We start from the raw sequence: 115,343 nt of genomic DNA on the forward strand, positions 1-115,343 counted from the left end.
CAAGCGCCTTGATGTGTTGACTCACTGCAGCCTGAGTCACATGCAGCTCAACTGCCGCTTTCGAAATGGAATGAAGTCGAGCGCAAGCTTCAAAAGCCACCAAGGACTTGAGTGGAGGCAACATAGGCGGTGTTCTCTTAAGGGATGGTGTGGTCAAACTAGACATGAACTTTTACACGCAGATGAACAAATCGTGACGTTAGTTTTACTTATATGCATGACGCTGACATGTCGGGTTAGTTTAGAAAAACTAATATAAATCAGACAAAAAAATGCTTCAGCTGTAATTTTAACTTAATTCTCTGCTTCTAACTTATACCGCAACTTAACTGGCAACACGCCACACCGCAATCATGAAATGGAGAATATCATGAACAAATTGATGCTTGCTGCTGCGACTGCTGCAGTATCGTTGACAAGTATTTCAGCTTTCGCCAAGCAAGAACTGACTGTCTACACAGCATTTGAAATTGAACAGATTCGCGCACTGGAAAGTGCCTTCCAAGCTCAGCACCCGGATATCAAGCTGAACTTTATGCGCGATTCAACCAGCGTTGTGACTGCGCGACTACTCGCAGAAAAAGACAACCCACAGGCGGATGTCATCTGGGGTCTTGCGGCAACATCGATGATGGTTCTTGATAAGCAGGATTTGCTGGCTCCATATGCTCCGGCTGAACTTGATAAGCTGGATGAGAAGTTCCGTGATAGCCGTGAAGTACCACACTGGATTGGTATGGATGCATGGATTGCGGGTATCTGTTTCAACACTATTGAAGCGAAAAAGCACAACCTTGAGGCGCCAACTTCTTGGGCTGACCTGAAAAAACCGGAGTACGCGGGTCACATTGTCATGCCTAACCCTGCCTCTTCCGGCACTGGTTTCCTAGACGTATCGGCATGGCTGCAACAGTTCGGTGATGAGCAAGGCTGGGAGTACATGGAAGGCCTGCACAAAAATATCGCCCGCTACACTCACTCGGGTTCAGCACCATGTAACCTAGCAGCAACGGGTGAAGCAACGATGGGTATCTCATTTGCCTTCCGCGGTGCAACACTGAAACAGCAAGGTGCGCCAATCGATATGATCTTCCCATCAGAAGGTGTAGGTTGGGATATGGAAGCCGCAGCGATTGTCTCGGGTACCGACAAGCTTGATGCTGCGCAAACCCTACTTGACTACGCGGCATCAGCAGACGCGAACAAGGTGTACAACCAGTTCTACCCTGTTATTGCCATCAGCGACCTAGCACAGCCGGTTGAGCACTACCCAACCAATGCCACTGAAATCATGATTGAAAACGATTTTGTTTGGGCATCAGAGAACTACGACTACATCATCAATGAGTGGGTTAAACGCTTTGACGGTAAGTCAGACGCCAAATAATTAGCCACTATGTTCCTAACAGGGAATCAGTTCTCACTAGGGGCTCGCTTGAGCCCCTTTTGTCTCAATTCCCCCTATCAATAGCTGCCTGCTCAGAGTATCAAAACCGTGAACACTACCAATTACTTGTCCGTTAGCGACCTGTCAAAACACTTCGGCGACTTTACTGCGCTCGACCGCATCTCTCTCGATATCAAAGAGGGCGAATTCATCTGTTTCCTTGGCCCTTCAGGCTGTGGCAAAACCACTTTGTTGCGAGCGATTGCTGGTTTAGAGCTGCCAAGCGCCGGTCAGATTACTCAAGCGCAGCGCGACATTACCCTGCTGCCACCCGAGCAGCGCGATTTCGGTATTGTCTTTCAATCTTATGCCCTGTTTCCAAATCTTACAGTGGCGGACAACATTGCCTTTGGCCTCACTAATCAAGGCATGAAAAAACCTCAAGCAATGGAGAAGGTACGCCAATGGCTTGAGCTTGTTGATCTGCCTAATTCAGAACATAAATTTCCCGCGCAGCTTTCAGGGGGCCAGCAGCAACGCGTTGCCCTCGCACGTGCGCTTGCTCTCTCACCAGGCCTGCTGCTGCTCGATGAGCCGCTGTCGGCGCTAGACGCCAAGGTACGTGCGCACCTGCGCCATGAAATCTGTCAACTGCAGAAGAAACTCGGCATCACCGCCATCATGGTGACCCATGATCAGGAAGAAGCCTTGACCATGGCCGATCGCATTGTGGTAATGAATCATGGCGTTGTGGAGCAAATTGGGACGCCGCGTGAGATCTATCACCAACCAGCTTCGGAGTTTGTCGCCGATTTCGTTGGCACGATGAACTTCCTAAAAGCCAAGCATCAGCAAAATAATCTGCTGGCTATTGACGATTATCGCTTTACTACTCCGAAGCGAGTAAGCGCCGACTCGGTAAAAGTTGCACTTCGCCCAGAGCAAATGCGCATTAGTGCTAATCTCAATACCGGTATTCAGGCACAGATCAATGCGTTTGAATTCCTAGGCTCCTTTATTCGCATTGAATGTCAGTTAGCCTGTAATGAACAGCTGGTGCAGGTTGACGTGAGCTCTGAACAACTTGATTCGCTTGAGCTAAATGTTGGCCATTACTGCACCTTGAGCTGGAAAAGCGAGGATGCGCTTATCTTTGACGAGCATGTCGTCAAGGAGAACGCCGCATGAGTCTTCAAGCAATACTCCCACAATCCAAGCTCACCACTACCTCATCCGGGCTAATGGCCCGTTTCACACGCATTAGCCGTGACCAGTGGGTAATGAGTCTGCTGCTTTGCCTAGCGGCACTGTTGATGATCTTCGGCCTCATCGCACCATTATGGGCGATGTTTAGCAAAAGTGTGCAAAACAGTCAGGGCGAGTATATTGGTTTCGCCAATTATGCCAATTACCTAAACAGCCCTGCCCTGACGCAATCGATTTATAACACCCTATTTATCGGCGTCACAGTATCAATCATTGTAGGTCTGCTTGCGTTTGGTTTTTCCTATGCACTGACGCGTACCTGCATGCCATTTAAGCGCACGTTTAAGGTCATGGGTAGCTTGCCGATTCTTGCACCCTCATTATTGCCTGCTATTTCCTTTATCTACCTGTTCGGTAACCAAGGGATATGGAAGTCATGGCTAATGGGCGAGAGTATCTATGGTCCCATTGGTATCATCCTTGGCCTAGTGTTTTGGTGTTTCCCTCATGCTGTGTTGATCATGTCGACCGGCCTATCCAATGCTGACGCGCGTCTCTATGAAGCAGCACGTGCACTGCGCACCTCCCCGCTGCGTACGTTTTTTACCGTCACGCTGCCCGGCGCTAAATACGGTGTGATGAGTGCGATGATCGTTATTTTTACGTTGGTCGTTTGCGACTTTGGTGTCGCCAAGGTGATTGGCGGTCAATACAATGTGCTAGCAACGGATATTTACATGCAGGTCATTGGTCAACACAACTTTGCCATGGGCGCGGTGACCTCGGTGATCTTGCTGCTGCCTGCCGTCTTGTCATTCGGGGTGGAAACCCATATTCGCCGTAAGCAGCAGAGTATGATCAGCGCTAACGCGGTTATCTATCAACCGCAGCCAAGCCGAGTTAAAGATACCCTCGCCTTTGTGTTTTGTAGTGCGATTGTGTTAACGATCCTTGTCGTCATTGGCATGGCTGTTTATGGCTCTTTGGTCAGCTTCTGGCCGTACAATAAAGCACTGACGCTGAACAACTACGACTTTGAGCGATTTATCAGCTACGGCTGGGCACCCTTCTTTAATTCAGTCAAGATGGCACTACTTGTTGCAGTGATTGGTACCATGGTGACCTTTGTCGTCGCTTACTGTGTCGAGAAAGGGCGCGCGATGAAGCCACTGCGCAATGCCCTGCACCTGATGGCTATGATGCCGATGGCGGTACCGGGTATGGTTCTGGGTTTGGGTTATATCTTCTACTTTAACTCCCCAAGTACCCCGCTCAATGGCATCTATGGCACCATGACGATTTTGGTATTGTGTACCGTAGTGCATCTTTACACCGTCGGGCATATGACAGCGATGACCACTTTGCGCCAAATCCCAGCAGAAATAGAAGCGGTCGCGGCATCACTTAAGATCCCGCAATACAGAGCATTTTTTAAGATCTCACTGCCACTAGGACTGCCCGCTATTCTCGATATCGGCAGCTATTTGTTCGTTAATGCGATGACCACAACCTCCGGCGTGATCTTCCTCTACACCACCGATACTGTATTGGCCTCCATTGCTGTCATGCACCTTGATGAAATGGGCTACACGGCCGCAGCTGCGGCAATGGCGGTGATGATCATGCTGAGCTCTGCAGTGGCTCGCATGATCCATAGTGTGGTCAGTCATGTACTGATTAAGCACACCCAGCGCTGGTGTTATCGCTAAACCATCTGTGACTCGCCACTAACTGTTAAAACGGTACCGATTGATATCGGTACCTATTCAAGAATCATCTCTAAGAAACACAGCCTGAGGCTCGCCAAACGCGAGCCCAGCTCAGGAGCAATTATGCACACTCAAACAATCTACACGCCAACCCCTCTAATCATCTTCGACATGGATGAGACCCTGATCGCAAAAGATCTCAGTGTTCTTTGGCACCACTACCTTGTTCATGACCTAAAAATCGCTGCGCCCGATTTCCTTGCACAAGACAAGCAACATATGCAGCGGTATTATCAAGGTGCCATGGACATGGATGAGTACATTGCTTTTAGTCTCGCGCCGCTGCGTCCGTATACGGTTGATCAAATTGACCAATTTGCCACACAATTCGTCGCCTCTCATGCCGCCCAATATATCTACCCAGCGGCGCTTGATTTGATTGAGCGCCTGCATCGACAAGGGAAAGCATGCATGATCATCTCCGCGACAATTTCATTACTAGTCAAAGCAATGGCAAAACACCTCAACATAGAGTTTGCCGAGGGTGTCGAGCTAGAAATTAGTAATAACTACTACACGGGTAAGATTAGTGGGACGCCTAGTTACCAGCGAGGCAAGGTGATCAGACTTCAGCAATGGCTCGAGTCCCAACAGGGCAGATATAAGGCGACACACTTCTATTCTGACTCGATTAACGACTTACCTTTGTTACTCGAAGTGCCCAATCCAGTGGTGATCAATGGTTGTCCCAAACTGACCGCCGAGGCAGAGATGCGTAACTGGATTCAAGAGAAGTGGTCACTCTAGTTTTTTTAATGATAATTTGACCAAGTAGTGCCTATCCCCCCATTAACTACTAAAAACCGCTATAACTGTGTGTAAATTAAGCAAACAAACCCGCCAAGGGTTTACAAGTCAAATCAACCCCATTACTATAGCGGCCACAATGGAGAGATGGCTGAGTGGTTGAAAGCACCGGTCTTGAAAACCGGCATACGTTAATAGCGTATCTAGGGTTCAAATCCCTATCTCTCCGCCATATTCTGAGGCGCAAATCTTTTAAATTCAAAGGATTTGCGCCTTTTTCGTATTTCTGAGATTAGCATTATCCAGACAGGTAATACGATCATATTCTTATTCAGAGATAGAAACGCAGCACGCTACAACCGCTATTACTTTCCTCGAAAACTTCAATCTATTAGTTATCCTAAAGAGCTAAGATTGGCTTTGTTGCTTAATTCAGACGAGAAACCAAACCGCCTAAAGTTTATGACTTTTATACAATGTACTGAGTTTCAGGCATACCTAGTCCCGTAAGCTTGTTCAGCGCTTTAATCATTGCATAAGTCTAGCCAACCTGAGTGTTGTAATTTCGGAGGCTGAGTTTCCCACTCAACAACTGTTTCGCTCGATGCATTGCTGTCTCTGACAGCGAGCGCTTGTGATAGCTATACCGCTTTTCCACTTATTGTTAGAGCCGTAAAGCTTCTGACCATCTACTGCTAAATTGTGAGGGTGTCCTTGCTCCGCTAGCCGTGCGCTCAGAAGGCAGCCCCTTCTCATGGTGGGATAAATGAAACCGCTCGCTTGACCCGTATAGCATCATGACAATTCCTTGCGTCATAAGCGCTATCACCTTATATATAGATGATTTTACGACGTGTCTGTTTGAGTAAGTTGGGGAGCACTTCGGCATCGGTTATGTTAAACAAACTCTGCTCTACTGCTGCGATTTCGTGCGTGCTTGTATCTACTGCGCTATGTAGCTTGCGCCAGAGTCTGCGCTTCCCATCAGTACCATGCTTCTTTACCTTCCGTTCACCTTCACAATAAACCTTGAGACCACTGGCATCAATGACTAGATGTTGTATTGCTCCTCTAGTCTTGGTTTTAAATGAAAGCTCAACTTCCTTAGCTCAGCGGCTTGTACAAGTGTAGTGCACGCAAACAAGCGGCATGTTGGACAACTTAAATACTGAGCCTAGAAAACCTTGCAACGCTCTCAATGGCAGACAGAAAACACGTTTCACCATCAGCGCAGTAATAATAGCTCAGTCGGTGAGGTCTACCACCTTTGCCTTGTTTGTTTTGCTTCCACTCAGCTTTCGTCAATACACTCGAAATCTGCCCTGGAACCCAATCCGCTTCCCGAGGAAGGCGAATAAAATCAACTCGCTTCCTTGGTATTCGGTACTTAAGTGCTACTCTGCGCCTTGTGATAGAGGCCATTTGAGCCATGCTCGGACAATGGTGATTGTCCTTACAACCTCATTTAAGCTCTCGATAAACCGTCGAGCGATGGCACTGAACTGTTTTAGCGATTTCAGAAACTGAAATTCCTCGTTCCAAAAGAGCAGAAATCTGGTATCTTCTGCCCTCGGTCAACTGCTGATAATTCATGGTAGCACGGCTGTTTTCTTTGGCGAGGAGAGCGTACCACTTTCAGCTGTTGGCTTCCTCTTCTACACCTTCTCATGAATGACGCACTTACTATAGCTGAAATCGGGGATGACTACCCTTTAAGGGATAGATACTGTATACTAAACGCCGTGTAATATTCTATCTCTAGTGTTTTTTAAAGTGTGAAAATATTTATAATTAGTCTTGCCAATTCATATGACAGGCGATTGAGAATTGCTAAAGAGTTTTCAAAAATGTCTTTGCTATATGAGTTTTTTGATGCCACAAGTGTGGCTGATATACCTCAATCTTTTTTGAAAAATCACTAGACTTGAAAGGTTATGCTCTTTCTTTACCTGAATTGGCTTGTTTTTATAGTCACTATCGAATGTGGTATAAATGTTACGAGAGTAACGAGTCAATTTTAGTACTCGAGTCCGACCACTAGTGCTAAAGGGTATATTGTCTCCATGTGTCGCAGGAAGTCTGACAAATAATATAAAAGACTTTATTAATCCAGTTGATGATTATATAGAAAAGGTTTGGCTCCATAATTTTAAAGTATTGAGTGTCTATCCTAGTTTGGTTTTTCGAACGGATATACAATCTACTATTGGAGGCAAAAGAAAGCACAAAGAACGTTTAACAGTGTTGAATAAAATTAAGTTAGAGATTTTTAAAGTGTTTAAAAAATTAAATATAGAATTTTTTGGTAAGAAATTATGAATACTGTACTTCGCTTATTGATGTTTTTTCCTTTAATGTGGTCTTTTTCCGGGATGCTGCTCTATTCTGATGCGAATAAGACACAGGTGATCTTAGTTGTATTAGCTATACTTTCTTCGTTTTTCTATCATGACAGAAAAGTCATTATTGACAATCTAAAGAGTAATCATTTAGTTAAACTTTTTGGGTTTTTGGTTGTAATTTCGCTCTTCTTGAGATTTTTGCACGGCTATAGCAGTAGCGTGATAAGAACCTTGTCTTGTTTTCTTCTATATTTTGCTTTTGTACCAAAACCTTTATTTAGAGAGTTAAAAACTAATTTACCATTTTTACTATTGATCTCTAGTGTTTTTTCTTTTGGATATGCGTTCTGTAGCACCTATATTTTAGATTTAGGTCGTTGGTGGTCTATTAATCCTATTCCTTATTCTATGGTATCTGTTAGCACCTGTGTTGGAAGTTTGTTCTTTTTATTTTCTAGCTCAGATAGGTCAATGCATCAGCGTATGATAATCACATTCACATTGTCTTTAAATGTGATTATTTTTAGTGAATCAAGAGGTACTGCTTTAGCTGCTTTTTCTGTCAGTGCTATTATTATTTTGTTTTCTATATATCTTAAGCTTGATATAAAACGCAAGGTAGCGCTCATATTTTTAATTCTAGTTTCATCATTTATAGTTAATGCTAGCTTGATCCAAAATCGCATGGATCGGACTAATGCTGAAATAGGGCTGATTGAAAGTGGCAATATGAATTCATCTATGGGCTTACGACTTCAAATGTGGAAAGCAGGAATTCAATTAATCAAGGATAAACCACTACTTGGTTATGGAGAGAACCATAAAAAGGCTAAGCAGTATTTAGCAGATCAAGGTGTTATAACGCAAGATGTGGTGAAGTTTACGCATTACCATAATGAATTCATTAATGCTTGGGCTTTAAATGGTTTAGTTGGTGTTATGATGATTTTATCAATGTTATTTGTACCGTTTTATCTATGTAAAAAGACTATTGAGCGATATTCTCAAAGTGATAGGTTAAGGCTCTATAAATCTAGTATACATAATTTATATGTACAGCAGTCTATTGTTGGAGTTTTTATTGCTTTGGCGTATGCTGCTGCCGGCCTTACAGATGTACCATTTCAATTCTCTATAACAATTAGTTTCTATATATCTTCAATTGTTGTGATTTTCTTTGGCTGTGAAGATTTAATGATTGAACATTAAACTAGTTATCCGCACTTTACACGTAAGAACTAGAGGCTGAAAATTAGCCTCTTTTTTGTTGTTCTGTCACGTTTTGGGGCTTTATATATTTCTTTTAACTTATCGTGATCTTTGTGTATTTCTTCGTAAAACTGTTTTACTTTCTTATGCGATGCCGAGGCGCCATGCTTTGACAGTACTAAATCGAAGAACTTAGATATAGGAACATTAAGATCACGCTGTAGATCCGCAAGCTGTTGTAGTCCAAACATATCGCGAGCAGAGAGACGGACGCCGCCGTTCTCTCCAGCTCTCGACAACAAAGGGACAATTTTTGTGTGGATATGAGGGGTTGATTCGCAGAGATGCAGCGTTATGTTGCTTGCAGTGGCCTTTTCGCTTTTTGGTTAGCCAAACAAAAACTCAACATCGTTGCTGATAGTGGCAACATACTCACGTAGCGATTGCATAGCTAAACCCTAACTACGGCTTACCACTTGCGCCGCTGGTGATATGAACAATACTCATTTAGGTGTAACCCATAACAAGGAGCAGGCTATGAAACACCTAATCATATTTTTGTCACTCGGTCTTTCCTTTGCTTTACTGCCACTCAAGGTGTTTGCAGCTGGGCATTATCAAATCGACTCAACGGTTTCCACAGTCAGCTTCGCGACGATCAAAAAGCAGTACATATTGGAGCCTGCCGTTATCACTGGTTTATTCGGCAGCCTTGATGAAAGTGGCAGTCTATTAGTGGCAATTCCTGTTAGCAACATCGATACCGGTGTTCCAATTCGTAACGAGCGCCTGGGTGAGCTATTTTTTAATGTCGCCGATTTTCCACAAGTAACGGTGCAGGCCACTATACCTACCGAACTGCTAAGTAGTGATAGTGTGGTTACTCAAACGACAGTCTCTGCGAGTGTCACAATGTATGGTAAAACCCAAGACATTGAGTTTAGCCTTAATGTGGTTCGTGTTGGTGATGTCATCTCGGTTTCGAGCAGCAAACCTGTCATTATCGACGGTGCTAGCTTCGGCATTCCAACTGAAAGCTTGGCGGCCCTATCAAACACCGTAGGTGACATTGCTATCTCAACCAGCGTTGCAGCGAGTGTGTCTCTTGTCCTGACAAAGTAGATGAAATTTACTGAGATAAGTCTAGTTTTGAGGCCTTACGCCCATAAATTAGTCAAACGAGTGATAAATCCATATAAATGACCATGTTGGGGTTTACAGCACGACATAACCCTTATAATATCCTAGCCACAACGGAGAGATGGCTGAGTGGTTGAAAGCACCGGTCTTGAAAACCGGCATACGTTAATAGCGTATCTAGGGTTCAAATCCCTATCTCTCCGCCACATTCGAAACAAAAATGGGCACCGAATCTTCGGTGCCCATTTTTGTTTCAAACACCAGCCGAGTCACCTGATAACAGTAACCAGTCACATCACCCAACCTAGAACTTTGAGAGTTCTGCCAAAGCAAATAATAGTTGGCGTGATATGGATTATTATGTTGTGGATAACAACGACAATTCTGTCGACTACGCTGGCTTCGTTGTCTTTAAATGAGATGATCTCGATTTACAATACGAGCTTTAAAAGCTCTACTTTTGACTTCCTTTGGTGCAAAAGATCCGCATTCTTGGAAAAGTTGTGGAGCTTGTAGTACTCGATAGACCTAGCTATGATCCCACTTCCCATCGTCCAATGGCTTTGCGTGCCCATATCTTGCCTAGGCCAGAGCCCAAGATAATCAACACCAGCGAGACCAGGTGAAGTGAAGTCAAATCAACACTGCTGTGGACTACGGCTAGTAACACCATCGAGAGCAACGGAGTCAGGTAAGCTAGCGCGCCAACGAATCTTGGGTCACCATGGCGCATCGCGTAATCCCAAGTATAAAAACTCAGTCCCATCGGACCTAAGCCAAGCATCAACACATAAATCGCATCACTTAACGTCAGCTCTGGCAGCACTTGGGAAGACAGCGAAAAAACCATCAGCGATGCGATGCCAGACACGCCACATATACCAGCAACGGCCGAGCTCGGCATCGCTGTATAGCGTCGGTTAGACAGGGTGTAAAACGCCCAAAGTAGCGCAGCACAAAACGCCTCACTGTAGCCAAACCAATAATCATCGTTGTAATCAACGCCATTGCCTGTCATCACGATAACCACACCAATAAACGCCATCATACCACCAATAACATGCCCTGGATTTAGTCTCTCACCACCAAATAATGGCGAGCCAAGCACAATAAACAGCGGCCATAAGTATTGGATCATGTTGACTTCAACAGCCGGCGCACGACTAAAGGCATCGAACAACAGGAAATGATAACCAAACATCCCGACGATTGCGCTAACCCACACTGACAGTGGCATACGCCACGTGCGCCAATAACGCAGCCCTGGTAGGGCCGCTATCAGCAAAACTGCACCCACGGTAAATAGCGCTGGCACATGATTCAACGCCAAAGTAAGGCTTGCCAGCGATGACCACATAATAATCGTGGCTAGCGCTGACAATATCGGTAATGCTCTTTTCATTAAGCTTTCACTATGTTGTGTTCAGGGCCAAACTTAAATCCAGTGATGTTCTCGCTGCCCTGCTCTTGTACGATCAGAATATCATGCTCACGATATCCACCTGCGCCAGCCATGCCTTCCGGTAGCATCAACATCGGCGCCATGGAAACTACCATACCCGGTTGCAGCATAGTTTCAATATCTTCTCTCAGCTCTAAACCTGCCTCACGACCATAATAGTGGCTGAGCACACCAAATGAGTGTCCGTAGCCAAAAGTACGATAATCAAGCATGCCATAGCCACGGTAGATTTCATTTAACTCCGCCGCGATATCACAGCATCTAGCCCCCGGCTTGATTAGCTCCAGACCCTTACGGTGCACTTCACAGTTGATCTGCCAAATTCTTAAATGCTCGTCACTACAATGATCAAGGAACAACGTTCGCTCCAGTGCGGTATAGTAACCCGCTATCATTGGGAAACAGTTAAGGCTAAGAATATCGCCCTTTTGTAACTGTCGTGTCGTTACAGCATTGTGGGCGCCATCGGTATTGATCCCCGATTGGAACCATGTCCAGGTATCGCGGATCTCAGTATGCGGGTACGTCTTAGCGATCTCACGGATCATGGCATCAGTTGAGGCAATCGCAATTTCATGCTCAGGCACGCCCTCGGCGATCGCTTGCTTACAGGCTTCACCACCAATGTCAGCAATACGGGCGCCGTTACGGATAACTTCAATCTCCTCAGCACTCTTGACCATACGTATCTTCATTACATCAGCACAAACATCGACAAATGTCGCGCTTGGAATAGTTGCGGCGAGCTTATCGCGCATCACTAGTGGCAGGTGATCACCCTCTATCCCGACACAACGCTCGGCACGGCTCAAGGATTTGATCGCACGGAAGTAGTTGTCCTTTTTCCAGTCGGTGTAAACAATGTTGTCGCCAAAGCTGCGTCGATGGCCCAGGCCTCCATCAATATTGGCAGTGATAGTGACCGAGCGCTCTTGAGTCACATACAAACCGAACGGGCGACCAAAAGCATAGTAAAGATAGTCGCTATAGCCCGATTTCAGATAATAAGTGCGACATTCATGGGAAGGTGTAGAAGAGGAAGCCAACTGCTGAAAGTGGTACGCTCTTCTCGCCAAAGAAACAAGCAGTACTACCATGAATTATCAGCAGTTGACCGAGGGCAGAAGATACCAGATTTCTGCTCTTTTGGAACGGGGAATTTCAGTTTCTGAAATCGCTAAAACAGTTCAATGCCATCGCTCGACGGTTTATCGAGAGCTAAAAAGAGGCCGTAAGAGCAATCATTACTGTCCAAGCACGGCACAGATGGTGTCCATCACCAGACGGAGAGCTGCACTAAAATACCGAATTCCAAAGGAACGTGTTGACTTTATTCGTCTTCTTCTAGAGGCGGATTGGAGTCCAGAGCAGATATCCAACGTCTTAACGAAAGCCGGCGCAGCAGTCAGCCATGAGTGGATTTATCGTTTTGTTGCTAGCGACAAGCGCTCAGGCGGTAAATTATATCGCCACTTGAGGCAAGGCCATAAGCGGTATCGTCGCGGTAAAAAAGAGAAAGCTCCTGCGATTAAGAATGCCGTTTCAATTGATGACAGACCAAGCATTGTTGACAGCAGAGAGCGGTTTGGTGACTGGGAAATTGACACTGTTCTAGGTAAGCATGGTACAGGCGCAATGGTAACTATTTTAGAGCGTAAGACCCGGTTTTACTTGGTAAAGAAAGTACCATCTAAGTCAGCCGATGACGTTACCCAGGCGACAATAGAGCTACTCATGCCTTACAAGGAGCATGTGCATACCATCACCGCGGACAACGGGCGAGAGTTTGCAGGTCATGAAACTATCGCAAAAGAGTTGGAGGCAGATGTGTACTTTGCTCATCCCTATAGCTCTTGGGAGCGAGGTGCTAATGAGAATGCGAACGGCCTTTTGAGGCAATATGTGAAGAAAGGAACCGATCTATCGACGGTGACGGACATTGATATAGAGTTTGCTTTATCGCGGATAAATTATCGACCAAGAAAGTGTTTAGGCTTCAAACAGCCAGCCATTGTATTTACCAAAATGGCTTTAGCTGCTTGATATTGGAGAGTGTCGCACTTCGCAGTTGAATTCGGGAGTAATTAATATTGTGATATGACGTGAACAAGATAGCATCAATCTCTTTTTCCGCCATCATTTTTCTTAACTTCGACAATCTCGACTGCATCTCTTGTGGAGAAAATGTGCCTTTTACCTGCTCACCATTTTTTATTTCAAGAATATCTTTCATCTCTGACTCCGTTGACTCTAGGCTCTCAATATTATAGAGACCGATTATTTGTTAGAGATTAGATTGAGACATTTTATTTATAACAACAAACAGTGTTTACTAATGCAGCGATAATCATTTCTAATTTATTGCCTTCGCCACTAATTTATTAATATCGCACTCGTGCTCAAAACTTCTTGAAACCCGTTCAATCCAATCAATAAACTCGGTTACTTGTTTATGCTCGAGCAAACCCTTTTGGCAAACTAGATAAACACTCTGATCTGGGGTGACTTTACCCGTTAATGGTACTAAATTACCCTTGGCCACCTGTTGGGCAACTAGAACATGCCTACCTAGCGCGACACCTTGTCCGGCAAGCGCTGCGTTGACGACTAAATCCGCACGGTTAAAGCTATAGCCTTTTGAGGTATCGATATGTTGCAGTCGATGCTCCATCAGCCATCGCTGCCAAGATGTCGAAAGCTTCGCTTGTGGCTGAGAGTCATGCAGGAGTGGAACATGAGCAAGGTTACTCAGGTCATCTAATTGATAACGCTCAACCAACTCAGGCGTTGCGACCGGATAGATATAATCTCTAAATAGCTCTTTTTGCAACATCTGCGGCTGATCACCAAAGCCATGACTGAGGCTGATATCAAAGCAGTGATGGCTGCTATCCGGTTGATTCAAACTGGCGACCAAATTGACCACAATATCGGGGTAGCGTTGATAAAAATCACTCAGGAGAGGCAACAGCCAACAACTGGCGAACGAGGGCTGGCAATACAGGCGCAGCACTGCCTCTTTATCTGCTTGGCTGGTATTATGGAACGCATCGTGGATCTGATTGAGTGCACTACTAACAAGCGGTAGAAGTTGGCTGCCCCTTTCAGTCAATAGTAGCTGCCTTGGTTTTCGGTAGAATAATTTGTAGCCCAAACGCTCCTCTAGCTGAATCACTTTTTGGCTTACCGCACTTTGCGAAACGAACAACTCCTCTGCTGCCAAGGTAAAACTCAAATGCCTCGCGGCAGCTTCAAAGTAGCGCACTGCTTCTAAAGGGGGTAACTTCATCTTAAGCCCAGGGTGAGATCGTGAACGTTTTATAATCAAAATAACGATCGATTTGACGATCACATCTACCTGTGATCATATACTCCCTTTTTAGGGAGCATACGATGCACATTGACCACTTCAAAGAACATTTCCAAACGATGACCGACCAACGCCAAGGAGCAAAGGTAACTTACTGCTTGTTTGAAGTTCTTTTTGGCTCGCTATGTGCCGTGATTGCCGGTGCAAAGGGCTGGTTTGATATTCGTGAGTACATTCTCGGACACCACGATTGGTTTAAACGCAATGACCTCTTTTTGAATGGTATTCCTGCCGATGACACGATTGCCCGCATAATATCTACGATAGAGCCCGAGCAATTCCATAAGTGCTTTGTTAGCTGGATATCGTCGATACATACACTCACCGACGGCCAAGTCGTTGCGATAGATGGCAAAACGCTTCGCGGCTCCTACAATCGCGAAGACAGAGCAAGCACTATTCACATGATCAGCGCCTATGCCTCATCAAATAAGCTCGTATTGGGACAGCTAAAAACCGAGCAAAAAAGCAATGAAATAACGGCAATCCCAGAGCTGATAAAGATGCTCGATATCAAGGGGGCTCTCGTCACCATTGATGCAATGGCCTGTCAAACCAAGATAGCCAAAGTCATTGTAGAACAAGGAGGCGACTACTTGCTTGCAGTGAAGTGTAACCAAGGAAAACTTCGACAAGCGATAGAAAAAGCGTTCTCCACTGAGCGAGCAAATGTGGCAGAAGACATTGTGCTTGAAGACGGGCATGGGCGTATAGAGTCTCGCCAATGCTATGTATTTGACAGTGCCAAACTTGAAGGTAACTTCTCTCGTTGGAAAGGCTTGAAGAGCATTGTTATGGTTGAAAACTTCCGCTTTGAGAAAGGAAAAGCAATAGGCCTAGAGTATCGTTACTACATCAGCTCCAAAGAGCTTAGCGCCGAGCAAGCAGCGACAGCAGTCAGAGAACATTGGGGTATAGAGTCAATGCATTGGGTGCTTGATGTGAGTATGAATGAAGACGCGTGTCAGATATACAAAGAGAACGGCGCAGAGAATCTGTCTTGCTTACGCCATATGAGCTTGAATATGCTCCGTGCAGAGCCAACCAAGTTGAGCATTGTTGGGAAACAAAAGCGATGCATGATGAATACAGCCATGCTAGAGGCGGTATTAAGTGCTGGTTTTAATCTGGCGGTGAAAAACTAGACACTCATGCGGTCGCCCTGATCTTAAGCCCAACTCCTATCCACTGTATTACAATAATAACTTCTCTTAAGCAGTCATTTACTCACATTCTTTCCTCTCACAGCAATTTAGATACCAACAATTTTTCCATTAGAATCACTTAAATTAAATAAACTCAGCATCTCTCTCGTCCCAAAATGGTGCAAAAGCAGATTTCACACGGATCGAAATAGTGCATTAATTTAGCTTATCCATCGATTAGAAAATAAGGTTTGTACCCGGAGGTTTATTTATTCCAAACTACAAATAACTTATTAAAGACAAGGAATTCAACAATGAAAAATCTTGCTAATAGATTAAAGCCAATACTAACTATATCTCTTTTTTTCGCTGGAGTGATTAGTTCTAATATTACTCTTGCGCACGCTGATCTACTTGAAGAGATCAAGCAGCGCGGTGAGTTGGTCGTGGCGACCGAAGCACGCTATACCCCGTTCGAGATGCTTGAAGATGGAAAGATTGTTGGTTACGCCAAGGATATTCTTGACGAGATTATGCTCGACCTTCCAGGCGTAAAACTCAAACAGCTTGATCTGCCTTTGCAGGGAATTTTGGCCGGCCTAAGCGCCAAGCGATACGATTTTGTTGTGACTTCACTGACGATCACTGAGGCTCGAGCGACGAACTACAGTTTTACTTATCCAATTTCAACCGCATCGGTCGCCATCTTGAAACGAAAAGGCGATAAGCGTATTCAATCACCACTCGACATGTCAGGCATGGTAGTGGGCGGACAAGCTGGCTCTCCACAGGTCAATATTGTCAAAGACTATGAGCAAGCTGTATTGGTACCAGAGCGCGGTAAGGGTGTGAAAAAGATCCAAGAATTCACCGATTACAATGAAGCCTACGCGGCATTAGCAGCACGCCGAGTCGACTTGGTTCCACAAGCTATCCCAAACCTTGCACCAATTGTCAAAGCCAGACCTGAACTATTTGAGATCGTGCAACCGGCTTTTGGTCCTGACACCTACTACGCTTGGGCGGGTCGACCTGATCCAGAGTCTGAATCACTGGTCCAGTTCTTCAGCGACGGTATAGAGAAGCTGCACAAAAATGGCAAGCTGGCTGAACTACAGATGAAATGGTTTGGCTTTACCATGGACTTCCCAACTGGCTATGTGCCTGAGCCTACGAGCTAATCTTTGTCCATTGCGATGAGGGCTTCGCCCTCATTATTTTTAATTTAACTCAGAGACTATGCCATGCCACATGACTATCAACAGGGTCGGCTTAATCTTCCTTTTACTGGTCACTGCACGTTCAGCAAGAGCCCGATTGCTGATTGCCAAGATACCCAAGGTGCTGACTTCGCTGTCCTTGGTGTGCCCTTCGATATGGGCTGCCAGTATCGCTCTGGAGCACGATTTGGTCCTAGAGCCATTCGCCAAGCCTCAACTCTGTTTGCGTTTGGTCACAGTGGTGCCTACGACTATGAACGAGACACCCTTTATATGGAAAAAAGCAAGGTCAAGGTTGTCGATGTCGGTGATGTCGACATGATCCACACCGATTCAGAGCAGTCTTTATCTAATACCAAGGTTGCTGTTGAATCGCTCCTAGCCCAAGGCTGCATTCCGATTATACTCGGCGGCGATCACTCGGTAACCGCCGCAGCACTCTCAGCCTATGAGAGCCATCATGACCTCCATGTCGTCCAGATTGATGCCCACCTTGATTTCGTTGACCAGCGCCACGGTGTGCGTTTTGGCCATGGAAACTGTATGCGTCGTGCTAGTGAAATGGCGCACATTAAGGGAATGACCCAGCTAGGTATCCGAAATACCTCCTCATCCAATCGTCAGGATCACCAAGATGCGCTGGCCGTGGGCTCGACAATTCTCTCTGTGAATCAATTTCGTCAGTCAGGTACCCTCAAAGTGCTAGACAGTATTTCCCCTGAAAGTAAGATTTACCTCACCATCGATATAGATGGCTTTGACCCTTCTATTGCGCCTGGTACAGGGACACCCAGCCACGGTGGGTTCTACTACGACGAGGTTTTGTCCCTCCTTGAACAGGTCTGTCAACGTCACCAAGTTGTGGGTATTGACCTCTGCGAGGTGGCACCAGCCTATGACCCTACTGAGATAACAGCCACTTTGGCTGCGCAGCTGCTGATAAATGTTATGGGTTATGCGGCACATTACCAAAAGGAGCCAAACTATGTTTGAGTTAAGTGTGGTTTTTCCCTATTACAAGCCACTACTATCAGGGCTTTTTACCACCTTTTGGATTTCGATTATCTCGATCCTAATTGGCTTTTTCGTCGCACTGGTTCTGTGTCAAATTAAGACCAGTCGTTGGCTACTGCTGCGCAGCGTGGCTCGCATCTATATCAGTTTCTTTCGCGGCACCCCGCTACTGGTCCAACTGGCTATCATCTTTTATTTCTTGCCCTTGGCCGGGATCTTTATCCCACCAGCTGCCGCAGCAATCATTGCTCTTAGTATGAATACCGGCGCGTTTCAGGCTGAAATCTTACGTGCCGGCTTTCGTACCTTGCCTAATGGCCAGCTGGAAGCCTGCTGGACTTATGGGTTTAGCCCATGGCAAAGCTATTGGTACATTCAGTTGCCCCAAGTAGTGCGTAAAACCTTACCTGCATTGGTAAATGAAACCATTGATATCATCAAAAACTCGGCATTGATTTCCACCATTGCTGTGGTTGATTTGATGCGTATTGCTCAGACCTATTCATCGACAACCTATCGTCCACTGGAGTTTTTCTTTGCAGCTGGGGTGCTCTATCTCACCCTGACCCAAACCGTCGCCTACCTTGGCCGGCGGGCAGAAACTAAGCTCGCCAATTTATCGAGGTCATGATTATGGATTTGTCACTTATCTTAGAGTACACCCCACTGCTGTTAGCCGGTCTAAAAATCACGGTATTCAGTTGCTTGGGTGCCCTCACGATTGGTTTAAGCCTTGGGCTGGTTTTGTACCCACTATCGCAATCAAAATCAGCTCCTTTACGGTTATGTTATCGACTGTATGTCACCGTATTCCGCGGCACTCCGTTACTGGTTCAAGTCTATTTACTCTTTTATGGCGGTCCTTTGCTTGGCTTAACCCTAGGCGCTATTGAAGTCGGTATATGGGGCATGGGATTTTACGTTTCGGCTTACTTTGCTGAGATCTACCGTGGGGGTTTTGCCAGTCTCGCTAAGGGTCAAATGGAGGCCGCTTACGATCTAGGCTTTTCCCCATTACAAACACTGCGCAAGGTACAACTGCCACAGATGCTTGGTTTGATCATTCCACCGATCACCAATCAATCGATCATCTTGATCAAAGAGTCGGCGATCTTATCGATCATCACTGTCCCTGAGATCAGTACAGCTGCAATACGCATGGCAACCGAAACCTTCAGCGTTATAGAGCCTTATTTGGTTCTCGCTCTTGCCTATTGGCTTCTCACAACAGCGGTCTCTGCCGCAGGACAAAAAGCGGAGCAGCGCGCGACTCACTATCTCAACCCCAACGTAAGGAATGCGGCATGAACACCAACCCAATCGTCGAGATGGTCGACATGAAAAAAAGCTTTGGCGATAATCAAGTACTTAAAGGCATCGACCTTCAAATCAATTGTGGGGAGGTGGTATGCATCATCGGCGGCTCTGGCTCAGGTAAGAGTACCATGCTGCGCTGTATGAACTTTCTTGAGCAATACGACCAAGGTGAGGTTTTGGTCAATGGTAAGCTGATCGGTTACGGCACCGATACACAAGGTAACCTAACCCTCGCGCCCACTAAAGTCGTCCAACAAAATTTGAGTGATGTGTGCATGGTGTTCCAACAGTTCAATCTCTGGCCCCACTTAAGCGTCATGGACAACGTAATGCTGCCTCTCACCTTGGTAAAACAGATACCCAAGCCGCAAGCTGAACAAATCGCCCTAGATATGTTGACCAAGGTTGGGATGGAGCACAAACAAGATGCCTATCCAAATCAACTTTCTGGCGGTCAACAACAGCGAGTCGCCATCGCGCGCTCGCTGGCAACCGATCCCAAGATAATGTTGTTTGACGAACCCACCTCAGCACTGGATCCGGAGCTGGTCGGTGAGGTGCTAAAAGTTATGCAGCAGTTGGCTAAGGAAGGCATGACCATGGTCATCGTGACCCACGAGATGAGCTTTGCCGCTCGGGTCTCTGACCAAGTGGTCTTTCTAGCAGACGGAAGAATTGAGGAACAAGGGCCGCCAGAGGCTATCTTTTCTAGTCCAAAGTCAGCCAAGCTCACAGCATTCCTCAGTACATGGAACGAACGCACTGCGCCACCTGTAGAACTTGACGCTGCCAGTTAGCTTACGTTCATGGACGGGGCGCGAGAACGCTTCGCTGCGGAGAGCGAGGAGTTCAGTGGACGCTAGGTGTTTAGCGTCCACCCCTCGCTACTCGGAGGGCGTCAGCCCGATGCCCGATCCTCGCGCCTAAATCACGCATGACACTTTTGGCGGACGTGTCCAAGGTATGGGTACAAGAACACTAATCGACCTACATAGAATACACTAAATGCGAACCACAACCCTTGATTACCCCACAGTTCAACCGCAACCAACTGAGTTATCAGAAATACTACCAAAGTAATACAGGTCGAGTTTCTTACTGGGCGCGTCGTGCCCGTTCCGGTAAAGATGCCATAGAAGGTTAAGCCATAGCCTGACACTAGTGGGAAAATTAATAGCCATGGTGATAGTGAAACATAAATTTCAATAAGCTCTGGAAGCTGGGTGAATACCAACACAATCGAGTCACGGAATAAAAAGGTCAGCAAGGTTAGGCCAATAACAAAGCCAGTTGTCCACTGCACATTCAGCTTCACCACGCGCTCCAGCAGGGCTGGGTTCTTTTGCCCCACCGCTTTACCAGCAAACACGCTCGATGCATTCGCTACACCGTCGAACATGTAGCTAACAATAAAGGTCACCTGCATCAAGATGGCGTTGGTCGCCAGGACATCCGCACCGAGCTGAGAACCAATACGCGCCATCATGTTGAAGAACACCAAAATACACACCGTACGCAGCAATAGATCCATGTTTGATGACATGATCACACCGAGATCTTTACGCGTCATGCTGACCTTGCGCGCATACTCAAACAGCGGGAACTGACAAGTACGTACAACCAACACCATTCCAATAGCGAAGGTAGTGATCTGAGATATCAAGGTCGCGTAAGCAACCCCTTCAATGCCCATATCAAGAAATAGGACAAACACCACATCGAGTACAATGTTGAGTACGTTACCAAACACCTGAGTAAACAGCGTCGCTTTAGCTTTAGCTTGCCCCATCAACCAGCCGATTAGGGTGTAATTAAGCAACACAAAAGGCGCGCCATAGATCAAAATTTCGAAGTAGTTTTTAGCGCTCAATGCCACCTCTGCCTCAGGCTCAATGACCCAATTTGCCCCCTGCCATATGAGAGATTGTAGGGCAATGAAAATCAATCCCACCAATAAGGCAAGACCGAACGGGCGCACTAAACTCGCTGCAAGTGCTTGGTGGTCGTTCTTACCCAGCGCCATCGCACTCTGCCCGGTGGTACTCACGCGAAAGAAGCCAAACAGCCAGTACATGGTATTCATGATCACGGTACCGATGGCGACGCCACCAATCAGCTCGGCAACACCGAGCTTACCTATCACTGCAGTGTCAACCGCACCAAGTAACGGCTGGGTCACCGTCGAGACAATAAAAGGAAAAGCGATTTTTAAGTAATCTTTATGAGTCAGGGTCATAACGAGTTGTTGCTTTATAGTTTGAGTTAAAATTTGGAGTCGACCATCACCAGCGTAAAGGGACTGCAACGTCTTTCACCATCTATCAAAATTGTCCGGATAGAAGGCTGTGTTGTAAATTGCTGGTCTGTGCTCGAATTCTGGGAGTGCAGAGTGTGCATGATAATGGTTATTATTACCAGAGATATCGAATGATTGTATACTTGGGAGATGATTCGCCGTATGATCACAATCAACTTTAACCCGCTTCCCGTCGATAGGATAGTTTTTGTTAGGCTCATATCGTCAGTAGCGCCGTAATTAATAAGTAAGCAAATAAATAGTGCCACGTGCGTTATGAGTCACACAAATATCAGATATTCTCATCGCGCATTGACATCGCAGTGCAACATTACTTATATATGTTGCCTCACTATTTTGTAGTAACACAGACCATAATTTGTAGTAACACAGACCATAATGGTCACAAGGTAAATCAATGAGCAATTCACACGGTTGTAGCCATTCTAAGTGCTGCTCCTCACACCAAGAAAAAGAGCAATCATTAGAGGCTGTGGGTAAACGCCTAAGCTGGCAATTGGTGGGGATGGACTGTCCAAGTTGTGCCGCTAAAGTGCAAAAGGCAGTAGAGCAAGTCGACGGCGTGATTGCCGCCCGAGTTGCCTTTGCGACCGAACGCCTGATTATTTCGGCATCGTCGACTCTTAATCCAACTGATGTGACCAATGCGATTGAAGCGGCGGGCTTTGATATCGCCGATGAAGCCAAGCCAACCCAAAGTAAGCAAAAGCCAAATTCACTGCTCAGCAGCTCACGCGTGCAAATCCTAGTTGTTGCCACCTTGTTCGGTATTGCACTGCTGTGCGGTCAGTTGATTCCAGCTCTCAAACAGCCATTGATGTATCTTGTTACCATTTTGGCGCTTTTGCCTGTAAGTAAAAAAGCCTTTGCCTTGGCACGTAGCGGTACGCCTTTCTCGATTGAAACCCTTATGTCGGTGGCCGTGATTGGCGCACTCTTTTTAGGTGAAACGATTGAAGCTGCAATGGTGCTGCTACTGTTTATGGTCGGCGAGCAACTCGAGGGCTTTGCCGCGAGTAAAGCCCGCAGCGGCGTACAAAAATTGATGGCGCTCACACCGGATAAGGTTCGACATATCAAAGCTGATGGTGAAGTAGAAGTGGTTGGCGTTGAATCAATCCTGGTAGGCGACAAGATTGAGGTGCTTCCGGGCGAACGCCTGTCGGTCGATGGCGAGCTTCTTAGCTGCCACGGCCACTTCGACCAAAGTGCCCTCACTGGCGAGCCGCTTCCAGTTGAGCTGAAAGCCCATGCCTCGGTAATGGCGGGTACTATGGTAGTTGATAAAGCGGTGCGCCTCAAAGTGACCTCAGAGCAAGGTGACAGCGCGGTCGATCGTATCATTGCGCTGATTGAAGAAGCCGAAGAGAAAAAGGCACCAGTCGAGCGCTTTATCGATAAGTTTAGTCGCTGGTACACACCGCTGATGATGGCGATTGCTCTTGTGGTTGCGGTTGCGCCGCCACTGTTTTTCGATGCCTCTTGGCAAGAGTGGATATACAAAGCACTTGCACTACTACTGATTGCTTGCCCTTGTGCCTTGGTTATCTCTACCCCTGCGGCAATTACCTCAGCGTTGGCTAATGCAACGCGACGAGGCGCACTCATCAAAGGTGGCCTAGCTCTTGAACAGCTAGGTCGTGTAAATACGGTAGCATTTGATAAAACCGGTACACTGACCCAAGGGCAGCCACAGGTCACCTCTGTAGAGGGCGATGAAGACACCCTTACCCTTGCTGCCGCCATCGAGCAAAAATCGACTCACCCACTTGCGACTGCCATCGTTGCTGAAGCGAAGCGTCGTCACCTCACCTTGCCGCATGTCGACAACGCGATGAGTATCTCTGGTGTTGGTGCTTCTGGTGTAATTAATGGCCAATCGATACAAGTTCTTGCCCCGCGTCATATTGACAACCTGCCGGCAGAGCTTGAGCAAAAAATTCATGCACTTGAGGCACAAGGACAGACCGTGGTAGTGGTCACCATTGACGAGGCGCCAAAAGCCCTAATTGCGCTGCAAGATACGCTGCGTGACGATGCCATCGAAGCGGTCAAAGCCCTCAAACAAATTGGCGTGAGCAGTGTGATGCTCACCGGCGACAACCAGCGCGCCGCGGCCAATATTGCCGCTCAAATCGATATCAGCTATCAAGCAGAATTGATGCCAGGCGATAAGCTTAACGCATTGAAAGGACTGTCCGGTTCGATCGCCATGATTGGCGATGGAATTAATGATGCACCAGCACTCAAAGCCGCTGATGTCGGCATCGCTATGGGCCACGGCACGGATGTGGCGCTTGAAACCGCTGACTGCGCGCTCACGCACAACCGCCTGCAGTCCATTCCAGGTCTAATTAAGCTGTCGCGTAAGACCATGGCGATTATTCGTCAAAACGTAGCGCTGGCAATCGGTAGCAAGGTGTTCTTCTTGGTAACGACCCTACTGGGCGTTACTGGCCTTTGGGCAGCCGTACTGGCGGATACCGGCGCAACGGCTTTGGTCACTCTCAACGCCTTGCGTCTATTGAGCGAAAAAATAGAGCGCTAAGCCAATAGCTAGATCATCAAGGGCTTCCAGTTGGAAGCCCTTTTCATTTTAGCCAACAACACTCTCGGATAATGAGATAATACCAAACTCTAGAGCACGACTGAGGGTGATCTCATCGCTGACTAATGCACTTAACGTTTCAGAAGTCAGGACAACCACATTGTAGTCTTGTTGCTTTGGCGCAAGTTCCAGTTGTAGTCTTTTTGGTGCGTGGTGTTGATATTTCGCCCATAGCCCAACATCGGCAAGGTAAATATAGCTTTCTTTCACCCCATGTTTTTGTAACTCACGAGTAAAAAGGTTCAGCCACCAGCTCGCTCGGCGAAACCCAGCATCACCCTCCAGCTTATCAGTCGCTGGCACCCGCCCCTCTTGAACGGCCGAGTAGCTTCTGATCACCAGCCAAGTCGCGCCACGAGGAATATTAGCACCCACCTCAAAAGAAGAGTGAAAACCACATGCACTAACATGAGAAATCGATAGTTGCAGAGCCAGGAACAATGTGGCTCTCAGAGGCAGATTTTTAGATAACATTTTCATTTTGCTTGGGTTGAAGATTGGTTGTCGAGTCACACTAACGGGTATAAAGCTGTCTCAATTGATTTCGCAGCCACTGATGTCCTGAGTTGTTGTTCAATGCTTTATGCCAGAGCATATAAAGGTTCACTCGGCTGCTGCTAAAGGGTAACTGATAGATTTTCAGGCCCAGTTTATCGCGATAGTACTCGGCCATTTCAACCGACAGCGTTGAAATTTTGTCTGTTTGCGAGACCAAGACCATGATCTCAAATATCGATTGACTGTATGCCACAATATTGAGGTCATGAATATAGGCTTGAGTAAACGACTGGATTCCAGCACGGTTATCGCGAGTGCGATTGAACTTGATATAGGGCTCAGTCAAAAACTCCGTCATTGAGATGCTGTCATTTGAGAGCCTTGGGTGGTCTTGACTCGCGATCACACAAATCTTTTCCTGCTTTAGCGGCTCACCCAGAATACTCGGGTGATCGGGGACAACCACATCAATAAACAAGTCTCTTTCCCGATCGAGCAGCTGTTTGACGAGTGCATCACTGCTCTCAGGCTGGTTGTGCAAGATGACTTTGAGATTGGGGTTATCATTGAATGGGGTGTTTTGCAATAAGTGGGTATGGCAGATCTCTGGACAGCTTAAGTTAAACGTTCGATGGCTTTACTCGGGATCAAACGAGCTAAGACCAGTCAAAGTCTGAGCTATTCGATCTAAATCGACCGACAACTCATTATACAGCGCCCTGCCTGCGGCAGTCGGTTTTACCCCTCGAGTTTGGCGAATAAACAGCTCGGTCCCCAATTGATTTTTGAGCCTCTGAATCGCTTGGCTCACCGCTGATTGATTGACTCCGAGTTGATTAGCGGCTTCGGTCATACTGCCGTTTTCAACCACTGCACAGAACACAGTAAGCAGCTTTAAATCCACTTGTTGCATATTAATACCACCCTTAAAACGCCTTCAATTTATACCCTAGTCTGAGCTTCAATGATATTAGTTCAGCTAATATCACTTGTTAATTGGAACAGTAAGGAGACCCATCACTTCTGGGATATTGTCATGCTATCGATTGCGCACTTTGCTACCCGAGTTCCTGACGTTCTGCGCATCGATAAGCTTGATAACAACAAATATGAGAACCCTATGAAGAAGAACATCCTTACCCTAAGTGTTGCTGCGACTATGGCCTTTGGCGCGCATGCGTCGGTTAACTGGGAGCACTACAATGCGAACCCTGATGCGCCAAGTGTGATCACCCTACCCAGCGGTGCTATCGGTGATGTTACTGCTCTGACTAAGATCGCTAATATTCACCGCGTAACCGCAGAGCTTAATCACGAGCAGGTCACAGACAATGTGTGGGTTCTGCACGGTCCGGCATATGCACCGGTTGTGATTGAACTCGATGACGGATTGATTGTGGCACCAACCGGGGAACACGCAGGCGACGGCGCAGCCTTCCGTGCGTATATTCGTGAGCACATCAGCACTAAGCCAATCATTGGTGTTATTTACGACCATAACCACTATGTAGCCGGCACCACAACTATGCTCGATGGTGACGATGCCGTGATTGTCGCTCACCCAGACTTGAACGATATTATTATGGCGCGCTCAGGGGATGGACAGGCCAATGCCTACATCGACGAGATGCAGCCTCACCTTGCCTCTCGCGCCAACATCCATTACGGCAACTTGAGCCCAGCAGAAGGCCCAGATGCCGCGTTGGTTCCACTGAGTGTAAAAATGGGACATGAGAGCGCATGGATCCCGGCAACCCACCTGGTTGAGCACGGCGAATCCTTCACCATTGGCGGGCTGGAATTCATTGCTTATCACGCAGAAACCGATACCAAGGACACCATCAACGTCTATATCCCAAAATATGAGATGGTGATCTCAAATGCTGTATGGCCATCAATGAACATGTACACCCTCCGTGGTGATGCCTATCGCGACCCACGCACTTGGACTGACGCCTTAGTACAGATTCGCGACCTAGAGCCAAAGTATGTTATCGATATTGGCTCGGGTGCAAGCCCACTGACGAGCAAAGAACAGATCCAAGACACTATCAATGCCATGGTGGACTCACGTAACTTCGTTTACGACCAAGCGATTCGCCTAACCAACCTTGGCGTATCACCGAGCCAGCTTAAGCACCATATGCCAATCCCAGATGCGCTAAACGCTCACACACACGTGAACAATGTTTACGGCCAATACGAAACCTACCCACAGGCATTCCCGGTACAAAACCATGGCTACTTCTCTGGTCAGCCGCATGAATTGCACAACCTACCGAATGCCAAGCATGCTGAATACATGATTAAACTGGCTGGCGGTGTTGAGGCGACTTATGTTGCATGGCAAGAGGCAATGGAGCAGGGAGAGTTCTTGTGGGCCAAAGAGCTTTCATCCGCCCTGTACTTTAACGCGCCGAATAATAGCGCAGCACGTCAAGCCTTTGCCGATACCCTGCGCGAGCTGGGCCGTCGTAGTGAAGGTACTATCGTGCGTAATTTCTATATTGCCGGGGCACGAAGCCTTGAGGGGGATATTGATGTGACCCTTAGCGGTCGCCAAAGTGCAGCCTGGGTAGAGCGCGAGCCTGGCACTGCGGTAAATTACCTGCGTACCTTTATTAACCCAAGCCGTGCGACTCAGGTAAGTGGTATCTTGACCTTCGATTTTGGTCAAGAGCAGCACAGCCTTGAGATCCGTAACGGTATTGCAGAATACTTAATCAGCGGCAATGACTCTGGTGAGGTAATCAAGATTTCACCTGAAGAATTTGGTCAATATTACGTTGGCAAGCGCAAAGCCAATCAGATTGCCTCTGGCAAGGCGCTTGAACTATTGAACGTGTTTGATGAATATCAGCACATTCCAATGTATCCAACTAACTTTGACCACTTAAACTAATCGCCCTATGCGGTTAGACACCTTAGTGTAGCCAAAAGCCCCTCGTCATGGATGATGAGGGGCTTTTTTTTAGACGCGACTAACTCAAATATTATTTCAATTCAAAAATGGTGTTACCGTCTTTGATGGTTTCCAAAACTTTGATGTCTTTGATCGTCATTGGATCCACATTCATCGGGTTCGCTTCTAGGATAACCAAATCAGCATTTTTACCTACTTCGATAGAGCCCTTCTCGGCTTCTTCATAGTTTTGATAAGCTGCCGTGATGGTGATCGCTTCTAGCGCTTCGTACGGTGTGATCTTATGATACTCACCTAGTACATCACCATCACGCGTGGTTCGGTTAACCGCAGTCCACATGTTTAGCATCTGATCTGGGAAGGCTACAGGTGCATCCATATGAATGGTGAACGGCAAGCCGAACTCCTTCGCCCATCCCATTGGTGAGATGTTTGAAGCACGCCATGGGCCCAGTACAGAATCACGGTGGTAATCACCCCAGAAGAAGGTATGCGCAGGGAAGTACGACCCGATCATACTGTACTCTGCGGCTTTTTGTACCTGATCCAAGCGCATTGTTTGGCCGTGAATGATGGTAGTACGGTGGTCACGATCACCGTGTTTTTCAATCGCATAGTCAACCGCTTCCAGTAACATGCCCATTGCTGCATCACCGTTAGCGTGAGTGAGTACTTGTGCATCGTTCTCAAAAGCAAGCGCCGTGTAGTGGTTGAACTCATCCTGCGTCATAACAGGGTAACCATGGTAGTGGAAAGCGTGGCTGTGCGGGATCTCAAAGTACGGGTTAGACAGATAAGCGGTCTTGCCTTGAGGTGAACCGTCACTTACGATCTTCATCCCAGCAAGCTTGAGGTTATTCTGGTACTCACCCAATTTAATCGTCTCAGATTCCATAAGCTCTTCAAAATCGAGCCACTTGGCGTAGGCCAAGATATCAATGGTGATCAGGTTTTGCGCTGACAAATGCTGCATCATACCAAGTGAAGTCTTAGTCGCCAGACCTTCCTGAGCCGTCGTCACACCGTAGCTCATGAACATCTCTTGTACTTGTTGGAAACGCTCTGGGATCTCTGCTGGATCGACAGTCATGTGCGCCATCAGCGGGTAGGTCGCGGATTCTTCTAGAATACCGTTCAACTTACCATTTTGGTCACGTCTAATTATGCCACCAGGCGGGTTTTGAGTATCTTGAGTGTAGCCAATGCTTTTCAGGCCTTCGCTGTTACATACTGCTAAGTGGCCCGAAACGTGCGCAATACACACAACATAACCTTTAGTCGCTTCATCAAGATCGTCAAGAAGTCGCCTTCTATCATTTGGGTTATATCGATTTTTCCGCTTATGTGGCAGTAGACTCGCCACTGCTATCATTGGATCATCCAATTACTTGGGCCGAGTTACAAACACACACTCAATATATCCATACTTTAGACATAATCGATAATAACGTGATCGGGCGGTTATCGATCAACTGCCGGCAGGTTGGAAGCGATGATTTAATCTGTGAACTGGTAAGTCAACATGGCTGGGCAATTATCGCAGATAAAGTTGCCGAACCTTGGGTTCGATCTGGGAGAATTGCGAATCTCATCATGCCAAAAGTCATATTAGGTCCGGGTAAGGTCCCACTGAGCTTGTTCCACCGTGTAGGAGCGGACAAATCCCATGTTATCAAACAGACTCTTGAGTGGCTCAACACCCATATACACGCCTATCTGAGCAGTGATGCAGCGACCAGATAAACTTGTAATCGCACGCAGCCAGTCCAACAAAAGCTTGTTGCGCCACCTCATAGTGTTGGCCAGCAAGCTTTGGGTAACAGCACTTTGAGACATAATACCTCTTGACGTAGAGTGCCGACGGACGAGTGGGCATGCGACTTACAATTTAGATATGTATCTCAGAGTCTTGTAGTAATGCTGCGAGAGTTATAAAAAGGTAAAGGGCTGCCCGTTTAGTACGCTGCGCCCTTTTCCCAGTTTTCGAGCCCAAGTGATGACGGGTGTGTAAAACGAACGAATACACCACCTTTTACTGTTTCCCCACTCTCGACAAACAACGTCCGTTAATCGTCAAACAGAAGGTTAATCGCAACCCCTAATGCAACTAGGCCAAAGATAGGTACCAACACCCCCTGCGGAGCGCGCTCTATGTACGGCAGGTTTTCGGCAATCAATAGGCCCCACTCTGGCGAAGGTGGCTTAGCACCAAGGCCGATAAAGCTCAAAGAGGTCAAGCTCAATGTGATCACAGGCAAGCGCAATAGGGCGTGGCGCAGCAATGGCGGCAACACGTAGGGCAGCAGGTAATAGCGCAGCATGCGCACAGGTTTGGTGCCCCAGACTGGCGCGAGGTGTGTGTATGGCTGGGCTTTAGCCTCAACCAACAAGCTCGAGCAGTGCGCGGCCAGCGGTGCCCAAGAAACCAAGACAATCGCAATCATAGCGCTATCTGGATGCATACCAGTCATACCGGCGACCAGCAAACCCGCCACGATATAAGGAACACCCTTAGTGATTTCAATAAAGCCTTGGCTAAAGCGAGTACAAAAGCCCATCACCAGCCCAACCAATAAGCTCAATGCTGTCGCCAATACACCGGCTTGGATCGTGGTGATCATCCCAAGGCCAACTCGAGCGAGCAGATCACGCCCGATGGCATCGGCGCCCAGTGGCGCTGCAAAACTCGGCGCCGCAAGACGGGCGAATTGACTCAGGTAAGGGTCACGCTGCAGCGCCCACACCACGCCGAAAAACAGCACAGCAAAAATACCAATACTGAACGACAGCTTAACCTTAGAGCGGGTAAAGCTAAATGTTGAATGGCTACTGATCAGCTTGCCGCTGCTGGCACTGTGTCCTAGAACCAATTTTTGCAGCAAGATGCTTAAGCTACTCACTAAAATAGAGAACACAAGCAGCACTAACAAGCCGCCTTGCAATATTGGCAAGTCCTGTGCCTTGGCCGCGCCAAGGATCATACGACCAATCCCCGGGATCGAGAAGATCTGCTCAACCGCAACAGCGCCGCCCGTCAAGCCAATCACTGTCATGGCGATTTGTGGGAACAGGTTACTGATCGCGCGCCACAGAGCAAAACGCATAATCTTGGTTGAACGCACGTTGGCGCTGAGCCAAGTGATCACCCACGGCTCGTTCAATACGCGCTTTAGGCTGTCATTGAGTAAGCGACTGAACAGTCCCGTAGCAGGCACAGCCAAAGCAATACTCGGCAACCACAAATTCTCAATGCCCTTCCAGCCATAAGGTGGAAACAGGCCAAGCCAAACCGAGAGCACTAGGATCAAAAGGGCTGCAATCACATACTCAGGCAACGCGATTAGGATTGAGCTTAAGCTGTTATGCTCCATACCCAAGCGACCACGTCGCCATCGCAACAAGGTATAGCCGACGCTGATACCACAAAGCAGTACGGTCAGGACGAGGGCTGAGCCTGTCAGCATAAAAGAGGTTGATGCTGTCTGCTTTACACCTTCCATCACATCCGAGCCATCTATCCAAGATTGACCGAGGTCACCACGCATTGCGCTGCTCGCCCAGTCCCACAGACGTTCAGTGGCGCTGCGATCCAGTTGAAGGTCGATACGTACCGCTTCAAGCGCTTCCGCTGTCAGCAACTGTTGCTGACCGGCACGCGCACGCAAAATGGATTGGCTTGGGTCAATACCTGCAATGTCCGGCATCAGACCGACTAACACCACCACAATCAGCAGTGCAACGGCGCGTGATAGCCAAGGCAGTGAAGAGCCGAGCAGAGCTCGACCCGGTAAAACAGACAGCATGAGCTTATTTAACCTCAGTGATTTGGTTAATCAAACGACGCTCAGCTGGGTCGCGCACTGCATCTTTGACACGTAGGCTCTCACCTTGTACAACACGTTCATGCAACAAAGGAATCGCGGCGTATTGATCAAGGATCATCTTCTCAGCATCAATAATGGCTTGTTGACGCGGCGCACCCGGTTGCTGCAGGTCAGCGTGAGTCAGCGCGTCATCGACTGTTTCTGAACAGAATTGACCTAGGTTAAAAGAGCCCGTACAGCCAAAGTCACTTTGGAAGTAGGCCAGAGGGTCACCTGAATCAAGAACAGTGGCACGTGAAAGAATAAACGCATCAAAGCGCCCTGCTAGCGCATCGGTTTCAATCTGAGCATATTCGCGAATATCCAGCTCAACCTCAAAGCCAACCGCTTCTAGTTGCTGCTTAAGCAGCGCGGCAACTTCTGGCAGTTCAGCGCGGTCTGTAAAGGTACCGATAACAATCTTTTCACCATTCGCTTTGAGATCGCTTGGCAGTGGTGCACGCTCGGCGCGGATAGGATCGGCCCACGCTAGAGCAGGACCTAATAGACCTTTAGCAATGTCAGCATGGTTCTCATAAACGGTTTCAACAATTTGCTTGCGATCAACAGCAGCAGCTGCGGTTTTTCTTAGTTCAATCTGGCTAAAGACTTCAGATTTGTTGTTCAGGTAAAGCGTGTTAGTGCGAGGCATTGCTACCTCATGTAAAAGCTCGTCATCAATCATGGCGATCTGTGAAATTGGCACCGCCTCAACCACATCCGCTTCACCGGTACGAAGGGCCGCTGCGCGCGCGAAACCATCTGGCACGTAATCGGCAATGATGGTGTCAATTTTCGCATTCTCACCCCAGTAGTCATCAAAGCGAACCAGCTTGGCACTTACTGCACCATTGATTTCAACCAGCTCAAATGGACCAGTACCCGCACTGATTGGTGAAACGCGACCGTTGTCTTGGTACGCCGTCGCTGTCAGGATGGATAACTGTGGGCTCGAAAGACGACTTGGAAGCAGCGGATCGTTAAATGGCGTTTCAATTTCAACCGTGTAGTCGTCAAGGGCTTTCACTTCCCAGTGAATACCATCAAGGATGCGTGGTTTTGGTGCCGCTGCAAGTGCTTTGTTCAGGCTGTTGACCACCGAGTGAGCATTGAGCTCTTCGCCGTCATGAAACTTAACACCTTCACGAATCGTAAAGGTCCACTTCAAATCACTTACCTGCTGCCAGCTTGTTGCTAGCATTGGCTCTGCATCGCCCTCAAGGGTCAGATTAACCAGGGTCTCAGCGGTGCTCCAACGTGACAGCTTGAACGCATCATCAGACAAAGGTGACAGTCCTGTACGTGGTGGCTGCATCATAGCCAGACGGATTTCTGAGGTTGCAGAGTTCGCTTCATCACTGGTTTCTGGGCCGAAACAGCCAGTAATAGGCAGGGCGAGCGCAAGCGAAATCGCTAGCTTTAGAGAAGTAGACTTCATGGTGTTGTTATTCCGTTTAGGTAAATTGAAGTTTGATTAGGCTGATAATCGTTGGGCTTCTAACAGCGCTTGACTGGTTGGATGCTGTGGATCTTGCATCACTTGCTCAGTGTCGCGTTTCTCTACCGCTTGACCTTGGTCAAGCACCAAGATTTCATCACACAGAGTTTGCGCGGCATCTAGGTCGTGAGTAACCAAAATCAACAACATATTGCGTTGGCGCTGAAGGTGAGTGATCAGGTCAAGCACCTGCTTGCGACTGATCGGATCAAGGCTACTGGTTGGCTCATCAGCCACCAGCACACAGGGCTCTACCACTAGGGCACGAGCGATAGCCACACGCTGCGCTTGCCCAACAGAGAGCTGATTCGGATAAAAATCGAGCAAACCCATATGCAAGCCCACATCCGTCAAGGCTTGCTCTAACTTGGTATCGACATTTTGCGTCAAACCCAAGTTAATCAAGGGTTCGGTCAGGATCTGTCGTACCGTGTAGTAAGGGTTTAAGCTGGTTTGCGGCTCTTGTGGCACCAACTGGATGTGCTTGCACAGTTTTTGACGCTGGGTATTGCTCGATACAGACAGAGGATAACCACACACATAAACCTCGCCTTGGGTCGGTTTACGCAAGCCAAATAGCAATTCGATCAAGGTCGACTTACCCGCACCTGAAGGACCAACCACCGCGATGTTTTTGGTATCAATCGACAGATTAAGGTCACTCAGTGCCTTAAAGGGCTTACCACCAAGCCAGCTTGGACGCGAATAGTAATGGACACTAACATCCTCAAACACCACTTGGGCCGACATTGCGTTATTGTGTTTTTTCATGACCATGTTCATACCGTGCTCACTTAATGACTCTTGCGTAGCTGTTTGAGCTGCTGACAAAATGGATGAAGGTTGCTCTGCAGTATATTGTCTGGTGTGCCTTGTGCCACCATCTGACCATCGGCTATCACCAACAGTTTGTCGCACTCTAACGCCGATCTTAGGTCGTGGGTGATCAACACGCCAGCCAATCCGCGTTGTTTTACACTGCGCGCGAACAGCTGCAGGATCTCTTTTTCAGTGATTGGGTCTAGTGCACTGGTTGGCTCATCAGCAATCAGTACATTGGTGCTACTCAGCAGTGCAATCGCAATACAGATGCGCTGGCGCTGGCCGCCTGAGAGCTGGCTTGGGTACAACTTCAGAATATGCTCAGGTTGACTAAAACCGAGTTGGTCAAGCAACGTGACTACTTGGCTGCGGCCATCACTGCTCAGTCTTGTGTGGTTAGACGTGGCGGCTAAAGCTAGTTGCGTTTCAATCGAGGCCAGTGGATTGAGTGCTTGCAACGCATCTTGAAATATCACCCCTGGGCGATGCTGACTTTCGCGCTGCAGCAGCGTCTTGCTGCCCACCTCCTCACCGGAAAGCAAGATCTCACCACTCATACTGATCTGCTCAGGTAAAATACCCGCAATCGCTCGCGAAAGCATTGACTTACCCGTGCCCGATGGCCCCATCACGGCTAGGGTTTCACCAGCATGTAGCTCAAGGTCGAGCGACTCAATGATGGTCCGAGAAGAGCTACTTAGATTAAGCTGATTAATTTTTAGTAATGCAGAGGACATGGTGATGGTTCTTTAATGTTATAACATCACAATTGTGCCACAGATAACACGTAATCCAAAGCGTTACATTGTATCATTCATGTATTCTTCAAGGTTGCAAACAAAGTGTTAATCGTTCTCGTTGATATTTGTTAAATCTATCAATTCGACAGTAAATTTCGCTGCTCTAGCCAATCCATTGCCCTCTCCACACCATGGCACTGTGCCAATTGAGCCCCTATCAGATCCGCCTTAGTTTGCATCTCTTTGTCGGTCATCATTTCCGTTATCGCGCGAGTCAGATTATCGACCGTCAGACTTTTTTGCTTGATTGGCTCAGGACCCAAACCGTGCTTGACCACAGTCTGTCCCCAAAATGGCTGATCGCCAAAGAAAGGACAAACTAAGGTTGGCTTGCCTGCTCTCAAACCTGCTGCTGTGGTTCCCGCGCCGCCATGGTGGACAACAGCCGCAACCTTGGGAAATAACCAATGGTGTGGAGCGCCTTCAATCATCAAAACATTATCGCTATGATATGCCGATTCAAGCCCGCCCCAGCCACTGGCCACGATTGCTCGCACACCTGTCGCTTTTATCGCATCGAGCACGATACGTGTGGTTTTGTTCGGATCACGACCGGACATACTGCCAAACCCAATATAGATAGTTGGTTGAGGGTGATCTAAAAATGCCTCGAGCTCGCCTGGGGGCTGATAGTCACTTTGCTCTTCACTGAGAAACCAGTCACCGCAGACAAACGCCATCTCTGGCCAGTCATTGGGACGAGGAATAAGGAGATCACTATATGCGTGCAGTACCGGGATCGCTTGTCCTCCCTCCCGAGTAAGTACGCTTACACCTTTACACAGTGGTGGCAAGGCCAATAGCGTTTCCCTATATTGGTTGAGTTCTTGGCGATACTGCCCAAAGCCCTTCTCGACCAAGCGATAACTGAATCGATTAAGAGATTTACCCAGATTGGGCAGTCCCGCTGGCGGAAACGCTTGAGTCGGTACAATCATCGGCTGCAACACAGCCATAATGGCAGGGATGTTTAGCTTCTCCGCTATTGATGCCGCTGCCATCACTTTTGGGTGATAAATGATCAGCTCTGGTTCAGTCGCTAACCCAGCTTCTATCGTTTGCCTCAGCATTTTGCGATTGATAGGCTTGGCCAGTCGATGCATCTTTATGGCGGTACGCAGCCCGCTGACCAGACTGCCCATCGCCTCTAATGTGCCCTTCTCTACAATCTCAAACAGCTCATCAGTGAGAAAACTGTACTCCAAACCATGGGCTTCAATCATCGCCTGAAAACGCGCCGGAGCGCAGATGTAAACTTGATGGCCTTTGTTGTTAAGTCCGACTCCCAAGGCAATAAAAGGCTCGATGTCTCCCCGCGAGCCAATCGTCATCAATAGTACTTTCAAGCGCTTATCCTACAACTGTGCTTATCGATCATTAGCGTGATATTAACTGCATGCTGGTGCGAACACCACGATAGAACCTCATTTTTGGTGGCTACCTTCTAATTACAGCGTTAGATGCAAGCGGTGTGGTTTTCACACCCTTGGCGCTCGCTTCTATACTCAATAAGCTTGCGCTGATGGGAGTAGTAATGCGAGAAACGCAAAAGACTGAGAACCATTCGATGTGGCAAAACCGTGATTACGTACGTTTGCTATTGGCCCAGGTTATCTCATTAATTGGCACAGGGGTAAGCTCGGTATGTCTCGCTCTGCTGGCGTATGAGTTAGCAGGGGCAGATGCAAGCCAAGTACTCAGCATCGCCTTTGCAATCAAAATGTTTGCGTATATTGTGCTAGCTCCCCTATTTGGTGCCCTAAATCATAGGCTCAATCCAAAATCCACGCTCATTATCCTCGATTTGCTCCGAGGCCTAACGCTACTGCTTCTGCCTTGGGTCGTGCACGTGTGGCAGGTTTACTTGTTGATGTTTGTTATCCATGCCTGCTCGGCTGCATTTACTCCGCTCTACCAAGCCGTGATCCCTATAGTACTGCCCAATAGAGAGGACTACACCAAGGCACTGTCATACAGCCGGGTCGCCTTCGATCTCGAGCAGGTTATCAGCCCTTTGCTCACAGCCCTTATGCTGTTGACGATTAGCTTTCGCACATTGTTTCTTCTCGATGCAGGAACTTTTGTCATCTCAGCTATCCTTATTGCGCTATGCCAACTTTCCTCAGTCCAGACCAATCAATCTTTTTCTCCTCTCAAGAAGTCAGTGGTCACTCAATCGTTATCCAACTACTTGGCACACTCTTCCCTACGCACGCTTTGGTTCGCGTATCTGGCGGCGGCATCAGCCGGTGCCATGGTGCTAGTCAACACCGTAGTTTATGTTAGTGAACTCCTTGTAGGGAATGAAGCACAGACTGCGTTAGCCCTATTTGTCGTCGGGCTTGGCTCTATCGCCGTTGCATTTGCCCTACCCAAACTACTACTGACTCACAGTGCCAACGCTTTCCACTTACCGGGGATAGGGATCATCTGTACTTCCATGCTTATCGGTATGCTTACGCCTGACTGGCCCGGCTTTATCGCCTTATGCTTAGGTCTTGGTGTTGGAATGTCATTAATCCAAACTACTGCTGGCTTAATCATCACCGCCGTCGCGGGACAAGAGCAAGCGAGCGCGTATTTTGCCGCCCATTTTTCGTTGACTCATTTTTGGTGGCTGATCACCTATCTTTGCGCTGGCTTTTCTGCCGCTTGGCTTGGCCTGTCAGGCTCTTTTGCCGTGATGCTCAGCTTGTGTCTATTTAGCCTCATCGCTTATTGGCGCGAGACTCGGCTGAGTGACTTGCATTAACATAGTCTCGTCTTTGATCATCTCAAAACCAAATTTTGCGTAAAGTGAATGGGCATCCTTAGTCGCTAGCATCATTCGCCTCAACCCCTGCAAATCTGGATACTTAACGATGCTTTCAACCAGCCAACAACCAAGTCCCTGCCCTTGATACTCCTCAAGCACAAACACATCAGAAAGATAAGCAAATGTCGCTTTATCTGTGATTGTGCGACCAAAGGCGACTAACTGCCCCTTGCAATTGTAAACGCCAAAACACAAAGAGTGTTTCAATGCCACTACCAGCTTTGCCTTTGACATGCCTCGAGCCCAGTAGCTCTTTTCTGCTAGGTAGTGGTGGATAAGATCCAAATCGAGTAATTCAGGGTTAGTAGATATATGATATCCGTTCATTTATTGTCCTTTTGCTCACTTTTACTAGGTGATACTACCTATATATGCATAATTACATGTACTCTTTTGGCTCCTTTTGGGTAATAAATAGTCAAACGGCATAAAAATCAAAAAAATTAGTGGCGAAGGCTTTACAACCATCACCAAGCCCTTTAATATGCGCCCCAACAACGGAGAGATGGCTGAGTGGTTGAAAGCACCGGTCTTGAAAACCGGCATACGTTAATAGCGTATCTAGGGTTCAAATCCCTATCTCTCCGCCAAATTTCGAAAGCCGCTGATTTATCAGCGGCTTTTTTCGTTTCAGACCATGGCATGCCAAAAAAACTGACTGCCTACTGAGAAGGCGGTTTTGCTTTGAGTCCCCAATAAGGGGGCGTACAATTTGGTTAGTCCATCTTCATCTCTAACTGAGCCTCGTGTTCCAACTCTTTCTTCTCTTGGTGTCGAACATACCTTCGAATAATTTGCTTGTTGAACAATCGAATTGCAGCCCTTCCCTATAATACCCCCATTTGAGTCGATATCGACACTTTAGGCGGCAGTATTGCTACGAGATGAACGTGATCTGCTTGGATACTCAGCTCTAGGACTTCGCAATCTTTCATATTGCACAAAATGTAGATTGACCGGTAAAGCTCTTTGGCTACATTACCTTTCAAAATCCTAAACCTATACTTTGGCGTCCATACAATATGATATTTACAACGCCAATACACATGTGATGAACTTCTGTAGTCGCTCATGTTATTTGTTTTCTCTTACTTGTGGTGAATAAGAGATTAACTTTTAACATGGGCACTCCTTCGAGCAAGCGCCCAAAGGGACAATCACCACCGCCCTAGGCGGTGGTTTAGGGCCGATAATAAAAAAGCCAACGGGAAATACCCATTGGCTTTAATTATTAACACCCTAACATCGAGTTATTCTGGCTTAACTCAATCATTCATTCAGATTAGAAGAACCACTTAACGCCGATTTCAGCTTTGAGCTCAACAGAACCTTCCATTTCTTGGCCTTGAGGAGTAACTACATCAGCACTACCGTATTGAAGCTTAGTCATTAACCATTGAGTACGATTTTGTTTCAACGGTGCGTTAAGCATTAGGTTAAACGCTTTAGATTCCATCTCAACCACATCGCCTTCAACTTTAAAATATTCAGGCCAAGCTTGAATAAACGCACCTGCATCGCCAATAGGTTGAGTCACAAATAGGTTTGCCATAAAGCCATCTGCTGATTTACCCATCACATTACCCGTGGTGTATGCAAGGTTCGGGAACACCATTGCGCCACCGGTATACTTAGGGTTAATCAGAGCAATCGCACCAATAGAGAGCAAGGTAGTATCATCGAAATCTAGACCACCAGCACTGCCATTTTGATGGATCAGATCTGTCGAAATACCTACACGTGGCATTAGTGGGTTATCAATAGCATGAACCTGGAAGTATTGAGCACGACCGTTTTGGTAGTTTAAACCAAGCTTGTCCTTTTCATCTTCTTTCGCTTTGTCATTACCAAACTCACCCTCAACAAAGCCCGCGAATTGGATGTTCTCAGTCCAAGCGCCTGTGAACATTGCCGATGCGCGAATGTCAGCATCAGAGTTAACAAACAATGCAGCTTGCGTGTAAACGCGGGTTAGATCCGAAGGGTCAATAACCTCAGACTCTTCTGCAAATGCTACTGGCGCCGCTAGAGCAGCCAACATAGAAGTTGTAATAAGTTGCTTTTTCATATTTTTACCTTAAAAAAACACGACCACTATGAATCCTTTCGCGCAGTACTTTGTTTATATTTTTATTCATGATTTTTTAAACACACTGTTTAAAACAGGGTGCTTATAGAAACCACTAATTACTGTGAACGTCTTTTTCCACAATAGACAAATCCTCCTTAGCCAAATATGAACATATATTTAACGCTCGACTAATGACTAAGGAGGCTGCTTAATTAACCACGTGATTTAAATTTTTCACGCAGGGTTTGGAACACAGCGTAGAAGCCCGGGGTCATCACCGAGCCCACCGCAAGCACCACCATCATGCCGCCTAGCAGTGCAAGGCCGGTTGTGTTCTGAGAGATCGCACCAGCGCCTTCGGCAAATACCAGCGGTAAAATACCCAAGATAAATGACCAAGAGGTCATGTTTACCGCTCTAAAGCGCATCTTACCGCCCTGAATTGCCGCCTCTTCAATCGATAGCCCGTCGTCTTCACGCTTGATCTTCGAGAACTCAACCATCAAGATGGCGTTTTTCGCTGCAAGCGAGATCAGTAGGATCAGGCCAATCTGGCCGTAGATCGACAGTGCCTGGCCACCAAGCAATAGAGCAGCGTACGTACCCACCGCTGCCGTTGGCGCAACGATAATGATTGCTGCTGGCAGAGCCCATGATTCGTACTGAGCGACTAGGAACAGGTAAATGAACACCAGTGCTAAAATCAATGCGATCTGAGCAGTGCTACCCGCTTGCTTCTCTTGGAAGGCCATGTTAGTCCACTCGTAAGTATATCCAGCGCTAAGAACTTCCTCGGCAACACGCTCCATCGCGGCAATCGCCTCACCTGAAGAGAAGCCCGGTGCAGGGTTCAACTGTAGTCGAGCGGCTGGCAGCATGTTGTAGCTGGTCACCAAGTCTGGTTCAAGCGTTGGTTCAATAGACGCAATGGTTGATAGTGCGACCTGCTCTCCAGAAGCTGAAGGTACATGAATGCGCAGCACATCGTCTAAGTCGTCACGTTGTTCACCTTTTGCTTGAACAAACACACGGTAGCTACGCCCATTCAGTGCGAAGTCGTTCACGTATGCAGAAGCAAGGTGCGTCGCCATCGCATCGTTGATGGCACCAAGCGTCACACCCATCTGACGCGCTTTCTCACGATCAATGTCAACACTGTAGTGCGGCACATTGGCACGATACGTTGTCATAGCATTCGTGATTTCTGGCGCTTCATTTGCTTTAGCCATCAAAGCATAAGTCATTGAGGCCAAGTCTTGCGCACTGCCTCCTGATGTATCTTGAACCATGAACTCAAGTGCGTCACCAACACCGATACCTGGAATTGGTGGCAAGCCCATGGTGATCGTCATCGCTTTATCAATAGCAAAGAGTTGTTGGTTAAGGCGCTGTGCAACCGTTGCTTGGGTATGGTCCCCTTCCATTGCAAGACGCTCGTCCCAACCTTTTAGGTTGATGAACATGGTCGCTGAGTTTGACGCCAAACCACCTGTCAGAGCATTAAAGCCGATCGCACCTGCATAATCTTGAATTGCTGGGTCGTTATTTAGCACCTCTTCCGCTTTTTTGATCAACGTGTGCGTACGCTCTTTAGAGGCATTGTCTGGCAAGAACATCGCCATTACCAGCACGCCTTTGTCTTCAGACGGGACGAAAGCAGTTGGCAAACGGTCATTCATTGCGACAACTGATGCAATCGCAACCGCAAACGTGATAACTAGAACGACGGTTTTTCTTACCATTAGTGTCACGGCTTTGCCATACACGTTGGTAACTTTGTCGAAACCACGGTTGAAGAGTAAGAACCATTTAGCTGGCTTGTCATTACGCTTCATCACCATCGCACATAGTGCTGGAGACAAGGTCAGTGCGTTTATCGCAGAAAGAACCAGCGCAATACAAATCGTGATCGAGAACTGCGCAAACATGAGTCCTGTGATACCCGGCAATAGTGCAACCGGAATAAATACCGCAAGCATAACCAATGTCGACGCAACAATTGGCCCCGTCACCTCTTTCATGGCTTGCACTGTGCACTGCTTACTAGTCCATTCTGGTTGTTCGTCGAGAATACGTTCAACGTTTTCAACCACCAGAATTGCGTTATCCACCACGATACCGATCGCAAGGATCAGACCAAACAGCGTCACTGTGTTGATACTGAAACCGGCCATTTGCATGAAGGCAAACGTACCAATCAGTGATACTGGGATAGCGACAACTGGTGCCAAGGTCGCACGAACACTTCCAAGGAATAAAAAGGTTACCGCAACAACCAATAGCACCGCGACAATCAAGGTTTCAACAATACTCTTAATCGATGCGTCAACCGAAAGTGTGGTGTCGTATGGGATGCCGTAAGTCATGTCACCTGGTAGAAGAGGTTCTATGTCTTTAAGCACCTGTTTAACCGCGGCACCAGTGTCAAGTGCATTGGCATCCGGGTTGGCTTGCATGCTAACCAAACTTGCGGCATTACCATTGTAAACAGCATAAGCGTCATAAAGCTGAGCGCCGATTTCAATATTCGCCACATCTTTTAAATAAACGTGGGTTCCATCAGGTTGTGTGCGTACGATAATTTGCTCAAAGTCTTGAGCTGAATTTAGGCGACCTTGAGTGATTAGGTTAAACTGAAGTGCACTATTTTCGCGACTCGGTCCTTGACCGATTCGACCTGCTGGCGAAACTGCATTCTGCTCGCGAATCGCGTTTTTGACCTCAATAGTATTAATACCCAGAGATGCCATACGATCAATATCAAGCCAAACACGCATACCATAAGTTGCACCGATCAACTCAGTATTGGCCAAACCCGGAACACGTGCGATACGCTCCATAAAGTTGGCTTCAACCCAACTGTTCATCTCAAGCTCTGAGATCGCACCTGACGGTGAATAAAAGGCAATCGCCAGCAAGTCATCCGGTGATGCTTTGCGGATACGAACACCACGAGCGCGCACATCGAACGGTAGCATGTTCTCAGCAACGGCAACACGGTTAGAAACGTTAACCATTGCCATATCTGAGTCGATACCATTTTCAAATGTAATATTAAGGAAGTAACGCCCATCGTTGGTTGAGCGCGACTGCATGTAAACCATGCCGTCCACACCGTTCACTTCTTCCTCGATTGGGTTACCAATTACCTCTTTGACCGTTTCAGCACTCGCGCCTGGCATAAAGGCGACAACACGAACCTGTGGTGGGGTTACACTTGGATACTCGGCGATCGACATGGTTTTCATCGCGATCAGACCGATTAAAGTCAAAAATATAGAGATTACAAACGCAAACTTAGGGCGTTCGATAAAAAATTTACTTAGCATCTACCCTACTCCGCGATCACCACGAGATCACCCTCGCGAATACGCTGCAAGCCACCGGTGATCACGGCATCTTGAGGCTCTAGGCCTGCGGTAATGAACACGTCTTGCTCTAGTCGATCCGTTACCTCAACCTCAACCTTGGTTGCAGTGCCGTTATCGACGATAAAGACATACTGAGACAAGGCATCTTGGTGCACCGCTTTATGAGGGACAGTTACCCCCGTCATCGGCTCACTTGGGCTTAGACCAACGCGCACATATTGATTTGGACGGTAGGTCATATCGTCGTTAGCAAACTCAGCCGCCACCTCAATCGCACCTGTTGATGGATTGATTTTGTTGTCGACAAAGCTGATTGCGCCCAAATCAAACTCTTCTTGTCCGTCAATGTGCAAGCTAACCAGATCACCGTCTTCTTGTTGAAGCTTATGACGCGCCAAATCCGACTCTTTGATCGAGAAGCTCGCCTCGATTGGGTGAATTTGCACGATGTCGGTCAGAGGACCAAAGTTTGGCCCGACCATGTCACCAATTGAGAAGTTGGTTTTACCTAGTTGACCGCGGTAAGGCGCTCGAACCTTGGTTTGTTCGAGGTTATCTTGTTGTACAACCAAGTTAGCTTTCGCAGACTGAACACGTGATTTCGCCATCGACAATTCAGCCGCGCTTACGTCCAGTTGCGCCTGCGAGATACCGCCAGTTTGCAGCATATTTTGGTTACGCTTGTGGTTAAGCTCGGTCAACGCAAGCGCCGCTGTCGCTTCTTCCAGTGCTGCACGTGCAGCATCTAGCGCCGCCTCGTAAGAGGTTGGGTCAATCTCAAACAGAACATCGCCTTTCTCTACCATGGCACCATCTTCAAAGCGCTTGCTTAACAAGTAGCCAGTCGTGCGTGGAGTTAACTTAGCAGACTCAATCGCCTGCATACGACCAACAAAGTGATGGGTTGGGCTATGTTCAAAGGCTTGCGACTTAACGACAGTAACTGGTTTAGCCGCCGGAGCAGCCGCTTGCGCTGCGTTGTCAGAAGAGTCACCACAGCCAGTAAGAAGTAATGCCGTTGCTAAATACAAGGGGCGTAATTTCATTTTCTATCTCTTTTATTCACTTGTTGTTGCCACTAAAGGGCTTTTTGTGATGTCAGTGCATTCACGTCAATAAGATCTTGCTCTGTCAGCTCGCCAGCAAGAAAACGCAGTTGTAAAGAGGCGATCAAGAAGTCAATCTGCGAGTTACTTAATTGCTGCCTTGCTTGGTACAACTGGGTGGTGGCATTCAGCACATCAACGATGGTGCGGTTGCCGACCTCGAAGCCCTGCTCAGTTGCGACCAGTGCCGATTTCGCAGAGCGAACCGCCTGCTGGTAGGCACGTTGTGCACTTTCTAATGCGCGAAGATCTTTTTCAGTGCTGCGGATATCTCGCGTCACTTCACGCCAGGTTTGCTCTTGCAGTTGCAAAGATTGCTGGTATTGAATATTGGCTTGCTCAACCTTGCTGGTGGTGGCTCCACCGCGGTAAACAGGCAGGCTCATTGCTACACCAGCAAAGATGGTGGAGTTATTATCAAGGTCCCCGAAATCGCCTTTTGGTGCACCCATGTCATTCCTGCGTGACTGAGATGCAAACGCGTAACGATACTCCGCAACTAACCCAAGGGTTGGCATATGACCCGCTTCAGCTAAAGCAATCTGCTCACGAGAAAGTGATACAAGCTGCTGCTGGATCTGCATCTGTGGATTGGCCTTCTGAGCTTTCTGTTCCCACTGACTGAATGTGGCTTTTGGTGCCTCAAACTGCACTTGCTCAAGGGCAAGTGGCAATACTGAGTCGTAGCTTTTTCCGGTCAGCTCATACAGGGCATCAAGGGCTTTATCGACACTATTTTCAGCAAAAATCACCGATGTTAACGACAGGTCATACTGGGCCTGAGTCTCTTTAACATCGTTCTCTGGCACTAGGCCATTATCAAATCGGTGCTTCATCTGAGCCAGTTGCTCACCAATCGCCTTGTGATTGGCCTGCGCCTGTTTCAGACTTTCTTGCTGCTTAAATGCGTTTAGGTAGCTAGCTGCCACATTAAGCTTTAGTCCTTCTAAGGCAATTTGATAGCTTACTTGAGTTAGCTGAGTGGTTTGCTCCGCTAAACGTGCGCTTGCATTGAGCTCAGAATTATAAAGATTTTGTCCCGCACGTAGAGATGCCTCAGCGCCTTGACCATCGATTTCATTCATTGTGGTCCAATCGTTACGCAATGCGCCGTATTGCAGCCCGGCATCGACTTGTGGTCGGTACAGTCCTGAGATTTGCTCTTGCTGACGTTGCGCTCGTTCGATTTCGTAGGCTGCCGACTTTAGCTCTGGATTATTCTCCAGTGAGTCTTTATACAAGCTCGACAGGTTCACCGCGCTCGCATTCGCGTTGGCGCAAAAGAGGGTCAAACTAATGCACAGAGACAAGATGTTTTTGTTGTTCATACTGGTCGCCCATATAGTGGTCTTATATTCATCAACACGTAGGCGTTGACGAAAATGCCGGGCGATTTTCGCGTTAAGACGAAGAGTCTGAGAGGTGGTGCTTACAGTATTTTGTTTTGGATCATGATTTGCGTGTGAATTGCGGCAAAATCGTGGACAAGCTCCGGCATCCTTGGTATTTAATTAATTACTTATTAATTCAAATGGTCGGACCATGTACCAGTTAAAAGCGCAAGTCACTTGGTTTAATCCGGATAAGGGATTCGGCTTTGCCGCACCCGATATCATCGCCATCGATGTACTTATCGATGTCAATTCACTCGACACCCCAGATTTGCAATTACAGACCGGAGACCGCGTCTTCATTGAGGTGTTTAAAGATCCAGACGGTCGCTTTCAAGCCCACAGAGTTATCCCACTGTAGAATAGAATCATTATGACATTCACAACCAAACAAGGTCGCCCCAAACTCAGCGAAATCGTCAAGCTCGAAAGAAAAGTCGCAGGACAATACATTAAACTTGTCGAGCTGCGCCAACAACTGAATTTAAGCGTGGCTAAAATACATCCATCCCTATCAGTTACGCAGCAGAAAGCACTCATTCAGCCTATCTTGACCGTCGCAGAAGAGTATCGATTTTGGTCCCAGCTAGACAATGACTTACTCGCGATTCAAAGACACGCTTGCGCACAGACTCGATACAACCAATTAAGCAGCACTTTACAAACTTTATTAGACCAGCTCATCACGAGCTACGAACTGGTTTTTACGCTGCGTGAAGAACTTGAGCAAGCAAAATCCGTCAAACAGCCAGAGCAAATTAGCCAATGGACTGATTCCCTCAGTACATTAAAGTCACAATCGGTTATCTACCAGTCACATATGCTCTATCAATTAGCTAAACAGCTGCGTACTCAGTTGTGTGATGCATTCCAGGTCGACCAAGTGAAGTCGATTCGTACAGTTATTCGCGCAGTATTGGTATTGATAAAACACCATCGCTTGAGCTTAGTGTATCAAACCAATTCAGTTAATGCGGCGGGTCGCCCCGTGATTCCTTTGCCTATACAAGTCGTGCGAGCTGAAGAAGACTTGATCGCGCTGTTTAACCAGTTAACCGCTCTATACAAGTACCACCAGCTTAAGATACCCACACCGGCCGCGCTCGCAGACAAATACCAACAAAAAAAAGCATCCTCCCTTGGGCGTCCAAAGTTAACCGAGCGTCAGAAACTTGACAAAGCCATCACCAAGAAACAAAAGCAAATTGCTGACCTGCTGGATAACCACGTGCAGGCTGGTGAAAATGATGAAAGAAGACCGCTACGACGAGGGCGAAAACCCCACACTTTTGAACAAAAGTATCAAAAGCTGCTTAACGAGCTCTCGGCGCTGAAGTTACAAATTAAGTAGTGGCTGCTTTAAATGAAGGTCAAAAGTAGATGAAAAGGTACGCAATCTTAGAGCGATATCACAACAATCACCGTATTGACGTTTTGGCAACATGTTATATTATGGCCCGACTTTTTATGCGCTACAGCGCTTAAAACCACCCTCTAAAGCATGTAAAAATCGATGAGCTACTACTTGTTAAACCAGTCTGTCATCTACGATGGGCTCACAGGGAAGCTTGTATCACTAAGGAATGGCCAACATCATCAACTACGCTCTAACGAGTGGAAGTTGTTACAGCTGTTCATCGATAATGCCGGATGTGACATCAGCGTCCAACAAATCTTGGCATCGATTTGGCAAGGAAAACGTGCCAAATCCAGCGCCATCACAGCGATAAAAAATCTGCGCCACCAATTAGATGATAGAGTCGAATCGCCGACGTTCATCCAGACTCAAGTTATGTCAGGTTACGTGTTTATTGCCAGTATTTCGCTACTCAACGAGGCAGAGTTGAATCGAATTCTTGCCCCTTATCGCCCTGGATGGACTCGGTTACTCTCGCAACTTCATCAGATTCGATGGCAATTAGGCTGCTATTTTGCCAATGCTGTCTGCCTTACAGCAATCGCGCTGACCACCTTATCACTGTTTAGACTCGGTGCCTTCGACCAGTACATTACGACTCGACAGAGCTCGCGAGTTGTCCCAATGACCATTGTCATGCCTGAAGGACAGGTACCAACCGAGCGAGCAATAGACGATTGCAACTCATTACTTATCGATGCAGAACAAACATCGCGCTTGTACCACTTACCGGTATCTTCTGATGCGGTTTCCGCCTTCCCTTATCCAACGTTAACTTGGTCCACTGACGATCGTGAGGTACTTCGATGCCATCTACCGCACACAAATTCATAACCGCGCTGTTATTTTTGATTGCCGTTGCCTTGGGTGTCATCAACGCTATGTATCGTGACACTCACCCACTCTCACATGTCAACGTTGGGAGCACCTGGGGGTTTGTTCACCGAGGCTATCCCAGCCAATTTGGCTACCTGAGTAACTATTGGGACCTGAGAGTGGTAGAAACACACTCCCAGATCTATATCGATGACGATAGGCGAATTCAGGCTATCGCATTCAAGTTGTACAACTCTGAACAAATGATTGGAGAGTTTTCATTGCAATTTGATATCGATTGGCACCTTGAGGGCAATTTTCTTCATATGTCGGTGGTAGAGTCGAGCATTCAAATTAACCATGTATCAGAAGGATTTGATATTGAGCCAATCAAAGGCATGCTAATCAACTTCATCCATGATATTTATCGCCATCCAAGAGAACTGATTTCAAGAACAGATCAGGAGCTTATCGTCGATATCCCTTACTTGGGCATTACTCGAACTAAGCGACTTCCTGAGCCAACGCTCATCCAATTCTAGCCTACGCTTTTTGCGCAACAACCAAGTCGAGCTTTGCTTATAAGGGCGCGGCTTGGTCGACCAAACTCACTGAAACAACCCACCTCTGTGTTTGAGTTGTTACTTTTTCATTATTGCTTTCGCCAATCACGTTACCGCTCTTCTAGAGTGGCGACACCTTAACGCAAAACAGCCTTGCCTTAACTTGCAGCCAAAATACTATTCCACGTGTCATTGACTACAACCCAATAGCTGAACTTATTAGGGTGCAACTGGGATCACAAAACTGTTCAGTCCAAACATTTTACTTGAATGAAACGTGCAACAAACCTGATTAATTACAATGAATATATAATAAAAACAGCAAGATAACAGGAGATATAAAAAAACATAATTTAGTTATTTTTGTCGAATTTCGTCTACCCTGCACACCTGACTCCGGCTAGGTGACGTTTATGTTTTTTTTGAATAGTCCCAAAGTTAGCGATCTCACTCGACTAATGCAGGACATTATCCATAGCGTCAGGGAAGACCAAATAGCAATTTTACCCAAGGAGCGGGTAAATATTATCGAACAGATTAATGCTTTGAATGGGCAAACTTCGAATGCGGAGCAATACCTTGCCGAAGATCTTGACCAAGCACTAAGGATCTTAGAGCGCATCTCGATCGTGGTAAATTTAAACCGTTACGCGCTCCTCTCTAACCATATCAAACGAGCTAAAGCACTGATCAACGCATTGATAAGTGATCAAGAACGTACGCCTTCGGCATGCACAAGCCTGCTTGCCGCGTATTTAAGTACCCACGGCATCATCTCGAATTCAGCCGAGCTTCATTATGGCAACAAAGCCAGTATCACGTCCGCTTATCAAGCTGGTGCCCTCACTCTCAGTGAAGCAATCGATGCCTTTGAAGCAATTGTAGCCTGCAGCAACAAACTACAGATTAGCCAGTTATCTCGCGCTTGTTAGTTATCATAAAAAGGAAATTCACCCATGACCAACGTGGTTCATTTTATCACCCTACCCTTAATCATAATGAGTGCCAGCTGTGTTGCTAGCACAGACTTTAGCGATAAACTCAGTGGCAATTGGGGCGGTGCACGCTCTGACTTAGATGCTAAGGGCATCAACTTCGATATCGAGTACACGAATACACTCCAATCTGTTGTTGCTGGTAGCGAGCAGAAGGATCTCAATAACTCTCATCGATTCGATATGATCACTAGCCTAGACCTTGAAAAAATGGGACTTTGGGAAGGTGGCAAGTTGACCACTCAATTGGTTGCACGCGGTGGCACAGCCAATGACTTCGGTTACACTGGCCTGTCAGCACCTAACGCTGGTCAATATGGTCATGATGAAGATGTGTTTATCTCCTCTTTGTTCTATACCCATCAGTTTTCGTCAGCAACTAACATGCACATCGGTAAAATCGATGCCTTTGAGCTGCTAAGAAATGCACCATTCTTTGGCGGAGCAACGCGTCATGGCTTTTTGAATCTTGCCTTTGCTGCGCCACCAAGTGGGGTTACACCTCCGTCTTTCGTCGGCGCGATTGCCAACCACACTATCGATAACTGGCGCCTTAGCGGAATGATTTACGATCCGCGTGACCGTTATACCGATAGCCTTGATATGAGTGGTCTGTTTGAAGATGGGGTGAATGTCAACCTGTCTGCGACCTACAATACCGATTGGTTTAACCGCAGCAGCTCTATCTCAACCTCGCTTACCTACAGCACAGAAGAAGGCACCGACTTCAGTGATTTAAGTGCTACTGCCCAGTACAAGTACAACGCTCGTGTGCAGGTAAATCATAACCTGGTAGAGCGTGATGGCGACAGTTGGGGTTTATACCTGCGTGCTGCGTTGGCTGATGGCAATCCGAACATTATCGATGGTACCTTTGTTGGCGGCCTAGGTGGTAGTGCCCTGTTCTTCGATAGACCAATGGATACTTGGGGCATAGGTTACTACTACTACGACCTGTCTAATGACTTGCAAGACAACATCAACGACGTCGTAGACATGCAGCTACTTCAGGACGAAAGTGGCTTTGAGGCCTTTTACGCTTACCAAGCACTGTCTTGGCTAACACTCACTGGTGATATTCAGTACGTAGTACCGGCAGTGAGCACGGATTCTGCGGCTTGGGTTGCAGGTCTGCGTACCAACATTCGTTTTTAACACAATTACTTAGTCTAAACCTCAAAAGAGTGGCCATTTGGTCACTCTTTTTTATTAGTTTAATTCAAGCCATTCCAAACTTTGCAACCTCAGTTTGTCGCCCTTCTTTTGGCTCTAACACTCCTAACGCCTGCCTGTCATAACTTTGAATCACCAACCTATCTGTACGTAAGTCACAAGCCTATAGTAATGCTATCATGCTGCTATCGAACGCTGTATGTACCGGAAATCGAGACCTTTAGTTGAAGTACCGGACATTAATAAGTAAAAAAATAAACCAACATTATATTCTGCTTATTTCACAGTTATCACCATATAATAATACAACCAATGACCATCATATAAAGCAACACAAATTAAAGCTCGCATTCTTTCAATGATTCCAATCTATCCCTAACCTTTGGTGAAACAGATATTAATCAGCACAAGAGACAATCCTCACAGCCTTTAAAGACAATCAAGATCAAATAAATAAACTATTTACTTTTTCACATATAAACCTCAGTACAAAATATACCCTAAAGCACCCAGCCAGCTCTGTTACATTTGTTACACTTTTCCAGCGAGTATCAATAGTGATATCTTAGTTTTCAGTATTGAAAACCATGAGCTACATCTCAGAACTACGACGAATTTTCTGATGTAGCACAAAATACACTCCGCACAATTTCAAGCTATACTCTTAAAAAACAATACCTTAAATAAAATGAATCATTTTTGCACAAGTTTAAACCCATGTTTTATTCGAATAACTGTTTCGTTTTATCCGATGTGATCGAAATCTTTAATTACAAATTATCACACTTTGACATTACTATGAGGTGTTAATTAGTTTTCATTGGCTTAATCTACTCACGTCTTCGAATAAGGACTTATTTAGCCAAATAAGGAGCCATCTTATTCAAGCACCAGCTACTCAGTCGCTTACTCAATTAAACCTAGCGACTGAAAACTCTTCCTTTAAGTAGTAATCAAGGAACTGTGATGTCGCAGAGTCTTTTAAGATACACCAACATACTAAGTATTGTTGGTGATTTGATTAAGGTAGAAGTACCCAAACTTAATAGTGAAAATGCCACAGCCAAATATGGCGATCTTGCGATGATTGAGCAAGATGGTGAGAACTATTCATTAGCTCAAATCATTAAGATTGATGATGAAGAAGTCTCATTGCAGGTATTTGCAGGCTGTAAAGGTCTTTCGACCAATGCCGCAGTCTGTTTTCTAGATCAGCCAATGAAGGTGACCTACTCGCCGAACGTTCTTGGTCGCATTTTCAACGGTGCAGGTAATGCCATCGATAATGGCCCAGAGCTCGAGACCGATCCTAAGGTCGAGATCGATGGCCCATCAGTCAATCCAGTCCGTCGCACACTGGCTTCACGTATGGTGCGAACCAACGTGCCGATGATTGACGTGTTTAACACCCTAGTAGAATCACAGAAAATCCCAGTATTCTCTGTTGCCGGTGAGCCATACAACAAGTTCCTTTCTCGAATTGCGATTCAGGCAGAAGCAGATGTCGTTGTTTTCGCAGGTATGGGCCTTATTTACGACGATTACCACTTCTTTAAAACCCAGTTTGAAGAGGCGGGTGTTTCCTCTCGTACGGTGATGTTTGTTAACCAAGCCTCCGACCCAACTGTTGAACGTCTTCTTGCTCCTGACATGGCGCTATCCGTCGCTGAACACTTTGCCGTGGGTGAGAGCAAAAACGTGTTGGTTTTGCTTACCGATATGACCTCTTATGCGGATGCGATGAAAGAGATTGGTGTCTCTATGGATAAGATCCCATCGAATCGCGGTTATATGGGTGACCTGTACTCACAGCTTGCTAAGCGTTACGAAAAGGCCTGTGACTACAAGGGCGCAGGCTCAGTGACTTTGCTTGCGGTTACGACGATGCCAGGTAACGATGTTACGCACCCAGTGCCCGATAACACTGGCTACATCACTGAAGGTCAGTTCTACCTGCACGATGGCGTGATTGATCCGTTTGGCTCGCTATCTCGCCTTAAGCAGATGGTAGTAGGAAAACAGACCCGTGAGGATCACGGCGCGCTGATGGATGCCCTGATCCGTTTGTACTCTGAGGCCGTTGAAGCCAAGCAGAAAGAAACGATGGCGTTTGAGCTGTCGGATTACGATCGCAAAACCCTTAAGTACGGCGACCTGTTTAAGAAGAACTTTATGACGCTGGATGTCGATATGTCATTGGAAGAAGCGCTCGACCTTGGCTGGAAGATTCTTGCAGACTGCTTTGAAGCAGAAGAAACACTGATCAAAGACAGCTTGCTTGAGCACTACTGGCCATCAAACCAAACTTCCCCTGTTGAAGCGGAGGTTTAATCGATGTCCCAGGTAGCCTTGAACAAAAGCGCGTTAAACCAAGAAAAACGCAGCTTAAAGACATACAACCGCTACCTACCTGCGTTAGAGCTAAAGCGTCAACAATTGATGATTGAGCGTAAAAAAGCCGAGCAAGCATTGAGAGACGCAGAGCAGCGAGTCGCTGAGCTGCGCAGTATCGTCAAAGAAGCGATACCTATGCTGGCGTGCAAAGAGATTAGCGTGAACAACTTGATCAAAGTTCATAACGTCACACTCGATACGCAAAACATCGTTGGCTGTAAAGTGCCGGTGATCAAAGATATTGATTTTGAACTCACCCCTTACAGCTACTTAGCTCGTCCCCATTGGGTTGATAGTGTTGTACGTCAATTGAAAGAGATGGTCCGCCTGCGTGTCGAACTGTCTGTTTTTCAAAAACGCTATGAGCTGATCAGTCATGCTACTCGCGTCACCAGTCAAAGAGTGAATCTTTTCTCTAAGGTACTTATTCCACAGACAAAAGAGAACATTCGTCGTATCGGCATCTACTTGTCCGATCAAGACCGAGCCGCGGTAATGAATGCAAAACTGTCCAAGCAAAAAGTGTTAGCACAACAAGCCAAACAGCAGGGAGGTCAAGCATGAGTATTAAATCACTAAAACGACTAACGCTTGGTGGCCAAGCCTCACGTCGTGAAGACATCCTCATTGCTTTGCAAGCGCTTGGTTGTATGCATCTGATTCCATTAAGTGAAGACAATGCCAAAGCCAATCGTGCGATTGCCATGCAGCAGCCAACCGAGGCAAGTGAGGCACTCGCGTGGCTCAGTCGCCTCGAACGCCGTCGCCGTCCGGTCAAAGATAAAAGCTTGATCGATGTTGATGAGTTGGTGGCAGAGATCCTCGAGAACAAGCAGCGCATCCGCCAGCAACAAGATAAACGCGACCTACTCAAACAGCGTTTGCAATTGTTACGTCCGTGGGGTGAGTTTGACTTGCCTGAGCTTCCTAGCATCCAAGGTCTGCGCTTTTGGTTTTATGTGTTGCCACTGAAAAAGTCGGCAGCCCTGTCCAGCTTAGAGGTTCCTTGGCAGGAGATCTATCGCGACCAGAAAAATGCTTACATTATCGTGGTATCAGAAAACGAACCCGATAGCGGCATTCTACCGGTTGAGCGCTCACGTGTTGGGCAAGATAGCTTATCCAAAGTTGCAGAGCATATCGAGATTGCCGAACAGCACCTTGAAGACTTGTACGCCGAACGTGAAGCCTTGACTCGTTGGATTTATCCATTAAGTCAATCGCTTGCCGCAAGCCAGGATCATGCTGAGCTGTTGCTGGCATCATCTGGTGTTCAAGATGAAGGGGAGTTCTTCCTCGTCCAAGGTTGGATGCCTGCCGATGCCGAAGAGGCGATTCTAGAGCTTAGCGAGGCCTTTGGCACCGCCGTGCTACTAGAAGAACCACAGGCTGACGACCAGCCGCCAACCTTGCTCGAAAACTCGGATCTGACTGGTGGTGGTGCAGAGGCGATGGGCTTCTTCCAAACCCCAAACTATCGTGCTTGGGACCCGGGTAATCTGGTGTTTTATTCATTCTCATTGTTCTTTGCCATGATTATGAATGACGCCATGTACTCAGCCATCTTTGGTGTAATTGTTCTGTTGTTTAGAGACAAGTTTGAGCAAAACATCGAGGGACAGCGACTCAAGAACCTTGGCCTGTTTATGTCAGGACTTGGTGTGGCTTGGGGCATCTTAGCCGGTAGTTACTTTGGTGTAACACCGAGCGAGGGCAGCCTATTAGGCTCGCTGAACATCATCGATATGAACGATTATTCGGCGATGATGAAGCTGTCTGTGTTTATTGGTGTCATGCACCTGATCATCGCCAACGTGATGACTGCTTACATCAACCGTACTCAAACTCGCGCGCTGGCACCACTTGGCTGGGCCGCGTTAATGTTTGGCGGCATGGTGTATTGGTTTGCCGAAACCGGTACGGTTTGGCAAGGCCTTGGCAAGTTTGTCGGCGTTGTCTGTGCGATTGGTGGTGCGGGCCTTGTCTGCGTCTTTAGCAGCAACCGTCCTATCGACACGCCGAAAGGTCTGGCGCTGCGCATACTCGATGGCGCTAAAGCTATCTACAACATCACCGGTGCGTTCGGTGACATTCTCAGCTACATGCGTCTATTCGCATTGGGTCTGTCAGGTGCGTCATTGGCGATGACATTTAACTCACTTGCAGGTCAGGCTATTGAAGCTAAACCCGTTTCCGGCGTGTTGTTCGCTGGCTTGATTCTGCTTCTCGGCCATGTCCTTAACTTCGCACTCTGTATTATGAGTGGCGTGGTGCACGGCATGCGTCTCAATGTAATTGAATTTGTAAATTGGGGTCTATCCGACGAAGGATACCCATTCAAAGCGTTTCGTAAGAAAGAGGATTAAAAAATGGAACATTTCGTTATTGCACTAGGTTGGTTAGGCGCATTCGCTCCGGTAGCGCTTGGCGCAATTGGCTCAGCAATTGGTTGTTCGATCGCCGGACAATCGGCGTGTGGTGCGATGCTAGACGTTGAGTCTGGCTACGGTAAATACATTGGCCTATCGGCGATGCCCTCATCTCAGGTTATCTACGGCATCGTGATCATGTTTACCCTTTCGGGTATCGGCGTGACTGAAGCGACTGCGGGTGGCCTGTTTGGTATCGGTCTGATGACCGGTCTTGCACTACTTTTCTCTGCTATTTATCAGGGCCAAGCCGTATCAGCGGCGATCAATGCATCGAAGAACAAGCCAGAGGTGTTTGGTCTGTCTATCGCACCAGCGGCCATCGTTGAAGGCTTCTCTGTGTTTGCTTTCGTTTTCGCTTTAGTAATGGGCGGCAACATCGCCGCTTAAGGAACGGATAATGACTACAGAAACTCAACACACTCCGGTATCTGCTGGCATTAAGCAGCTGGTAGAGACACTGCGTCAAGAGGGCGTAGAGGCTGGTCAATTGGCAGCCGACAATATTCTTGCCGAGGCACGCAAAGAATCCGCTGCGATCATTTCTGAGGCAGAGGGAAAAGCTGAGCTTATCCTCGCAGGCGCTAAAAGAGAAGCTGACTTTGTCACTTCGGCAGGTAAGCAAGCGTTTGAAATGGCTAATCGAAATGCCATCTTAGAGCTCAAAAGCTTCCTACAAGATGAGTTTGCTCAGCAAATCCAGGCCACAGTCGGCACTCAACTGACTGACCAAGCCTTGCTTAAACAGATGATCCTGGAAATCGCTGGTCGCAACGACATCAGTCGTGATGAAGCGCTAGAAGTCATCCTGCCAACCAAGGTTGTGGGTCTGAGCGACCTGCAAAACAACCCCGAAGAGCTCAAGGAAGGTACCTTGATGCACTTTGCGGTTGCGCAAGCGGCAGAAATGCTGCGTGATGGCGTCACGTTTAATGTCAATGACGACAACGACAATGCTGTTGTATTCCGTCTTAAAGACAAAGACATTGAGGTTGCTCTTTCAGATGAGACCGTGACCAAGATGATGCTAAACCACCTTCAGCCTCGCTTCCGTGCGTTGCTCGAAGGGATTGTTAAATAAGCGCTGAAAGGCAGGCTTGCCCTGCCTTTTCTTCCACAAGGAGCGAATATGGCCGAAAAAGCTTACCACAGCCTTTTGACGTCGCTGCCGCATATCGACTCTCTGTTTGACAGTCAGGTAACGCCCATTTCACGTTACCAGCTTGAGCGTCGTCTAAGCAGTTTGTCATTCACAGAGCGAAAGCTGCTGAGCAAAATTGAGCGTTTAATGCACTGGGATTCAGCCAAAGACGATACCAGTGATGCTGAGCTGATTAAGTTTGCCACCCGCACTCGCGAGCAGGTCAACAGTAAGGTGCTCACCGAGCTTATTGACTGGCGACTCGACATGCGCACGGTGGTCGCAGCATTGCGCCGCAAACGTGCTGGCGCTGGCGCACCATCCGAGCCACGCTGGAGCTTTGGTACCCGTTACGAGTTTATTCGTCGTAACTGGAACGTGCCCTACTTCAATCTGCAATTTACCTTTCCTTGGCTACCTGATGTGGCCAGGTATATGGAAGCAGACCAGAGCTTTGAGCTCGAACAAGAGCTGCTCAAGGCGGTATGGCATGAGCTTGACCGTATTGGAGCCCAACAGCGCTTCAGCTTTGAAGCCGTTGTGATCTACGTGTTGCGTTGGAACCTCGTCTCTCGCTGGACGACATACGATAACGACCTCGCTATCGAGCGCTTTGATCAGCTCGTAGAGAATGCACTGGGCGAGTTCGCCCATGATCTGCCTAATTAAGAAAACAAAACAGGTTGTTCAATGAGCACTGAAACTACTAATACTACACCGACTGCCCACGTAACTGCAGTCATTGGTGACACCCTAAAAATTCGTCTGAACCCAGAAACCAAGGGCGCCCTTATCAAGAATGAGGTGGTCTATGTTATTCCTAGCCGCAAGCAAACCGAGGGTGCCGATGAGCAGCTGATGGCGGAAGTGCTGCGCGTGAATGGCGATAGCGCTGACATTCAAGTTTATGAAGACACCCGTGGTGTCGCAGTTGGCGATGACATTATTCAAACCGGCGAGATGCTGACAGTGGATTTGGGCCCGGGCATCTTGTCGCAAATCTATGATGGCCTGCAACAGCCTCTAGAGCGCCTAGCGCAAATCCACGGCAAGTTCCTAAAACGTGGCATGCACGTTGATGCGCTTGATAAAGCCGAGACTTGGGCATTTACCGCTAAAGTCCGTCAGGGCGAAAAGCTACTAGCAGGACAATCGCTCGGTAGCGTGCAAGAAGGCCGCTTTACTCACCAGATCATGGTGCCTTTCCACATCAAAGGCGAAGTGGAAGTGACTTGGATTCAAGAAGGTAACTTTACCGTTGATACCGTCATCGCGCACATTGTTGATGCAAAAGGTAAAGAGCACAAGCTGACCATGGTGCAAAAATGGCCAGTGCGTCAATCGATTGCCAACACCTTGTCAGTCAAAGGCAACACCACACGCCAGTTCCCTTCTAAGCCATTAGTGACCACAACCCGCACCATCGATACCTTCTTCCCGATTGCGCGCGGCGGTACGGGCTGTGTTCCTGGTCCTTTTGGCTCAGGCAAAACCGTTCTGCAGCATGGTATCTCACGTTACTGTGATGCCGACATCGTTATCGTGGTTGCCTGTGGTGAGCGCGCTGGTGAAGTAGTGGAAACCATCGAAGAGTTCCCTCACCTACCCGACCCTAAGCATGGCGGCACCCTGATTGATCGCACTGTGATCATCTGTAACACCTCATCCATGCCGGTTGCAGCCCGTGAAGCCTCTATCTACACCGGCCTAACGCTTGGCGAATACTACCGTCAAATGGGCTTTAACGTACTGGTGCTGGCTGACTCGACTTCGCGCTGGGCACAGGCGATGCGTGAAACCTCTAACCGCCTTGAGGAGATCCCAGGTGAAGAAGGCTTCCCAGCCTACCTAGACTCGTCAATCAAGGGCGTTTATGAGCGCTGTGGCGTGATCAACAACGAAGATGGCGTGAATGGCTCACTGACTATGATTGGCTCGGTGTCACCAGCTGGGGGTAACTTCGAAGAGCCTGTGACTCAGTCTACCCTGAGCACAGTGAAAACCTTCTTGGGTCTGTCGTATGAGCGCGCATACAAGCGCTTCTACCCGGCCATTGACCCATTGATCTCATGGTCTCGCTACCTTGACCAACTCGAGCCTTGGTATGCGGAAAACATTGGCCCACACTGGGTTCCGACCATCAAGGAGATGAAACAGTTGCTCGTCACAGGCGATAGCATCAGTAAAATGATGCAGGTGACTGGTGAAGAAGGTATTTCACTCGATGACTACGTGACCTATCAAAAAGCCCTACTGGTGGATATGGTCTACTTGCAACAGAATGCCTTCGATGACGTCGATGCATCGTGCAGCTTTGAGCGTCAGCAGTTTATCTTCAATAAAGTGGTTAACATTGCGCGTAACACTTATGACTTTGAAGATAAAGCAGATGCTCGTAAGTTCTTTACCGCGATGACGCGTTATTTCCGTAACTTCCACTTTGCGACGGAAAACTCGGCTGAGTACCATGACTACATTGAGCGTATTGACCAACTGCTTGAAGAGACAATGGCAGTTACAGGCTAACCAACGCCTTGATTTATTGTAGAACTATAAACAGGGATCCAATTTATATGGATCCCTGTTTTAGCTATGCTCTTCCAACATGCTTCGAAGTTGAGTTACCGTGTGCTGACTAAAAACCTTAATTCCCTGACCTTCCAGCAAGGCGGTGGTAACACCAGAGCCCGCGACTTTGGTTCCACTAAATGTTCCATCGTAAATATTGGTGCTGCCGCAAGACGGGCTGCCCTCAGCAAGCACGGCATACCTGATATGTTGCCGCTGGCAGAGCGCCAACGCATTATTTGCCCCAGCAACAAATTGCGTGGTCACATCAACGCCATCATTTCCGACGACCTTTGACGCCCCCACTAACACATCGACACCTCTCCCTGCGATTATTTCAGCAGGTGCTCTTGGCGTGGGCAGACCAGCCGATACTTCTGGACAAAAGACGACTAACTCGAAGTTAGATTGCAGCCAATCCAAATCAGACTCAGGGATTGACAAGCAACTTGCGTTGTATCGAACTTTATTTCCCACTAAGCAGGCGCTAACTAAGACCTTTTCCAACTATGACTCCATTTCATATTCAAAACTGCTAACGCCAACTTAAGCCGTTAAGGATTGGATTTGCAATATATCACTCATTTAGCTCGAGTTGCCAATAACCCACGCTGCGCTTTTCACCGAACTTCAGGCCGATGCCAGCGAATTCACCCACTTTTTTAAAGCCAAGTCTTTCATGAAGTCGGATGCTTGAGGCGTTTGGCAGTGCTATCGAGCCAATCACATTACAATATTGTTCTAGCTTAAGTCGCTCCAGCAGTGAGCCATAAAGCATAGACCCTAACCCTTTTTCCACATATTCGTGAGATAGATATACCGATGACTCCACAGTATAGCGATAAGCACTGCGTGCCTTCCATGCACTGGCATAAGCATACCCCACGACAACATCATCGATTTCCATAACTAGCCAGGGTAACCCGTTACCACGGGTACCGTTAATCCTTTTCGCCATTTCAATTTCAGAAATGGCTTCCTCCTCGAAAGAGATAAAAGTTGACTTTATATAATGGTTGTAAATTTCCGATATTACTTTTGAGTCTGTTAACTCAACATCCCTGATGTTCATTCACACTCCCTAGTGATTAAGACTTAAAGTAGCTTACATCTTAGTTAATAAAATCAACGGTTTTAACAGGCGCAACCTATGTAACCACTGGTGATAGCTAGCACAGTAAATTATCAAAATATATTAGAAAAACAAAGAGGAGCTCAATGGCTCCTCTGGCTTATCGCGACCAAATCCGTCCGATTGAATTAAGCGATAAGAACAAGCTGTGGTGATAAATCGCTGCCAAGTTCTTTGTTCGACAGTTTGGTGTCACTCTGATCATTACTATAATCATTGATTTCAAGTATTAGCGTTATCTCTCCCTGCTTACCCAACAGCAAGTCTGAAGTATCGATCTCAATCCAACTATCGACCTGCTCAGCATAGACTCGCTTGATGTTACCCAAAGCGACTGCCTTTGGCTGAGTATTCCAGGTGACTGTCGATTCTGACCAGCTTCCCTCACCAAGGCTAACACTAATATCACGCCAATCCGATGCTAGGGCTGAATGTACGCCCGCTAAATGGACTCTCAAGACACTTTGCTGATGATTAGCGTTCGGCAGAACAAACTTGATCAGACTAATACGCTGATAGCTACCCCCCGCTTTTTTAAGATACAAGACTTCGCCGTGGTAGTTATCATTGGCATAGCTGCCACTGCGCACATGGCTATTTTCCGTGGCAAAAAGCGCCCCACTGCTACCCGCTTGGCCCATAAAATTAAGGGTTCGACTAGTAAACGGTTTGTCTCGATTAGGATTCAGAACTGGGAACACATGATCCATTCCTACTTCAGATAAGCCAATCCACTCGGCTAAAGTTGCCGCCATCTGCTCGTGAGCAATGGTTGGATGGAACTTATTACTCCCTGAAAAGCTAGGGTAATCGCCATAGGCTCGTCCCCCATTAACACTCTGTCCCATGACGAACTGAACACCACCCCAGCCATGATCGGTGCCTTTATTGGCATTTTCTCTCACAGTGCGACCAAACTCAGACATAGTAAAAGTGGCTACGTTAGCTCCCAATCCACTGTCATTCAGTGCTTGTTGGAAGCTGCCTAACGCACTGTCTAGCACGCTAAGATGGTTAGCATTGTTACCACGATGACTATCCCAGCCTCCAAGACTAACAAAGAAGATCTGACGCTCGTGGCCTAAGTCCTCAGCGGCCTCAATCATCTGTTTGACCACACGTAACTGAGAACCAAGTGAGTTACCAACGATAGTTTCATCTCTTGGATATTGGCGCAATATATCTTGTACAAGCTCGCCTTTGGTCATTCCGTCAGCGCGACGGATATCCATCTCCTGCTCAAACGGTGATATAACGACATCGGTGTGATACGCCTCATAAATCGCTTCTAGCTCAGGGTATTTTGACAGAATTTTATCACCACTAATGTTGCTGCTCAGCCCAAGGGAGGGGGCATTGAAACCTCGTGTCCACACGCTACCACCTTGCGCCATAGACTCTGGTAAAATCGTATTAGGATCATGAAGCAAGTCCATCATCATGCCCGACCAACCATAAGTGTGGTTACGCTTGCCTTCAGGGTCATAACTCTTGCGCCAAGTCAGCTGTTGAGCGTTGTGCGCTGAGATATTTGCAGGCGGTGCTCCCTCGCCATTAAGCATAGGACCAACATTAACAATTGGCACGGCACTGCCTTGCTGGATAAGGCTCGCAAGCTGAGGCATGGCGGGGTTCATACCAAGCTCTACACCATTGTCCGCAGTGATATTGAGTTTGATCATCTTGCTGCTATCAATGCTGAGTGTTGGGCGCGCCTTACGATAGGTATCGTATTGGCTGCCAGACATCGGCAACAAGGCATTAAATGAGTCGGCACCGCCAAACAAAAATACACCGACTAGGGCTTTAGGGGACGATGTTTGCTGTGCAAATGCAGTGTGGGGTAGAGAAAAATACAAAGGGACACCCGTACTTGACGCAAAAGCCACGGATGATTTGAGAAAGTTTCGACGAGTTAGTTTCATAGTCTTACCCCTGAACGCGAAATTCTGATGATGTGCTTGTAAAATAAACCATTTGCCGGACAGTGAGCTCGATACTTGCACCATCATTACTGTGAAGTGTAAAGATTGCCTTAAGCGCGCGGCGAAGTCGTTCTGTCATTTGTCCTTTACAAAAACGCATTTCGATGAGGTTGAGTAATGCCTCCTCACCCTCTTTTTCAGCAACAGTAAAAAATGGCTTCAAACGCACGTAAATGAAGTGCTTCTTGTTCGGTTTTCTCGTATCTTCAGCTTTATCCCAGATTTGCTGATACACCCAGTTGCTAATTTTAACCATATCCAACCACTCAACCCCATCAAACTCTGGTGCAAGTAGACCTTGGTCACCTAGGGAACCTGGAGGAATGAAATCGCGATCATAAAAGTTAAACACTGAATTAGCACCTAACACTGTAAGGTACGAGAAGCTTCGCTCTTCAGTCAGTCCGCCACCTGAAATATTACGGACTGTAAAGCAGTCAAGTGCACGTAAAAGTGCGGTCGCGTGTAGACGAGACTCACGAACTCTGACACCACGGCTATCTTGTCTATAGACTTCGTCATCAGTCAAAATAGCGAGAACCACAGCATCAAGTTGTCCCCCAGTATTACGAAATACCGAAGAGACACGATATATATACTCCGGACTGGGGTTTGAGGTGACTAGTTTACTGATCAAGAACTTGGAAATATTCGGAGCCGTACTTGGATGATCGACCAGTAAATCTAACAGGGCGAGTAACTCCGTTTCCGCGTCAACATTAGCAGGGAAAACATGCCCCATAATTACCTTCTCAGTAATATCGTGATCATGTTCAACAACGTACATTGGTTTGCACCAATTCACATTGTGCGTCAGTGGTGCATGTCTTCGCCATCCAGTAAACAACTTTGCTAAGTTTTGTACATCATCTTCGGTGTAGTTAGGGACCAGATTACCATCAGCATCTAGTATGGGTTCGCCCCACATATTAAGTTGGTTAAGACCCATGGTGAAAAGCTGCATGATTTCACGAGCATAATTCTGATCAGGGTCAACACCGGTAACCGCGCGCGACTTATTACCAGCGTGCGTTAAAAACTCGCCCATAAATGGTGAAATACTAACGTGATACAACAGCTCACGATAACTACCAAATGCATACCTAACTAGCAGATCATAGTAGGTTGCAAGCGGTCTATCCGGCTTTACCACCAGGTCACCCACGTTAGAAACAACCAAGATTTGACTCAAGGCATAAGCAACACGTTGGCGAAGTTGATCCTCTCCCCAAAGCGCAAAGTCAAACCAAGTGGCATTGCGGTGGTGAGGCCACACGTTACTGTTACTCAGCTGCTTGGCTTCCAAGTGGGGGAAGTGCTCGTTAGCGTCGATCATTAGCTGATGCTGCAGCCAGTTATCAACGCCTGAGTTTTGTAATGCGACGATGTCTTCATGCTGCGGTCCAAATGTGGCACAGTCTAAAAACCTTGCTGCCTGCCAATAAGTTAGTTCACTCATAGAATCGAATACTCCAGATGAAATGATGGACTTATCCAAGCGCCTTCGATATTCAACATTTATACATCACAAGGTTTATATCAATAGTAAGCCCCTAATAAGGAAAAATTATTAATAACAACAAATCAAAAATAACCATGCATCACTAGAGCACTTGAAAACGGTATTTACTGAAGCAGGTTAGAACATAACTTGTCTTTTGCAATTATAGCGCCATTGAACTTTAACAAATACTTAACGCGAGCCAAAACATTACCCTCTGTATTGGCATTTCACTCATTTAGATTTAGTAATCCACTTGATTATTCACATTTGACGTAATTTAAATCACGGGATTTTATCGTATCGCATCACACTAAAAGCTCGCGACAACTCTCTCTTATCAGCTGTATACACCTTTTAATCGTTGGGTTGGACTCATAAGCAAAGGAGTAGAATAGAGCAAGGCTAGTACGATAATCATGGACTAACTCGGCGACACTAATACGTTGAATAAGCCCCTGCTCCTCATAAATTTTCGCATCTAGGCTATTAATCACCGCCCAACCTCGATTAGCCAACAGTCGCACCATCAGGTCCACACTATTGACCTCGTGACACTCAGACGAGATCTGCATGGTTTTTTCTCCTGTCACAAACACGTTACTGCTCACTAACTGTGGGTACTCGGTAAGATCTTGAATAGAAACTTGCTCACCCTTGGCGAGAGGTGAATTGGGATGGACATAGACCCCATAACCACAACTGCCCATCCTAACCAACCCCATCTGCTCGGGCGGAGTCAGGTTACGCATCGTTGGCAACAGAGCAAAATGGGCCAAGCCTTTCTCCAACATAGTCGAAGCTTGCTGTCTGTCTCGCTGTAGCCATTTCATCGTTAAATGAGGAAACACGGCACTAATACGTCGATCAACGTCTGCCAAGAGTTGACTTGGTACTTGTATGTCATAACACAAGGTTAACTGAGTAAGAGCAAGGTGCTGTGTCGAGAAGGCGACAGATTCAAAATCCATCGCTTGTTTGACCAGGTGACGGGCACGTGGATAAAGGTGCGTTGCAAAGGCGGTGGGGTGCGCGCTTTTACCTTGGATGGTAAACAACGCCTCGCCGAGCACATCCTCAAGCGCCAATACATGCTCTCTGACCGTTGTGCGATCTTTACCTATCGCCCGCGAGCCAGCGCTATAGCTGCCTTGTTCGTATACCGCACGAAAGCAATTAACTTGCTCAAATGTGATCATTGTCTACCTCTAGCTATATTTGAACGCTTATCCCCATCATTATGCAATAGATATGAAAAATGAACCAACCTAAACTGCGTGCTAGTCCGACGTCTTAATCCAATTTGGTCAGACCTCCTAATCCAATAAAGGTTAAAATATGAAAAAAACACTAATCGGTAGCCTAATCGGCCTAAGCCTCTTCTCTGCTACAGCAGTAGCTGCCTCAGAAATCGCGGTTATGGATACCATCCCTGCAAGCCCTGAAGCTCAAGCGACCAAAGGTAAGTGGACCCAAGCACCATACAACAACTGGACGTTTAGAAACATGGGCTTGCACCCGAGTGTCATGGTGCCGCGTGAAGGTAATGTTGTGGCAATCCCTGAAGCGTTAGACCCTAAAATTGCAGCCCTTAAATTCGACCACCAAGGCGAAACCTACACCGTACGTGATGCGATGATCGGCGACCATACTGACGGCTACATCATCGTTCAGGACGGAAAAATTCTACATGAAGAGTACTTCGGTGATTTCACAGAAAAAGACCACCATATGTGGGCGTCGAGCACAAAATCTCTGACTGGTCAGGCTATGGGCTTACTGGTTGAGCAAGGAAAAGTCGACGTTGATGCCAAAGTTGAAACTTACATCGAAGAGCTGAAAGACACCCACTTTGGCCAGCGTACGGTGCGCGAAGTGCTAAACATGGTAACTGCGCTGAACTACTCAGAAGACTACGTAAACATGGTGCCGGGTGACTTCAGTACTGAGTATTTCCGTCGCCTTGGTTTCGTGGCTGCTTTTGACCTTGAAGCTATCGACCCAACTAAGGATGATACGCCGCGTGGTCTACTGGAATTTGCGCCATTGTTCACCCAAAACCCTGACCTAGAGCCGTCTTACAAGTACGAGTACCACTCTCCTAACGTTGATGTTATTGGTTGGATCATTAGTCGCGTTTCCGGTCAACCGCTACAGACCTTCATTGCAGAAAATATATGGAGCAAATTGGGCGCTGAGCACGATGCGTTTATGATGGCAGATATGACCTTCGTTGCGATTGCAACTGGTGGTATGAACACCACACTGCGTGACTTCGCTCGCGTTGGTATGGCGATGGCAAACAACGGCCAATACAATGGTCAGCAGGTATTTTCTGAGAAATGGGTTAAAGACACCTTTGCCCTAACCGACGAAGAGAAGCTACACACAGCGCGCAGTATCTACCGCACTGATGAAGAAAGCCCAGTTTACGATCAATGGCTAGAAGGCTATAAGAACTACCTATGGGTGCATGACAGTGAAAAAGGCATCGGTACCTTCCGTGGTGTATTTGGGCAAAACCTTTACATCAACCAAGAGAAAAACCTAGTCATTGCAACCTTCTCTTCAACACCAAGTGCCTCGAACGCGGCTCGAGAAACGAACCGTCCACGTATGGCGGCATTTGAAGCGATTGCTGATTCTATCAAATAATAGAATCTGTCTTTGATTATTGTTGTCTGTTGAGCTATTTCAAATAGCTCAACAGACAACATTTGTTAGCAACAGGAAATATGGCTGGCACTTTTATTCAGTATACTACACCACCATCTTAACGCGTTGCTAACAAACATAAATCAAACAGCACTTAAGGATGGGTTGAAAGAATAAACTGTCCTGGTCTTTCTTTAGTGAGTTTGTCTCCATCAAGTACAACCACACCGTTAACTAAAATATAGTCCCAGCCGGTTGCCGGTGCGAACGGGTCCATGTATGCCGCGTTACTCGACAAGTTATCAAGATCAAACACCAATAGATCAGCATCTGCTCCCACTTGAACTCGGCCCTTACGTTTAAATGCCGGGGCAGCCTCTTCAATCAGTCTTGCCGGGTAGTAACTCGACATAGCGATGGCCTGCTCGAGAGAAAGCAATTCGGTGTCTCGAACATAGTGAGTGAGTAGTCTGGTAAATGAACCCGCCCCATTCGGGTTAGCTTTGACATTAGCGTTGAGCGTTGGCATCGCGTCAGATGAAACAATCATACCCGGATAGGTCAATGCCGTTTCTAGCCACTCTTCTTTCATATAGTGGTGAATCACCATCCCGCCTGGCTCTTCACGACGCTTCTGTTTGAAGGTTTCTTTGGTCAGAAACTCGCCTGTCGCCGCCCATTGAACATCCCCATATGAGATATCGAAAATCTCTTGCCAATCACGGCCAAACACGTCAGCAGAAATAGAAGTTGAGCCTGCTGTGTAAGGGAAGGCTTCAACAGTCACGTTGGCACCGTTTTCATTGGCCTCATCAATTGCCGCAAGCCAGTTACTAATATTGCCCATTGCGTTGGCGTTAATATGGCATAGGTGAAGTGCAGTACCGTATTTTTGCGACAGTTCAAGGACATCATTTAGCGGACCTATATCCCCATTCACACCACGACGAATGTGGGCAAACAGCGGCACATTAAGATCTTTCGCCAACTTAAAGACCATATTAAGCTCATCTTCAGAGATCGCTTCGGTCATATAGTCAAGAGGCAGACCGATACCAATACCACCCTGCTTGATACCTTCAGTCAGGTGCGCTTTGAGCTCTTCGATCTGATCTGGTGTGGCTTGCTGGGTAAACGCTGGGCCTGCAAATGGATGCGCACCTTGTTCAGTGACGATGTACGACTGATCGCGATCCTCAATGACTTTGATTCGAGCAGCATAAAAACCAACTGACGCACCATAGTTTGCTCGCGCTTTATCACGAATGAACATACCGTAGTCAGTCACCGGATAAGCACCCGCTTCCAGATCCAGTGGTGTAGTAACACCATCTCTAAGCTGAAGGCTCTCACCGAAGCTAAATGGGGTATGTGAGTGCAAATCGACAAAACCTGGTGCCACAACTTTGCCCTTGGCATCGATAACTTTTTCACCAACCAATTTATCGTTATTCAAAGCAACAATGCTTCCATCAACAATACCGATGTTCATTACTTCGTTGGTGCCTGAAGCGGGATCGATAACTCTCCCTTGCTCAATCACAATGTCATAAGTAGTGATATCTTCGGCAGAAAATGCATTAGTAGCAAATAAAGCGACAGATACAGCCGCAGATATAGATAATTGCTTTGTCATTTTATCTCTCTTTAGTAGGGGTACACTAGAAAACAGACACTATACTCAGCTACAAAGTCCAGTTAAACTTCATAATGTACGCTAAAACCGTACATTTTAGGCCATCAAATCGAATAAGTTGTTTGGCACGAACTTTCACGATTGTTTTGAGATTGTAGACATGATTAGCATCGATCTAGCACGATACTTTACGCATTGTTTTGAACTTGGCTCATACAGCAAAGCTTCAAGACAACTTCACAAATCTAGGGTCACAGTAAGAGAGCAGGTCAACCAATTAGAGGACATAGTTGGGAGTGAGCTATTTAATATCGATGGAAAGTCTTTGGTGCCAACGGTTTATGCCAGGGCAATCTACCCAGATATGAAGCAACTGGTGGAGCAATCAGAGCAATTGAACGCTGTGGCGCTCGCTCTATTTAATGTGGAACTGACGACCATTAATATCAGTTTTGACAATTTTTTATCCAATCACACCATAAAACACGTTAACAACGTACTTTCTCAACGGCTTCCAAGCATCGTTACCAACTGGCGCCACGCGCCACGCGAGAGCAGTTTGCAAGCAACCGAATCTTCTGAGACTCACATTGCCATTTACCCTCATCGGCAAAAAGCCTATCCGACCAATCAAGTTGGCTACCAGAGGTTAGGTGATGTGTCGGTCGGTGTCTATGTGTCTGCTCACTCAGATCTGGCCAAACATAGTGAAGTCAGCCTCAAGCAGCTCAGAAGGCACAAACAGTACATTACTGAAAATATGACCGATGAGGGGCTGTCAATCTACTGGATCTCCAATCAGCGTCACTGTATCTCTAGTAATGATCTGCTTGTCTCACTGCTTCAAGATGATGGTTTTGCTGCACTCCCCAATTGGCTGGCATCCTCCTACGTTAAGGGCAACATACTCAAAAAGCTCAAGGTAACCGAAATCGCCCAAGATTTTAAGCAAGGCTTAACGTTACATTATCCAATTTCGCTCAAACACAATCCGATTATCAATACCATCAGAGAGCTGTTTACCGAACAGTTTATTCAGTGAATCCAATGACGTTCCATAGTTGGGTATGTCATTGAAGGTGCTTGATACAACAAGCTTACTAAGCTAGGCATACCCAAAACTCTGTGCATTGTTTCGAATACAGTCTATTTAAGCTGATTACGTCTCGAACTCGATTTAAGCAACACTGTTTTATTACACATTCAATCAAAGCAGATATCTATTGAATGGGCAATTACTCAACGGCAATGGTCACACTGGCCGTAGATATTTAATCACCGTCATCAGTGACGATCAACTTAACCACATAGGTGAAAACTAGGCACTCAAGCGAGAACAATGGTTAATCAATTATCTTTATTTGTCCACACAAAATCAGTAAAGATCACATTAATTACAATCTTTGGGTGACCAAAGGCACACTTAATGGTCAACCAAGTACTATTTGAATACGCAAGATTTAAGATGCATATAGTTATTTGTCCTGATAAATAGTCTTTAATCAAACAAAAGGAATTTGCATGTTTTTCTATGAAAACGAGCGAAAGTTTAAACTAAAGCATCTGATATTAGCTTTAATGGTCGCCGGGTTAACCGCCTGCGGCTCCAATGATAAAGATGATAATAATGATAGTGATGGCGATGATTTTCCATTTACTGTTAGCATTTACGAACCTTATGCGAAAGCCATCGATATAGGTGGTAGCTCTATAAAGAACATCAGTTTTGACGTTGAAATTTCTTCACAATCTGCAAATTTAAGCCTATACGCTGATGGGCAAGCACTGATTGATAATATTGACGTTGTAAAGAAGGGGCAAAATAAATTTAATACACTCGTTGTTTTTGAGGGCAGCGGTGAACAAAAAATTGAGCTCGTTGCTCGTGGCGGCGATATTACTGTAAATAACCTAACACTCACTGATGTAGGAAATCTCGCAATCCCTACATTCACAGATGCCAGTGCGGATATCGGTTTAGATATTCCTGAATGGAACCAAGACTTACCAAAATATGGCGGTCCAACTATTGCCGATATCAACAACAACGGCTTTTACGATTTTATTCTTAACAATCACAACTGGACTCCCTACACACTCCTTCTATGGAATGATGGACAAGGCAATATGGAGTACCATGAAAAACCTATCGCTATGGGCGATTTACATGGCACGGCAGTTGGCGATTACAACAACAGTGGACTTGGCGACATTGTCGTTACCAAAGGTGGCGGCAACGGTACTACCCCTACCCCCCCACACTTTTTAAAACATATAGAAGAACGAGATTTAGTTGATATACCAGCTGACGTTGGTTTGTCGGATGGTGGTCGTGGGCGCGCACCACGCTGGATGGATCTCAACGGTAATGGCTTGCTTGATCTTGCACTGTTTAATGCCCTTGTTACCGCCTCGGATTATGAGGATGTACAGCACTTTTTCTATGAAAATCAAGGAGACGGTAGTTTTTCTCGTCGTGCGATTCCGAGCATAGAAACCACACCAACCGAGCGTGTTCTGGTGATGGACTTTGATGGTGACGGCATTGACGACGTACTATTTATTGGTCCTCTACGTTTATTCAAGGGCAACGGCAACTTCACATTTACTGACGTGACCAACACTTGGATTCCGAGCGAAGTCGAAAATGGTTATCAATTCCAGGCCGCTGCCGATGTTGATGTGAATAACAGCGGCCTACCGGACCTCTATCTCGCTGCAGGTCTGACTGATTACCTACTGTCTAACAAGTCAATGGACTTTAACCCTTTAACAGGTGTTCTAGACATTGATGATAATGGTGAAAAAGGGGTGACAACCATTACCTTTGAAGCCGATGGCGACATTGACCTCTCTGAAGTTCACCTTACTTATCGCCAGTATGACGGTGGGTTCCCTCTCACTTTGGGCGAAGCCAAAGTGGAGCATCAAGCTCACAAAGGTCACAGCAACGACTACTACTACATTGATGACATGACGATCAGCCCTAAAGACGCAATGGGGTGGCCAGCAGACGCGGATCGCCAAGACAACGCATTTTATCTTGGTTACCTCGGTGACGGACAATGGCGAATGGAATGGCGCCGTAACGACCCTATTTTCTGGAATATTGCATTCAGACTATCAGGCATTGATAACGTAACGACTGAAGGCTGGGAACCTCAAAACCGTAACAGCCAAGATTACCTGCTGATCAACACAGGTGAGAAATTTGAAATTGCTGAAAATAGCTGGAACATCCCTCAGGGTGGTAACCACTGGGGCGTCACTTACGGTGATTTTAACAACAGTGGCTTTAACGATATTTTCGTTTATCGTTATGGTGATTTGAAAGATCGCTTAACCGACTACCTGCTCATTAACACCGGAGAAGATCGCTTTGAGATCACTCAAATTCACGGTGCGCATGATGACAACGATACTGGCTACGGTGATATGGGTCAAGCTTTCCCATTTAGTCGTGATGGCTCAGTCGATATGCTTAACGGTAGTGGCGATGGCAAGTGGTATTTCTACAAAAATGACAATGACTCTTCAAACAATCATGTATTGATCCATGTTGGATACAGCCCGAAGGCTAACCTTGACCCAATATCTGCCTTTGTCGAAGTTGAAATGGAGAATGGTCAAAAATATCGCAAACGCGTCGGCTCTGCAGGTGAAGTATTCTCGCAAAGCTTACTTAACACCATGCACTTTGGTTTAGGTCAACAAGAAAACATCACAGAAATCAAAGTTACTTGGCGTAATGGTGAAGTAGTTTACATTACCGATGTTGTTGCGAATGAACGCTATACATCTGATGAAGCAGATAACCCGTTACCAACAGGTCTCTCTCTACCTGCTGAGTCTTTAGTTCGTGAAACTGCCTCTATTCAGCTCACCCCTGTATTTACGCCTCTAAACGCCATTAATGATGTCATTTGGTCTTCAAGCGATAGCGAAGTTGTCGAAGTTGAGGACTCTGGCATGATTAAAGGCATCCGAGAAGGTGGGCAGGCAACTGTCACCGTTAGATCAACAGCTGTACCGGAAATCTCAGCTAGTACAGTGGTTACGGTAGTACCGTATGAAGCTGTCGCGGTTGAGAGCGTATCTATCAGCCCTGAGCGCCCTTACATTGTCGTTGGTGAAACTCAGCAACTCGAAGCTACCGTTGAGCCAGCTAATGCTGACGATAAACGTGTAATGTGGGAGTCTAGCAATACCAATGTCGCCACAGTGAATGAAAACGGTCTTGTGACCACACTAGAGCTCGGCAGCGCACAAATCACGGCAACCACAGTTGATGGCGGCTACACTGCTATTGCGGATGTCACGGTTGAAAATCCGACGCCAACGCACGTAACCATTGATAACAACTACTTCTGGAATACCGATTTTAGTAATAACGGTCCTTTTTCGGTGACTGTTAATTATCATGCAGGATCCGGTGCTACCGTTTCCGGAGGAAATTATGGTGGTATGATGTTCCGCTTACGCGAGATGACTAGTGATTGGAGCACTGTCGTCAACGACTATACCGCGGTAAATAGCGAAGTTATAGGCACCGTTGAAGGAACAGTAACGCAAGTTATTGACTTGGACAACATCACTCCAAGTGCCGAACTACCAGAAGGCAATTTCTACTTCCTTTTGGTTGAGATGTCATCTTCTAATGGCGAGGTTGCTGACCCAGGCGTCAGTCCAATCAAAATCGTCGAAAACGCCGCTGCACGCTTGGCACCACATCTGATGCACCTGTTCTCATGTCAACATGAGCACTAACTAGAAATAAGCTGTGGTTGGCTCTTTGCCAACCACAGCTAAATTACCAGTACTATATCATGCGTGAACTACTAGAAAAACCGAATGTATACCCAAGTGGCTGCTAGCCCCCTATATGAAAGTCAATAGGCTCAAAGTAACCAACATCACCCAAGATTTTCAGCATGTATGGCATAGTTAATTTGGCCACTACAGCAAGGCTTAACAATACATTATCCAATTTCGCTCAAACATAATCCGATTCTCAGTACCATCAGAGAGCTGTTTACCGATCAGTTTATTCAGTGAATCCTGTGGCTTTGCATAGTTGACTATCCAAGGCTTATATTTCCAATTATTGGCTTTCGATCAATAAGTTAAACTCATCTGCAATCACACGTTTTGCGTATGAAGCGACCGGCCCGAGCTGATGCATGGTATTGTTCATTAAAATATAGCTCCAGCGACCACTGCCGACTAAAAAGTTAGTTCTGAGCCTGATGTAGTCTTGTGAATTAGGATGAGAGTCGACAAGCTCGGAGGGTAAGATTGCCCAACCACCCCTACGTAATACTTCAAATAGCACGCTGATGCTACTGATCAAGGCTTTGTCTGGCGAATAAATCAACTTGGAGCCTAAGGTCGTGTCAGCATGATGCTCAAACACATACTGCCGTTGTGACTGTAAGTCGACGATATCGACGCCATCTTTTTTTGCCAAATGGTTGTCCTTATGTGTGTAGAAGTAAAACTTTGGATACCCGAGGTTGGTAAAGCTAAGCCCTTTGACCGGCGTCGCGTTGCCTTCATTGACCACAATAACCAGTTCAACTTCATTGTCCATTAAGGCTGCAATCGCCTCATTGCGTTTTCGTTGTAACCAGTTGAGCTGTGTGTTGGGAAACTGCTGATAGATTTTGTCCTGCATACGGCTAATTTGCCGACCAGACACCGAGACATCGTGCACGATATTGATCTGCTCTTCTTCTCCAGCGGAGAGGCTTTTTGAGCGGCTATTAATCGATTCTATCTGGTGCATAATAATCTTTGCATGACCAAGCATCGCCTGTCCCTGTGGAGTCAGGGTAGGTTTTCATCCTTCGCGGTTGAAAAGGCTCATGCCCCAGTCGATCTCAAGGTTTCCTATTTGTTGATGTAAGGTAGCACGATCTTTTCTCAGCAGTCGCGCAGCGGCGCTAAAAGACCCGCTCTCCGCAACGCAAATAAATGCCTGTAACTGCTCAAAGCTAATTTTCATTCTTCTTCTCTTGTAGGGCTTTTTCTAACAAAACTATGTTGATCCAAACTCTGATTTCCTAAAATACTACGGTCCAGCAATGAACATGGCGTTTATCCCTGGTGGTCGTGACGCACAACCAGAATCAACAGAAATCTATGGTATCTATGACTTCCTTGGCAAGTTTATTGGCGAGAACAAAGATCTAGAGCCAGGTCATATCTTCGAATACAACTCAGCTAACTCTGATGTTCTGGGTTGGATCATTAGCCGAGTATCAGGCCAGCCATACAACGAGTTTATTCAAGAGCACTTATGGTCAAAACTAGGTGCGGATAACGATGCTTACATGGCCGTTGACCGTGCCTTTATGCCAATTTCTACTGGTGGTATGAACACCACACTACGTGATGCAGCACGCTTTGGCAGCATGATCCTTAACCGTGGTCACTACAACGGTCAACAGATCGTTCCAGCTGAATGGGTTGACGCTACACTAGATTTGGATGAGAACGACTACCTTCGTACAGCACGCAACCCACGTTATGCTGACGATTGGCAAGCATATAAAAACAACTGGTGGGTATTAGACCAAGAGCAAGGTGAATACGCGGCTGTTGGTATCCATGGTCAGGTAGTTTACATCAACCGCACGACTGAGACTGGGGTAAGTTTCTTCTCTAGCCAGTCTGGCGCATCAACTGTGGGCAATGACCACTTCTGGTCTAAGATCGCCGCTGCTCAAGCTATCGCAGCAGAGGTAAAGTAGTCCATTTAACATTAGGACAAGCTTGATTATACTAATTCCGATGCTGATAACACAGTGTCGGATTGAGTCTCTAAACTATACCCAAAACACCTAATGGTGCAGATTTAGCAAAATTAGCTTGGGTATAGCCTTTCAATTTGCGTTGACAAATCGCTCTGTGCTTGCAAACAAGTTATCACATATTTTCTTTTGTTTCGCGTACTCCTCCGTTCCTTCGGTCAATAAATCTAGGTTTTCCTTAGCTTTATTATACTCTGCTACCATATGTGATAATCGTTCTTCAAAATGGTTTTTATTTGTCTTTTTGATAGGCTTTTTCTTTGGCTTTCTCATTTTACTTCATAGCTCCCAGGCTTTTTTCTGCTCTCGCTCTGATAGAATATGCTCTATCTTTTTTCTAATTTGATGGATACTTTCTTTACGCTCATCGCAAACTAAACCACCAACCTTTTCCTCTTTACCTTTGCGCGTACTTGCCTTGCTCATCGGTCATCCTTTGCTTGTGTGTCTATTCGGAAACTGCCCAAAACCTCGCCTTGTAAACCTATAATCTCTCCTAAGCCTTGAGACTCGCAGAATGAAAAAGACAAATTAAGACAATTGGTTCTAGGTAGAATATGACGCTTTAAAACGTCACTATTGAGTTGATTAATGGTAGCAGACCAAGAAGATTTGTTGTGATGAAGGTAATATCTTATTTGGTACAAGTATGTTTACTCTTTAGATTTTTCTGCTCACGCGAAACATAATACCAGTATATTTTTCTATTAGTTACTCGACTCATTTGACTCCTTAATTGTTGGCTAACTGGAGAGTGCTCAGCATTGGCCAGAAAGCACTCTCCGAAATTTTATAGCAGTGTAACGTTCGTTGCCTGGGGGCCTTTTGCACCCGGCTCTGCGTTAAAAGCAACTTTTTGGCCTTCTGCTAGTGTTTTAAAACCATCACTAACAATTGATCTAAAATGAACAAAAAAGTCTGGACCGCCATTATCTGACGCGATAAATCCAAAGCCTTTAGCTTCGTTAAACCATTTTACTGAGCCAGTTATTTTATTTGACATAGATATCTCTATAGATAGATTAGAACAGAGTGCTACTAAATAAATAATGAAGAAAAAGGTATCACAGGAGAGAATTTGACGAATCAAATCGAAACAGAACTGAGTACTACTTGAGCCTAAATAAGTTATCAATAGCTCACTGCTTGAGCTTGTGGTTACTATACACTTTATCAGCGCAATAGATATACATTTCTTAAATTATTTGATTTTTCACATAAAAATCAGTTACTTAAGTCCACTGCCATTAATCTTTTGGCGTATTATTTATATTTATTATCTACTATGGGCCTTTTGGAGCCACACTATCGAGCTCAATACCCACACTTGTATCACCCATAGACTTTTAACCCCCGCATTTTAGTCCACTTTTCCCGCAAAAATAATATGACAAAGCAAGATTATGATGAGGAGTCTTTGCACTCGTAATCAAGTAACCTTGTTGACTCTTAGCCTCCCCACTTTGTGCTCCAATCAGGAGAATCACTAATTAACGCAAGTTCATCGGTATACAGCGATTTTATACTATCAATAAGCAACCTTAATGCTGGCTCAGCCGTATGTAACTTATTACTAAACATTATGTATTCAGCGGTGTTGGTGTTAGAGACAAAATTCAACTTTAGCCGAATGAACTGATCGCGCTTCGGATGGTTGTTGACCAAAGCAATAGGTAACACCGACCATCCTGAGTCTTCTAGCATCGCCAATAGCATATCGACATTACTCACCTGCTTGGGGTTGCTCTTTACCTGTGAGCGGGAGAAAACCGGTGTATCAAGATAGTCTTCTAACATCAATTGACGATACTGAGCAAGCTCATGCAGTGAACAGGGCTGGCAACTTACCAAGGGAGAGTGATGACTAGTAAAAATGTCGATGGGCATCATCCCGAGATTATAAAAATCCACACCATGCATTGGCAGTGTTCCACCACTACTTAATGCTAAACCCACGTCAGCTTCTCCGTTGAGCAAACCTTGATACATTGAAAGTCGGTCGCGGTGTAACCATTGAATATCAACCAGTGGAAAGGCATCCGACACCCAGCGGTCAACTCGAGCGATAAAGTGAGGCGGTAGTATCGCATCATGGCAGACAGTCAATTGTTGACTTTCTCCCTGTGACAGGCTATCTGCGCTGTTTTGAAAATACTTAGCGTGATAGAGCAAGTGCTTAGCTTGCTCGAGCAGCACCTTACCTTCTTGGGTCAAAGCCACTCCTTTTCCAACACGTGAGAATAAAGTTATGTTGAGATCCACTTCTAAGTTTCCGACTTGATGGTGCAAAGTAGAGCGGCTTTTTCCACTCGCACGAGCCGCGTCGCTAAATGAGCTTTTCTCTGCCACCGCTACAAATGCAGCAACTTGATCTAGACTAAAACGTAACAGCATATTTCAATTTGTCTGAGGTATTCGAACATCCCTTACGTTACATTAGCAAAAATCTTTATACAATCCTTGCGTGCCACAAATGTGGGCGTGAATTATTCTAAAAAGGTTTGAATTATGAAAAGAACATTCTTAGCAAGCTTGATCGCTGCTACAGCAATGTCTGCGTATGCAGATGCAGACGCGATCTACTTCGGTGGCAACATCCTGACCATGGATGACACCATGCCAAAAGTTGAAGCGGTTGCTATCAAAGATGGCAAAATCACAGCGGTAGGTAAAACAGACGCAATTAAAGCTGAACATAAAGATGCCAATACTGCATTGATTGACCTTGAAGGCCAAACCCTGATGCCAAGCTTCTTTGACTCACACAGCCACTTCCAGATGACCGGTGTCAAACTTGCGATGGTCAACCTAGACCCGAAACCAGCGGGCAATATTGAGAGCATCAAAGATATCCAGCGTGAAATGTCTTGGGCGCTCGGTAAGCGCGACAAAGATAGTAAAGACTGGCTGGTTGGCTGGGGCTATGACAACGCAATGCTAGAAGAAGGTCGCCACCCTACTCGCCACGACCTTGATGCCATCTCGACTGACGTTCCTATCATTATTATTCACTTTTCAACACACATCGTCGTAGCAAACACCTACATGCTTGAGATGTTGGGTATTGATGAGAACAGTGTTGCTCCTTCAGGTGGTGTTATCCAGCGTGAAGAGGGTTCAATGCAACCTAATGGTGTTCTAGAAGAGGCTGCTATCAAGCCGATCCTGCTATCTATGACCCAAGATCTTGGCGTCGACCAATCTCAAGATTTACCACAAGACTTTATGTTTGAGCTAAATCAAAAGATGATTCGCGATGCACAAGACGTCTACGCCTCACAAGGCTTTACTACAGTGACAGAGATGGGTTTGTCACCACAAACTCAAGCACTATTCCAACACATGGCTGACACCAATCAGCTCAAGGTTGATGTAGCGGGTGGTATGTTCTACTTCGCAACCGATGTGGACACGGTAGTTGAAAATTACTCTCCAGACTACGACAATGGCTTCCGCTTAGCGGGTCTTAAAGCTAACCTTGATGGTGGTTCACCGGGCCGTACGGCTTACCTTCGTGACCCTTATCATGTACAACTGGAAGGTGAAGAAGATTACGTCGGCTATTCATCAATGTCAGCCGATGATCTAGCTAAACTTGCAGGTAGCTACCTTGAGCATGATATCCCACTGTTCATCCACGCACTGGGTGATGGTGCGCTTGATATCGCGATTGAAGGCTTGAGCACAGCGAAAGAAGCCAACCCAGGCAAAGATCGCCGCACTCAGCTTATCCACCTGCAGCAGGTTCAAGAAGATCAGTTTGAGACACTAAAAGATCTCGATGTGACACTCACTTACCAGATGGCGCACAGCTTCTACTTTGCTGATTTCCATGCTAAGCAGATTTACGGACCAGAGCGTACGGCAAAACTTAACCCTGTGCAGTCTGGGATCAATCACGGTTTCTCAACCACGATTCACCACGACTCTCCTGTCCACCCAGTGGATCAGTTCACTCTGATTTGGACAGCGGTTAACCGTGCAAGCCGCAGTGGCAAAGTATGGGGTGAGGATGAGCGTATCAGCGTGATGGACGCACTAAAAGCGTCAACCATCAACGCCGCTTACCAGTTCCGCGAAGAAGAGCAGAAAGGATCGTTAGAAGTGGGCAAACTCGCGGATATGATCATCATTGACCAAAACCCGCTGGATGTAGATCCGATGAAACTTAAGGATCTTAAGGTTATCGCAACCTTTAAAGAGGGTGAGGAAATCTACCGAGCGAAATAGTTCGAGTAACACTGGGTGGGTACAAGCCTACCCAGTTTTCGCTTCTCTAGATAAATACATTGCTGGCCTGCTCATAATCAGCAGGCCATTTTGGTATCTTAATGGTTGTTACCGGTTAAAACTGATAACTCACACCTAAGCCCGCATCGATCATGAATTTGGTCTTATCCTGAATTTGCAGTGCCGGGTTTAGCTGAGCGGTTAAATTCCAGTTCGGCGCAAAACGAAAATCTAAACCGACAGGTACTCGCACGCCATAATCATCATTCCATTTTGTCCAACCACCGAACCCAATAAAGTAACCAACGGGCTCACCGCTTGAAATCGCACCTCTTGCAAAATGGTAATCTACTGCTAGTCCATCGTTACCAACAAAGACATTCACCGTATCATCAAACTTTAGGTTAACACCTAAGCCATAATCCACACCCATACCGACTTTCACCGATGCATTGGCAGCCGACGCCGTAAATCCAGCGGTCAGAACTGACACCAATAGCGTCAGAGAACGTTTTTTAAACATGCATTTTACCTTACTTACTTTGTGATGCTATTTACCAATAACTCACACCACTATTTAGTGGTTATTTGAGTATTTGGTTAGCATCTAAAAACCTCGATACACTCCAAAGTGCTGCGATGACTTGGGTATACAGAGGACATTAGAAGTCCTTCCCTGTACTCTAAAAATCTAGCGTGATTAACGCCTAATTTGATAAAGACAGCGTCATCAATATGTAAAAGTTAACGACATAACAACCGATTGGTTTAAATACTCATCGTTTCAATTGGAACCTTGGTCACAGTGCATACTAAAACCCAAAAATAAACCGCCGAAACGATAGCAAGTACTTACATAGTGCAATGCATTATGCTGAGAAAATGAGCATAATTTGTCTAGGAGAACGTAAGGGTAAAATGCGGTATAGAGCAAGCAAAAAAGAACCGCTCAGCGCTATAAATTTCGGACACACGCTGAACGGCTATAAGAAAGGTCTGTGAGCACTTGACTCTAAGACTCTTATGGATATGGAGTTGGTTTGCACTAGCAACTAGAACTTGTGAACCGCCATCTCCATGCCTTGCCAACATAGTGGCACCGAAGCGAGAACTGCGGTTAGTAGCTTAGGGGTCAATAGTAACTCGTTGAGTGTTTTGTCAACGGGGCTATTTTACTTGAACGAAAACAGCAAAATACTTGTTATATTTAGTTATACTATTTGAAAACTTTGAACAGTTAATCATAGAGAACAATCGTGCATCATCCACTAAGCGGAATCGAACTTAAATCCCTACTTATCTTGCAACAGCTCTTGCTACACAACAGCGTTAAAGAAGTTGCCAAGCAAATGGGGCTGCAGCAAGGTACCGTCACTTATCACCTCAACAAACTGCGCGAGCATTTCAACGATCCGCTATATATTCCTTGTGGCAGAGGGGTTGAGCCAACACCAAAGGCCCTATCATTAGCAGAGCCGCTCTCTGAAGCTGTCAGCTGTTTAGAACGTGTCGTCGCCATCGAAGCTTTCCAGCCCCACAAAGCGAAGGGCCGAGTCCGCGTTGCGATGCACGATCTGGGCGCGCTCTACGCTATCCCAATACTGGTCGACCGTTTACAAGATGTCGCACCAGGGATTACTATCGAAACCTCGCTTTGGAATATTAATACCGAACAAGACTTGCTTGACGGCAAAGTTGATCTTACCTTCAATGCTATTACTCAGCTTTCATCTCAATTTTATGGGGTTGAAGTGGGGAAATTGCCGATGTGCGCCATCTATGCCAAGCAGCACCCGCTCGCACAAAGCACTGACTGGCCGCAAAGTGTCTTTGACTACCCTTATGTCACAATTTTGCCTCACACACTGCAGCAGGACTCGGTCGAGTCACTCGCTCAATCCTATGGCAAAAGTAGGCAGATAGTCTCGGGGGCCACCAGCTATCAGTTATTGGCGAGATTGATCAAAGGCTCGCAGCGGGTCAGTGTCATTTCGGCGGCCTCCGCGGCGATGTTAGACGAGGACGAACTTACATCGCGCCCTATCGATAACTTGCCCCCAACCACAGTGCATTGCTACTGGCACCAGCGCAATCACAACGAGCCACTGCATCGCTTCGTTCGCAATGAGCTGATTGAGATATGCAGAGAGGGGATTGGTTTTATCGCTGAAAGCTTTTAATAGACGCTAGCTAGCGCTTGTTAAAGCGTATCGGCGATATTGGCTCATTCATTTCTTGGGTCTTGTGCAGTTCGAGCCAACTTGAGCTCGAGTTGCTGCCACATCGTCTCATTCACAAGCTCGTAAGAGTGCCCAAAAAATAGAACACACCAACCTTTATTGCTCGCTCATAGTAATGGCAAAAGTCAGGGTCGAAATAAAGACAGCTAGATGATAGGACGAAAGGGACTTGTTGACTGAATAGTGCGATTGGCTGGCTTGAAAAACAGCGGGGATGACTGTCCGGATAATGCCGGAAGAAGTGGCTGTCCATTTATTGTTATTGTCACGGTTGGTTTAAAGAGCACGGCACCCATTTGATATGCACAAGCAGAATCAATCACTTGACTAGCAAGCTGTACTTTAAACCCTATCGAATGAGGTGGCTGTCCATGCATTGTTCTGAAGGAGTACATTATGTTGAAGTTGATTTGCATCGTTAAGCGCCAGCTCCACCTAAGTCATGAAGAATTCTTGGCTCATTGGCGAGATCACCACGCACCTCTAATAAAGAAGCACTCAAAGACCTTGGGGATCTTACGCTATGTCCAAAACTCCTCTATTGAAAACACACAAATTCAAACCCGTATCGAGGAGCTTAGCGGATTGCGTAATGTTAACTTCGATGGGATTGCGGAGCTATGGTATGAAGATTTAGAAACCCACTTGGGTGCCCGATCAACTCAAGAAGGGGATATCGCTTTAAGGGAAATTATCGAGGACGAGGGACGATTCGTTGATTTGAGTTGTTCATATGTATGGTATTGCAACGAAAACGATGTCATCAGGTGAAGTCGTATTACGCGCTATTCAGCACTTAATGAATGAACCACTTGTATCTGTAGGTGAGCCTAGTGCAGTGACAGTTGCACGCTGGCTCCTTACGGAGACAGAACTTGGTAACAAGTCTCGTCCACCCGACAAAAGTATTGTTACTCACCTTTGTTAGTTATTTTTGGATATTGAGAGCCTTACTCATTCAATTTCTTCTCTTGCACAAATGACAGCACACTGACATTATGTAAGCCAGCTGTCATTGTCTAGGTGCCAATTATGAAGGATTCAATTTATCTCGCTGTCTATAACAGTATCTCAGACTGGGAGTATGGCTATGTCTTGGCTCATATAAACTCACCAGAATTTCAAGCCTCCCCAGATAGGTTCGAAGTAAAGACTGTAGGGCGGACCAAGGAGCCGATAAAAACGAAAGGTGGATTAACTGTAGTGCCAGATTTATCTCTCGATAAGCTGAACACCTCCGATGGTAAAATGCTTATTCTATGTGGCTCAGATAATGCCGCTACGGGTGGTATCGATGATTTTGTCGACGTCGCCAAGAGCTTTATCGACAATGGTGTTTGCGTAGCCGCTATATGTGGCGCCACGGCCGCTTTAGCAAGAAAAGGCCTATTAGATAATGTCCTGCATACGAGTAATGCAAAAGAGTTTCTTGAGATGACAGGGTATTCAGGTAGCCAGAACTATATCCAAGAACCAGCCGTATCAACAGAGTACGTGATTACAGCCGGCGGGATTGAACCTATTGCTTTTGCTGCGGCAATATTCAAGAGGTTGGAAATCTATTCTGAGGTGACGCTAAGTTCCTGGTTGAAACTATTCGAACAGCGCGACATAACTGGTTTTTACGAGTTAATGGAGAGTCATGCCAATGAATGACCCAAGATCTGACCTTAGCACTTTAGCCCTAACGGTTTTTTCTTTAAATGGCCAGTTTTTATCCATCGCCGAGACTATTGCTTCTCAAGCCGATCTCACTGCAACTCGCTGGCAGGTGCTGGGCGCTCTTACCAACACCCCGCTCACACAAGCTGAAGTTGCTCGCCAAATGGGGATCACACGTCAAAGTGTTCAGAGAACCAGTAAACAGCTTGTTGAAGAAGGTTTGATAAAGCTGCAAGCGAACCCGGCTCATCAAAAAGCGATGCTACTCCACTTAACATCTAAAGGCCATGATGCTCTGTCAAGAATCAGGCCATTTCACACAGAGTATGCTGAGCAACTCATTGAGACGATTGGGAACAAAAACGTCGCGGAAATGATCAAAGCCTTAACTGATCTATCAAACGCTATCAAAAGCTTATGATTGACATGAAAACAGCCAACGGCAGTTTCGTTTCGTGTACGCCATCTCGCCTAAAAGAACTGCACAAAAGCAAGCCTGTGACTTTGCTAAATTAGTATCTGACGGTTTACCTTGGGTAGCATCAACCCATAATCTAGCGGCTAAACATAATACGCCACCGCACAACTGCAGTCCTTGATTACATTAGAGTAATTTGAAAAAGTAAACCGTACCTTCAAGTTCGCCAGTGGAGCTGCGTGCGAACTTAGGGATGTGACCCGCTTCGCTATAGCCTATCGAACGATATAGTGAGGATGCGATATCACCTAGACGTGTGTCCAGTACCAATAATGAAAGTTCAAGTTCACGAGCGGCGCTTTCCATCACTGCCATCAGGCTTTTACTAATACCCCTTCCTCGTGCACTAGTATGAACCATAAGTTTCTCAACTTCACCACGATGGGAGGCATTAGGCTTCGAGCAAAGAGACAGTTGAACAGCACCTATGATATTCTCATTATCGTAAGCAAGAAACAGCTTTCTATTGCCCGACTTAAGGTCTTCCTCTACAGAAGACCAATATTTTTTTACTTCCTGTCCATCTACTGGTGTTAGGAATCCAATCGAGGCTCCACCCTCAATACAATCACTTAGTAACTTATTTAGCTTTTCAACCAAGCCTGAGGTTGTACTTACTTCCTTTACTTCCACGCAAATTTCCTTGTTATTCAACGATTATTGTATGCCACAATGGATTGCGTATATTCACCGATTAGGTAAGGAAGGTCAACGCATGGCAGTATCACAGAATAAAGGCTGGCTAGCTGAAAGGGTTTGGGACAAAGGCGTGTTTAGTATTAAGTGAATTTGCACATTCCGTGACCTAACTGATTTACCGGCCGACTAATATAACCATATCGCTCATAGAATCGTTCCTTACCACTAACGGACAGCAGCCCGATAGTTGCTCCTTTTGGTGCGTGTTGATTTAGATAGCGTTCTATTTCCAGCATCAATGTGCTCCCAAAGCCCTGACTCATGTAACTCGGTTCGACAACGACATCTTGAATATAGAAATACATTACTCCATCACCAACAACACGAGCCATTGCAATAAGCTGAGTTCCACTACGTATGGTGACATGAAATAAACTGTTTCGAATGCTGTCTCTAACACGGCTAATGCTAGGACTACTCCAGCCAACCGCTTCTCTAAGCGCGACAAACTCTTCTGCTTTAGGGGCTTGGTGAAGAACTAAAATGTCCCTGTTCATTATCATACCGTTGTGATGTTTTTATTCTGTTCAGAATACGAGAACACATTTAGTCAAGCTAGTGTCGATTGACAGAAGTCACTTATTGCCGATAACACCGATTGGGCAAAACTCCGTTAGAGGTTTTTTAAATGACTTCGGCGAGATTAGAAAAGTACTTTAAACCCTAAGCAATTGTTATGACGACACTTGAAACACCCGCTGAACCTTAGCGCTATCGAAACCGATGCTTTCATAAAACTTGTGTGCATCACATCTCTTTTCGTTACAGCGAACCCTGAACTTACCCAGGTTTTTAGCTTGAGCATATTGAACTAAAGCTCGACCAACACCGTGACCACGACTTTCAGGAGAAACAACTAAACCACCAATTTCAAAAAAGTTGTTTGATGCGAGACGTCTAGCATAGAAGAGATGCAACCAGCCAATAATTCTACCTTGCCACTCTGCTACAAATACTTGGTCTTGAGGAGAATTGAGTAACTCTTGAAGTTTTGTGATGGATTCATTGGAGGATAACTCAGAATAGCCGAGGTGTTGTGAGACTTTGTTGATACCAGTGGCATCCGTTTCTGAAGCAGATCTAACGATGTAGTCCATTTGACGTTTCCTCATTGCGCATAACAACAACTAGAGCGGTAACAACCGCCTTTAACTCTGCATAATGTCGTTTTTTTTTCTTACTAAGTCAATTAAAAATCAGAACCTTATCAACAAAGCAAGGAAGTCAGGTTACTAGGTGCATTTGGGATGTTGCTCCTTACTAAGTATCGCGACCTTCGGGATAGACTGGCACATCAATCAAGAGCGAACACCAATTGGCTTTGTAGTCTGTATAAATCTGTGCATCAATTACCACTGGTATGGAAGTGTCAAACAGCGATATGGCCAACTCTATACGCTCGATCGGTTCCCCATCCCCACGAAACCCAACACTCGAACCGCAGTGGCTACAAAACGTTCGTATCGTGCCATTTTGTGAAACAAACTCTTTTAAAGCTTCTTTCCCTGATCTCCATTGCAAGCCTTGGACTTCAACCAACGTACCAAAGGCCGCTCCATGAAATTTACGACACATTGAACAATGGCAGTTAGCAGCCTTCTTACTAAACCCTGTAACTGTAAAACTTAAGGCTCCACAAAGACATGATCCCTCAAATACACTGCTCATCTTTATCTTGGTCTCCAATACTAATTGCAATAATGTTTTCGATGTACTTTAAACTTTGCAGTCTGATGCAAACTTGGGGTATCGCCCCGCTAGTTGCAACTGGGTAAAATACATTTTGGGCAATTTAGTGTTAGAGCAATAATAACGACAAGGCCATCATTATTGCCCTTCATATTATACGAAATCTAAATCAGGCTGGTTAAGCGCTAGCACAAAACTCTTGTCTAAGCGGCTCGTGTTCAAGCTCATTCCGATAATCGACAATATCTTCAATCGTTAAGACTGGCATTTGGTGCTTGATTGCGAACTGAACAATTTCTTGGGTCTTCGCCATTGTCCCGTCGGGGTTTGTTAGCTCACATAACACACCAGCTGGTTGGAGCTTAGCAAGTTTCATCAAGTCAACGGTTCCCTCTGTATGACCTCTTCGGCTCAAAACACCACCCGGTTGCGCTCTAAGCGGGAACACGTGACCAGGTCGCGCTAGGTCATATGGTTTAGCATCTAGCGCAGTCGCAGCCTTTATGGTGGTAACCCTGTCATTGGCAGAAACTCCCGTAGTCACACCTATTTTTGCTTCTACGCTCACCGTAAATGCCGTCTGGTTTGCACTATCGTTTACGGCAACCATAGGTGGTAAATTTAACTGATCAGCGTGCTGCTCAGTCAAGCATAGACAAACTATACCGCTACACTCTCTAATCATGAGTGCCATTTGGTTATTTGTGAGGTGTTGAGCTGAGTAGATTAAGTCCCCTTCATTTTCTCGACTTTCGTCGTCCAAGAGTAGGACTCCTTGCCCAAGTTGTAATTGCACTATGGCACGCTCGACGCGATCCTTAGTGTTCCCAAATTGATCTAGTGTTATGTTCTGATTCATGGTTATTCTCCAACAGTTCGTACCAGAATCAGGGCTTAATATGAGGGTTAAGGCACACCAATTTTAGGCCACAGAAAACCTGCACCAAATTAATGATGTGCTTTGATTCTCTCTCATCCGGACTATAACCGTCGGCTCTGGAATCACACCAGATCTGCTGTCCTCGAATTACGAGCGCTCGCGGGCTTAACTTGAATCAGAATTACCGCCGGTGGGGAATTTCACCCCGCCCTGAGAATTAAAATGCTTACTTATTAAGCGCCTACAGCGTACACCATATTCAAATTGATATAAACAACTTCCTATGCCTGAAACTTACTCGTTATTTGTAAGCGCACCACTATCCCTCATGGTGCCTTTATAAAGGCATTTGCATGTGAGAAACGGGAAATTAAGTTATTTAAACTCCCTAATCGCTGGTATGCCTCTGTGGTTGGTCCTACAAGCCAAAACAACAAAACAGAAGCAAAATCGGCTTTTACTGGCAATAACTCATCAGTATCTTAGTCACCTCATCAATACGACGTGCAAAACTGGACTTCAGCGCCCGCTCATGCACAGTGTGATCCCCATCGCCATAGGGCCCAAAACCGTCCAGTGTTGGCACGCCAGCACCCGCAACAATGTTGGCGTCACTAACACCACCGCGCTGCTCCGTTGGCAGTGCATAGCCAAGCAGTGCCTCAATCTGGCCAATCAAGACTTCCTGCGCGGGACTTGGGGTCATGACATCGCGCTGCAATCCTCCTGCAATCACGCTCGTCACGCCCTTGACCTGTGGATGAGCGGCAATCTCTTCAATGGCGCCGAGTACCCTGTTCTGCTCTTCTATCGAGCGAAACCTTGCCTCGACACTCAACTTGGCATGGGGGGATATCGTATTGGCACCGATCCCTCCTTCTAGCTTGCCAACATTAACCGTGGTGCTTTTTTCCAGCGAGGTGAGTTCACTCAAGCTCACCAGCATCTTCGCCGCAGCTAAGTTTGCATCACAACCTTTTGCATAAGAGTTGCCAGCGTGAGCCGCTCGACCTTTGAGATCAATATGATAAGTTGCGACACCCTTGCGTCCGGTCACGATCTCATGATCCTCACCCGCTGCCTCAAAATCGATACAAGCTTGATAGCGCGAGGCTATCGAGCGAGTCAGTGCTTTGCTGTCATCACTGCCGGTTTCTTCATCGCTGACCAGCAAAAAATCGATATTAGTCAGATTGTGTTTATGAGCATAAACCTGCCTTAGGGCCGACAAAGCGACAAAGTTGCCACCTTTCATGTCGCAAACCCCCGGACCATAAACCCATTCTTCGTCCTGACGAAAGCCCTCAAAGGTGCCAGGGGGAAACACGGTATCGAGGTGCCCAAGCAAGAGTAGCCTTGGTTTTGTCCCCTCTTGGCCACTGGTAAACAGCAGGTGATTGCCAATCTGATCGCGATGGTGCTCTTCACAAATAAAGCCCAGCGCTTCCAACCAAGTTTTCATCAAAGAGCCGTGTTGGTCGACGCCTATTTTGTTGTGAGACCAAGAGTTTATCTCCACCAGCGCTTCCAGATCTTTAAAGTTGACCATTAAGTTTCTCACCCTCATGAATTATCGGAAAAAGTTTTTTCGTATCTGTGCAAAATGTTGCTGCATCTGTAACAGATATACAACATAATAATGCAACAATGTGTTCACCAAGTTACAGAAATATAAATAACGTCAGCAAAACTTTATTAACAAAACTCTCATAACCATTAATTCAAGCGAGGCACAGTATGGGATCTCATAGGATTGGCATGTGGATGTACGAAAACGGCGGCGGTCAACAGATTCAGCAAAAACTTATTAACAATCTACTCGATAAGGATATACAAACCGTTAGTGGATTGAATCTGGCCAATGCCTACGCGCACAATGGCAGTGTGTACTGCCAAGGCAGGGATCTCTCAGAGCTGGAGCTGTTTTTCTCTTATAACGCCGGTCAGCAGACGCCCTACCAAGTCTACCTATACCAGACCATCGACAGCATGATGCCGATGATCAATAACTACGCCTCATTTGCACTGACAGAAGATAAGTTTCGTACCGCGCACCGCTTGAAGCAGTGCGGTATCACCACCACCGATTACATGGTGTGCAATCGAGACAATATTGATCAGGTGCGTGATCAGTTCCGCAATTGGCGCGGCAAAGCCATCTGTAAGCCCGTCGATGGCTGGGGCGGCAATGGCATTATAAAACTTGAGCGAGAGCGCGACCTTGACCTGCTCAAGCCATTTATTGAGCGCCAGCCTCAGATTCAGTTTTATCTCGAGCGTGTGATCGACAACGACTACTCCGATTACCGTATCGATATCGTCGATGGTCAATTTGTTGCTTGCTATGGGCGTAAAGCAGCCCCCGGCAGTTGGAAGACCAACGTCTCGAGTGGCGGCCAAGTGATCTTGCGTGAGCCAAACGAGCAAGTGATTGAGCTGGCTAAACGCGCCGCTCGTGTCACCGGTCTTGAGATCGCAGGAGTAGACATTATTTATGACCTCGAGTATCAACGCTATGTGGTGATTGAGGTCAATGGTATCCCCGCCTTTGCCACCCCTGACCAAGAGGTGTCAGGGCTCAACTTTAACCAGCACAAAATCGACTTGATTGCCGACCTTATCGAGCGACAGGTCACAGCGACCAAACGGCCGGTTGAACCACTTATCGATCAGCTTTCTACCTCCTTTATCCCAACACCTAACACCGACAGTTATAAGGAAATTGCACTATGAACACCCAGGGAGCATCGCGCCCAAAAATTGGCCTGTTGTATTTAGATCACGTCCTACGCTTTTTTGACCGTTCTAACTTTAAAGGCTGGCCAGATAGAATCGAACAAGTGGTGTACCACTGGGGAAACGACAAGCAGCGTTTTATCAACGAGGTCAAGCGTAAGAAGATCGAGATATTGGTGGGCAACATCCCTGCTACGGCGTATGAGACCTTTCGCGAGATCAGTCGTGCGCTGCCTGAGGTAGAATTCGTCCCTTCACTCGACAGTCAGTTTTGTAATAAGTCCAAAGAGAACGTCACTCATTTTTGCCATAAATATCAACTGCCAATCCCAAAGACTGAGATCTTTTACGAGGTCAATGAGGCGCTTGAGTACCTAAGCCACACCGATTACCCCAAAATCGTCAAGCGCTCATATGGCCCCTCAAACTACGGCGGTTACTTCGTCCACAAGGTCGACTCTGAGCAAGAGGCGCTGCGCCTGTTTGCTAAAAAGCAGTATTACCCTGCCTACATCCAAGACTTTGTGCCGATGAAGGCTGATATCCGTGTGATGCTCGTTGGCCACCAGCCAGTATGTGCATTCTGGCGACGTCCACCGGAGGGTGAGTGGCTGACCAATACCAGTCAAGGCGGCAGTATGGACTATCAAGCCGTTCCGCAAGCGGTACTGGATCTAGCTGTTGAGGCATCAAAAGCCGCCAATGCCGAGTACTGGGCGTGTGATATTGCCGTGAGCATGGATGATGACTACACCATCTTAGAGTGTGCCACTGCCTTCGCCGCCTTCCCGTATATTCGTGACTGGATTGGCCAATACTTAATGTGGTTATTCGCCCCTCAGGACTTTAAAAAACCGTACTTTGCTCATCGTAACTGGGAGGAGTTAGGCAAGATTGACTCATCACTACTGCGAGTGATGCGCCACCTGAGCTTTGGTCAAGCGAGTCTGTCCACCGATACCGGTGAACTGGCACCTAATCACCAAGGTTATCCCCTGATCCGCACCAGCAATGAGCTGACAGAAGAGTGGCCAAGTGAGGTTTGGAATCGCCAGGGGCTCTACCCGCACCAACTGATGGCGGCAAAGCAAGAAATAACTCAGCTCGAAACAGCAGATAGTGGGATTGAAAGCCTCGAGCAGGTCCCAGAGGAAATGACTGCGCCGCAAAACCAGCAACCGGAGCTGTCTGCCGAGCAGTTAATCGCGTTTTTCTGCACTGTCAAAGGCATCGGTGCAAACCTAGCTAAGGCGATCCTTGAGAACCTGGGCAGTGAGCAGACCTTACTCGCTTTAAATGAGCAGCCAGAGCTATTGATGTCCGTGCCGGGCTTAAAACACAAAAAATGCGACGCCATCACGCTTGCATGGCAGACACAGGCAGTTGCTGGGATGCCAGCCACCGGAGTGCCGGCCACAGGGATGCCTGCCACAGGGATGCCTGCCACAGGGGCCGTTGAATGAAGAAGCAGTACTTGTCTTATCAGCAGACCCAAGCCTTTTTAGAAAGCGCGATGGCCAAGCATCCGGATCTGATCCGCTTGCAGAGTATCGGTGAAACTCATGAAGGGCGCCCTATCTTGCTGGTGACCATCTCGCAAGATGTCGCTTATGCCGATCTCAAGCCTGCGCTGCTGTATACCGGCACCATTCATGCGCGAGAGTGGATTGGTAATGAGCTAGCGGTGAGTTTTATCCAATACATCTTGGACAATCTTGATAGCAACCCTGATGTGATTGACGCCCTGAGCCGTAACACCTTGTATATGGTGCCGTGCCTTAACCCAGATGGTTTTGAGTATTCACACAATCATTTCTCGTTTTGGCGCAAGAACCGCCGCGACAATGGTGATGGCACCTTTGGCGTTGATCTTAACCGCAACTTCGCGGTGAATTTTCGTCATTCCACTCAGACCGGTTCCAACATCTATGGCGGTCCTGAGGCGTTTTCAGAGCCAGAAACCCGAGCGATCAAGACCTTTGTCGAGGCGCATAGCAACATTCGGATAGCGCTAGATTATCACTCTCAAGGAAATGTGTTCTTTCCCGCCCACAAGTTCAACCATGAGGCGGAAATAGAGGGAACTGACTTGAACATTTTGTGTGCCAATATGGCGCATGAGATCTACAAAGTCACCAAGCGCCAGTATGGTATTCACCGCGGCAAGCCACCAGCGAACCTGATCCATGGCAGTGGTCGTGAGTGGTATTACGACCGCGGTATCCTTGCTACTGTGGTTGAAGTGGGCAGCCGTAACATACCCGATTACTTGATCAACATGTCGCAGAGCGTTGATGAGAACATCCCAGCACTGCTGTATGCCCTGCGCAGCGCGATTAACTACTCAGAGCTTGCCCCTTCGCGTCCAGAGCAGTTTACCGTACGCCGAGTTGAAGCCAACCAAGCCGAACTCATCTGGCAGACCGACGAGCAGGAGAACGGCTGCCATTTTCAGGTTTACCGCAGCGAAAAGCCAAAGGCACCGTGCACGCGTGAGAATCTAATCGCGATCACCTCCCAGCATGAGTTTGTCGATAAGCAGCTTAAGCCTGGTCAACGTTATTTCTATAACCTGCGCCGCGTCGATAAGTTCAACCGCATCACCTCGCCTTTCGCACCAGAGCTGCGACTCAAGACGCCGCTCGCCAAAGCCGATTGTGCTTTCACCCTGTTCCCGCAGCCTGAAAAGATTGGCTATGTTGGTGAGCTGACGAAAAATAACAGTGAGCACTTTGGCCATAACTCGCTGTTTATTGGCGTCAATAAGACTAAAGGGATCTGCTACGGGGTGATTGATTATGACCTTAGTCGTTTACCTGAGGATGCGACTATTAGCCAAGCAGAGTTCTCTCTCTACCCGATGAACCGTGTTGGAGCCAAGATTGAAAACTATGGCGAGTGGTCCGTCTCGATTCTCGACCCAGAGCAAATCACTGACATTAGCGATTTCAATCAGATCCATAATGCCACACCGGTTCAAACCCTCGGCGACACCATCGATTCGGATCAGCTCACGCAAGGGATATGGAAGGTCTGGCAATGCACTGCGATGGAAAGGCGTCTAATTGAAGAGCAGCTCAAGCGCGGACGCTTGCTGCTGCGTATTCAAGGGCCGGATCAGTTGCCGCTAGGCAACGATTCGCAAATGATGCAGTTCGATATCGGCTACGGCCGTTTCGGCGGCGGCATACACTACCGCCCTAGCCTGTATCTGATCTATCAGCGCAAACCTAAACATCTGCAGATAAGCGCTGACCACTACCAAACCTTCACCACTAATCACATTGACACCCATCACCTTGTCAGTGGGTTTGATAGCCAAGGTCACCCTGAAATTGGTCAGATAGCCTTTACCCTGCCGAGCTTATCCGAGCAGAAAAATATCGTCATCACTGAGGCCTGCGTAGTGCTTGAGGCGGACATAGGTCGCTCATCCAGCCGCTCGATGCGCTTTAGTGTTGGTATTATTGATGATGATAGCGATCTCGACACTCTACCTAACAGCTTTGATGATCTCGAGTACGTAGGCTACGAGGTCAGCAGTCAAGATCTGGCGCGCAACCCTCAGCAAACCTTCCTGTTTGACAGCAGCACCAGGCAGCACTTGGAGGCGCTGCATGACAGTGGCAAACCCATCCGCCTGGTCTTGCTAGCAACGTCTGAGTCTGAGCAGTCAGATAATCGCGTAGAGTGGAAGACGCACTCGGATGCCAATGGCTTTACACCTCAACTGCACCTGACCTATGTTGAGCGTAGAAAAGAGGCATTGCCACCACCCACAGACTTGCAAGCCTGTATGGAGGGTGGAGTCGTTAAACTGACTTGGCAAAACCCCAATGACCCAGCCTTAGTGGGCAGCTATGTGGTGCGAAACAGCTTTCACCCACCCCGTAACCCGTTTGATGGCGTCAAACTGTACGCTGGCAAAGATGGCTATACCTTCGATCGCTTCGGCAATGCCAACAAAGCTAAGTACTACTCGGTGTTCTCCTACGACGATGTGCCTAACTACTCACAACCGGTAACTCTGAGCTTTAGCAGTGAAGAAGTGACGGAAGTGACTTATCAAGAGTTCGAGGCACAAGACGAGGTTGAACAGCGTTATCGAGACGGGGACTAAAATAAAGGTGGCGGGGTTCGGGTACGGGCTTCGCCCTACTAGGAGCGAGGGGCCTCAGAGACGAGATAGGTAACTCGGAACCAAAGTGTTAACCACGCAGCGCCCCTTTTCTTGATTTTGCTGCTACGAAACTTGCACTCCTGTTAGCGGTCCGTAAGACAGGGGGGCGACCTTTACCTCAAGAGGAGCGGGGAGTCCTCAGCGACAACTCAACTCCTCGCACCTCGGAACGAAGTGTAACCCGAACCCCGCCGCCTGGTCTTTAGTTATGCAAAAGTAAGACGAAGTTATAAATAACCCTACAATCGGCTGTTTTACTCAATCTCCCTCCTATCTAAGCTTGTCACCCTGTCCTAGTCTTGAACGTACAATCACTATAGTCGTACAAGTAACAAGTGGTCATCGTCATGTTAGAACGTATCCGCCGACTGTTTGGGGTCGAGGTTTGCAATCAAGGAGTCGCTATGCCAACCGGTTTGAATGAGAATATTTACCAGACTCTATTGCAGTCGAGTCACCATGTGCCTTGGAGCATCGATTGGAAAACGAAGGAGTTTACTTACGTTGCGCCTCAGGTTGAAGACATCCTCGGCTGGCCACAAAGCAGTTGGAGTTCAGTGCGCGACTGGATTGCGCGCATTCATCCAGAAGACCGCCAGCAAACGGTCGAATACTGGGCGGAGCTTTGCGAGCAGGGTACAGATCTCGAGCTAGAGTACCGTTGCAGACACCAATCGGGTGACTACATTTGGCTGCGAGATACCATCCACGTTAGCCAGGAGTTTGGCCAAACTACAACGATCGCCGGTTTAATGTCGGACATCTCCGAGCAAAAATACATGCAGCTCGAGCTGGATCGCATTCGCGAAGTGAATCACTCACTATCGCGCACCGATAATCTCACAGGCGTCGCTAATCGCACCGTGTTTGAGGAGCACCTGTCGATGGAGTTCTCCCGTGCGCGCCGAAACAAATCCTCGCTGGCATTGCTGTTTTTTGACCTAGATGATTTTGACCACTATTCAAAGCGTCATGGCCCACTAATGACCGACAAAACGCTATTACAAGTCGCAGCATTAATTGAGAAGCATTTTTGCCGCCCAGCAGATATGGTCGCTCGCTGGGGCGCGGGTACCTTTGTTGCGTTGCTACCTGAAACCGAAGAGATGACAGCGCAGTTACTGGCTGAATCAGTCCGCCTAGCCCTGTTCGATGCCAAGCTAACCCATAAGCAATCCTCGGTCGCTGACAGGCTCACTCTCAGCTCCGGTGTAGCAGCAATGAGCCCTCAGTCATACTTCCGCTCTCTCAATGCATTTGTTGAGAAAAGTGCGCACAACCTGCAACGCGCCAGACACAGTGGCTGTAACCGGATCTTCCCGCAGCCAAGTATTTATCGTTTTCTCGATAATCAAGTCACCGAAGGCAGCCTAACCAAGCACGAGCGCATTCGCCGTTATTAAGGGTTGGGAGTGTCTAATCTGAGTATGCCTATGCAACCGTGTGGGCGTACTCAACAATCACAGAGTTACCCTCGATATAAGCGCGCTGGATTTCCCCATCAATGGTCATCGCTGTTTTTAGGTACACCACCTTCGGTGCTTGTCCATCAACCGCCTTCAAAGAAGGCAGGATCAGTTGTGGCTCAACATGCATCAGCGCACAAAACTGACTGACAAACGCCATAGTGAGCGGGATCTCACCGCGCAGCATGGCTGAAAAGTCACGCTGGGTGAGGTTAAGTTGTTTGGCCATCTCCATCTGCGTCACACGCATCTTGGCTTTTTGTGACATCCAGATTTGATAAAGGGCTTGTGTATCTTCTCGCGTAAATTCCATCGAACTATTCCACTGCATCGCTATTTTAGGGCGCTCATTGTGCGCATCACACCCAAATAAATGTCAGTGGATGGTGAGAGTTTGATTAGGATTTTTTGAGGAAAAATAACACAAAAACTGTTTATAAAACGACCATAGCAATAAGCACAAACCAAACAAAGAGTTAGAAAGGACAAGTTAAAAAGGATGATGGCTAAACATCTCGTCAATCATCTCCTCGAGCCGCTGCGGATCATTACACACCTTAGCATAGGTTCTCAGCCCCGCGATCTGCACTTGTACATAACCCGCCACCTTATTGGGGTCTTTACTAGCATCGAACTCGCCTGCCTTTTGTGCATCACTGAGTACCTTGGCAAACTCCCCTTCCATCCGTTGTAGTGCCTTGCGAGCAAAATCTAACAGCTCAGCGTGCTCATCGGTGAGTTCAGCAACCGTCTTCGCCAGCATGCACATACCGCTCGGCGCTTGACTCAGAGAGCCGATCACCTGCGAGCGGATAAACTGCTTCAACGCCTGCAAGGGCGAGTCGAATTGATGGCGAAAGTGTGCCAGTTTCGCCACCCCGCTGTCAGAATAGTACTGCAGGGTTTCCTTAAACAGCGCTTCCTTACTACCAAACGCCGCATAGATACTGCCTGGTCGAAGGTCAATCACGTCCTGCAAGTTGCGCATCGATGTTGCATGAAAGCCTTTCTGCCAATAAAGCTGGGTTGCCTTGTCGATGACCTCTGAGCGGTCAAATTTCGCACTTTTCGCCATAGATACTGCCTCAATCTATTTTTGAACGGTGGTTCAATTGTAGTTAGGTCTGAGATAAGGGTAAAGAGCTCTTACGCAAAGCGTTGATTATAAGCCTTGCGATCGGTTGAAAATCTGATTAACTTGAACATATGTTCAAGCAAACCCACGAAATCGGAAGCAAGGAGAAGTCATGCCAACCTATGCGTTTGATGTTTATGGTACTTTGATTGATACCCACGGAGTGGTCACCCAGCTCCGTCGACAGATTGGCGAGCAAGCACCAGCCTTCAGCCACACTTGGCGTAATAAGCAACTTGAATACGCTTTTCGCCGTGCCTTGATGCAAGACTATGTGCCCTTTTCTACCTGTACTGCGGATGCACTGGAGTACGCCTGCTTGGTGCACCAAGCGCCACTCGAAGAGGCGACCAAACAGCAACTTTTGCAGCACTACCTTACTCTGCCCGCCTTTGCTGATGTTAAGAGTAGTCTTTTGCAACTCAAGCAGCAGGGACATCATCTGGTGGCTTTTTCTAATGGTGAGTTAGCTGCGCTAAAGAGCCTGCTCGGTCACGCCAATCTACTCACCCTTTTTGATCGCGTGATCAGTTGTGAACCAATCAAAACCTTTAAGCCCAACCCAGCGGTCTATTCTTACCTTGTAGAGCAAACTGGCGATCCGGGCACCCAGCTCATCTCAAGTAATGCCTTCGACATTATTGGTGGGCACCATTTTGGGCTTGAAACTCACTGGCTACGGCGCGACCCAAGCAATCTCTGGGACCCGTGGGGTGCTGAACCAGACAATATCATCCACTCGTTGGCAGACCTAACAAACTGATAAACCGAGACATTCAGGACAAAGTATGACAGATAAACCACGCAGCTCGTGCTCTCCGACGTCGTTTGCCCATGGTGCGTGATCGGTTATCTGCACCTGAAAATCAGAGAGCTGGAAGCGTAATGGCAGCAACTGGAACTCAGTGGTGTACCCACTATGATCTTTGGCGGCTTGGGGGCTTTAACGGGCGCGCAAACCGTTGAGTCATACCAAGAGGTATTGCCTGAGCTGTGCTTATGACTCTCAGTCTTTCGAATCTACTCCACTACCAAGCAATTTATGATGGTAGATTTTTTCTGCTCGGGTACCCAAAAACCAAAAACTGGCGGCGAGGATCGCAAAAAAAGCCGCCTTATGTACTCCTTGCCAAAAGTACTCAAAAAAGCGCGTATAAAGATTGATGAACACAAATGCAAGGCCAAAACCCCGCACAACTTCATCCTGCTTACGGATCCCCCAGTACAGTGCTGCAAATGACGCAAGCGCAAGCAATACCGACCAGTGCAACAAAGAGAGCTGCCTCACCTGCTCCCATTCGCTCAAACGCGCAAAGTTGCCAAACACCGATAGGAGCCACAGCGAACAAAATAGAAAGATCAATCCAAAGGCTTTGGTGGTCAATTCGAAAGCTGGGGCTGGATACCTACGATTAAAAACACTCTCTCCTGCGACGGTCAATATGAGACCAAACAGCGCATAGCGCAGAGGATAGTTCATGCCTAAAAACGCCCCGTTATTCTCTAAGTAGTATGTCTGCAGACCAAACCAACAAGCAAGGGTGAGCAGCGCTGCACCCCAGACCAATTGCGAGCGAATCCACAAGCCAAGCAAGCCGTAAACCACGCTGGCAATCAAGATCAGCCAGGCAAGGTTATTGGTTTGAATCACGTCACCCAAAAAGAAAATCGCCACTGCGGTAGTTATGATGCCAACCACAAAAAGCGCCTCATTGCTCAGCGTTTTATCTGGATTGCGCGCCTTGCCACGCATGCCGAGTATAAAGAGTAGCCCGGCACATACGGCAAAAAAGCCGCTTTTTACCAAATCCGGCGCAGAGAACACCTCTTGCAGTAGCCCAATTAACCACTCATCCAGCAGAACTGAGAAGATCGCAAACACAATACAAGCGATAGCAACCCAGAATGAGTACCTGGCTATCTGTGTCCAGTCTGTACTTTGCACCTCCATGGAAGTACTCAAAGCCTGCTGTTGCTCAGCGGATATCTTGCCTTGCTGACACCAGTGCTCAAGCGCCTCAGCAATAATTCGCCGCTCCTTGGTTGAAACCTTCATTTCGCCTCCATCATTACTGCCGCGCAGAGTAAACCCGACCAAGCTTTCCGCGCTAATCTGCCTGAGTTATCTAAGTATAAACACGACAATAGCGGTTGTATTTTTTACCTGACTATTTCACCTGCTTAGCCAGTCATCTAAACGCTATACTTACCTTTTTCCTAGTGGAGATATCCAAATGGAAGTGACAACTCAGTACCCACTGGTGGATGAGATACTCTTATCCTATCAGTCGGTAATCAAGCAAGACTACGACGGGTACCGCAACCATGTGACGCGGATGCTTAACTTTTGCCACTACCTCGCTCCGGAGATAACACCAGAGCAAAGCAAGAAGCTGCAAATTGCGGCGGCTTTTCATGATATTGCGCTTTGGACCCACGATCGCGTTGATTACTTGGTACCGTCGTACCAAGAGTGCGCAAAATACTTAGAGCAGCAAGGATTGAGTGACTGGCAGCACGAGATCCAGATCATTATCGATATGCACCACCTTGTCTCGGTATATACCGGCCCCTATCAAGAGCTGACCGAGGTTTTTCGACAGGCTGATATGGTTGACTTCTCTTTGGGGGTTGTGCGCCACGGGGTCGACAAAGCGTTTATCGATGATGTCAAAGCCGCACTGCCGAATGCAGGGTTTCATAAAACCCTGTTGCGCTTTACCGGTAAACAGCTCACTCGAAACCCTCTTAATCCAGTGCCGATGATGCGGCTAAAAAATATCTACCACTGACCGTGCGTCACTGACCGCGAATCACTAACCGTGCGGACTGAGTGCACTTCCCGAGTCCCGAGAAAAAGCCCCTCGTTAATCGTGCTTAACGGGGGGCTATTATGTTAGAGGGGTATGCTTAGACACTCAGGCTAGGTCGTCTTTAGCTTCAATAAGAGCATGATGGCTAACCGAACCAGCGGTACGTGCTTTGAGATGTGGCACATAGCCAGGATCATTCATAAAATCGACGGCCGCTTGACGACTTGGCCACTCAATCACAATACGCAGAGCCGGCGCCTCACGTTCACCCTCCAAGCGCTCATGACTGTTGGTGCGCGCTAGATATTTACCGCCATACTTCGCCACCAGCTTATTCGCCGGACCAATGTAATCTGGGATCCAATCTTGATTGGTTGGGGTTACTTCAAGTACTGAGTAATATTTCGACATGTTACATTCCTCTTCAGTGGGGCATCATTCTCCGCGCAACAGTGCTCATCAAGTGTTGGTTGCTAGGTTCGAACCAAACTACCGTGATGAATTGTTGTCACAACGTGATAAAACAATAATTCTTACCGGTAGAGCTTACAATTAAGCATAATGACGAATGACATTTTAGTTTTTGTTGATAATTGAAAAGAAGCTGAGACATAAGATCTCTAGACTGTGCCCTTGGTGTAGGAATTTGCTCCTTCAACTACGCAGCCTGTGCGAGTACTACTTTCATTGCGCTAAGGGAAAGGGTGCTAGTGAATATCTCACCCAGTGTCACACTTTTAGTACTTGCCGCTGACACTCAACAACGGGTGTTGTTCTATCCTACACTCAAATCATTACTCAAGCGCTCTCGATATGCAGTTTCGGCGAAATTTGCTTGGGTATATTTGGTAGACCATTTGGTCATGTTGTTACTAAAGGAGAAAACCCGTGTCATTGAAAAAATCGTTGGCGCTGATCTTCATGCTGCTTTGTGGCGCCACCTTGACAGGCTGTTATATAGAGATAGGTCACTCAACCAACCGCTGTACCACGGTCAATAACAAAGACATCGATGGTACATTTGGCAGCCGTTCAGTGTATCGCACCGATGTTGGCTATGAGACACGCATCGGCTATACCCACCGTGGTCGACAGGTCCTTCATAGCGAATGTGCTCCAGCGCTGACCTACAGCAATGGTCGTATCACCACCTTCAATTGGTTCGAGTATGGCGTTCCAATCGAAAACGATGGCATCTCTACGCTGCGTTTCTCAACATCCAACGGTATGAGTCAACTGCATGCGACGCGATTTGTCCGAGAAGGTCGTGCAACCGAAGAGTTTTCAGAGCGACCGCTCAGCAGCAACCGTACTCCAACACGCACCAAAGCCATCTTCGAGGGAGACTTTCCGTTCTCGAGTGTTGAAGTCGTCGATAACTTCAATCAAGAAGGCGTTCGCCAGGTCTCTGGACTGGTTGGCAACACGCGCAAAACACAGCGCTGGAATGAAAACACTCGCCAATACGACTGCTTGTACAGCTCTCCATCCACGGACAAGATCGATTCTGGCTGTGGTAACGAAATAACCTTAGATCTCGAGTTTTTCAGCGAAATCCTTCCCCTCGATTACTACTTCGATGCCCTGCTAGAACCTTTTAAGTACCAAACAGACGCTAGCAAGATTTGGCGTGATGTAAATCGCTACCCATAGTCTTCGCCTTGAGCCAAACGCATAGCCTACAGCATACACTGCTCTGCAAGTTTATCAGCAATCATCCGCCCAATGGGTATTGCTGATGTCGCGGCAGGCGAAGGTGCATTACACACATGCAGCATCCTTGGTGCCTCGAGAAACAAAAAATCATGCACTAAGCTGCCATCTTTGAGCACCGCTTGGGCGCGGATCCCCGCTGGATAAGGTTGCAGGTCATCTTTGGTCAGTGATGGACAATACTTTTGGCATTGGCGCAAATAGCGCTTTTTGATCAGTGAGTTAGCAAACTCATTCAGTGCGGATTGAAAGTGGGACTTGAGTAATCGCCAAAAGCCTAAGAACCTGAGGTAATCAGCAATATCGTCAGGCCTCATAGAGCCCTTGCGATAACCCTCCCGAGAAAAGCCCAGTACGGCATTGGGTCCAAGGGTTATTGAGCCATCCACCATTCGAGTCAAGTGGATCCCGAGAAAAGGCAGCTCTGGATCTGGAACCGGATAAATAAGTTTATTCACTATCTGGTTTTTTTCTGCAGGAAGGCGGTAGTACTCGCCGCGAAATGGGATGATCTTATGCGATACATCGAGACCGGCCAAACGCGCTATCCGATCCGATTGCAGACCAGCACAAGCAACCAAGTAGCGCGCGGATAGCGATTGCTGACCAAACGTCACCTCATTCCCTTCCGTACTTGAGCTGATTTTGCCGACGGCATGACCAAGATGCAACTTTGCGCCCGATGAAACGAGCTGCTGCCCCATATGCTCGCAAACCTGGCGATAATCGACAATGCCTGTAGACTGCACCTCTAGCGCGGCAAGGCCGATAATATTGGGCTCTTGGGCTATCAACTCATCGCGAGTTAGCCACTTTGCCCTAACCTGATTTTTCTCGGCCCGCTCAGCCAGTGCTTTGAGCCTATCCAGTTCCAATTGGGTGGTCGCCACTATCAGTTTGCCGCACTCAACATAGTCAATGTTATGCTGGCGACAGAACGCCTTGGTCTCCGCCTCACCCTGATGACATAACTTAGCCTTGAGGCTACCCGGAGGATAGTAGATACCACTGTGGATAACGCCACTATTGTGACCGGACTGATGCAGTCCGAGCTCCGCTTCCTTTTCCACCAAGGCTAAACGACACTCGGGCCAGCGCTGCTGGATGGCGATTGCGGTGGCCAGACCCACGATCCCACCACCGATAATACAAAAGTCATAATCCATTGACTCCGCTCCTTTTTCTTTGTCTAAGAGCAGTTTAGGAAAAAGGCGCGCGTTTACTAATGATCAGCGTTTGCTGCGCTCAATTTAAGCGGCTGTGCGATACTTTTCAAGTAGCTTACCCACCGAAGCTTTAGGCGTTTTGGTGATTTTTTGCATCAGGGCGAAATCAGGATCATCAATCCCATATTGCTGTTTAAGCGTCTCCAGTTGCACTAACCATAATGACGCAGTCACCTCGGCATCAGCCAACGCACGGTGAAACACGCCGTCGTTATCAATCTGGTGATAGCGAACTAAGTCACCCAACTTATGCGAGCTCGCCGCTTGATGCAAACGGCGCGAAACCAATAGTGAGCAGGCAAAGCTGCCATCGTAGTCTCGTCCTATCGCCTTAAGCTCAGCGTCTAAAAAGCGCTGATCAAATGAGGCATTATGCGCCACTAGATTGCTGCCCTGAATAAAGTCGGCAAACTCCACCATCACCTCGGCACAACCGGGTGCATCGGCCAACATCGCATTACTGATCCCGGTATAACCTTCAATGAAACCACTGACACGAAACCCCGGATTCATCAGCCTTTGAAATCGATCAACGACTTTGCCACCTTCAAGCTTGACCGCACCAATCTCAATTGCGCGATCGCCTTGGTTGGGTGACAAACCCGTGGTTTCAAAGTCGAGGATAATGACACTTTTTGCCTTGTGATTTGGCAACATGAATGAACTCCAGCCTTATAAACCTTAGTGATAAAGCGCGCTAACTACCGCGCGCCAATCGAAACAAACCCGCTGCAATGGCCACCCGGTCTTTTTCGCAGCGCTGTATCTTAATCATGAGAGAAAAGCCGCACGTTCAGCCGAGCCCCACTCTCTGATTTGTTTACTCTAGAGTATTGTCTTTAACTTCCCATATCATTGGACACGTATGAGGGTCATAGCAAAACAATTTAGCGAGTTATGGTAAACATGTGATTGCGCAATCATCACGATAGATGTGGTGCCGAGTTTCTCGTCCTTCAGCAGAAACACATGACTACCGGCAGCTTATAGCACGAACCAGCGGCGCCACACAATAAGGGACATTAACTTTAATGTTAGATAGCATATCGTTTAGGACCCACACTTAGTATCATCCTTCCCTTAACCAACCTACAATCAAAAACTAATGACGCCTGCTTGCACTAGCTTGATGCCAGTTCGGTATGTGGTCGGCATCTGCAGCTTATCCAAGCAGCAGCCATTGTCGACTACACCTGGCTATCTGGCCGAGTGGCTGTAACAATCAGGCGCAACCTACGTCGCTTTTCTGATAACAGACACCATGATAACCTTCTGAACAGCAATACATTAGTGTCTCCATACTTAGGAGCCCCACGCCTTATTTGATGTGATTCACGGAAGTAATCGAATGACAACAACAGTTAAAACCTTTTATTTGGAGATGCGCTCTCCCGATGAAATCAATGCCAAAGACAAGCCTGACGAAATTACCGTTCTTGAGGCTGAAATTAAAGAATTTAGATTCAATCGCTACCTCTATCAACTGGTTGGTGAGAGGTGGATTTGGAATGACAAACTATCGCTATCTGATGATGATTGGCGACAATACGCCGAAAATGACAATCTGAGAACGTGGGTTGCCTACGTGAATGGCACGATTGCTGGGTACTACGAATTACAAAAGCAACCAGAGCAGAATGTAGAGATTGTTTATTTCGGTCTCGCACCCAAATTCTTAAATCAGGGCTTAGGCGGGTATCTACTTACCCACGCGCTAGAATCAGCTTGGCAATGGGGCGAGACAGAGCGTGTTTGGGTGCACACCTGCACTCTCGATCATAAGTCAGCCCTCGCAAACTATCAGGCCAGGGGATTGAAGGTTTATAAGACTGAGACTGAATAAGGAATAATAGATAGCAAAAAGCAGCTTTAAACAGCTGCTTTTCTAATTCTGGATCAAGCAAATTCCTGTCAAGTGACCTTTAGATTTAGTTTCATTTCTTCGATGTGAATAGTTCCGATAGGTTGCCCTAAATCAGCCCTGCCCCATTTTGTATTGTGGATCGAGCCATCTAAAATTGTGGCTATATTTTGACCTAGGTTGACTTATGACTCGGGTACACCTGTTAAGCTCTTTGCTACAACTTCAATACTCTCGATATGAACCAATGCTAAAAAATGCTGGATGTCACTGATACAAAGCGCTAAGGAGTATGAATGAGCAACAGTAACCAGGTAGAAGAGCTGATATCTGATTTTGAAATGAGCAGCCCACAACTATCCCAGATCATCGTAACCTTAAGAAATGAAATCATTGATAATGTTGAAGGCGTCACTGAAGCAGTTAAGTATGCTGGTGTCGTTTTTAGTCGTGATAAGAAGTTACTCGTAGGACTGTTTCTTCGCAAGCAGTTCGTGACGATCGAGTTTAGTTTTGGCAATGAGCTGAAAGATGTTAACAATCTTTTGGAAGGCTCTGGAAAATCGAGAAGAAATTTGAAGCTTCGACATATTGAAGATATCGAGTTAAAACATGTTCAGTACTATCTAGATCAAACATTTGCTTAACTCAAAGACACCTCAAACCAAGTTAGAACAGCATTACATCGCAGTTATCCAAGTGAAGATTTGATTCAATATTACCAACCTTATTATCATGCTCATAGCTGACTAATAATCAACCAAGGATGGAGTTATGAATACGCTACAGCTTTCTGCATGCTTCTGCACCATGGCGGTAGAGCAATGCAAAAATTTTTACATAGAGTACTTTTCGGCATCCACAGTATTCGACTGTGGATGGTATGTCACATTGCAAGTAGGACAAGGAGGGCCAGAAGTAAGCTTCATCTCACCTCAAGAGCAGGGCGACCGCATGAGTGTCTAGTTTTTCACCGCCAGATTAAAACCAGCACTTAATACCGCCTCTAGCATGGCTGTATTCATCATACATCGCTTCTGTTTCCCAACAATACTTAACTTGGTTGGTTCTGCTCGCAGCATATTCAAGCTCATATGGCGTAAGCAAGATAGATTCTCTGCGCCGTTCTCTTTGTATATCTGACACGCGTCTTCATTCATACTCACATCAAGCACCCAATGCATTGACTCTATACCCCAATGTTCTCTGACTGCTGTCGCTGCTTGCTCGGCGCTAAGCTCTTTGGAGCTGATGTAGTAACGATACTCTAGGCCTATTGCTTTTCCTTTCTCAAAGCGGAAGTTTTCAACCATAACAATGCTCTTCAAGCCTTTCCAACGAGAGAAGTTACCTTCAAGTTTGGCACTGTCAAATACATAGCATTGGCGAGACTCTATACGCCCATGCCCGTCTTCAAGCACGATGTCTTCTGCCACAGTTGCTCGCTCAGTTGAGAACGCTTTTTCTATCGCTTGTCGAAGTTTTCCTTGGTTGCACTTCACTGCAAGCAAGTAGTCCCCTCCTTGTTCTACAATGACTTTGGCTATCTTGGTTTGACAGGCCATTGCATCAATGGTGACGAGAGCCCCCTTGATATCGAGCATCTTTATCAGCTCTGGGATTGCCGTTATTTCATTGCTTTTTTGCTCGGTTTTTAGCTGTCCCAATACGAGCTTATTTGATGAGGCATAGGCGCTGATCATGTGAATAGTGCTTGCTCTGTCTTCGCGATTGTAGGAGCCGCGAAGCGTTTTGCCATCTATCGCAATGACTTGGCCGTCGGTGAGTGTATGTATCGACGATATCCAGCTAACGAAGCACTTATGGAATTGCTCAGGTTCAATCGTAGATATTATGCGGGCAATCGTGTCATCGGCAGGAATCCCATTCAAAAAGAGCTCATTGCGTTTAAACCAATCATGGTGTCCGAGAATGTATTCACGAATATCAAACCAGCCTTTTGCACCAGCTATCACGGCACATAGCGAGCCAAAAAGAACTTCAAACAAGCAGTAAGTTACCTTTGCTCCTTGGCGTTGGTCGGTCATCGTTTGGAAATGTTCTTTGAAGTGGTCAATGTGCATCGTATGCTCCCTAAAAAGGGAGTATATGATCACAGGTAGATGTGATCGTCAAATCGATCGTTATTTTGATTATAAAACGTTCACGATCTCACCCTGACCTCAAGAGGGAATGAATACTTTTTCAGGTGGCGGCGTAATGCTTAATTTCAAAGTCGAAGATGTTGATGCAGAGTATGCTCGGTTGAATCAAACCGGCATTGAGATATCGACACCAATAGCAGACCACCCTTGGGGTGATAGAGGTTTTTCAATTAACGATCCAATCGGTAATGTTGTTTACATCTATTCAGACAGGGAACCATCTCAAGAGTTTGCACAGTTTTATAGCAACTGAGAGGTCTTTCAATGGCGTTCTGATAGGTTATTGGCAATCACAAATATGCCCCGAAATCGTTCAGAGTAAGATCAATAACAGAGGACGTTATGAAACAGAACATTGTACATATTGCGCTTGTTGTAAAAGACTACGACGAAGCAATTGATTTCTATGTGAATAAGCTTAATTTCGAACTTATTGACGATACATATCAGCCAGAACAAGGTAAGCGTTGGGTTGTTGTTGCACCACCGAACTCTCACGGGGTGACGCTATTATTGGCCAAAGCATCGAAGCCTGAACAACTTGATTTCATTGGAAACCAAGCAGGTGGAAGAGTCTTCCTTTTCTTAAATACAGACGACTTCTGGCGTGATTACATAAGAATGAAGTCTTTGGATATTAAATTCGTTCGAGAGCCAAAAGAACAAGACTATGGGACAGTCGCAGTGTTTGAAGATCTTTACGGCAATTTATGGGATCTTTTGCAATTAAACCCTGACCATCCGATGGCCAAAAGGTAGCATAACAAACGGCTCTCACACGGTTTCGTCTTACACAGAGTAATCCGCAAATTACAAAATTGACGGATTCACTGACACGGAAATATCCACAGGCTCGCTGGCGGGGGGCATGAAACGCGAAAATGCCCCAAAGTGATTCCCAACAAAGTCTCTTACTTGTTTGATCCCAGCAATTTTCCCTATCAAAAGTCATCGGGATGAGTAAGGAAAGAAGCTTTTGTGAAACAATATTGTGGTTTGCAACGTTATCTCTTTTAACTTTGACCTGTTGATTATAAGCTGAACCTCAAAGCTTTGAGGAAAGTAAGCATGGAAGTTGAGTATTTTGTAAATCGCCCAATTACGATTGAGCAGTTTGTTGAGCTATTAGATCAAACAACTCTAGGGGCTAGACGTCCAATAGATAATCATGAATGCATCTGTGGCATGTTGGCACATGCCGATTTGCTCGTTTCAGCTTGGGTTGATGAACAACTTGTCGGTGTCGCACGTTCAGTCACAGATTTTCACTACTGCTGTTATTTATCTGATTTGGCAGTTTCTGAGCAGATCCAGTCGAAAGGTATCGGTAAAGAGTTGATCCGGCAGACTTTCGCAAACCTTAAAGACGGTTGTAAACTCATTTTATTATCAGCACCGCAGGCAACAGGTTATTATCCCAAAATTGGGTTTAAGCAGCACCAAAGCGCATGGTTAATGTCAGGTGAAGAAGAACTGCTGTAATATTTGAATTAAGCCTGTAATTGTAGTGGATGAGTAAACTGGCCATTCGATTGTAGTGTTTACCTTTCAATATAGCTAACAAGCTCAAGGTCACTCGGGGCAGCAAAATACATTTCTGCCCCATTCTAAGCTAGTGCTGTTCTGTACCTCATTTCTAAGCGAGGTTATTTGACCAATTTTTTCTTATACCACAAAGTGTCTATGGATTTGGTGGTGATTCAAAAAAACTAAGGACTACAAACAATATGAAACGTATTTTCATTAGCCACAGTCACAAGGATAGTGCGTATATTGCGGACATTAAGGGCGTTCGATTGAATGACAATCACAGCCTCGCATTTCATGACCGTTCTCTTGAGGCTCCGGTGTATAACGCTTTTGGCCATATAAATCGACGATCTCCAGAAGACCCTGCCTCTAAGCCGGTGCGAGACGAAATACTGGCATTGCTACGACAGTCAGACAAACTGATAGTTTTGGTTGGTAACGATACCCATAGCAGTCTTTGGGTTCAGTGGGAGATTGAACAGTTCTCTCGTATCCATGGAGAACACTCGATAATACTGATGCGCACACCCGATAATCATCGTGGAGGCGCACCAGTAACTGCGAGGTATTTATCTCTTGAAAGCTGGGATCTTCAATACCTCAGCAGATGGGCTAGGCGTTAATTATTTGCCTTTTTGACTTGGATTTAGTTGCTTTCCTCGATTGCCGTGCACCTGGGAGTATTGCTTGTTGGTCCCCGGTGTACCTTTGTTGGCGTTTTGCTGGTTTGCTGAATTATTTGCAGGTGTGATTTTTTTAGCCATGATGTTTCCTTTTCATGTTGGTTAAAGTCAGGTTCAATTTACGGCTTAAACGTGCGCTCTAACAGAGATCCTAGACGGGAAACTCCATGCTTTTTAGGGAAAGTAATGAAAAATCAAAGTAAGTTTGTAAAAAATGCCGAAGAGTTAAGAAACGAACTCCGCGACCAGAAGATCTCTCAGCCAACCTTCGCCAATCTCTATTATCTCGATGAAGTGGATGAGAAAGCGGGTGAAGAAAAGCTCAATTCACACTGTGAGCGATTCAAGAGTCTACTCAAAAGTACAGATCAACGTTCTCCTGAGCGTCTAGCGGCATACATCAATTATTTCAATCGCCATTATCGCAAAGAGGGAAAATACACTCAGGCAGACCGCCATGCTGCTTGGGCAATGTATATAGAGTTGGATACTAGGATCGCAACAAAGTCTTTGCAAAACGGTAAGACGGATAGTGCTTTGGAAAGCCTTGCCTCACTATTTTCCATTCATCGTTGTATTGCGAAAGAACATGGACCAAATTGTCGGAATTACTTTGCACTGGTCAAAAACGTTCTGGAGGCTGAACTCAGGACCTTTACAAGCAAATGGCATGCAATATCTCATGATATTGACGATGCACTTTTTCGTCCAGAGCTTGAGGCAGTGCAAGAAAAACTTACCGAACTCAAAGATAAACTGCACGAGATATCAGATTGAAAAAATCTGTCCAAGGACGTGCTGGCGCTGATCTTGGCAAACTTGGAATGTAGTAGCATAGTCAATTTGACTAAGCCACTACAAGCCTTAGGACACTGTTGTACAACAACCCACCAAGATAGGCGGTTGATTTTTAAGCGCCTTGTGAGTAATGTTTATGTGTACTCGCTGATTCACTCGCTTACAGCGAATGTTAGTATTAATGGTCCAGACTCCAAGAGCAAACGATCAAGGGTAGCTCCTATTGCTAACTGATGTTACTCAACGACGCATTGTGAATCCTAATTGAAGCCTTATCTAAGATAGGCTTCGCTGGCTGTCTTGCGCTAATAAAGACATTCGGCATGCTTTTAGGATTTTATTATGCCAGTCAAAAGTAATTGTCCTCACTCAGAATACATCAAGCATTTTAAAAGCATCTCATACGAAACCTTACTTGCAAGCTGGTTGCTGCAAGACGGCTGGGAGGTGTTTATGCCTATGATTGATCACGGAATGAAAACTGATGTTTTGATTTCAGATGGCCATAAGTTCTATCGAATTCAGGTAAAGTCTATTGAGTGCTCAGATGAGAATACTGTTGTTAGTGAACAATGGAGAGGGGTAGATATCGATTATGTTGTTTACTTCTCAAGGGTTGCTCGTTGGGGGTACATAACTTTACCATTTAAAGGAAGACGAAAAGTAAATCACCATGAGCATCTCAGATTTCACCAAGATCCCACGAATTTTTGCAAAGTGTTTAATCGTGCATGATCTCGCTTGGGCTTAAAAGGTTAATTCCCCTAGGCCCCACGTTACTAGGGGAAAATCTATCGACACCATCGCCACAGTTGGCACTCTCTAACGGCGTTGTTGATCAAATCAGTTTAAAGATCAATAACGCCATACTTCGCTAGTCGTTAGTTTCTAACAGGCATACCGTAAGCGCCCCATAAACACCGCATTCTAATAGCCTCAGTCCCCAATTATGATCTTACTTCACCAACTTGGAGGTAAGATCATGGCTAAACGACGCAGTGACCAGGAATGGCATGCATTATTCGAGCAATACGAAGCGAGCGAACTTTCTCAACGCGCCTTTTGTGAGCAGAACAATCTCAGTCCATCGACCTTTTTCGCTAAGCGGCAACGGCTACAGCAAATAAGTACCAACCAAAACAGTGGCTTTGTTAAGGCACAACTAGTCGAAAAGACCACCCACTATCAATCGGTGCGTGTGCCAGTAGCAAATATGACACTCTCTTTGGGTGAGGTTGAACTCAGCATACCGCCGGGCACGCCTGCTTCCTATGTTGCGGAGTTGATTGGAGCCTTGTCGTGAAAAGAATGCTCAGTGCGCCGAACATCTACCTGTATCGACAGGCTGTCGATTTCCGCAAGTCGATTAATGGTCTCGCTGCCATCATTGAATCTGAGACCGATTTGCCCTTAGCCTCTGGCGCTTTGTTCCTCTTCACCAATAAGCAACGTGATAAAGTCAAAGTATTGTATTGGGATCAAACTGGCTTCGCACTCTGGTACAATCGCCTTGAAAAAGCCAAGTTCAAATGGCCCTCGAAAGAGAAAAAGGCTGTCTTTACCTTGAGTGATTTTGAGCTAGATAGGTTACTTTCTGGCTTCACTATTATTGGCCATAAAGCGGTTGAAATACACGATTTTACAATGAGTTAATCGTAATAAAAGGCTCATCTATCAGGCTATTATAATGTGCATTTAGTATAATAAATGCCATGAAAATGACACCTGATATTAACCCAGAAAGCCAAGATGTTGCCGAGCTTCAAGCGATGGTAAGAGCATTGATGGCTGATAAGTCTTCCTTGATAGAGCAGTTCAAGCTAGCGCTTGAACGCCAGTTCGCAAAACGCTCTGAGGCCTTAAAGCCTTACGATGAAGCGCAAGGCGACCTGTTTAACGAGGCAGAATCTGAGTTAGTCAAAGAGGAAGAGGCGCCAGTCACTTCACCGAAAACTACCAAGCCGCGAGGCAAACGCAAACCACTGCCCAAAGACCTACCGCGTGAGCGTATCGTTCTAGACCTTGATGAGCAGGAAAAGCAGTGTCCTTGTTGCCAAGGCGAGCTGCATAAAATCGGCGAAGACTGCAGTGAAAAGCTCGAGTTCACCCCAGCGGTACTGAAAGTGCTCGAGTATGTTCGACCTAAATATGCGTGTCGCCAGTGTGAGCAGCAAGCTGACCAAAGCCAAGTACATCAGAAGCCGGCGCCACAAAGCATTATCCCGAAGAGCTTCGCCACAGAAAGCTTGCTTGCCAACATCATCCTCGGCAAATACCAATACGCACTGCCACTCTATCGCCAAGAAACCTTGTTCAGCCAGTCGGGTATCGAGCTGTCTCGAACCACGATGGCAAGGTGGGTAATACAGGTCAGTGAGCGGTTCGCACCGCTTTACCAAGCACTCAAACACCACCTTCTTAAACAAGTTGTTGTTCACGCCGACGAAACCCCACTGAATGTGCTCAAAGAAGAGAAGAAAGCCTATATGTGGCTTTACTGCTCAGGTGCAGACTCGCCAAAAGCCAGTGTTGATGATACAAAAAACATCGTCTTGTTCGACTATCAAAATAGTCGCGCAACTGCTTGCCCTGCGACCTTCTTAGGTGACTACAATGGCTATCTTCAAAGTGATGGCTATGCCGTTTACGATAGGCTAGATAAGGTGACCAACGTGAGTTGCTTTGCTCACGCTCGTCGCAAGTTCATGGATGCTAAAAAGCTGCAGGGAAAAGGCAAGACAGGTAAAGCTGACGTAATCCTAGCGAAAATCCAGAAGCTCTATGCGTTGGAAACAAGGCTGAAAGGGAGCACGGCTGAGGAGCGCCTGATAGCAAGGCAGACTCAAGCTAAACCGATACTAGATGACATCTATCACTGGCTTACCACGCAGAAAGTGGTTGGGTCGGGTGAACTTGGTAAAGCCATCAAATACACCCAAGGACAGTGGCCGAAGTTGGTTCGTTATATCGATGATGGGCACTTATCTATCGATAATAATCGTGCTGAGCGTGCAATTAAGTCGCTGGTTATTGGGAGAAAAAACTCTTATGACCTTTTTCAAGTTTTTCGGCAAAACCTACCTCTCCTCTGTGAGATGAGGCATGTTTTCAGAGTAGGGATTGCCTGAAAGCGAGTCGGCAATTGCTTGGATTATACATACTCTTATTCGGGGATCTTTAGCCCCAATATGGTTTTCGTAATGAGCTTACCTCTTTCTGGCTGCTAGTATCTAACCAAGTGGTCGACTTAAATTCTTGACGAGGATTACTCACCTTGAGCTTCTTCACTTTCAGGCAAATTTTATGCTCTCTGATTCAAGCTTTGTGTGGTCACAGCAATATCCCACATAAAGCCAAGCAATTCTCTGGCGACAGCTGTAATGGCGACTTGTGATTTCTTTCCCTTAGCAACTAAGCTTCGGTAGCGAAAACACAGCCTTTGCTGGGCCTTCCAAGAAATATCTTTAGCCTCTTGGCAGACACTGTCCGGGCGGTAAGTCACTAGCCAATTACCGACCTTAGCATTATTTCGATAAGCCCATGCGGCTTCGTACAGCAACCGTCTTAACTCAACATTACCAGTTTTGGTAATTCCAGATTTGCGAGTAGTACTCCCACTCGAGTGCTCACCAGGTATCAAGCCAAGGAATGCCATTATTTGCTTTGGATTAGTAAATCGAGAAAAGTCTCCGAGCTCAGCTACTACGGAGATAGCAATAGTGCGCCCAACTGCGTATTCCGCTGATTTCGGACACCCATTCCGCGTTTAACCGGACACCCTTTTCCCCAAGCTTTTCTCTACCCCTATTTTTACTCTACCTGTCCGGTTTGCGCTAGTTTTCTCATGGATTCACCTTTCAGTTCTATGCGGTGGCTATTGTGGATCAACCTATCTAACAGAGCATCAGCAACAGTGGCATTGCCGATCATGTTGTACCACTCCTTAACCGGTAATTGACTGACCATGATCGTGCTGCTCGTTTGGTATCTATCTTCAAGAAGCTCTAGCAGATGGCCGGCGTGATCTTGGCTCAGTTTCTCCATTCCCCAGTCATCTAAGATCAGGAGATCTTTTCGGGCTAGTGCTTGTAGCTGCTTTTGGTATGTGCCATCAAGTCGGCCTGAGCTAAGGTCGTCGAGCAGTCGGCTGAGGCGGTAATATCGAGCACTGTGAAGTTGCTCGCACGCATGTCCCGCCAAGGCGCAAGCCAGGTAAGTTTTCCCTGCACCCGTTGGGCCTGTGATCAGAACGTTTTGCTTCTTCTGAAGATACTTACCTGTAAGCAGTTCACTTATCTGTACTCGCCTTAAGCCTCGACCTTCTTCGTAGATGATTTGGCTAGCAAGCCCATCTAACCTGAGCTTTGCCTGCCGTTTCAGTCTGAGGATCTTAGCTTGATCCCTACCTAGTATTTCACTTTCCAACAGCAAGGTGAGCCTCTCCTCGAAGCTCAGTTCAGCGTAAGTGGAGGCTTGCTCTCGCTGCTGCTCTAACGCTGTTGCAGCATGACCAAGGCGCAGGACTTTGAGTTGTTCATTGATAGAGTTCATGGTGTGCTCCTAGTGATAACTATTCGGGCCGCGAACATTGCTGTGTTGGATGTCCGGTGTAATTTCTGGTGAGGTGGACAACCGACCCTCCCGGTGATTTTGCAGTAAGTTTTTGACGAACTGCAGGTACGGCTTATGAACGATGAGGGCATCTTTGCAGGCTTGTTCGAGACGCTGCTCACTATGTTTAGTTGATAGGTTCAGCAGCCCTAGACAGCTGCGGGTGGCTTGAGCGGGATGCTCTTTAGACTGGAGCAGGTAGCTAATGACTTCTCTCGTGGCGGGGCCGATCCTCGTTGCCCAACTCTGTAGCCTCTCTGGTGGCCATTTCTGATACTGGTGGTTACTTGGCATATGTTCTGTGTAGGTACTTTGGCCACGTGCCCTTGTGCTTGTTGGGTGTTGAGCTACGCATTGACCTTGATGGTAGATCCGAACAAGCTTACGACTGGCCTCTAGTTGAACATGCTGCCCAACCAACTGGTGTGGGACGGAGTAGTAATGCTGCTTATACTCGATATGGTAGTCCGGTCCCACCTTGGCTTGCTTGAACTCTGTATAGAGGAAGCGATCCGCCGGCAGAGGTCGCAAGGCGGGTTTATCAAGCGTGTTGAACAGCTCAGTCCGACTTGCATCCAGCTCTTTCATTCGACGTTGATTCAGTGACTGCATAAGCTCCTTGATAGCCAGATTAAGCTCTCTGAAGGTATGGAAGCGCTCATTTCGCAGCCGCATCATGATCCAGCGCTCAACAACAAGAACCGCATTTTCAGCCTTGGCCTTATCTTTGGGTTTGTATGGTCGTGCAGGCATGACTGCGGTTTGATAGTGGTAGGCAAGCTGGCGATAACTGTCATTAAGCTTCGGCTCATAACGATCTGTTTTAGTGACGGCAGCCTTGAGGTTATCTGGTACCAGCAATGCAGGTACACCACCGAAGTGCTCGAAGGCATTGGCATGAGCCTCTAACCAGTGCTCCAGCCTTTGGCTTTCACAGGCCTCGACGTAAGTGTAATTTGAAGCGCCCAGTGTGGCTACGAAGATTTGAGCGTTGCGAACTTCTCCAGTCTCGGGGTTGAAGATTGGGATGGTGGGGCCACAGTAATCTATAAAAAGCTTGTCTCCAGCTAGATGATTCTGGCGCATACTGCGCTTTTGCTTTTTAAGCCAGCGGCGATAGTGCTCACAGTACTGACTGTATCGATAGGCACGCTCTTGATGCTCCGCGACATACTCTTCCCATAACAACTGCTTGGTCATTGGAGGGCGGCGTAGCTCTTTGTGGATATAGCTACAGTTGGGCATCACCTTGCTAGCGCATGTGGTTTTGTCGCGATACAGCACTTGAGCAAGTTGAGCTTCTGAGTGGTTGTCTGGCAACGGCCAACCAACACCATAGCGCTCAAAGCGAGTAAGGATCTCGGAGATCGTTGATCGGCTTACTTTAGTACAGGAAGCGATTTTTCTAAGTGATAAGTGACACTCGTATTTGAGGCGCAATACCTCTTTGATCTTGTCCATAGACGTTCTCTTTTTCGGCATTCTCACTTCCTTGCTGCATTAAAATCGACAACAAAGATTGTGAGGTATTGATTTAAAAGAGAAAAGGTAGGGATTCCGGAGTATCCGGACAGGGTTTCCGCTAAACCGGACAGTGATTCCGGAGTTAGGCCAAAATCGTCCGGATTAAATCGGAACGGGTGTCCGGATTAAAACGGAATGACCGTCCGGATAATGCCGGAATAGGTGTCCGGTTTGCTCCGGCGCATGCACCCAACACCTTTCAAAGCTTGTAGTTGATTGACTAGGTTGTACAACGACCAGTTGGGGAGTAATCGATCAATCTCTTGGTCTAATTGCTCTATTCGATTCTCTATTTGTTCTAAGCTCTGTCGATAATGTTCATAGGCAATTTGTTGAGAAGCGATAGGGAAAGATTGATTTGCTAGCCATATTCGATGGCGAACAGTCCACATCTTT

General features: G+C 46.8%; 107 protein-coding genes, 3 tRNA genes, 6 pseudogenes and 1 riboswitch (2 of these 117 cut by a window edge). Of the genes and pseudogenes, 61 read left to right on the plus strand and 55 right to left on the minus strand.

Annotation, left to right across the window (positions count from 1 at the left end):
- Positions 1-124: the beginning of a LysR substrate-binding domain-containing protein gene (locus tag ACZ5R2_RS13210; protein WP_464899830.1), read on the minus strand. The gene continues 797 nt to the left of window position 1, outside the view; only the first 124 of its 921 coding nucleotides appear in the window; the start codon lies at positions 122-124; its stop codon lies beyond the left edge, outside the window.
- Between the two features lie 246 nt (positions 125-370).
- Between ACZ5R2_RS13210 and ACZ5R2_RS13215 the strand changes: the two genes are divergently transcribed.
- The 5 genes from ACZ5R2_RS13215 (at position 371) to ACZ5R2_RS13235 (ending at position 5,341) form a co-directional block, all read left to right on the plus strand.
- Positions 371-1,387 (plus strand): putative 2-aminoethylphosphonate ABC transporter substrate-binding protein, encoded by a 1,017-nt coding sequence (locus tag ACZ5R2_RS13215; RefSeq protein WP_464899831.1) that lies wholly within the window; start codon positions 371-373, stop codon positions 1,385-1,387.
- A 108-nt stretch (positions 1,388-1,495) separates the two neighbouring features.
- Positions 1,496-2,575, plus strand: a complete 1,080-nt coding sequence (locus tag ACZ5R2_RS13220) for a putative 2-aminoethylphosphonate ABC transporter ATP-binding protein (protein ID WP_464899832.1) — start codon at positions 1,496-1,498, stop codon at positions 2,573-2,575.
- 53 nt (positions 2,576-2,628) lie between these two features.
- Entirely contained in the window at positions 2,629-4,302 is a 1,674-nt protein-coding gene (locus ACZ5R2_RS13225; RefSeq protein ID WP_464902368.1) for a putative 2-aminoethylphosphonate ABC transporter permease subunit, read from the plus strand.
- Between the two features lie 123 nt (positions 4,303-4,425).
- Positions 4,426-5,109, plus strand: coding sequence for an HAD family hydrolase (locus ACZ5R2_RS13230; protein ID WP_464899833.1), 684 nt, complete (start codon positions 4,426-4,428; stop codon positions 5,107-5,109).
- Positions 5,110-5,250: 141 nt separating this feature from the next.
- Positions 5,251-5,341 (plus strand) — tRNA-Ser (locus ACZ5R2_RS13235).
- Between the two features lie 237 nt (positions 5,342-5,578).
- On the opposite strand, the pseudogene ACZ5R2_RS13240 reads toward ACZ5R2_RS13235, so the two are convergent.
- Positions 5,579-6,702 (minus strand): annotated as a pseudogene (locus ACZ5R2_RS13240) (IS5 family transposase).
- 182 nt (positions 6,703-6,884) lie between these two features.
- Between ACZ5R2_RS13240 and ACZ5R2_RS13245 the strand changes: the two are divergent.
- Both ACZ5R2_RS13245 and ACZ5R2_RS13250 read left to right on the plus strand, forming a co-directional pair.
- Positions 6,885-7,150: pseudogene (locus ACZ5R2_RS13245) on the plus strand (glycosyltransferase family 25 protein).
- A gap of 274 nt (positions 7,151-7,424) precedes the next feature.
- Entirely contained in the window at positions 7,425-8,660 is a 1,236-nt protein-coding gene (locus ACZ5R2_RS13250; RefSeq protein ID WP_464899835.1) for an O-antigen ligase family protein, read from the plus strand.
- 29 nt (positions 8,661-8,689) lie between these two features.
- Here the strand turns inward: ACZ5R2_RS13250 and ACZ5R2_RS13255 are convergent, their stop codons facing one another.
- Positions 8,690-9,016 (minus strand): plasmid recombination protein, encoded by a 327-nt coding sequence (locus ACZ5R2_RS13255; protein WP_464902369.1) that lies wholly within the window; start codon positions 9,014-9,016, stop codon positions 8,690-8,692.
- 181 nt (positions 9,017-9,197) lie between these two features.
- On the opposite strand from ACZ5R2_RS13255, the gene ACZ5R2_RS13260 reads away from it, so the two are divergent.
- Positions 9,198-9,782: a YceI family protein gene (locus ACZ5R2_RS13260; RefSeq protein WP_464899836.1), complete on the plus strand. Its 585-nt coding sequence runs from the start codon at positions 9,198-9,200 to the stop codon at positions 9,780-9,782.
- Between the two features lie 133 nt (positions 9,783-9,915).
- A tRNA-Ser gene (locus tag ACZ5R2_RS13265) sits at positions 9,916-10,006 on the plus strand.
- 326 nt (positions 10,007-10,332) lie between these two features.
- Here the strand turns inward: ACZ5R2_RS13265 and ACZ5R2_RS13270 are convergent.
- Both ACZ5R2_RS13270 and ACZ5R2_RS13275 read right to left on the minus strand, forming a co-directional pair.
- On the minus strand, positions 10,333-11,202 hold the full coding sequence (locus ACZ5R2_RS13270; protein WP_464899837.1) for a DMT family transporter: 870 nt from the start codon (positions 11,200-11,202) through the stop codon (positions 10,333-10,335).
- On the minus strand, positions 11,202-12,359 hold the full coding sequence (locus ACZ5R2_RS13275) for a M24 family metallopeptidase (protein ID WP_464899838.1): 1,158 nt from the start codon (positions 12,357-12,359) through the stop codon (positions 11,202-11,204). The genes ACZ5R2_RS13270 and ACZ5R2_RS13275 overlap by 1 nt, the downstream gene beginning before the upstream one ends.
- On the opposite strand from ACZ5R2_RS13275, the gene ACZ5R2_RS13280 reads away from it, so the two are divergent.
- Positions 12,358-13,305 carry an IS30 family transposase gene (locus ACZ5R2_RS13280; RefSeq protein WP_464899512.1) on the plus strand — a complete coding sequence of 316 codons (948 nt, stop codon included), beginning with the start codon at positions 12,358-12,360 and terminating at the stop codon, positions 13,303-13,305. The genes ACZ5R2_RS13275 and ACZ5R2_RS13280 overlap by 2 nt on opposite strands.
- Here ACZ5R2_RS13280 and ACZ5R2_RS13285 read toward each other — a convergent pair.
- Together ACZ5R2_RS13285 and ACZ5R2_RS13290 are read right to left on the minus strand one after the other, a co-directional pair.
- Positions 13,280-13,495: an aminopeptidase P family N-terminal domain-containing protein gene (locus ACZ5R2_RS13285; RefSeq protein WP_464899839.1), complete on the minus strand. Its 216-nt coding sequence runs from the start codon at positions 13,493-13,495 to the stop codon at positions 13,280-13,282. The two genes, ACZ5R2_RS13280 and ACZ5R2_RS13285, sit on opposite strands and share 26 nt — an antisense overlap.
- Positions 13,496-13,615: 120 nt before the next feature.
- Entirely contained in the window at positions 13,616-14,551 is a 936-nt protein-coding gene (locus ACZ5R2_RS13290) for a LysR substrate-binding domain-containing protein (RefSeq protein ID WP_464899840.1), read from the minus strand.
- 104 nt (positions 14,552-14,655) lie between these two features.
- Here ACZ5R2_RS13290 and ACZ5R2_RS13295 point away from each other — a divergent pair, with 104 nt between their 5' ends.
- The 6 genes from ACZ5R2_RS13295 (at position 14,656) to ACZ5R2_RS13320 (ending at position 20,125) form a co-directional block, all read left to right on the plus strand.
- The gene (locus ACZ5R2_RS13295) at positions 14,656-15,777 is read left to right on the plus strand and encodes an ISAs1 family transposase (RefSeq protein ID WP_464899841.1); all 1,122 of its coding nucleotides are present in this window, start codon (positions 14,656-14,658) and stop codon (positions 15,775-15,777) included.
- A gap of 314 nt (positions 15,778-16,091) precedes the next feature.
- Positions 16,092-16,958 (plus strand): transporter substrate-binding domain-containing protein, encoded by an 867-nt coding sequence (locus tag ACZ5R2_RS13300; RefSeq protein ID WP_464919418.1) that lies wholly within the window; start codon positions 16,092-16,094, stop codon positions 16,956-16,958.
- A 63-nt stretch (positions 16,959-17,021) separates the two neighbouring features.
- On the plus strand, positions 17,022-17,990 hold the full coding sequence (speB, locus tag ACZ5R2_RS13305; RefSeq protein WP_464899843.1) for an agmatinase: 969 nt from the start codon (positions 17,022-17,024) through the stop codon (positions 17,988-17,990).
- Positions 17,983-18,642 carry an amino acid ABC transporter permease gene (locus ACZ5R2_RS13310; RefSeq protein WP_464899844.1) on the plus strand — a complete coding sequence of 220 codons (660 nt, stop codon included), beginning with the start codon at positions 17,983-17,985 and terminating at the stop codon, positions 18,640-18,642. The genes speB and ACZ5R2_RS13310 overlap by 8 nt, the downstream gene beginning before the upstream one ends.
- Before the next feature lie 2 nt (positions 18,643-18,644).
- Positions 18,645-19,319, plus strand: a complete 675-nt coding sequence (locus ACZ5R2_RS13315) for an amino acid ABC transporter permease (protein WP_464899845.1) — start codon at positions 18,645-18,647, stop codon at positions 19,317-19,319.
- On the plus strand, positions 19,316-20,125 hold the full coding sequence (locus tag ACZ5R2_RS13320; protein WP_464899846.1) for an amino acid ABC transporter ATP-binding protein: 810 nt from the start codon (positions 19,316-19,318) through the stop codon (positions 20,123-20,125). The genes ACZ5R2_RS13315 and ACZ5R2_RS13320 overlap by 4 nt, the downstream gene beginning before the upstream one ends.
- Positions 20,126-20,256: 131 nt before the next feature.
- Here ACZ5R2_RS13320 and ACZ5R2_RS13325 read toward each other — a convergent pair whose 3' ends face one another.
- The gene (locus ACZ5R2_RS13325; protein WP_464899847.1) at positions 20,257-21,564 is read right to left on the minus strand and encodes an MATE family efflux transporter; all 1,308 of its coding nucleotides are present in this window, start codon (positions 21,562-21,564) and stop codon (positions 20,257-20,259) included.
- Positions 21,565-22,042: 478 nt separating this feature from the next.
- Here ACZ5R2_RS13325 and ACZ5R2_RS13330 point away from each other — a divergent pair, with 478 nt between their 5' ends.
- Entirely contained in the window at positions 22,043-24,193 is a 2,151-nt protein-coding gene (locus ACZ5R2_RS13330) for a heavy metal translocating P-type ATPase (protein WP_464899848.1), read from the plus strand.
- Between the two features lie 48 nt (positions 24,194-24,241).
- Here the strand turns inward: ACZ5R2_RS13330 and ACZ5R2_RS13335 are convergent, their stop codons facing one another.
- Genes ACZ5R2_RS13335 through ACZ5R2_RS13345 form a run of 3 tightly spaced genes read right to left on the minus strand, consistent with a single transcriptional unit; the run spans position 24,242 to position 25,664 of the window.
- Positions 24,242-24,727, minus strand: coding sequence for a hypothetical protein (locus ACZ5R2_RS13335; RefSeq protein ID WP_464919419.1), 486 nt, complete (start codon positions 24,725-24,727; stop codon positions 24,242-24,244).
- Between the two features lie 40 nt (positions 24,728-24,767).
- Positions 24,768-25,337 carry a LysR substrate-binding domain-containing protein gene (locus tag ACZ5R2_RS13340; RefSeq protein WP_464899850.1) on the minus strand — a complete coding sequence of 190 codons (570 nt, stop codon included), beginning with the start codon at positions 25,335-25,337 and terminating at the stop codon, positions 24,768-24,770.
- 51 nt (positions 25,338-25,388) lie between these two features.
- Positions 25,389-25,664, minus strand: a complete 276-nt coding sequence (locus tag ACZ5R2_RS13345; RefSeq protein ID WP_464899851.1) for a LysR family transcriptional regulator — start codon at positions 25,662-25,664, stop codon at positions 25,389-25,391.
- A 123-nt stretch (positions 25,665-25,787) separates the two neighbouring features.
- Here ACZ5R2_RS13345 and ACZ5R2_RS13350 point away from each other — a divergent pair, with 123 nt between their 5' ends.
- A complete protein-coding gene (locus ACZ5R2_RS13350; RefSeq protein WP_464899852.1) occupies positions 25,788-27,653 on the plus strand; it encodes an alkyl sulfatase dimerization domain-containing protein in 1,866 nt (621 codons plus the stop codon).
- Between the two features lie 91 nt (positions 27,654-27,744).
- Here the strand turns inward: ACZ5R2_RS13350 and ACZ5R2_RS13355 are convergent, their stop codons facing one another.
- The 7 genes from ACZ5R2_RS13355 to ACZ5R2_RS13385 all read right to left on the minus strand — a co-directional run bounded on the left by ACZ5R2_RS13355 (position 27,745) and on the right by ACZ5R2_RS13385 (position 36,003).
- Complete coding sequence (locus tag ACZ5R2_RS13355) at positions 27,745-29,046, minus strand: amidohydrolase (RefSeq protein WP_464899853.1); 1,302 nt, start codon at positions 29,044-29,046, stop codon at positions 27,745-27,747.
- Positions 29,047-29,282: 236 nt separating this feature from the next.
- Entirely contained in the window at positions 29,283-29,510 is a 228-nt protein-coding gene (locus ACZ5R2_RS13360; RefSeq protein WP_464899854.1) for a hypothetical protein, read from the minus strand.
- A 230-nt stretch (positions 29,511-29,740) separates the two neighbouring features.
- Positions 29,741-31,477 carry an ABC transporter permease subunit gene (locus ACZ5R2_RS13365; RefSeq protein ID WP_464899855.1) on the minus strand — a complete coding sequence of 579 codons (1,737 nt, stop codon included), beginning with the start codon at positions 31,475-31,477 and terminating at the stop codon, positions 29,741-29,743.
- A 4-nt stretch (positions 31,478-31,481) separates the two neighbouring features.
- Positions 31,482-32,975, minus strand: coding sequence for an ABC transporter substrate-binding protein (locus ACZ5R2_RS13370; RefSeq protein ID WP_464899856.1), 1,494 nt, complete (start codon positions 32,973-32,975; stop codon positions 31,482-31,484).
- Positions 32,976-33,011: 36 nt separating this feature from the next.
- Positions 33,012-33,806 (minus strand): ABC transporter ATP-binding protein, encoded by a 795-nt coding sequence (locus ACZ5R2_RS13375; RefSeq protein WP_464899857.1) that lies wholly within the window; start codon positions 33,804-33,806, stop codon positions 33,012-33,014.
- A gap of 23 nt (positions 33,807-33,829) precedes the next feature.
- Positions 33,830-34,594 carry an ABC transporter ATP-binding protein gene (locus ACZ5R2_RS13380; protein ID WP_464899858.1) on the minus strand — a complete coding sequence of 255 codons (765 nt, stop codon included), beginning with the start codon at positions 34,592-34,594 and terminating at the stop codon, positions 33,830-33,832.
- Between the two features lie 140 nt (positions 34,595-34,734).
- The gene (locus ACZ5R2_RS13385; RefSeq protein WP_464899859.1) at positions 34,735-36,003 is read right to left on the minus strand and encodes a glycosyltransferase; all 1,269 of its coding nucleotides are present in this window, start codon (positions 36,001-36,003) and stop codon (positions 34,735-34,737) included.
- Positions 36,004-36,191: 188 nt separating this feature from the next.
- Between ACZ5R2_RS13385 and ACZ5R2_RS13390 the strand changes: the two genes are divergently transcribed.
- Positions 36,192-37,409, plus strand: coding sequence for an MFS transporter (locus ACZ5R2_RS13390; protein ID WP_464899860.1), 1,218 nt, complete (start codon positions 36,192-36,194; stop codon positions 37,407-37,409).
- Here the strand turns inward: ACZ5R2_RS13390 and ACZ5R2_RS13395 are convergent.
- A complete protein-coding gene (locus ACZ5R2_RS13395; RefSeq protein ID WP_464899861.1) occupies positions 37,356-37,799 on the minus strand; it encodes a GNAT family N-acetyltransferase in 444 nt (147 codons plus the stop codon). The genes ACZ5R2_RS13390 and ACZ5R2_RS13395 overlap by 54 nt on opposite strands.
- Before the next feature lie 172 nt (positions 37,800-37,971).
- On the opposite strand from ACZ5R2_RS13395, the gene ACZ5R2_RS13400 reads away from it, so the two are divergent.
- Positions 37,972-38,062, plus strand: a tRNA-Ser gene (locus ACZ5R2_RS13400).
- A 126-nt stretch (positions 38,063-38,188) separates the two neighbouring features.
- Here the strand turns inward: ACZ5R2_RS13400 and tnpA (ACZ5R2_RS13405) are convergent.
- From tnpA (ACZ5R2_RS13405) to ACZ5R2_RS13425, 5 genes and pseudogenes are all read right to left on the minus strand, one after another.
- Positions 38,189-38,545, minus strand: a pseudogene (tnpA, locus tag ACZ5R2_RS13405) (IS200/IS605 family transposase).
- 209 nt (positions 38,546-38,754) lie between these two features.
- Entirely contained in the window at positions 38,755-39,540 is a 786-nt protein-coding gene (locus ACZ5R2_RS13410; RefSeq protein ID WP_464899862.1) for a hypothetical protein, read from the minus strand.
- 215 nt (positions 39,541-39,755) lie between these two features.
- Positions 39,756-42,872 (minus strand): efflux RND transporter permease subunit, encoded by a 3,117-nt coding sequence (locus tag ACZ5R2_RS13415; RefSeq protein WP_464899863.1) that lies wholly within the window; start codon positions 42,870-42,872, stop codon positions 39,756-39,758.
- A 5-nt stretch (positions 42,873-42,877) separates the two neighbouring features.
- Positions 42,878-43,960 (minus strand): efflux RND transporter periplasmic adaptor subunit, encoded by a 1,083-nt coding sequence (locus ACZ5R2_RS13420; protein ID WP_464899864.1) that lies wholly within the window; start codon positions 43,958-43,960, stop codon positions 42,878-42,880.
- A gap of 32 nt (positions 43,961-43,992) precedes the next feature.
- Positions 43,993-45,348 (minus strand): TolC family outer membrane protein, encoded by a 1,356-nt coding sequence (locus tag ACZ5R2_RS13425; protein WP_464899865.1) that lies wholly within the window; start codon positions 45,346-45,348, stop codon positions 43,993-43,995.
- Positions 45,349-45,562: 214 nt separating this feature from the next.
- Between ACZ5R2_RS13425 and ACZ5R2_RS13430 the strand changes: the two genes are divergently transcribed.
- From ACZ5R2_RS13430 to ACZ5R2_RS13490, 13 genes are all read left to right on the plus strand, one after another.
- Positions 45,563-45,772, plus strand: a complete 210-nt coding sequence (locus tag ACZ5R2_RS13430) for a cold-shock protein (RefSeq protein ID WP_464899866.1) — start codon at positions 45,563-45,565, stop codon at positions 45,770-45,772.
- A 12-nt stretch (positions 45,773-45,784) separates the two neighbouring features.
- Positions 45,785-46,762, plus strand: coding sequence for a hypothetical protein (locus ACZ5R2_RS13435; RefSeq protein ID WP_464899867.1), 978 nt, complete (start codon positions 45,785-45,787; stop codon positions 46,760-46,762).
- 162 nt (positions 46,763-46,924) lie between these two features.
- A complete protein-coding gene (locus tag ACZ5R2_RS13440; RefSeq protein ID WP_464899868.1) occupies positions 46,925-47,662 on the plus strand; it encodes a winged helix-turn-helix domain-containing protein in 738 nt (245 codons plus the stop codon).
- Positions 47,635-48,186 carry a hypothetical protein gene (locus ACZ5R2_RS13445; RefSeq protein WP_464899869.1) on the plus strand — a complete coding sequence of 184 codons (552 nt, stop codon included), beginning with the start codon at positions 47,635-47,637 and terminating at the stop codon, positions 48,184-48,186. The genes ACZ5R2_RS13440 and ACZ5R2_RS13445 overlap by 28 nt, the downstream gene beginning before the upstream one ends.
- 434 nt (positions 48,187-48,620) lie before the next feature.
- The gene (locus tag ACZ5R2_RS13450) at positions 48,621-49,139 is read left to right on the plus strand and encodes a hypothetical protein (protein ID WP_464899870.1); all 519 of its coding nucleotides are present in this window, start codon (positions 48,621-48,623) and stop codon (positions 49,137-49,139) included.
- Between the two features lie 24 nt (positions 49,140-49,163).
- Positions 49,164-50,357, plus strand: coding sequence for a carbohydrate porin (locus ACZ5R2_RS13455; RefSeq protein ID WP_464899871.1), 1,194 nt, complete (start codon positions 49,164-49,166; stop codon positions 50,355-50,357).
- Between the two features lie 984 nt (positions 50,358-51,341).
- On the plus strand, positions 51,342-52,706 hold the full coding sequence (locus tag ACZ5R2_RS13460; RefSeq protein WP_464899872.1) for a V-type ATP synthase subunit B: 1,365 nt from the start codon (positions 51,342-51,344) through the stop codon (positions 52,704-52,706).
- Between the two features lie 3 nt (positions 52,707-52,709).
- Entirely contained in the window at positions 52,710-53,333 is a 624-nt protein-coding gene (locus ACZ5R2_RS13465; RefSeq protein WP_164650476.1) for a V-type ATP synthase subunit D, read from the plus strand.
- Complete coding sequence (locus ACZ5R2_RS13470) at positions 53,330-55,135, plus strand: V-type ATP synthase subunit I (RefSeq protein WP_464899873.1); 1,806 nt, start codon at positions 53,330-53,332, stop codon at positions 55,133-55,135. Before ACZ5R2_RS13465 ends, ACZ5R2_RS13470 begins: the two co-directional genes overlap by 4 nt.
- 3 nt (positions 55,136-55,138) lie before the next feature.
- On the plus strand, positions 55,139-55,588 hold the full coding sequence (locus tag ACZ5R2_RS13475; RefSeq protein WP_464899874.1) for an ATP synthase subunit C: 450 nt from the start codon (positions 55,139-55,141) through the stop codon (positions 55,586-55,588).
- A 10-nt stretch (positions 55,589-55,598) separates the two neighbouring features.
- Entirely contained in the window at positions 55,599-56,279 is a 681-nt protein-coding gene (locus tag ACZ5R2_RS13480) for a hypothetical protein (RefSeq protein ID WP_464899875.1), read from the plus strand.
- Between the two features lie 48 nt (positions 56,280-56,327).
- Complete coding sequence (locus tag ACZ5R2_RS13485) at positions 56,328-57,008, plus strand: DUF2764 family protein (RefSeq protein ID WP_464899876.1); 681 nt, start codon at positions 56,328-56,330, stop codon at positions 57,006-57,008.
- A gap of 21 nt (positions 57,009-57,029) precedes the next feature.
- The gene (locus ACZ5R2_RS13490) at positions 57,030-58,865 is read left to right on the plus strand and encodes a V-type ATP synthase subunit A (protein ID WP_464899877.1); all 1,836 of its coding nucleotides are present in this window, start codon (positions 57,030-57,032) and stop codon (positions 58,863-58,865) included.
- A 60-nt stretch (positions 58,866-58,925) separates the two neighbouring features.
- Here the strand turns inward: ACZ5R2_RS13490 and ACZ5R2_RS13495 are convergent, their stop codons facing one another.
- The 5 genes from ACZ5R2_RS13495 to ACZ5R2_RS13515 all read right to left on the minus strand — a co-directional run bounded on the left by ACZ5R2_RS13495 (position 58,926) and on the right by ACZ5R2_RS13515 (position 64,724).
- Positions 58,926-59,414 (minus strand): 2-thiouracil desulfurase family protein, encoded by a 489-nt coding sequence (locus ACZ5R2_RS13495; RefSeq protein ID WP_464899878.1) that lies wholly within the window; start codon positions 59,412-59,414, stop codon positions 58,926-58,928.
- Positions 59,415-59,484: 70 nt separating this feature from the next.
- A complete protein-coding gene (locus tag ACZ5R2_RS13500; RefSeq protein WP_464899879.1) occupies positions 59,485-59,979 on the minus strand; it encodes an N-acetyltransferase family protein in 495 nt (164 codons plus the stop codon).
- 188 nt (positions 59,980-60,167) lie between these two features.
- Positions 60,168-61,964: a DUF1501 domain-containing protein gene (locus tag ACZ5R2_RS13505; RefSeq protein ID WP_464899880.1), complete on the minus strand. Its 1,797-nt coding sequence runs from the start codon at positions 61,962-61,964 to the stop codon at positions 60,168-60,170.
- 4 nt (positions 61,965-61,968) lie between these two features.
- Positions 61,969-63,483, minus strand: coding sequence for a DUF1800 family protein (locus ACZ5R2_RS13510; RefSeq protein ID WP_464899881.1), 1,515 nt, complete (start codon positions 63,481-63,483; stop codon positions 61,969-61,971).
- A 350-nt stretch (positions 63,484-63,833) separates the two neighbouring features.
- Positions 63,834-64,724, minus strand: a complete 891-nt coding sequence (locus ACZ5R2_RS13515; protein ID WP_464899882.1) for a LysR family transcriptional regulator — start codon at positions 64,722-64,724, stop codon at positions 63,834-63,836.
- A gap of 139 nt (positions 64,725-64,863) precedes the next feature.
- On the opposite strand from ACZ5R2_RS13515, the gene ACZ5R2_RS13520 reads away from it, so the two are divergent.
- Positions 64,864-66,180, plus strand: coding sequence for a serine hydrolase domain-containing protein (locus ACZ5R2_RS13520; RefSeq protein ID WP_464899883.1), 1,317 nt, complete (start codon positions 64,864-64,866; stop codon positions 66,178-66,180).
- A gap of 154 nt (positions 66,181-66,334) precedes the next feature.
- Here ACZ5R2_RS13520 and ACZ5R2_RS13525 read toward each other — a convergent pair whose 3' ends face one another.
- Positions 66,335-67,816, minus strand: a complete 1,482-nt coding sequence (locus tag ACZ5R2_RS13525) for an amidohydrolase family protein (protein ID WP_464899884.1) — start codon at positions 67,814-67,816, stop codon at positions 66,335-66,337.
- A gap of 160 nt (positions 67,817-67,976) precedes the next feature.
- Here ACZ5R2_RS13525 and ACZ5R2_RS13530 point away from each other — a divergent pair, with 160 nt between their 5' ends.
- Together ACZ5R2_RS13530 and ACZ5R2_RS13535 are read left to right on the plus strand one after the other, a co-directional pair.
- Entirely contained in the window at positions 67,977-68,858 is an 882-nt protein-coding gene (locus tag ACZ5R2_RS13530; protein WP_464899885.1) for a LysR family transcriptional regulator, read from the plus strand.
- Positions 68,859-69,337: 479 nt separating this feature from the next.
- Positions 69,338-72,583 carry an Ig-like domain-containing protein gene (locus ACZ5R2_RS13535; RefSeq protein ID WP_464899886.1) on the plus strand — a complete coding sequence of 1,082 codons (3,246 nt, stop codon included), beginning with the start codon at positions 69,338-69,340 and terminating at the stop codon, positions 72,581-72,583.
- Between the two features lie 334 nt (positions 72,584-72,917).
- On the opposite strand, the gene ACZ5R2_RS13540 is transcribed toward ACZ5R2_RS13535, so the two are convergent.
- Entirely contained in the window at positions 72,918-73,625 is a 708-nt protein-coding gene (locus ACZ5R2_RS13540; RefSeq protein ID WP_464899887.1) for a LysR family transcriptional regulator substrate-binding protein, read from the minus strand.
- Positions 73,626-73,655: 30 nt separating this feature from the next.
- Positions 73,656-73,820 carry a helix-turn-helix domain-containing protein gene (locus ACZ5R2_RS13545; protein WP_464899888.1) on the minus strand — a complete coding sequence of 55 codons (165 nt, stop codon included), beginning with the start codon at positions 73,818-73,820 and terminating at the stop codon, positions 73,656-73,658.
- A gap of 79 nt (positions 73,821-73,899) precedes the next feature.
- On the opposite strand from ACZ5R2_RS13545, the gene ACZ5R2_RS13550 reads away from it, so the two are divergent.
- Entirely contained in the window at positions 73,900-74,568 is a 669-nt protein-coding gene (locus ACZ5R2_RS13550) for a serine hydrolase domain-containing protein (RefSeq protein WP_464899889.1), read from the plus strand.
- A gap of 132 nt (positions 74,569-74,700) precedes the next feature.
- On the opposite strand, the gene ACZ5R2_RS13555 is transcribed toward ACZ5R2_RS13550, so the two are convergent.
- From ACZ5R2_RS13555 to ACZ5R2_RS13570, 4 genes are all read right to left on the minus strand, one after another.
- Positions 74,701-74,901: a hypothetical protein gene (locus ACZ5R2_RS13555; protein WP_464899890.1), complete on the minus strand. Its 201-nt coding sequence runs from the start codon at positions 74,899-74,901 to the stop codon at positions 74,701-74,703.
- A 6-nt stretch (positions 74,902-74,907) separates the two neighbouring features.
- Complete coding sequence (locus ACZ5R2_RS13560) at positions 74,908-75,054, minus strand: hypothetical protein (protein WP_464899891.1); 147 nt, start codon at positions 75,052-75,054, stop codon at positions 74,908-74,910.
- Between the two features lie 364 nt (positions 75,055-75,418).
- Positions 75,419-75,631 carry a cold-shock protein gene (locus ACZ5R2_RS13565; protein ID WP_464899892.1) on the minus strand — a complete coding sequence of 71 codons (213 nt, stop codon included), beginning with the start codon at positions 75,629-75,631 and terminating at the stop codon, positions 75,419-75,421.
- 446 nt (positions 75,632-76,077) lie between these two features.
- Positions 76,078-77,022, minus strand: coding sequence for a LysR family transcriptional regulator (locus ACZ5R2_RS13570; protein WP_464899893.1), 945 nt, complete (start codon positions 77,020-77,022; stop codon positions 76,078-76,080).
- A 114-nt stretch (positions 77,023-77,136) separates the two neighbouring features.
- Here ACZ5R2_RS13570 and ACZ5R2_RS13575 point away from each other — a divergent pair, with 114 nt between their 5' ends.
- Positions 77,137-78,858: an amidohydrolase gene (locus ACZ5R2_RS13575; RefSeq protein WP_464899894.1), complete on the plus strand. Its 1,722-nt coding sequence runs from the start codon at positions 77,137-77,139 to the stop codon at positions 78,856-78,858.
- A 115-nt stretch (positions 78,859-78,973) separates the two neighbouring features.
- Here ACZ5R2_RS13575 and ACZ5R2_RS13580 read toward each other — a convergent pair whose 3' ends face one another.
- Positions 78,974-79,381: a hypothetical protein gene (locus ACZ5R2_RS13580; protein WP_464899895.1), complete on the minus strand. Its 408-nt coding sequence runs from the start codon at positions 79,379-79,381 to the stop codon at positions 78,974-78,976.
- Positions 79,382-80,114: 733 nt separating this feature from the next.
- Between ACZ5R2_RS13580 and ACZ5R2_RS13585 the strand changes: the two genes are divergently transcribed.
- The 4 genes from ACZ5R2_RS13585 to ACZ5R2_RS13600 all read left to right on the plus strand — a co-directional run bounded on the left by ACZ5R2_RS13585 (position 80,115) and on the right by ACZ5R2_RS13600 (position 83,181).
- Positions 80,115-81,038, plus strand: a complete 924-nt coding sequence (locus tag ACZ5R2_RS13585; protein WP_464899896.1) for a LysR family transcriptional regulator — start codon at positions 80,115-80,117, stop codon at positions 81,036-81,038.
- A 456-nt stretch (positions 81,039-81,494) separates the two neighbouring features.
- Positions 81,495-81,869, plus strand: a complete 375-nt coding sequence (locus tag ACZ5R2_RS13590; RefSeq protein ID WP_464899897.1) for an EthD domain-containing protein — start codon at positions 81,495-81,497, stop codon at positions 81,867-81,869.
- 261 nt (positions 81,870-82,130) lie between these two features.
- The gene (locus ACZ5R2_RS13595) at positions 82,131-82,754 is read left to right on the plus strand and encodes a DJ-1/PfpI family protein (RefSeq protein WP_464899898.1); all 624 of its coding nucleotides are present in this window, start codon (positions 82,131-82,133) and stop codon (positions 82,752-82,754) included.
- Positions 82,747-83,181 carry a MarR family winged helix-turn-helix transcriptional regulator gene (locus tag ACZ5R2_RS13600; protein WP_464899899.1) on the plus strand — a complete coding sequence of 145 codons (435 nt, stop codon included), beginning with the start codon at positions 82,747-82,749 and terminating at the stop codon, positions 83,179-83,181. The genes ACZ5R2_RS13595 and ACZ5R2_RS13600 overlap by 8 nt, the downstream gene beginning before the upstream one ends.
- A 183-nt stretch (positions 83,182-83,364) precedes the next feature.
- Here the strand turns inward: ACZ5R2_RS13600 and ACZ5R2_RS13605 are convergent, their stop codons facing one another.
- The 6 genes from ACZ5R2_RS13605 to ACZ5R2_RS13630 form a co-directional block, all read right to left on the minus strand.
- Positions 83,365-83,871 carry a GNAT family N-acetyltransferase gene (locus ACZ5R2_RS13605; protein ID WP_464899900.1) on the minus strand — a complete coding sequence of 169 codons (507 nt, stop codon included), beginning with the start codon at positions 83,869-83,871 and terminating at the stop codon, positions 83,365-83,367.
- A 146-nt stretch (positions 83,872-84,017) separates the two neighbouring features.
- Positions 84,018-84,434: a GNAT family N-acetyltransferase gene (locus tag ACZ5R2_RS13610; RefSeq protein WP_464899901.1), complete on the minus strand. Its 417-nt coding sequence runs from the start codon at positions 84,432-84,434 to the stop codon at positions 84,018-84,020.
- 177 nt (positions 84,435-84,611) lie between these two features.
- The gene (locus ACZ5R2_RS13615) at positions 84,612-85,034 is read right to left on the minus strand and encodes a GNAT family N-acetyltransferase (protein WP_464899902.1); all 423 of its coding nucleotides are present in this window, start codon (positions 85,032-85,034) and stop codon (positions 84,612-84,614) included.
- 163 nt (positions 85,035-85,197) lie between these two features.
- Complete coding sequence (locus tag ACZ5R2_RS13620; protein ID WP_464899903.1) at positions 85,198-85,605, minus strand: GFA family protein; 408 nt, start codon at positions 85,603-85,605, stop codon at positions 85,198-85,200.
- A 199-nt stretch (positions 85,606-85,804) separates the two neighbouring features.
- Complete coding sequence (gene ribB / locus ACZ5R2_RS13625) at positions 85,805-86,485, minus strand: 3,4-dihydroxy-2-butanone-4-phosphate synthase (RefSeq protein WP_464899904.1); 681 nt, start codon at positions 86,483-86,485, stop codon at positions 85,805-85,807.
- 101 nt (positions 86,486-86,586) lie between these two features.
- A riboswitch (FMN riboswitch) is annotated at positions 86,587-86,728 on the minus strand.
- A gap of 235 nt (positions 86,729-86,963) precedes the next feature.
- The gene (locus ACZ5R2_RS13630; protein WP_464899905.1) at positions 86,964-88,055 is read right to left on the minus strand and encodes a M20 family metallopeptidase; all 1,092 of its coding nucleotides are present in this window, start codon (positions 88,053-88,055) and stop codon (positions 86,964-86,966) included.
- 188 nt (positions 88,056-88,243) lie between these two features.
- Between ACZ5R2_RS13630 and ACZ5R2_RS13635 the strand changes: the two genes are divergently transcribed.
- From ACZ5R2_RS13635 to ACZ5R2_RS13650, 4 genes are all read left to right on the plus strand, one after another.
- A complete protein-coding gene (locus tag ACZ5R2_RS13635) occupies positions 88,244-89,239 on the plus strand; it encodes an ATP-grasp domain-containing protein (RefSeq protein ID WP_464899906.1) in 996 nt (331 codons plus the stop codon).
- The gene (locus tag ACZ5R2_RS13640; protein WP_464899907.1) at positions 89,236-90,705 is read left to right on the plus strand and encodes a helix-hairpin-helix domain-containing protein; all 1,470 of its coding nucleotides are present in this window, start codon (positions 89,236-89,238) and stop codon (positions 90,703-90,705) included. The genes ACZ5R2_RS13635 and ACZ5R2_RS13640 overlap by 4 nt, the downstream gene beginning before the upstream one ends.
- Positions 90,702-93,362 (plus strand): M14 family zinc carboxypeptidase, encoded by a 2,661-nt coding sequence (locus ACZ5R2_RS13645; protein ID WP_464899908.1) that lies wholly within the window; start codon positions 90,702-90,704, stop codon positions 93,360-93,362. The genes ACZ5R2_RS13640 and ACZ5R2_RS13645 overlap by 4 nt, the downstream gene beginning before the upstream one ends.
- Positions 93,363-93,826: 464 nt before the next feature.
- Complete coding sequence (locus ACZ5R2_RS13650) at positions 93,827-94,825, plus strand: GGDEF domain-containing protein (protein WP_464899909.1); 999 nt, start codon at positions 93,827-93,829, stop codon at positions 94,823-94,825.
- Between the two features lie 28 nt (positions 94,826-94,853).
- Here the strand turns inward: ACZ5R2_RS13650 and ACZ5R2_RS13655 are convergent, their stop codons facing one another.
- Positions 94,854-95,201 (minus strand): XRE family transcriptional regulator, encoded by a 348-nt coding sequence (locus ACZ5R2_RS13655; RefSeq protein ID WP_464899910.1) that lies wholly within the window; start codon positions 95,199-95,201, stop codon positions 94,854-94,856.
- A gap of 177 nt (positions 95,202-95,378) precedes the next feature.
- Positions 95,379-95,963, minus strand: coding sequence for a TetR/AcrR family transcriptional regulator (locus ACZ5R2_RS13660; protein WP_464899911.1), 585 nt, complete (start codon positions 95,961-95,963; stop codon positions 95,379-95,381).
- Positions 95,964-96,135: 172 nt separating this feature from the next.
- On the opposite strand from ACZ5R2_RS13660, the gene ACZ5R2_RS13665 reads away from it, so the two are divergent.
- Complete coding sequence (locus ACZ5R2_RS13665; RefSeq protein WP_464899912.1) at positions 96,136-96,786, plus strand: haloacid dehalogenase type II; 651 nt, start codon at positions 96,136-96,138, stop codon at positions 96,784-96,786.
- A gap of 243 nt (positions 96,787-97,029) precedes the next feature.
- Here ACZ5R2_RS13665 and ACZ5R2_RS13670 read toward each other — a convergent pair whose 3' ends face one another.
- Complete coding sequence (locus ACZ5R2_RS13670) at positions 97,030-98,079, minus strand: hypothetical protein (RefSeq protein ID WP_464899913.1); 1,050 nt, start codon at positions 98,077-98,079, stop codon at positions 97,030-97,032.
- 178 nt (positions 98,080-98,257) lie between these two features.
- Between ACZ5R2_RS13670 and ACZ5R2_RS13675 the strand changes: the two genes are divergently transcribed.
- Positions 98,258-98,815 (plus strand): HD domain-containing protein, encoded by a 558-nt coding sequence (locus ACZ5R2_RS13675; RefSeq protein ID WP_464899914.1) that lies wholly within the window; start codon positions 98,258-98,260, stop codon positions 98,813-98,815.
- Positions 98,816-98,941: 126 nt separating this feature from the next.
- Here the strand turns inward: ACZ5R2_RS13675 and ACZ5R2_RS13680 are convergent, their stop codons facing one another.
- Positions 98,942-99,247: a DUF1330 domain-containing protein gene (locus tag ACZ5R2_RS13680; protein ID WP_464899915.1), complete on the minus strand. Its 306-nt coding sequence runs from the start codon at positions 99,245-99,247 to the stop codon at positions 98,942-98,944.
- Positions 99,248-99,724: 477 nt separating this feature from the next.
- On the opposite strand from ACZ5R2_RS13680, the gene ACZ5R2_RS13685 reads away from it, so the two are divergent.
- Positions 99,725-100,489 (plus strand): hypothetical protein, encoded by a 765-nt coding sequence (locus ACZ5R2_RS13685; RefSeq protein ID WP_464899916.1) that lies wholly within the window; start codon positions 99,725-99,727, stop codon positions 100,487-100,489.
- Between the two features lie 26 nt (positions 100,490-100,515).
- Here ACZ5R2_RS13685 and lhgO read toward each other — a convergent pair whose 3' ends face one another.
- Both lhgO and ACZ5R2_RS13695 read right to left on the minus strand, forming a co-directional pair.
- On the minus strand, positions 100,516-101,715 hold the full coding sequence (gene lhgO, locus ACZ5R2_RS13690) for an L-2-hydroxyglutarate oxidase (RefSeq protein ID WP_464899917.1): 1,200 nt from the start codon (positions 101,713-101,715) through the stop codon (positions 100,516-100,518).
- An 84-nt stretch (positions 101,716-101,799) separates the two neighbouring features.
- The gene (locus ACZ5R2_RS13695; protein ID WP_464899918.1) at positions 101,800-102,432 is read right to left on the minus strand and encodes a 3'-5' exonuclease; all 633 of its coding nucleotides are present in this window, start codon (positions 102,430-102,432) and stop codon (positions 101,800-101,802) included.
- Positions 102,433-103,123: 691 nt separating this feature from the next.
- Here ACZ5R2_RS13695 and ACZ5R2_RS13700 point away from each other — a divergent pair.
- From ACZ5R2_RS13700 to ACZ5R2_RS13710, 3 genes are all read left to right on the plus strand, one after another.
- Complete coding sequence (locus tag ACZ5R2_RS13700) at positions 103,124-103,618, plus strand: GNAT family N-acetyltransferase (protein WP_464899919.1); 495 nt, start codon at positions 103,124-103,126, stop codon at positions 103,616-103,618.
- A gap of 314 nt (positions 103,619-103,932) precedes the next feature.
- Positions 103,933-104,283, plus strand: a complete 351-nt coding sequence (locus ACZ5R2_RS13705; protein WP_464899920.1) for a DUF1801 domain-containing protein — start codon at positions 103,933-103,935, stop codon at positions 104,281-104,283.
- A gap of 127 nt (positions 104,284-104,410) precedes the next feature.
- A complete protein-coding gene (locus ACZ5R2_RS13710; protein WP_464899921.1) occupies positions 104,411-104,602 on the plus strand; it encodes a VOC family protein in 192 nt (63 codons plus the stop codon).
- On the opposite strand, the gene ACZ5R2_RS13715 is transcribed toward ACZ5R2_RS13710, so the two are convergent.
- Entirely contained in the window at positions 104,599-105,720 is a 1,122-nt protein-coding gene (locus tag ACZ5R2_RS13715; RefSeq protein ID WP_464899922.1) for an ISAs1 family transposase, read from the minus strand. The genes ACZ5R2_RS13710 and ACZ5R2_RS13715 overlap by 4 nt on opposite strands.
- Positions 105,721-105,829: 109 nt before the next feature.
- Here ACZ5R2_RS13715 and ACZ5R2_RS13720 point away from each other — a divergent pair, with 109 nt between their 5' ends.
- The 4 genes from ACZ5R2_RS13720 (at position 105,830) to ACZ5R2_RS13735 (ending at position 107,954) form a co-directional block, all read left to right on the plus strand.
- On the plus strand, positions 105,830-106,054 hold the full coding sequence (locus ACZ5R2_RS13720) for a VOC family protein (RefSeq protein WP_464899923.1): 225 nt from the start codon (positions 105,830-105,832) through the stop codon (positions 106,052-106,054).
- A gap of 89 nt (positions 106,055-106,143) precedes the next feature.
- Complete coding sequence (locus tag ACZ5R2_RS13725; RefSeq protein WP_464899924.1) at positions 106,144-106,560, plus strand: VOC family protein; 417 nt, start codon at positions 106,144-106,146, stop codon at positions 106,558-106,560.
- Positions 106,561-106,869: 309 nt separating this feature from the next.
- Positions 106,870-107,283 (plus strand): GNAT family N-acetyltransferase, encoded by a 414-nt coding sequence (locus ACZ5R2_RS13730; RefSeq protein WP_464899925.1) that lies wholly within the window; start codon positions 106,870-106,872, stop codon positions 107,281-107,283.
- Positions 107,284-107,528: 245 nt separating this feature from the next.
- The gene (locus ACZ5R2_RS13735) at positions 107,529-107,954 is read left to right on the plus strand and encodes a TIR domain-containing protein (RefSeq protein ID WP_464899926.1); all 426 of its coding nucleotides are present in this window, start codon (positions 107,529-107,531) and stop codon (positions 107,952-107,954) included.
- On the opposite strand, the gene ACZ5R2_RS13740 is transcribed toward ACZ5R2_RS13735, so the two are convergent.
- Positions 107,955-108,095, minus strand: coding sequence for a hypothetical protein (locus ACZ5R2_RS13740; RefSeq protein ID WP_464899927.1), 141 nt, complete (start codon positions 108,093-108,095; stop codon positions 107,955-107,957). It lies immediately after the preceding gene.
- Between the two features lie 105 nt (positions 108,096-108,200).
- Between ACZ5R2_RS13740 and ACZ5R2_RS13745 the strand changes: the two genes are divergently transcribed.
- The 5 genes and pseudogenes from ACZ5R2_RS13745 to tnpC form a co-directional block, all read left to right on the plus strand.
- Positions 108,201-108,791: a hypothetical protein gene (locus ACZ5R2_RS13745; protein ID WP_464899928.1), complete on the plus strand. Its 591-nt coding sequence runs from the start codon at positions 108,201-108,203 to the stop codon at positions 108,789-108,791.
- Positions 108,792-109,154: 363 nt separating this feature from the next.
- Entirely contained in the window at positions 109,155-109,547 is a 393-nt protein-coding gene (locus ACZ5R2_RS13750) for a PDDEXK-like family protein (protein WP_464899929.1), read from the plus strand.
- Between the two features lie 247 nt (positions 109,548-109,794).
- Positions 109,795-110,115 (plus strand): IS66 family insertion sequence element accessory protein TnpA, encoded by a 321-nt coding sequence (gene tnpA, locus ACZ5R2_RS13755; protein WP_464899930.1) that lies wholly within the window; start codon positions 109,795-109,797, stop codon positions 110,113-110,115.
- A gap of 5 nt (positions 110,116-110,120) precedes the next feature.
- The gene (gene tnpB / locus ACZ5R2_RS13760) at positions 110,121-110,465 is read left to right on the plus strand and encodes an IS66 family insertion sequence element accessory protein TnpB (RefSeq protein WP_464902370.1); all 345 of its coding nucleotides are present in this window, start codon (positions 110,121-110,123) and stop codon (positions 110,463-110,465) included.
- Positions 110,466-110,524: 59 nt separating this feature from the next.
- Positions 110,525-111,856, plus strand: a pseudogene (gene tnpC, locus ACZ5R2_RS13765) (IS66 family transposase); the annotation flags it as partial.
- 257 nt (positions 111,857-112,113) lie between these two features.
- On the opposite strand, the pseudogene ACZ5R2_RS13770 reads toward tnpC, so the two are convergent.
- The 4 genes and pseudogenes from ACZ5R2_RS13770 to ACZ5R2_RS13785 all read right to left on the minus strand — a co-directional run.
- A pseudogene (locus ACZ5R2_RS13770) lies at positions 112,114-112,542 on the minus strand (transposase); the annotation flags it as partial.
- 80 nt (positions 112,543-112,622) lie between these two features.
- Positions 112,623-113,363: an IS21-like element helper ATPase IstB gene (gene istB, locus ACZ5R2_RS13775; protein WP_464899931.1), complete on the minus strand. Its 741-nt coding sequence runs from the start codon at positions 113,361-113,363 to the stop codon at positions 112,623-112,625.
- Positions 113,364-113,372: 9 nt separating this feature from the next.
- Entirely contained in the window at positions 113,373-114,905 is a 1,533-nt protein-coding gene (gene istA / locus ACZ5R2_RS13780; RefSeq protein WP_464899932.1) for an IS21 family transposase, read from the minus strand.
- A 230-nt stretch (positions 114,906-115,135) separates the two neighbouring features.
- Positions 115,136-115,343: pseudogene (locus ACZ5R2_RS13785) on the minus strand (IS110 family RNA-guided transposase); its annotated part runs 494 nt beyond the window's last position; the annotation flags it as partial.

This window comes from Vibrio sabulosilitoris, from assembly GCF_055391395.1.

Coding starts and splice junctions, on each gene's coding strand:
- ACZ5R2_RS13215 (WP_464899831.1), top strand. CDS start 371: ATGAACAAATTGATGCTTGCTGCTGCGACTGCTGCAGTATCGTTGACA.
- ACZ5R2_RS13225 (WP_464902368.1), top strand. CDS start 2,629: ATGGCCCGTTTCACACGCATTAGCCGTGACCAGTGGGTAATGAGTCTG.
- ACZ5R2_RS13230 (WP_464899833.1), top strand. CDS start 4,426: ATGCACACTCAAACAATCTACACGCCAACCCCTCTAATCATCTTCGAC.
- ACZ5R2_RS13250 (WP_464899835.1), top strand. CDS start 7,425: ATGAATACTGTACTTCGCTTATTGATGTTTTTTCCTTTAATGTGGTCT.
- ACZ5R2_RS13260 (WP_464899836.1), top strand. CDS start 9,198: ATGAAACACCTAATCATATTTTTGTCACTCGGTCTTTCCTTTGCTTTA.
- ACZ5R2_RS13270 (WP_464899837.1), bottom strand. CDS start 11,202: ATGAAAAGAGCATTACCGATATTGTCAGCGCTAGCCACGATTATTATG.
- ACZ5R2_RS13280 (WP_464899512.1), top strand. CDS start 12,358: ATGAATTATCAGCAGTTGACCGAGGGCAGAAGATACCAGATTTCTGCT.
- ACZ5R2_RS13275 (WP_464899838.1), bottom strand. CDS start 12,359: ATGGTAGTACTGCTTGTTTCTTTGGCGAGAAGAGCGTACCACTTTCAG.
- ACZ5R2_RS13285 (WP_464899839.1), bottom strand. CDS start 13,495: ATGAAAGATATTCTTGAAATAAAAAATGGTGAGCAGGTAAAAGGCACA.
- ACZ5R2_RS13290 (WP_464899840.1), bottom strand. CDS start 14,551: ATGAAGTTACCCCCTTTAGAAGCAGTGCGCTACTTTGAAGCTGCCGCG.
- ACZ5R2_RS13295 (WP_464899841.1), top strand. CDS start 14,656: ATGCACATTGACCACTTCAAAGAACATTTCCAAACGATGACCGACCAA.
- ACZ5R2_RS13300 (WP_464919418.1), top strand. CDS start 16,092: ATGAAAAATCTTGCTAATAGATTAAAGCCAATACTAACTATATCTCTT.
- speB (WP_464899843.1), top strand. CDS start 17,022: ATGCCACATGACTATCAACAGGGTCGGCTTAATCTTCCTTTTACTGGT.
- ACZ5R2_RS13310 (WP_464899844.1), top strand. CDS start 17,983: ATGTTTGAGTTAAGTGTGGTTTTTCCCTATTACAAGCCACTACTATCA.
- ACZ5R2_RS13315 (WP_464899845.1), top strand. CDS start 18,645: ATGGATTTGTCACTTATCTTAGAGTACACCCCACTGCTGTTAGCCGGT.
- ACZ5R2_RS13320 (WP_464899846.1), top strand. CDS start 19,316: ATGAACACCAACCCAATCGTCGAGATGGTCGACATGAAAAAAAGCTTT.
- ACZ5R2_RS13325 (WP_464899847.1), bottom strand. CDS start 21,564: ATGACCCTGACTCATAAAGATTACTTAAAAATCGCTTTTCCTTTTATT.
- ACZ5R2_RS13330 (WP_464899848.1), top strand. CDS start 22,043: ATGAGCAATTCACACGGTTGTAGCCATTCTAAGTGCTGCTCCTCACAC.
- ACZ5R2_RS13335 (WP_464919419.1), bottom strand. CDS start 24,727: ATGTTATCTAAAAATCTGCCTCTGAGAGCCACATTGTTCCTGGCTCTG.
- ACZ5R2_RS13345 (WP_464899851.1), bottom strand. CDS start 25,664: ATGCAACAAGTGGATTTAAAGCTGCTTACTGTGTTCTGTGCAGTGGTT.
- ACZ5R2_RS13350 (WP_464899852.1), top strand. CDS start 25,788: ATGCTATCGATTGCGCACTTTGCTACCCGAGTTCCTGACGTTCTGCGC.
- ACZ5R2_RS13355 (WP_464899853.1), bottom strand. CDS start 29,046: ATGATAGCAGTGGCGAGTCTACTGCCACATAAGCGGAAAAATCGATAT.
- ACZ5R2_RS13360 (WP_464899854.1), bottom strand. CDS start 29,510: ATGTCTCAAAGTGCTGTTACCCAAAGCTTGCTGGCCAACACTATGAGG.
- ACZ5R2_RS13365 (WP_464899855.1), bottom strand. CDS start 31,477: ATGCTGTCTGTTTTACCGGGTCGAGCTCTGCTCGGCTCTTCACTGCCT.
- ACZ5R2_RS13370 (WP_464899856.1), bottom strand. CDS start 32,975: ATGAAGTCTACTTCTCTAAAGCTAGCGATTTCGCTTGCGCTCGCCCTG.
- ACZ5R2_RS13375 (WP_464899857.1), bottom strand. CDS start 33,806: ATGAAAAAACACAATAACGCAATGTCGGCCCAAGTGGTGTTTGAGGAT.
- ACZ5R2_RS13380 (WP_464899858.1), bottom strand. CDS start 34,594: ATGTCCTCTGCATTACTAAAAATTAATCAGCTTAATCTAAGTAGCTCT.
- ACZ5R2_RS13390 (WP_464899860.1), top strand. CDS start 36,192: ATGCGAGAAACGCAAAAGACTGAGAACCATTCGATGTGGCAAAACCGT.
- ACZ5R2_RS13395 (WP_464899861.1), bottom strand. CDS start 37,799: ATGAACGGATATCATATATCTACTAACCCTGAATTACTCGATTTGGAT.
- ACZ5R2_RS13410 (WP_464899862.1), bottom strand. CDS start 39,540: ATGAAAAAGCAACTTATTACAACTTCTATGTTGGCTGCTCTAGCGGCG.
- ACZ5R2_RS13415 (WP_464899863.1), bottom strand. CDS start 42,872: ATGCTAAGTAAATTTTTTATCGAACGCCCTAAGTTTGCGTTTGTAATC.
- ACZ5R2_RS13420 (WP_464899864.1), bottom strand. CDS start 43,960: ATGAAATTACGCCCCTTGTATTTAGCAACGGCATTACTTCTTACTGGC.
- ACZ5R2_RS13425 (WP_464899865.1), bottom strand. CDS start 45,348: ATGAACAACAAAAACATCTTGTCTCTGTGCATTAGTTTGACCCTCTTT.
- ACZ5R2_RS13430 (WP_464899866.1), top strand. CDS start 45,563: ATGTACCAGTTAAAAGCGCAAGTCACTTGGTTTAATCCGGATAAGGGA.
- ACZ5R2_RS13435 (WP_464899867.1), top strand. CDS start 45,785: ATGACATTCACAACCAAACAAGGTCGCCCCAAACTCAGCGAAATCGTC.
- ACZ5R2_RS13440 (WP_464899868.1), top strand. CDS start 46,925: ATGAGCTACTACTTGTTAAACCAGTCTGTCATCTACGATGGGCTCACA.
- ACZ5R2_RS13445 (WP_464899869.1), top strand. CDS start 47,635: ATGCCATCTACCGCACACAAATTCATAACCGCGCTGTTATTTTTGATT.
- ACZ5R2_RS13450 (WP_464899870.1), top strand. CDS start 48,621: ATGTTTTTTTTGAATAGTCCCAAAGTTAGCGATCTCACTCGACTAATG.
- ACZ5R2_RS13455 (WP_464899871.1), top strand. CDS start 49,164: ATGACCAACGTGGTTCATTTTATCACCCTACCCTTAATCATAATGAGT.
- ACZ5R2_RS13460 (WP_464899872.1), top strand. CDS start 51,342: ATGTCGCAGAGTCTTTTAAGATACACCAACATACTAAGTATTGTTGGT.
- ACZ5R2_RS13465 (WP_164650476.1), top strand. CDS start 52,710: ATGTCCCAGGTAGCCTTGAACAAAAGCGCGTTAAACCAAGAAAAACGC.
- ACZ5R2_RS13470 (WP_464899873.1), top strand. CDS start 53,330: ATGAGTATTAAATCACTAAAACGACTAACGCTTGGTGGCCAAGCCTCA.
- ACZ5R2_RS13475 (WP_464899874.1), top strand. CDS start 55,139: ATGGAACATTTCGTTATTGCACTAGGTTGGTTAGGCGCATTCGCTCCG.
- ACZ5R2_RS13480 (WP_464899875.1), top strand. CDS start 55,599: ATGACTACAGAAACTCAACACACTCCGGTATCTGCTGGCATTAAGCAG.
- ACZ5R2_RS13485 (WP_464899876.1), top strand. CDS start 56,328: ATGGCCGAAAAAGCTTACCACAGCCTTTTGACGTCGCTGCCGCATATC.
- ACZ5R2_RS13490 (WP_464899877.1), top strand. CDS start 57,030: ATGAGCACTGAAACTACTAATACTACACCGACTGCCCACGTAACTGCA.
- ACZ5R2_RS13500 (WP_464899879.1), bottom strand. CDS start 59,979: ATGAACATCAGGGATGTTGAGTTAACAGACTCAAAAGTAATATCGGAA.
- ACZ5R2_RS13505 (WP_464899880.1), bottom strand. CDS start 61,964: ATGAAACTAACTCGTCGAAACTTTCTCAAATCATCCGTGGCTTTTGCG.
- ACZ5R2_RS13510 (WP_464899881.1), bottom strand. CDS start 63,483: ATGAGTGAACTAACTTATTGGCAGGCAGCAAGGTTTTTAGACTGTGCC.
- ACZ5R2_RS13515 (WP_464899882.1), bottom strand. CDS start 64,724: ATGATCACATTTGAGCAAGTTAATTGCTTTCGTGCGGTATACGAACAA.
- ACZ5R2_RS13520 (WP_464899883.1), top strand. CDS start 64,864: ATGAAAAAAACACTAATCGGTAGCCTAATCGGCCTAAGCCTCTTCTCT.
- ACZ5R2_RS13525 (WP_464899884.1), bottom strand. CDS start 67,816: ATGACAAAGCAATTATCTATATCTGCGGCTGTATCTGTCGCTTTATTT.
- ACZ5R2_RS13530 (WP_464899885.1), top strand. CDS start 67,977: ATGATTAGCATCGATCTAGCACGATACTTTACGCATTGTTTTGAACTT.
- ACZ5R2_RS13535 (WP_464899886.1), top strand. CDS start 69,338: ATGTTTTTCTATGAAAACGAGCGAAAGTTTAAACTAAAGCATCTGATA.
- ACZ5R2_RS13540 (WP_464899887.1), bottom strand. CDS start 73,625: ATGCTTGGTCATGCAAAGATTATTATGCACCAGATAGAATCGATTAAT.
- ACZ5R2_RS13545 (WP_464899888.1), bottom strand. CDS start 73,820: ATGAAAATTAGCTTTGAGCAGTTACAGGCATTTATTTGCGTTGCGGAG.
- ACZ5R2_RS13550 (WP_464899889.1), top strand. CDS start 73,900: ATGAACATGGCGTTTATCCCTGGTGGTCGTGACGCACAACCAGAATCA.
- ACZ5R2_RS13555 (WP_464899890.1), bottom strand. CDS start 74,901: ATGAGAAAGCCAAAGAAAAAGCCTATCAAAAAGACAAATAAAAACCAT.
- ACZ5R2_RS13560 (WP_464899891.1), bottom strand. CDS start 75,054: ATGAGCAAGGCAAGTACGCGCAAAGGTAAAGAGGAAAAGGTTGGTGGT.
- ACZ5R2_RS13565 (WP_464899892.1), bottom strand. CDS start 75,631: ATGTCAAATAAAATAACTGGCTCAGTAAAATGGTTTAACGAAGCTAAA.
- ACZ5R2_RS13570 (WP_464899893.1), bottom strand. CDS start 77,022: ATGCTGTTACGTTTTAGTCTAGATCAAGTTGCTGCATTTGTAGCGGTG.
- ACZ5R2_RS13575 (WP_464899894.1), top strand. CDS start 77,137: ATGAAAAGAACATTCTTAGCAAGCTTGATCGCTGCTACAGCAATGTCT.
- ACZ5R2_RS13580 (WP_464899895.1), bottom strand. CDS start 79,381: ATGTTTAAAAAACGTTCTCTGACGCTATTGGTGTCAGTTCTGACCGCT.
- ACZ5R2_RS13590 (WP_464899897.1), top strand. CDS start 81,495: ATGTTGAAGTTGATTTGCATCGTTAAGCGCCAGCTCCACCTAAGTCAT.
- ACZ5R2_RS13595 (WP_464899898.1), top strand. CDS start 82,131: ATGAAGGATTCAATTTATCTCGCTGTCTATAACAGTATCTCAGACTGG.
- ACZ5R2_RS13600 (WP_464899899.1), top strand. CDS start 82,747: ATGAATGACCCAAGATCTGACCTTAGCACTTTAGCCCTAACGGTTTTT.
- ACZ5R2_RS13610 (WP_464899901.1), bottom strand. CDS start 84,434: ATGAACAGGGACATTTTAGTTCTTCACCAAGCCCCTAAAGCAGAAGAG.
- ACZ5R2_RS13615 (WP_464899902.1), bottom strand. CDS start 85,034: ATGGACTACATCGTTAGATCTGCTTCAGAAACGGATGCCACTGGTATC.
- ACZ5R2_RS13620 (WP_464899903.1), bottom strand. CDS start 85,605: ATGAGCAGTGTATTTGAGGGATCATGTCTTTGTGGAGCCTTAAGTTTT.
- ribB (WP_464899904.1), bottom strand. CDS start 86,485: ATGAATCAGAACATAACACTAGATCAATTTGGGAACACTAAGGATCGC.
- ACZ5R2_RS13630 (WP_464899905.1), bottom strand. CDS start 88,055: ATGGTCAACTTTAAAGATCTGGAAGCGCTGGTGGAGATAAACTCTTGG.
- ACZ5R2_RS13635 (WP_464899906.1), top strand. CDS start 88,244: ATGGGATCTCATAGGATTGGCATGTGGATGTACGAAAACGGCGGCGGT.
- ACZ5R2_RS13640 (WP_464899907.1), top strand. CDS start 89,236: ATGAACACCCAGGGAGCATCGCGCCCAAAAATTGGCCTGTTGTATTTA.
- ACZ5R2_RS13645 (WP_464899908.1), top strand. CDS start 90,702: ATGAAGAAGCAGTACTTGTCTTATCAGCAGACCCAAGCCTTTTTAGAA.
- ACZ5R2_RS13650 (WP_464899909.1), top strand. CDS start 93,827: ATGCCAACCGGTTTGAATGAGAATATTTACCAGACTCTATTGCAGTCG.
- ACZ5R2_RS13655 (WP_464899910.1), bottom strand. CDS start 95,201: ATGGAATTTACGCGAGAAGATACACAAGCCCTTTATCAAATCTGGATG.
- ACZ5R2_RS13660 (WP_464899911.1), bottom strand. CDS start 95,963: ATGGCGAAAAGTGCGAAATTTGACCGCTCAGAGGTCATCGACAAGGCA.
- ACZ5R2_RS13665 (WP_464899912.1), top strand. CDS start 96,136: ATGCCAACCTATGCGTTTGATGTTTATGGTACTTTGATTGATACCCAC.
- ACZ5R2_RS13670 (WP_464899913.1), bottom strand. CDS start 98,079: ATGAAGGTTTCAACCAAGGAGCGGCGAATTATTGCTGAGGCGCTTGAG.
- ACZ5R2_RS13675 (WP_464899914.1), top strand. CDS start 98,258: ATGGAAGTGACAACTCAGTACCCACTGGTGGATGAGATACTCTTATCC.
- ACZ5R2_RS13680 (WP_464899915.1), bottom strand. CDS start 99,247: ATGTCGAAATATTACTCAGTACTTGAAGTAACCCCAACCAATCAAGAT.
- lhgO (WP_464899917.1), bottom strand. CDS start 101,715: ATGGATTATGACTTTTGTATTATCGGTGGTGGGATCGTGGGTCTGGCC.
- ACZ5R2_RS13695 (WP_464899918.1), bottom strand. CDS start 102,432: ATGTTGCCAAATCACAAGGCAAAAAGTGTCATTATCCTCGACTTTGAA.
- ACZ5R2_RS13700 (WP_464899919.1), top strand. CDS start 103,124: ATGACAACAACAGTTAAAACCTTTTATTTGGAGATGCGCTCTCCCGAT.
- ACZ5R2_RS13705 (WP_464899920.1), top strand. CDS start 103,933: ATGAGCAACAGTAACCAGGTAGAAGAGCTGATATCTGATTTTGAAATG.
- ACZ5R2_RS13710 (WP_464899921.1), top strand. CDS start 104,411: ATGAATACGCTACAGCTTTCTGCATGCTTCTGCACCATGGCGGTAGAG.
- ACZ5R2_RS13715 (WP_464899922.1), bottom strand. CDS start 105,720: ATGCACATTGACCACTTCAAAGAACATTTCCAAACGATGACCGACCAA.
- ACZ5R2_RS13720 (WP_464899923.1), top strand. CDS start 105,830: ATGAATACTTTTTCAGGTGGCGGCGTAATGCTTAATTTCAAAGTCGAA.
- ACZ5R2_RS13725 (WP_464899924.1), top strand. CDS start 106,144: ATGAAACAGAACATTGTACATATTGCGCTTGTTGTAAAAGACTACGAC.
- ACZ5R2_RS13730 (WP_464899925.1), top strand. CDS start 106,870: ATGGAAGTTGAGTATTTTGTAAATCGCCCAATTACGATTGAGCAGTTT.
- ACZ5R2_RS13735 (WP_464899926.1), top strand. CDS start 107,529: ATGAAACGTATTTTCATTAGCCACAGTCACAAGGATAGTGCGTATATT.
- ACZ5R2_RS13740 (WP_464899927.1), bottom strand. CDS start 108,095: ATGGCTAAAAAAATCACACCTGCAAATAATTCAGCAAACCAGCAAAAC.
- ACZ5R2_RS13745 (WP_464899928.1), top strand. CDS start 108,201: ATGAAAAATCAAAGTAAGTTTGTAAAAAATGCCGAAGAGTTAAGAAAC.
- ACZ5R2_RS13750 (WP_464899929.1), top strand. CDS start 109,155: ATGCCAGTCAAAAGTAATTGTCCTCACTCAGAATACATCAAGCATTTT.
- tnpA (WP_464899930.1), top strand. CDS start 109,795: ATGGCTAAACGACGCAGTGACCAGGAATGGCATGCATTATTCGAGCAA.
- tnpB (WP_464902370.1), top strand. CDS start 110,121: ATGCTCAGTGCGCCGAACATCTACCTGTATCGACAGGCTGTCGATTTC.
- istB (WP_464899931.1), bottom strand. CDS start 113,363: ATGAACTCTATCAATGAACAACTCAAAGTCCTGCGCCTTGGTCATGCT.
- istA (WP_464899932.1), bottom strand. CDS start 114,905: ATGCCGAAAAAGAGAACGTCTATGGACAAGATCAAAGAGGTATTGCGC.